The organism is Bradyrhizobium sp. ERR14 (assembly GCF_014198235.1).
Classification (GTDB): domain Bacteria; phylum Pseudomonadota; class Alphaproteobacteria; order Rhizobiales; family Xanthobacteraceae; genus Bradyrhizobium.
On sequence record NZ_JACIHD010000013.1, the window covers coordinates 1 to 111,673 of the forward strand.

Annotated in this window: 105 protein-coding genes, 2 tRNA genes and 2 pseudogenes (1 of these 109 cut by a window edge); 59 read left to right on the forward strand and 50 right to left on the reverse strand. The window is 64.5% G+C overall.

Translation table 11 applies throughout. The annotated features are described in order from the left end of the window. Nucleotides 1-83 precede the first annotated feature (83 nt). Nucleotides 84-782, forward strand: a pseudogene (locus tag GGD62_RS28085) (IS3 family transposase); the annotation flags it as partial. Nucleotides 783-1,684: 902 nt separating this feature from the next. Here the strand turns inward: GGD62_RS28085 and GGD62_RS40630 are convergent. Further along, nucleotides 1,685-2,071 carry a hypothetical protein gene (locus GGD62_RS40630; RefSeq protein WP_210317963.1) on the reverse strand — a complete coding sequence of 129 codons (387 nt, stop codon included), beginning with the start codon at nucleotides 2,069-2,071 and terminating at the stop codon, nucleotides 1,685-1,687. A 368-nt stretch (nucleotides 2,072-2,439) separates the two neighbouring features. After that, nucleotides 2,440-2,652 carry a hypothetical protein gene (locus GGD62_RS28090; RefSeq protein ID WP_183711383.1) on the reverse strand — a complete coding sequence of 71 codons (213 nt, stop codon included), beginning with the start codon at nucleotides 2,650-2,652 and terminating at the stop codon, nucleotides 2,440-2,442. A gap of 305 nt (nucleotides 2,653-2,957) precedes the next feature. On the opposite strand from GGD62_RS28090, the gene GGD62_RS28095 reads away from it, so the two are divergent. Continuing rightward, the gene (locus GGD62_RS28095) at nucleotides 2,958-3,302 is read left to right on the forward strand and encodes a hypothetical protein (RefSeq protein WP_183711575.1); all 345 of its coding nucleotides are present in this window, start codon (nucleotides 2,958-2,960) and stop codon (nucleotides 3,300-3,302) included. A 296-nt stretch (nucleotides 3,303-3,598) separates the two neighbouring features. Beyond that, nucleotides 3,599-4,270, forward strand: coding sequence for a hypothetical protein (locus GGD62_RS28100; protein ID WP_183711384.1), 672 nt, complete (start codon nucleotides 3,599-3,601; stop codon nucleotides 4,268-4,270). 396 nt (nucleotides 4,271-4,666) lie between these two features. Here GGD62_RS28100 and GGD62_RS28105 read toward each other — a convergent pair whose 3' ends face one another. Further along, nucleotides 4,667-4,957, reverse strand: a complete 291-nt coding sequence (locus GGD62_RS28105) for a DUF3892 domain-containing protein (protein ID WP_183711385.1) — start codon at nucleotides 4,955-4,957, stop codon at nucleotides 4,667-4,669. Nucleotides 4,958-5,844: 887 nt separating this feature from the next. Between GGD62_RS28105 and GGD62_RS41060 the strand changes: the two genes are divergently transcribed. Both GGD62_RS41060 and GGD62_RS41065 read left to right on the forward strand, forming a co-directional pair. Then, a complete protein-coding gene (locus GGD62_RS41060; RefSeq protein ID WP_246800332.1) occupies nucleotides 5,845-6,069 on the forward strand; it encodes a hypothetical protein in 225 nt (74 codons plus the stop codon). 117 nt (nucleotides 6,070-6,186) lie between these two features. Further along, a complete protein-coding gene (locus GGD62_RS41065) occupies nucleotides 6,187-6,459 on the forward strand; it encodes an IS3 family transposase (RefSeq protein WP_183711386.1) in 273 nt (90 codons plus the stop codon). On the opposite strand, the gene GGD62_RS41725 is transcribed toward GGD62_RS41065, so the two are convergent. Beyond that, nucleotides 6,445-7,692 carry a site-specific integrase gene (locus GGD62_RS41725; protein WP_183711387.1) on the reverse strand — a complete coding sequence of 416 codons (1,248 nt, stop codon included), beginning with the start codon at nucleotides 7,690-7,692 and terminating at the stop codon, nucleotides 6,445-6,447. The two genes, GGD62_RS41065 and GGD62_RS41725, sit on opposite strands and share 15 nt — an antisense overlap. 479 nt (nucleotides 7,693-8,171) lie before the next feature. Here GGD62_RS41725 and GGD62_RS28125 point away from each other — a divergent pair, with 479 nt between their 5' ends. From GGD62_RS28125 to tenA, 3 genes are all read left to right on the forward strand, one after another. Further along, nucleotides 8,172-9,362, forward strand: a complete 1,191-nt coding sequence (locus GGD62_RS28125) for a hypothetical protein (protein ID WP_183711389.1) — start codon at nucleotides 8,172-8,174, stop codon at nucleotides 9,360-9,362. A gap of 628 nt (nucleotides 9,363-9,990) precedes the next feature. Continuing rightward, entirely contained in the window at nucleotides 9,991-10,503 is a 513-nt protein-coding gene (locus GGD62_RS28130; protein ID WP_183711553.1) for a DUF4145 domain-containing protein, read from the forward strand. A gap of 215 nt (nucleotides 10,504-10,718) precedes the next feature. Beyond that, nucleotides 10,719-11,402 (forward strand): thiaminase II, encoded by a 684-nt coding sequence (gene tenA, locus GGD62_RS28135; RefSeq protein ID WP_183711391.1) that lies wholly within the window; start codon nucleotides 10,719-10,721, stop codon nucleotides 11,400-11,402. Nucleotides 11,403-11,644: 242 nt separating this feature from the next. Here the strand turns inward: tenA and GGD62_RS28140 are convergent, their stop codons facing one another. Beyond that, nucleotides 11,645-12,010, reverse strand: a complete 366-nt coding sequence (locus GGD62_RS28140; RefSeq protein ID WP_183711393.1) for a hypothetical protein — start codon at nucleotides 12,008-12,010, stop codon at nucleotides 11,645-11,647. 216 nt (nucleotides 12,011-12,226) lie between these two features. Between GGD62_RS28140 and GGD62_RS28145 the strand changes: the two genes are divergently transcribed. Next, nucleotides 12,227-12,724: a DinB family protein gene (locus tag GGD62_RS28145; protein ID WP_183711396.1), complete on the forward strand. Its 498-nt coding sequence runs from the start codon at nucleotides 12,227-12,229 to the stop codon at nucleotides 12,722-12,724. 33 nt (nucleotides 12,725-12,757) lie between these two features. Here GGD62_RS28145 and GGD62_RS28150 read toward each other — a convergent pair whose 3' ends face one another. The 4 genes from GGD62_RS28150 to GGD62_RS28165 all read right to left on the reverse strand — a co-directional run bounded on the left by GGD62_RS28150 (nucleotide 12,758) and on the right by GGD62_RS28165 (nucleotide 16,284). Continuing rightward, entirely contained in the window at nucleotides 12,758-13,144 is a 387-nt protein-coding gene (locus GGD62_RS28150) for a nuclear transport factor 2 family protein (RefSeq protein WP_246800333.1), read from the reverse strand. Nucleotides 13,145-13,246: 102 nt separating this feature from the next. Further along, entirely contained in the window at nucleotides 13,247-14,185 is a 939-nt protein-coding gene (locus tag GGD62_RS28155) for an AEC family transporter (RefSeq protein WP_183711400.1), read from the reverse strand. Nucleotides 14,186-14,191: 6 nt separating this feature from the next. After that, on the reverse strand, nucleotides 14,192-15,115 hold the full coding sequence (locus GGD62_RS28160; RefSeq protein WP_183711402.1) for a CoA ester lyase: 924 nt from the start codon (nucleotides 15,113-15,115) through the stop codon (nucleotides 14,192-14,194). Between the two features lie 2 nt (nucleotides 15,116-15,117). Then, nucleotides 15,118-16,284 carry a CaiB/BaiF CoA-transferase family protein gene (locus GGD62_RS28165; protein WP_183711404.1) on the reverse strand — a complete coding sequence of 389 codons (1,167 nt, stop codon included), beginning with the start codon at nucleotides 16,282-16,284 and terminating at the stop codon, nucleotides 15,118-15,120. A gap of 458 nt (nucleotides 16,285-16,742) precedes the next feature. Here GGD62_RS28165 and GGD62_RS28170 point away from each other — a divergent pair, with 458 nt between their 5' ends. Both GGD62_RS28170 and GGD62_RS28175 read left to right on the forward strand, forming a co-directional pair. Next, on the forward strand, nucleotides 16,743-17,081 hold the full coding sequence (locus GGD62_RS28170; RefSeq protein ID WP_183236861.1) for a hypothetical protein: 339 nt from the start codon (nucleotides 16,743-16,745) through the stop codon (nucleotides 17,079-17,081). A gap of 360 nt (nucleotides 17,082-17,441) precedes the next feature. Continuing rightward, on the forward strand, nucleotides 17,442-18,119 hold the full coding sequence (locus GGD62_RS28175; protein ID WP_025032179.1) for a ParA family protein: 678 nt from the start codon (nucleotides 17,442-17,444) through the stop codon (nucleotides 18,117-18,119). Nucleotides 18,120-18,198: 79 nt separating this feature from the next. On the opposite strand, the gene GGD62_RS28180 is transcribed toward GGD62_RS28175, so the two are convergent. The 5 genes from GGD62_RS28180 to trxB form a co-directional block, all read right to left on the reverse strand. Then, a complete protein-coding gene (locus tag GGD62_RS28180) occupies nucleotides 18,199-18,363 on the reverse strand; it encodes a hypothetical protein (protein WP_018318263.1) in 165 nt (54 codons plus the stop codon). 132 nt (nucleotides 18,364-18,495) lie between these two features. Then, the gene (locus GGD62_RS28185; protein WP_018318262.1) at nucleotides 18,496-18,642 is read right to left on the reverse strand and encodes a hypothetical protein; all 147 of its coding nucleotides are present in this window, start codon (nucleotides 18,640-18,642) and stop codon (nucleotides 18,496-18,498) included. Nucleotides 18,643-18,954: 312 nt separating this feature from the next. Continuing rightward, nucleotides 18,955-19,863: a 4-hydroxy-tetrahydrodipicolinate synthase gene (locus GGD62_RS28190; RefSeq protein WP_183711406.1), complete on the reverse strand. Its 909-nt coding sequence runs from the start codon at nucleotides 19,861-19,863 to the stop codon at nucleotides 18,955-18,957. Between the two features lie 459 nt (nucleotides 19,864-20,322). After that, nucleotides 20,323-21,246: a LysR family transcriptional regulator gene (locus GGD62_RS28195; protein WP_026201990.1), complete on the reverse strand. Its 924-nt coding sequence runs from the start codon at nucleotides 21,244-21,246 to the stop codon at nucleotides 20,323-20,325. Nucleotides 21,247-21,251: 5 nt separating this feature from the next. Then, entirely contained in the window at nucleotides 21,252-22,217 is a 966-nt protein-coding gene (gene trxB / locus GGD62_RS28200) for a thioredoxin-disulfide reductase (RefSeq protein WP_183711408.1), read from the reverse strand. A gap of 266 nt (nucleotides 22,218-22,483) precedes the next feature. Here trxB and GGD62_RS28205 point away from each other — a divergent pair, with 266 nt between their 5' ends. Next, complete coding sequence (locus tag GGD62_RS28205; RefSeq protein ID WP_026201989.1) at nucleotides 22,484-22,963, forward strand: Lrp/AsnC family transcriptional regulator; 480 nt, start codon at nucleotides 22,484-22,486, stop codon at nucleotides 22,961-22,963. 405 nt (nucleotides 22,964-23,368) lie between these two features. Here GGD62_RS28205 and greA read toward each other — a convergent pair whose 3' ends face one another. From greA to GGD62_RS28220, 3 genes are all read right to left on the reverse strand, one after another. After that, nucleotides 23,369-23,842, reverse strand: a complete 474-nt coding sequence (greA, locus tag GGD62_RS28210; RefSeq protein ID WP_018318257.1) for a transcription elongation factor GreA — start codon at nucleotides 23,840-23,842, stop codon at nucleotides 23,369-23,371. A gap of 221 nt (nucleotides 23,843-24,063) precedes the next feature. Then, entirely contained in the window at nucleotides 24,064-27,528 is a 3,465-nt protein-coding gene (carB, locus tag GGD62_RS28215; protein ID WP_092260603.1) for a carbamoyl-phosphate synthase large subunit, read from the reverse strand. Between the two features lie 253 nt (nucleotides 27,529-27,781). After that, nucleotides 27,782-28,951 (reverse strand): MFS transporter, encoded by a 1,170-nt coding sequence (locus GGD62_RS28220; RefSeq protein WP_183236865.1) that lies wholly within the window; start codon nucleotides 28,949-28,951, stop codon nucleotides 27,782-27,784. Nucleotides 28,952-29,064: 113 nt separating this feature from the next. Here GGD62_RS28220 and GGD62_RS28225 point away from each other — a divergent pair, with 113 nt between their 5' ends. Further along, nucleotides 29,065-29,436: a helix-turn-helix transcriptional regulator gene (locus tag GGD62_RS28225; protein ID WP_183711410.1), complete on the forward strand. Its 372-nt coding sequence runs from the start codon at nucleotides 29,065-29,067 to the stop codon at nucleotides 29,434-29,436. 155 nt (nucleotides 29,437-29,591) lie between these two features. On the opposite strand, the gene GGD62_RS28230 is transcribed toward GGD62_RS28225, so the two are convergent. After that, nucleotides 29,592-29,667: transfer RNA gene (locus GGD62_RS28230), tRNA-OTHER, on the reverse strand. A gap of 54 nt (nucleotides 29,668-29,721) precedes the next feature. Next, nucleotides 29,722-30,423 (reverse strand): class I SAM-dependent methyltransferase, encoded by a 702-nt coding sequence (locus GGD62_RS28235; RefSeq protein ID WP_092260608.1) that lies wholly within the window; start codon nucleotides 30,421-30,423, stop codon nucleotides 29,722-29,724. Between the two features lie 114 nt (nucleotides 30,424-30,537). Here GGD62_RS28235 and GGD62_RS28240 point away from each other — a divergent pair, with 114 nt between their 5' ends. After that, a complete protein-coding gene (locus GGD62_RS28240; RefSeq protein WP_018318252.1) occupies nucleotides 30,538-31,062 on the forward strand; it encodes a Dps family protein in 525 nt (174 codons plus the stop codon). A 124-nt stretch (nucleotides 31,063-31,186) separates the two neighbouring features. Here the strand turns inward: GGD62_RS28240 and GGD62_RS28245 are convergent, their stop codons facing one another. Then, nucleotides 31,187-31,708: a hypothetical protein gene (locus GGD62_RS28245; RefSeq protein WP_183711412.1), complete on the reverse strand. Its 522-nt coding sequence runs from the start codon at nucleotides 31,706-31,708 to the stop codon at nucleotides 31,187-31,189. A 163-nt stretch (nucleotides 31,709-31,871) separates the two neighbouring features. Beyond that, nucleotides 31,872-33,062 carry a glutamine-hydrolyzing carbamoyl-phosphate synthase small subunit gene (carA, locus tag GGD62_RS28250; RefSeq protein ID WP_018318250.1) on the reverse strand — a complete coding sequence of 397 codons (1,191 nt, stop codon included), beginning with the start codon at nucleotides 33,060-33,062 and terminating at the stop codon, nucleotides 31,872-31,874. 146 nt (nucleotides 33,063-33,208) lie between these two features. On the opposite strand from carA, the gene GGD62_RS28255 reads away from it, so the two are divergent. From GGD62_RS28255 to GGD62_RS28285, 7 genes are all read left to right on the forward strand, one after another. Next, a complete protein-coding gene (locus GGD62_RS28255; RefSeq protein ID WP_183711414.1) occupies nucleotides 33,209-33,919 on the forward strand; it encodes an alpha/beta fold hydrolase in 711 nt (236 codons plus the stop codon). Nucleotides 33,920-33,970: 51 nt separating this feature from the next. Next, the gene (locus tag GGD62_RS28260) at nucleotides 33,971-34,426 is read left to right on the forward strand and encodes a GatB/YqeY domain-containing protein (protein ID WP_018318249.1); all 456 of its coding nucleotides are present in this window, start codon (nucleotides 33,971-33,973) and stop codon (nucleotides 34,424-34,426) included. Nucleotides 34,427-34,651: 225 nt separating this feature from the next. Beyond that, on the forward strand, nucleotides 34,652-35,791 hold the full coding sequence (locus tag GGD62_RS28265) for an epoxide hydrolase family protein (RefSeq protein WP_183711416.1): 1,140 nt from the start codon (nucleotides 34,652-34,654) through the stop codon (nucleotides 35,789-35,791). Between the two features lie 50 nt (nucleotides 35,792-35,841). Beyond that, the gene (locus GGD62_RS28270) at nucleotides 35,842-37,452 is read left to right on the forward strand and encodes an acyl-CoA synthetase (protein ID WP_183711418.1); all 1,611 of its coding nucleotides are present in this window, start codon (nucleotides 35,842-35,844) and stop codon (nucleotides 37,450-37,452) included. A 26-nt stretch (nucleotides 37,453-37,478) separates the two neighbouring features. Continuing rightward, on the forward strand, nucleotides 37,479-37,946 hold the full coding sequence (locus GGD62_RS28275; RefSeq protein WP_183711420.1) for a MarR family winged helix-turn-helix transcriptional regulator: 468 nt from the start codon (nucleotides 37,479-37,481) through the stop codon (nucleotides 37,944-37,946). Between the two features lie 82 nt (nucleotides 37,947-38,028). Beyond that, on the forward strand, nucleotides 38,029-38,415 hold the full coding sequence (locus tag GGD62_RS28280; protein WP_179731501.1) for a nuclear transport factor 2 family protein: 387 nt from the start codon (nucleotides 38,029-38,031) through the stop codon (nucleotides 38,413-38,415). A gap of 2 nt (nucleotides 38,416-38,417) precedes the next feature. Continuing rightward, complete coding sequence (locus GGD62_RS28285) at nucleotides 38,418-38,861, forward strand: hypothetical protein (protein ID WP_183711422.1); 444 nt, start codon at nucleotides 38,418-38,420, stop codon at nucleotides 38,859-38,861. A gap of 1 nt (nucleotide 38,862) precedes the next feature. Here GGD62_RS28285 and GGD62_RS28290 read toward each other — a convergent pair whose 3' ends face one another. Beyond that, entirely contained in the window at nucleotides 38,863-41,094 is a 2,232-nt protein-coding gene (locus GGD62_RS28290) for an ATP-binding protein (protein WP_183711424.1), read from the reverse strand. Nucleotides 41,095-41,334: 240 nt separating this feature from the next. Between GGD62_RS28290 and GGD62_RS28295 the strand changes: the two genes are divergently transcribed. Then, nucleotides 41,335-42,105, forward strand: a complete 771-nt coding sequence (locus GGD62_RS28295; protein WP_026201985.1) for a DUF2189 domain-containing protein — start codon at nucleotides 41,335-41,337, stop codon at nucleotides 42,103-42,105. Between the two features lie 190 nt (nucleotides 42,106-42,295). On the opposite strand, the gene GGD62_RS28300 is transcribed toward GGD62_RS28295, so the two are convergent. The 3 genes from GGD62_RS28300 to GGD62_RS28310 are packed head-to-tail and all read right to left on the reverse strand — an operon-like array spanning nucleotide 42,296 to nucleotide 43,582. Further along, nucleotides 42,296-42,808, reverse strand: a complete 513-nt coding sequence (locus tag GGD62_RS28300; protein WP_183711426.1) for an SRPBCC family protein — start codon at nucleotides 42,806-42,808, stop codon at nucleotides 42,296-42,298. Beyond that, nucleotides 42,805-43,275 (reverse strand): SRPBCC family protein, encoded by a 471-nt coding sequence (locus tag GGD62_RS28305; protein ID WP_183711428.1) that lies wholly within the window; start codon nucleotides 43,273-43,275, stop codon nucleotides 42,805-42,807. Before GGD62_RS28305 ends, GGD62_RS28300 begins: the two co-directional genes overlap by 4 nt. Continuing rightward, nucleotides 43,268-43,582, reverse strand: coding sequence for a helix-turn-helix transcriptional regulator (locus GGD62_RS28310; protein WP_018318240.1), 315 nt, complete (start codon nucleotides 43,580-43,582; stop codon nucleotides 43,268-43,270). Before GGD62_RS28310 ends, GGD62_RS28305 begins: the two co-directional genes overlap by 8 nt. 116 nt (nucleotides 43,583-43,698) lie before the next feature. Here GGD62_RS28310 and GGD62_RS28315 point away from each other — a divergent pair, with 116 nt between their 5' ends. Together GGD62_RS28315 and GGD62_RS28320 are read left to right on the forward strand one after the other, a co-directional pair. Next, the gene (locus GGD62_RS28315) at nucleotides 43,699-45,144 is read left to right on the forward strand and encodes an LVIVD repeat-containing protein (protein ID WP_183711430.1); all 1,446 of its coding nucleotides are present in this window, start codon (nucleotides 43,699-43,701) and stop codon (nucleotides 45,142-45,144) included. A gap of 257 nt (nucleotides 45,145-45,401) precedes the next feature. Beyond that, entirely contained in the window at nucleotides 45,402-46,022 is a 621-nt protein-coding gene (locus GGD62_RS28320; RefSeq protein ID WP_183261001.1) for a LysE family translocator, read from the forward strand. Nucleotides 46,023-46,025: 3 nt separating this feature from the next. On the opposite strand, the gene GGD62_RS28325 is transcribed toward GGD62_RS28320, so the two are convergent. After that, a complete protein-coding gene (locus GGD62_RS28325) occupies nucleotides 46,026-46,829 on the reverse strand; it encodes an N-formylglutamate amidohydrolase (RefSeq protein WP_183711432.1) in 804 nt (267 codons plus the stop codon). A 75-nt stretch (nucleotides 46,830-46,904) separates the two neighbouring features. Between GGD62_RS28325 and GGD62_RS28330 the strand changes: the two genes are divergently transcribed. After that, complete coding sequence (locus GGD62_RS28330) at nucleotides 46,905-47,303, forward strand: gamma-glutamylcyclotransferase (RefSeq protein WP_183711433.1); 399 nt, start codon at nucleotides 46,905-46,907, stop codon at nucleotides 47,301-47,303. 56 nt (nucleotides 47,304-47,359) lie between these two features. On the opposite strand, the gene GGD62_RS28335 is transcribed toward GGD62_RS28330, so the two are convergent. Further along, nucleotides 47,360-47,923 carry a chlorite dismutase family protein gene (locus GGD62_RS28335; protein ID WP_183711434.1) on the reverse strand — a complete coding sequence of 188 codons (564 nt, stop codon included), beginning with the start codon at nucleotides 47,921-47,923 and terminating at the stop codon, nucleotides 47,360-47,362. Between the two features lie 308 nt (nucleotides 47,924-48,231). Here GGD62_RS28335 and dnaG point away from each other — a divergent pair, with 308 nt between their 5' ends. The 3 genes from dnaG to GGD62_RS28350 all read left to right on the forward strand — a co-directional run bounded on the left by dnaG (nucleotide 48,232) and on the right by GGD62_RS28350 (nucleotide 53,334). Continuing rightward, a complete protein-coding gene (gene dnaG / locus GGD62_RS28340; RefSeq protein ID WP_183711435.1) occupies nucleotides 48,232-50,253 on the forward strand; it encodes a DNA primase in 2,022 nt (673 codons plus the stop codon). A 376-nt stretch (nucleotides 50,254-50,629) separates the two neighbouring features. Beyond that, complete coding sequence (gene rpoD, locus GGD62_RS28345) at nucleotides 50,630-52,771, forward strand: RNA polymerase sigma factor RpoD (RefSeq protein WP_092260643.1); 2,142 nt, start codon at nucleotides 50,630-50,632, stop codon at nucleotides 52,769-52,771. Nucleotides 52,772-52,953: 182 nt separating this feature from the next. Then, nucleotides 52,954-53,334 carry a thiol-disulfide oxidoreductase DCC family protein gene (locus tag GGD62_RS28350; protein WP_092260645.1) on the forward strand — a complete coding sequence of 127 codons (381 nt, stop codon included), beginning with the start codon at nucleotides 52,954-52,956 and terminating at the stop codon, nucleotides 53,332-53,334. A gap of 18 nt (nucleotides 53,335-53,352) precedes the next feature. Here the strand turns inward: GGD62_RS28350 and GGD62_RS28355 are convergent, their stop codons facing one another. Both GGD62_RS28355 and GGD62_RS28360 read right to left on the reverse strand, forming a co-directional pair. Then, nucleotides 53,353-53,589, reverse strand: a complete 237-nt coding sequence (locus tag GGD62_RS28355) for a hypothetical protein (protein WP_183711436.1) — start codon at nucleotides 53,587-53,589, stop codon at nucleotides 53,353-53,355. Between the two features lie 461 nt (nucleotides 53,590-54,050). Then, nucleotides 54,051-54,395 carry a hypothetical protein gene (locus tag GGD62_RS28360; RefSeq protein WP_183711437.1) on the reverse strand — a complete coding sequence of 115 codons (345 nt, stop codon included), beginning with the start codon at nucleotides 54,393-54,395 and terminating at the stop codon, nucleotides 54,051-54,053. A 268-nt stretch (nucleotides 54,396-54,663) separates the two neighbouring features. Between GGD62_RS28360 and GGD62_RS28365 the strand changes: the two genes are divergently transcribed. Continuing rightward, nucleotides 54,664-55,467 carry a lytic murein transglycosylase gene (locus GGD62_RS28365; protein WP_183711438.1) on the forward strand — a complete coding sequence of 268 codons (804 nt, stop codon included), beginning with the start codon at nucleotides 54,664-54,666 and terminating at the stop codon, nucleotides 55,465-55,467. 137 nt (nucleotides 55,468-55,604) lie between these two features. Here the strand turns inward: GGD62_RS28365 and GGD62_RS28370 are convergent, their stop codons facing one another. Continuing rightward, nucleotides 55,605-56,435 carry an SDR family oxidoreductase gene (locus GGD62_RS28370; protein ID WP_183711439.1) on the reverse strand — a complete coding sequence of 277 codons (831 nt, stop codon included), beginning with the start codon at nucleotides 56,433-56,435 and terminating at the stop codon, nucleotides 55,605-55,607. A 121-nt stretch (nucleotides 56,436-56,556) separates the two neighbouring features. Here GGD62_RS28370 and GGD62_RS28375 point away from each other — a divergent pair, with 121 nt between their 5' ends. The 4 genes from GGD62_RS28375 to GGD62_RS28390 all read left to right on the forward strand — a co-directional run bounded on the left by GGD62_RS28375 (nucleotide 56,557) and on the right by GGD62_RS28390 (nucleotide 60,278). Beyond that, nucleotides 56,557-56,931, forward strand: a complete 375-nt coding sequence (locus GGD62_RS28375; protein ID WP_018318227.1) for a response regulator — start codon at nucleotides 56,557-56,559, stop codon at nucleotides 56,929-56,931. Between the two features lie 216 nt (nucleotides 56,932-57,147). After that, nucleotides 57,148-57,759 carry a LysE family translocator gene (locus GGD62_RS28380; RefSeq protein WP_028140463.1) on the forward strand — a complete coding sequence of 204 codons (612 nt, stop codon included), beginning with the start codon at nucleotides 57,148-57,150 and terminating at the stop codon, nucleotides 57,757-57,759. A 646-nt stretch (nucleotides 57,760-58,405) separates the two neighbouring features. Then, complete coding sequence (locus tag GGD62_RS28385; protein WP_183711555.1) at nucleotides 58,406-59,617, forward strand: GGDEF domain-containing protein; 1,212 nt, start codon at nucleotides 58,406-58,408, stop codon at nucleotides 59,615-59,617. Nucleotides 59,618-59,651: 34 nt separating this feature from the next. After that, nucleotides 59,652-60,278, forward strand: coding sequence for a peptidoglycan recognition family protein (locus GGD62_RS28390; protein WP_183711440.1), 627 nt, complete (start codon nucleotides 59,652-59,654; stop codon nucleotides 60,276-60,278). Nucleotides 60,279-60,337: 59 nt separating this feature from the next. On the opposite strand, the gene GGD62_RS28395 is transcribed toward GGD62_RS28390, so the two are convergent. The 3 genes from GGD62_RS28395 to GGD62_RS28405 all read right to left on the reverse strand — a co-directional run bounded on the left by GGD62_RS28395 (nucleotide 60,338) and on the right by GGD62_RS28405 (nucleotide 62,985). After that, a complete protein-coding gene (locus GGD62_RS28395) occupies nucleotides 60,338-60,679 on the reverse strand; it encodes a hypothetical protein (protein ID WP_183711442.1) in 342 nt (113 codons plus the stop codon). Nucleotides 60,680-60,860: 181 nt separating this feature from the next. Next, nucleotides 60,861-61,760 carry an RNA polymerase sigma factor RpoH gene (rpoH, locus tag GGD62_RS28400; RefSeq protein WP_018318222.1) on the reverse strand — a complete coding sequence of 300 codons (900 nt, stop codon included), beginning with the start codon at nucleotides 61,758-61,760 and terminating at the stop codon, nucleotides 60,861-60,863. A 217-nt stretch (nucleotides 61,761-61,977) separates the two neighbouring features. Continuing rightward, nucleotides 61,978-62,985 carry an RluA family pseudouridine synthase gene (locus tag GGD62_RS28405; protein ID WP_183711444.1) on the reverse strand — a complete coding sequence of 336 codons (1,008 nt, stop codon included), beginning with the start codon at nucleotides 62,983-62,985 and terminating at the stop codon, nucleotides 61,978-61,980. Here GGD62_RS28405 and GGD62_RS28410 point away from each other — a divergent pair. Together GGD62_RS28410 and GGD62_RS28415 are read left to right on the forward strand one after the other, a co-directional pair. After that, nucleotides 62,984-63,328, forward strand: coding sequence for a hypothetical protein (locus GGD62_RS28410; RefSeq protein ID WP_028140457.1), 345 nt, complete (start codon nucleotides 62,984-62,986; stop codon nucleotides 63,326-63,328). The genes GGD62_RS28405 and GGD62_RS28410 overlap by 2 nt on opposite strands. A gap of 57 nt (nucleotides 63,329-63,385) precedes the next feature. After that, nucleotides 63,386-63,460 (forward strand) — tRNA-Glu (locus tag GGD62_RS28415). Between the two features lie 285 nt (nucleotides 63,461-63,745). Here the strand turns inward: GGD62_RS28415 and GGD62_RS28420 are convergent. The 4 genes from GGD62_RS28420 to GGD62_RS28435 form a co-directional block, all read right to left on the reverse strand. Then, the gene (locus GGD62_RS28420) at nucleotides 63,746-64,165 is read right to left on the reverse strand and encodes a CBS domain-containing protein (protein ID WP_018317283.1); all 420 of its coding nucleotides are present in this window, start codon (nucleotides 64,163-64,165) and stop codon (nucleotides 63,746-63,748) included. Between the two features lie 182 nt (nucleotides 64,166-64,347). Further along, the gene (locus GGD62_RS28425; RefSeq protein WP_026201821.1) at nucleotides 64,348-64,818 is read right to left on the reverse strand and encodes an aminoacyl-tRNA deacylase; all 471 of its coding nucleotides are present in this window, start codon (nucleotides 64,816-64,818) and stop codon (nucleotides 64,348-64,350) included. A 217-nt stretch (nucleotides 64,819-65,035) separates the two neighbouring features. Continuing rightward, nucleotides 65,036-65,986: an alpha/beta hydrolase gene (locus GGD62_RS28430; protein ID WP_049814827.1), complete on the reverse strand. Its 951-nt coding sequence runs from the start codon at nucleotides 65,984-65,986 to the stop codon at nucleotides 65,036-65,038. A gap of 221 nt (nucleotides 65,987-66,207) precedes the next feature. Then, entirely contained in the window at nucleotides 66,208-66,471 is a 264-nt protein-coding gene (locus GGD62_RS28435; protein ID WP_179735019.1) for a HigA family addiction module antitoxin, read from the reverse strand. A gap of 868 nt (nucleotides 66,472-67,339) precedes the next feature. On the opposite strand from GGD62_RS28435, the gene GGD62_RS28440 reads away from it, so the two are divergent. Both GGD62_RS28440 and GGD62_RS28445 read left to right on the forward strand, forming a co-directional pair. Further along, nucleotides 67,340-68,830, forward strand: coding sequence for an amidohydrolase family protein (locus GGD62_RS28440; RefSeq protein ID WP_183711446.1), 1,491 nt, complete (start codon nucleotides 67,340-67,342; stop codon nucleotides 68,828-68,830). A 3-nt stretch (nucleotides 68,831-68,833) separates the two neighbouring features. Further along, nucleotides 68,834-69,763 (forward strand): GTP-binding protein, encoded by a 930-nt coding sequence (locus GGD62_RS28445; RefSeq protein ID WP_183711448.1) that lies wholly within the window; start codon nucleotides 68,834-68,836, stop codon nucleotides 69,761-69,763. A 76-nt stretch (nucleotides 69,764-69,839) separates the two neighbouring features. On the opposite strand, the gene GGD62_RS28450 is transcribed toward GGD62_RS28445, so the two are convergent. Further along, the gene (locus GGD62_RS28450) at nucleotides 69,840-70,217 is read right to left on the reverse strand and encodes a tautomerase family protein (protein ID WP_092260671.1); all 378 of its coding nucleotides are present in this window, start codon (nucleotides 70,215-70,217) and stop codon (nucleotides 69,840-69,842) included. Nucleotides 70,218-70,377: 160 nt separating this feature from the next. Between GGD62_RS28450 and GGD62_RS28455 the strand changes: the two genes are divergently transcribed. Next, nucleotides 70,378-70,977 carry a TetR/AcrR family transcriptional regulator gene (locus GGD62_RS28455; RefSeq protein ID WP_183236884.1) on the forward strand — a complete coding sequence of 200 codons (600 nt, stop codon included), beginning with the start codon at nucleotides 70,378-70,380 and terminating at the stop codon, nucleotides 70,975-70,977. Between the two features lie 60 nt (nucleotides 70,978-71,037). Here the strand turns inward: GGD62_RS28455 and GGD62_RS28460 are convergent, their stop codons facing one another. Further along, nucleotides 71,038-71,505, reverse strand: coding sequence for a hypothetical protein (locus GGD62_RS28460; RefSeq protein WP_183711450.1), 468 nt, complete (start codon nucleotides 71,503-71,505; stop codon nucleotides 71,038-71,040). An 11-nt stretch (nucleotides 71,506-71,516) separates the two neighbouring features. Then, nucleotides 71,517-72,017, reverse strand: a complete 501-nt coding sequence (locus GGD62_RS28465) for a hypothetical protein (RefSeq protein WP_018317273.1) — start codon at nucleotides 72,015-72,017, stop codon at nucleotides 71,517-71,519. 284 nt (nucleotides 72,018-72,301) lie between these two features. On the opposite strand from GGD62_RS28465, the gene GGD62_RS28470 reads away from it, so the two are divergent. From GGD62_RS28470 to GGD62_RS28485, 4 genes are all read left to right on the forward strand, one after another. Further along, nucleotides 72,302-73,984, forward strand: a complete 1,683-nt coding sequence (locus tag GGD62_RS28470) for a methyl-accepting chemotaxis protein (protein ID WP_018317272.1) — start codon at nucleotides 72,302-72,304, stop codon at nucleotides 73,982-73,984. A 161-nt stretch (nucleotides 73,985-74,145) separates the two neighbouring features. Next, nucleotides 74,146-75,867: an AMP-binding protein gene (locus tag GGD62_RS28475; protein WP_183711452.1), complete on the forward strand. Its 1,722-nt coding sequence runs from the start codon at nucleotides 74,146-74,148 to the stop codon at nucleotides 75,865-75,867. 11 nt (nucleotides 75,868-75,878) lie between these two features. After that, on the forward strand, nucleotides 75,879-79,184 hold the full coding sequence (locus GGD62_RS28480; protein WP_183711454.1) for a carboxyl transferase domain-containing protein: 3,306 nt from the start codon (nucleotides 75,879-75,881) through the stop codon (nucleotides 79,182-79,184). Nucleotides 79,185-79,300: 116 nt separating this feature from the next. Further along, nucleotides 79,301-81,169 carry a sigma-54-dependent Fis family transcriptional regulator gene (locus GGD62_RS28485; protein ID WP_183711456.1) on the forward strand — a complete coding sequence of 623 codons (1,869 nt, stop codon included), beginning with the start codon at nucleotides 79,301-79,303 and terminating at the stop codon, nucleotides 81,167-81,169. Between the two features lie 161 nt (nucleotides 81,170-81,330). Here GGD62_RS28485 and GGD62_RS28490 read toward each other — a convergent pair whose 3' ends face one another. Beyond that, on the reverse strand, nucleotides 81,331-81,900 hold the full coding sequence (locus GGD62_RS28490) for a flavin reductase family protein (protein ID WP_018317268.1): 570 nt from the start codon (nucleotides 81,898-81,900) through the stop codon (nucleotides 81,331-81,333). Nucleotides 81,901-81,958: 58 nt separating this feature from the next. After that, complete coding sequence (locus GGD62_RS28495) at nucleotides 81,959-83,056, reverse strand: LLM class flavin-dependent oxidoreductase (protein ID WP_183711557.1); 1,098 nt, start codon at nucleotides 83,054-83,056, stop codon at nucleotides 81,959-81,961. A gap of 214 nt (nucleotides 83,057-83,270) precedes the next feature. Between GGD62_RS28495 and GGD62_RS28500 the strand changes: the two are divergent. The 3 genes and pseudogenes from GGD62_RS28500 to poxB all read left to right on the forward strand — a co-directional run bounded on the left by GGD62_RS28500 (nucleotide 83,271) and on the right by poxB (nucleotide 86,677). Further along, nucleotides 83,271-84,196: pseudogene (locus tag GGD62_RS28500) on the forward strand (2-dehydro-3-deoxygalactonokinase). A gap of 1 nt (nucleotide 84,197) precedes the next feature. Then, nucleotides 84,198-84,830: a 2-dehydro-3-deoxy-6-phosphogalactonate aldolase gene (locus tag GGD62_RS28505; RefSeq protein WP_183711458.1), complete on the forward strand. Its 633-nt coding sequence runs from the start codon at nucleotides 84,198-84,200 to the stop codon at nucleotides 84,828-84,830. Nucleotides 84,831-84,940: 110 nt separating this feature from the next. Next, entirely contained in the window at nucleotides 84,941-86,677 is a 1,737-nt protein-coding gene (gene poxB, locus GGD62_RS28510) for a ubiquinone-dependent pyruvate dehydrogenase (RefSeq protein ID WP_183711460.1), read from the forward strand. Here the strand turns inward: poxB and GGD62_RS28515 are convergent. Both GGD62_RS28515 and GGD62_RS28520 read right to left on the reverse strand, forming a co-directional pair. Next, nucleotides 86,674-87,039, reverse strand: coding sequence for a hypothetical protein (locus GGD62_RS28515; RefSeq protein WP_179734997.1), 366 nt, complete (start codon nucleotides 87,037-87,039; stop codon nucleotides 86,674-86,676). The two genes, poxB and GGD62_RS28515, sit on opposite strands and share 4 nt — an antisense overlap. 67 nt (nucleotides 87,040-87,106) lie before the next feature. Continuing rightward, nucleotides 87,107-88,015, reverse strand: a complete 909-nt coding sequence (locus GGD62_RS28520; protein WP_183711462.1) for a PaaI family thioesterase — start codon at nucleotides 88,013-88,015, stop codon at nucleotides 87,107-87,109. Nucleotides 88,016-88,131: 116 nt separating this feature from the next. Here GGD62_RS28520 and GGD62_RS28525 point away from each other — a divergent pair, with 116 nt between their 5' ends. Then, a complete protein-coding gene (locus tag GGD62_RS28525; protein WP_018317261.1) occupies nucleotides 88,132-88,452 on the forward strand; it encodes a hypothetical protein in 321 nt (106 codons plus the stop codon). 176 nt (nucleotides 88,453-88,628) lie between these two features. Here the strand turns inward: GGD62_RS28525 and GGD62_RS28530 are convergent, their stop codons facing one another. Further along, the gene (locus GGD62_RS28530) at nucleotides 88,629-90,098 is read right to left on the reverse strand and encodes an amidase (protein WP_183711464.1); all 1,470 of its coding nucleotides are present in this window, start codon (nucleotides 90,096-90,098) and stop codon (nucleotides 88,629-88,631) included. A 1,201-nt stretch (nucleotides 90,099-91,299) separates the two neighbouring features. On the opposite strand from GGD62_RS28530, the gene GGD62_RS28535 reads away from it, so the two are divergent. The 4 genes from GGD62_RS28535 to GGD62_RS28550 all read left to right on the forward strand — a co-directional run bounded on the left by GGD62_RS28535 (nucleotide 91,300) and on the right by GGD62_RS28550 (nucleotide 96,296). Next, the gene (locus GGD62_RS28535) at nucleotides 91,300-93,636 is read left to right on the forward strand and encodes a Tex family protein (RefSeq protein WP_183711466.1); all 2,337 of its coding nucleotides are present in this window, start codon (nucleotides 91,300-91,302) and stop codon (nucleotides 93,634-93,636) included. A 327-nt stretch (nucleotides 93,637-93,963) separates the two neighbouring features. Beyond that, nucleotides 93,964-94,446, forward strand: coding sequence for a hypothetical protein (locus tag GGD62_RS28540; RefSeq protein ID WP_018317259.1), 483 nt, complete (start codon nucleotides 93,964-93,966; stop codon nucleotides 94,444-94,446). A gap of 100 nt (nucleotides 94,447-94,546) precedes the next feature. Next, on the forward strand, nucleotides 94,547-95,239 hold the full coding sequence (locus tag GGD62_RS28545) for a response regulator transcription factor (RefSeq protein WP_018317258.1): 693 nt from the start codon (nucleotides 94,547-94,549) through the stop codon (nucleotides 95,237-95,239). Then, a complete protein-coding gene (locus GGD62_RS28550; protein WP_183711468.1) occupies nucleotides 95,226-96,296 on the forward strand; it encodes a HAMP domain-containing sensor histidine kinase in 1,071 nt (356 codons plus the stop codon). The genes GGD62_RS28545 and GGD62_RS28550 overlap by 14 nt, the downstream gene beginning before the upstream one ends. Here GGD62_RS28550 and GGD62_RS28555 read toward each other — a convergent pair. Both GGD62_RS28555 and GGD62_RS28560 read right to left on the reverse strand, forming a co-directional pair. After that, a complete protein-coding gene (locus GGD62_RS28555) occupies nucleotides 96,291-96,662 on the reverse strand; it encodes a response regulator transcription factor (RefSeq protein ID WP_183711470.1) in 372 nt (123 codons plus the stop codon). The two genes, GGD62_RS28550 and GGD62_RS28555, sit on opposite strands and share 6 nt — an antisense overlap. Next, nucleotides 96,659-97,525, reverse strand: a complete 867-nt coding sequence (locus GGD62_RS28560) for a S1C family serine protease (RefSeq protein WP_183711472.1) — start codon at nucleotides 97,523-97,525, stop codon at nucleotides 96,659-96,661. The genes GGD62_RS28555 and GGD62_RS28560 overlap by 4 nt, the downstream gene beginning before the upstream one ends. Before the next feature lie 184 nt (nucleotides 97,526-97,709). Between GGD62_RS28560 and GGD62_RS28565 the strand changes: the two genes are divergently transcribed. The 4 genes from GGD62_RS28565 (at nucleotide 97,710) to GGD62_RS28580 (ending at nucleotide 103,331) form a co-directional block, all read left to right on the forward strand. After that, nucleotides 97,710-98,675 (forward strand): VOC family protein, encoded by a 966-nt coding sequence (locus GGD62_RS28565; RefSeq protein ID WP_183711474.1) that lies wholly within the window; start codon nucleotides 97,710-97,712, stop codon nucleotides 98,673-98,675. Between the two features lie 56 nt (nucleotides 98,676-98,731). Further along, on the forward strand, nucleotides 98,732-99,607 hold the full coding sequence (locus GGD62_RS28570) for a dihydrodipicolinate synthase family protein (RefSeq protein WP_183711476.1): 876 nt from the start codon (nucleotides 98,732-98,734) through the stop codon (nucleotides 99,605-99,607). A 169-nt stretch (nucleotides 99,608-99,776) separates the two neighbouring features. Next, nucleotides 99,777-100,880 carry a S1C family serine protease gene (locus GGD62_RS28575; RefSeq protein ID WP_183711478.1) on the forward strand — a complete coding sequence of 368 codons (1,104 nt, stop codon included), beginning with the start codon at nucleotides 99,777-99,779 and terminating at the stop codon, nucleotides 100,878-100,880. 126 nt (nucleotides 100,881-101,006) lie between these two features. Then, nucleotides 101,007-103,331 (forward strand): xanthine dehydrogenase family protein molybdopterin-binding subunit, encoded by a 2,325-nt coding sequence (locus GGD62_RS28580; RefSeq protein WP_183711480.1) that lies wholly within the window; start codon nucleotides 101,007-101,009, stop codon nucleotides 103,329-103,331. 222 nt (nucleotides 103,332-103,553) lie between these two features. Here the strand turns inward: GGD62_RS28580 and GGD62_RS28585 are convergent, their stop codons facing one another. From GGD62_RS28585 to GGD62_RS28595, 3 genes are read right to left on the reverse strand one after another with little or no spacing between them, the layout of a single operon-like run. Continuing rightward, nucleotides 103,554-104,750 (reverse strand): acyl-CoA dehydrogenase family protein, encoded by a 1,197-nt coding sequence (locus GGD62_RS28585; protein ID WP_183711482.1) that lies wholly within the window; start codon nucleotides 104,748-104,750, stop codon nucleotides 103,554-103,556. A gap of 15 nt (nucleotides 104,751-104,765) precedes the next feature. Next, nucleotides 104,766-105,905 carry an acyl-CoA dehydrogenase family protein gene (locus GGD62_RS28590; protein WP_183711484.1) on the reverse strand — a complete coding sequence of 380 codons (1,140 nt, stop codon included), beginning with the start codon at nucleotides 105,903-105,905 and terminating at the stop codon, nucleotides 104,766-104,768. Nucleotides 105,906-105,910: 5 nt separating this feature from the next. Continuing rightward, entirely contained in the window at nucleotides 105,911-106,765 is an 855-nt protein-coding gene (locus GGD62_RS28595; protein WP_183711486.1) for an enoyl-CoA hydratase, read from the reverse strand. Nucleotides 106,766-107,035: 270 nt separating this feature from the next. On the opposite strand from GGD62_RS28595, the gene GGD62_RS28600 reads away from it, so the two are divergent. From GGD62_RS28600 to GGD62_RS28620, 5 genes are all read left to right on the forward strand, one after another. Next, the gene (locus tag GGD62_RS28600; RefSeq protein ID WP_018317247.1) at nucleotides 107,036-107,644 is read left to right on the forward strand and encodes a LemA family protein; all 609 of its coding nucleotides are present in this window, start codon (nucleotides 107,036-107,038) and stop codon (nucleotides 107,642-107,644) included. A 138-nt stretch (nucleotides 107,645-107,782) separates the two neighbouring features. Further along, on the forward strand, nucleotides 107,783-108,679 hold the full coding sequence (locus GGD62_RS28605; protein ID WP_183711488.1) for a YgcG family protein: 897 nt from the start codon (nucleotides 107,783-107,785) through the stop codon (nucleotides 108,677-108,679). A gap of 5 nt (nucleotides 108,680-108,684) precedes the next feature. Then, the gene (locus tag GGD62_RS28610; protein WP_183230389.1) at nucleotides 108,685-109,182 is read left to right on the forward strand and encodes a TPM domain-containing protein; all 498 of its coding nucleotides are present in this window, start codon (nucleotides 108,685-108,687) and stop codon (nucleotides 109,180-109,182) included. A gap of 372 nt (nucleotides 109,183-109,554) precedes the next feature. Then, the gene (locus tag GGD62_RS28615; protein ID WP_183711559.1) at nucleotides 109,555-110,538 is read left to right on the forward strand and encodes a hypothetical protein; all 984 of its coding nucleotides are present in this window, start codon (nucleotides 109,555-109,557) and stop codon (nucleotides 110,536-110,538) included. 92 nt (nucleotides 110,539-110,630) lie between these two features. Then, nucleotides 110,631-111,673, forward strand: partial view of a hypothetical protein gene (locus tag GGD62_RS28620; protein ID WP_183711490.1) — the 5' portion only. 469 nt of this gene lie beyond the right edge of the window; 1,043 of the gene's 1,512 nt are visible here — the first part of the coding sequence; the start codon lies at nucleotides 110,631-110,633; its stop codon lies beyond the right edge, outside the window.

Here is a 111,673-nt window from a genome sequence, read left to right on the forward strand (position 1 = left end):
CACTGGCGAGGGCCATGATGAGGCGGCACATTCTTCCGACCTCGAAGACGACAAGGTCCGGTACCCAGGGCAGTTGACAGCGATTAGACGACAAGAGACTCTTCCGGCTCTATCGGGAAGAGAAGCTGACGGTACGCCGCCGTGGCGGCCGCAAGCGAGCGATCGGGACCAGGGCGCCGATGCTGGTTCCGATAACGCCGAACGACAGGTGGTCGCTCGACTTTGTGTCGGATCAGCTGACCTGCGGCCGCCGCTTCCGCATCCTGACCGTCATCGATGATTGTACCCGCGAGTGCCTGGCCCTGGTGGCCGACACCTCGCTCTCCGGCATCCGCGTGGCGCGGGAACTGGACCGGCTGACGATCGAGCGCGGCAAGCCGAAGATGGTGGTCAGCGACAACGGCAGCGAACTCACCAGCAACGCGATTCTGACATGGGCGGATCACAGCGGCGTCGAATGGCACTACATCGCGCCGGGCAAACCTATGCAGAACGCCTTCATCGAGAGCTTCAATGGGCGCTTGAGGGACGAACTCCTGAACGAGACGTTGTTCACGTCTCTGGCCCAGGTTCGCATGGCTCTCGGATGCTGGCGGGCCGATTACAACGACACACGCCCACACTCGCAGCTCGGATGGAAAACCCCGTCCGAGTTCGCCATGACCTATCACCCGCGCCGGGATCTGGCGCTGCGCTATGCTGAGGGCTCCGCGCCAGCTCCCGTCGCTACCGCCGCCCAAATGGGCAAATCCAACGACCGGGGCGAACTCAGGAATGGATAAAACTTGGGGGCAAGGTCACTTGTGGTCGGCTTCACCATCGTGAATCTCGTTTGAAGGCCATGCGCGCCGGTAAACCTGCTGATTGACCGATAGCTCCTGCCGGGAATCATCGCTTCTAGTTCGGTTCCGCATGCGTCGCTCAGATGGTCAGACAGTCTGGCTGGAAACTGGACATCGCGCACCTCCCACTCGCCGTGTCGGACCCAGCTTGAGCTTCGTCACGGTGTTCCTCCCTTGCGGTAGGGCGCCAGCACCAAATCGCGCGTAACGAATGGACATCGCAACCTTTTTGGGGTGAAGCTCAATTGGACGAGCCTCTCTGAGAGGCGTGCAGAGCTTCACGGCTGAGCACTGTGCAGGCCATCCAGAAGGCGCTAACCAGGGCCGGCGTGGAATTCTTAGACGCGGACGCAGCCAACCGGTTTTTGCGAACGCTTCCGTTGCCTGCGCCAGTCCGCGAGCAACCACCCACATGTTTGAAAACACTTGCGCATCTGATCATCCCATTTTCTTCACAAGGTGAAGCGCAAATGCTCTTCTGAGTTCTGCTGGCCATCGCTTCGGCCAGGCCGGTTGCTAGGAGCGACTTTTTTTCCGCCATCGCGATGCGCTGTCTTGGTCAACATATATTCGCGCACGCTTAGCGCCATCCGTGATGGAGTCATTCGCGGTGCGACGCGTTGAGCCGCAGTCGGGACAAGGCTGCCGCTGCTTGCCCTCGTCATCCATCGGTTTCCCACATTCACTGCAAAGCCAATCAGACATCACTTCCTCTTGGCCTTCGGCCGATCAAGGAGACTAGGTCTTGAGGTCACGGCTTAGTGCTTTGCACGATCCCGGCCCACACTTCCGGACCGATGCGTCCGGATTGAAGTTGTACTCTAAAGTCAACCACTCGAGGTTCAATTTGACGATCCGCACTTCATACTCTGCAAGTTTTTTAGTAAGTCCTTGCCCCAGAAGCCAGCGGCCGTCCGATTTCCGGCGAATGGGAAGGGTAGCACCTCTAGTGAATCGTCTGGGTTATGAAAAATAAACACAGGCATGTGAATGTCTAAATTTTTCTGGCCGGCGACTTGCTGGTTTGTTTGCTCGAGGATCCTATTCAATTCCTGGTATGCGGTAGATGTCTCGCCAAGCTTGAGATGGGCAACCGATCTCAGCATTTCCCGCGGCGCGCGGTCGTTTACAAGTGAATGCCAAGCTGCTTGCGCTAACGGTCTGTCGGATTTTCCAAAGAGCATTCCGAACAGAGACGCAAAATGCTCGTGAAGCTCATTCCCAGCCATGGCGATCTTGCAACAGCAAGCGCATATTCATCGGCTTCACTGAGCGGTGCGGCTGGCTCGTTCATCCCCCCTCCGTCGATGTAGTTTGCAGTTCTGATTCGGGCCAAATTCCCGCAACCGGCGGGCGAGCGCAAGGGTGGTTGGCCCAGAAACAAAGAAACCCGGCGCGAGTGGCGCGGGCTTCAGATCGACTTTCATGTTGCTCCAGGCAGCCCGACCAACAATCCCCGTCGATAGAAACTCCATGGCCCGCCGGTTCACGCTGGCGGGCCGACGTGCTAAGGCAGCATCAGCGGTCGGTGCCCGCCGATCGCCAATAATCTCAGTCAAACTCCCGCCGGTCGCAAGGTCGGCGGCTCTCTCTTTGGCTAGCCGTCTCGGCACCGAATGCCAAAGTTACCGCAGGTGAGCGCGAATACCTCTTTCGCCTTCGCATCTTCAAAACAGAAGCGTGTGCCGACTTCGGCCCGATCGGTACACCAGTTGATCTGTTTTCCTTTTGCGATGCGTGAAGCTTCTCCGCGCAGCAGATCCAATTGTCTTCCGGCTGCGTGGACGATTAGGGAATGTTCATTGGGCATGCGGCTCGACCCCTAGAATGAAATTTGAAGAACACGAAGGCCGCAGGTGCCCCCGGCGGCCCCGTACGGTCAATGAACCGGGTGAAACGTTGAAGTGAAGTATCAACCAGCCCCGGGCCCTGAGTTCCGGCAACAACACATGTGAATCGGGGTCATGTCCCTCATGGTGGTGTAGCTCGGTAGAGCAAAGCCGCCCGGAAGCGCGCACCCAAATAGCGTCGTAGCGGGCGCGGCTTTGCGGTGGTCACCGGCAGTTCTCCGGTAGGATCGGGTTGCGACACGCCAACGCAACCGAGGAACCACCGATGATCGATGACATGATGAACCTGCGCACGCTCGTGGAGAAGACCCCTGATGCCGATCTGTTGCGCGAGATGATCGGCTTGGGCTCGTCGTGTCGCAGCGCTGCGCAAGGGCTCGCCGTCATGAGTGTCAGCGATCAATGTGCCGCTGCGCTGAACGCAACAAATCAGGCTCTTGCTGCTGCGCGTGAGGGCCGCGACGAACTGGCCAAGCTTCAGTCAGGCAGCCTTGCCAAGAGCGCTGCCGCGCTCGCGAAGACGGCCGATCAACTCGAGAAAATTCGAGACGGCCTTTTAGTCCTAGAGGCTAGCAATCGCGCGCACCCACAACAGCGGAGCACTCAATGAACTACCTTATGCACCGCGCCACGGCGGCCACGCATTTGAAGGGGCAGAGCGGGACGGCCTTGCCCCCTTGCCGCGCTGGAAGACATCCCGCCCTCGCTCGATGGCGGTGACGCGGTGGTTTGTGACGTCGAGACCGAGCTGGTCTAAGGCCGCAGACTTTGCCGCTGGATCCGACTCCACGTGCACGGTTAGCAATGCCGGCACTCGTGGATTTCGTTGGCTAGCGAGTGTTGTCACCGCATCCGGAACGCTTTCGCTCGCAAGTCACTTTCACGTTCAACGCGAGGATGTATTAAATGTATCGCCTCACTGACACAGATGTTGTTATCCGCACCCTTGACAGCGCTTGCATCCCGAATGATCCCGCGAACGTGGATCGCCAAGCATTCGAAGCGTGGATTGCAGAGGGCGACACGCCTGATCCATACGTCGCGCCGCCCGCGTCCGCGCAGCAGTCCATTTCCGATCGGCAGTTTTTTCAACAACTCGCGGTGCAAGGCATCATCACGCAAGATCGGGCCTTAGCGTCCAATGCGGCAGTAATTCCGCCGCCGCTACTTGCCATCATTGATTCCATGCCCACGGATCAGCAATTTGCGGCGAAGATGCTGATATCCGGTGCAACTGTTTTCGAACGTTCGCACCCGATGACAATAGCGATAGGTACGGCTTACGGTTGGTCATCTGAACAGATTGATCAGTTTTTTTTGGGCGGCGGCTGCATTGTAGTCCACGTCACATCTATCGTATGCATACGGCGGCGAAGCACTAAGTCATTCTTCAAGCTGGTTAAGCAAGGACATGCGTTTGTCGTGGAGTTCCCTGAGGTACTCCGCAATCGAACGCTGCGTCTCCTGCCATTCGATGCGTTCTTCTGCGGTCCAAAGGAGACACTCAAGTGTGAAGCGAGCCTTCTCAGCGTCGTCGAATGCATTGTAGAGCGTGATATCTCGCTCCACTTCTTTTAGCTGTTCACAAATAGTCGTTGGCATAGCCGGCCTCTGGGGCTTTGCCTCCAGCCGATGCCGGTCATCGGCTCAAAAGCAGCGGTTAGCAACAGTGGTCTGACCGACCCGTGGTTTGTTCACAAAACATATTGCGTGTGCTTCTGAGTAAGCCCGCAGCGTGACGGCGATCCATAACCGCCCGTCTTGTCAGGTTTCGGAAAGCTAAGGCGAATACAGACCCGTTGTGGTTAGCGTGCCGTGGCAGGGACAGCGCAATGGCACCAGAACGGTCAGCGCCGAGTCACGTGCCGCTAACTTCGAAATGGCAGTGCGGGCGGGGTAGCGACAGCGTCTGATCCAACGCAACCGAACAGCGCCGAGTCTCGCCCGCACTGCTTACCGTCACCGAGACGGGGATCATACGGGGCACCCAGCTAGGAGCGGGAGAACATTGTCTGGTTGAATGTCGTCGACCGTCGTCTTGATGTACTTGTGCCCGTTGTGCGTGGCCCCAACCACACCAACCCTGCGGCCGTTTTCTTCAACGTAGAACTCCCATTCGGCGCTCTCGATATCTTTGACAACCTGGTCGATGGATCGCTTCCACGGCTTCCCATCGGGGTTTACTCCGCCGACATGTGTTATTCTTTCGTGAGGATTCTTTCTGTCCGTCTTGTTGGCGTAACGAATGCGTACGCGTTTGGCCATGTGAGTCTCTCCCAAATCTGCAAGCCTGAGGCACTAGCTTAGACCGGGGCAGTCAATTCGACTGGCCGCCAATTCAGGTAGGTGCCCCGGTCACTTGTCTGCGCCATTATCTGATGGCGCCTGGAGAATGTGACCCCTCTCAGGAGCAGAGGTGGCCACCATCGCTTGCGAAGCGTACCCTACCGCTAGCTACAGGCCAACGGATGCACACATTCGAGCGGCACATCACCTCACTGCGGTCGCAAGCGCTCGCGGTGCTTGCAGCCAATCAGGCCCGGGCGGCCGATCCGTTGTTGAGCCGGGCAGATCGCCAAGTCGCGACGATTAATGCCAGGGAGGCGCGCGCGGTGCTAGGCATACTCGACAACTTGACTCCCAACCTTCGGACGGAAGAGGCAGGGAAGATCGCTGCGCGCATACGTGAGCTTCTAGAGTGGGAGAAGTGAGTGCCAACCGAGTCGGGGGGCGTGCCTGTGAGACTTTCGCCAGCGTTGACCCGCTCCGCGCTGAACTGACGGAGATCGACGAGAACCTCCAGCGCGCGGACTTGTCTCCAGCTGAGGAGGCGCAGGGAGCAAGTGCAGTCCGAGAAACTTCAATCGAAACAAATTGTACCGATTGAAAGCAAGAGGCCTGATGGTAGGGGGCATCGAAAGAAAGAGTTCGCCGCTGAGATAGCCGAAGTAACTGGGGCGAGTATCCGGTGCGGCTGAAGGGTGACCGTGCTTGAGGTCTCGCCGGCTGGCTATTACGCTTGGCGTGATGGCCCGCCGAGTGAGCGAACAAAATCCAATGCCACGCTCCTGGCCGCGATCGGCAAGTCCATCAAGACAGCAGCGGACGCTACGGCAGCCCCCGCATCCATGCCGTCCTGCGAACACAGGGCCATGGCACCAGCCGCGGCCGGATCGAGCGGCGGCACGGTATCTGCGCCATCATGGCGCCGCCGCCGTGTGCGCACCACCGACCCCCGTCTCGACCTGCCGATCGCACCGAACCTGATCGCGCGCGACTTCATGGCGGAAGCTCCGAACCGGGTCTGGCTTGCCGATATCACCTACATTCCGACTGCCGAGGGGGGCCGTATCTGGCGGCTGTCATGGATCTCTTAAGCCGAAAGACCGTCGGCTGGGATCATATGCAGGTCGAACTCGCATCCGCGGCGCTGATGATGGCTATCCGGCAGCCACGGCCGCAGGCTGGATTGAGTCCACCACTCCGCTCGCGGCGTGCAGTATGCCTCACACGCCTATCGCCACGCTCTCACGGGCGCCGGCATCACGGCATCAATGAGCCGCAAGGCCGATTGCTATGACAATGCCCCGATGAAGAGCTTCTTCCATCCACTGAAGACCAAGCTCTTTCACCATCGCGACTACAAGACCTACGCCGAGGCCCAACGCGATATCTTCGCCTTCATCGACGGCTTCTACAATCGAACTCGGCTGCGTCCCGCGATCGGATATATCGCCCCGATAGAGATGGAGCTAAAAGCCGCTTAAGCCCGTCGGGGGGAAGATCAGATTGCAACTCGCATCGCCGACAATAGCGGCCACGTGTTCGCTCCAGCGCTCCAATGCGTTGCACATCTCCTCGGCGTAGCGAGCCCGATTGTATACGCCTGCGACGCCCGCGCGGTGTCCGCTAACATGGTTCAGGACGGCTTCTACAATGTGCGGTAACACCCCAAGCCGATCCGCCATCCTCGTGGCAGCGGATCGGCGAATGTCGTGCAGAGTCCAAGCGGGCAGGGCCTTGCCCAAGGCCTCAAGAATTCGGGCATCAAGTGCAGCCTTCGACTTCGACCAGCCGGAGAAGCCGCGCTGCCTGTTATCGCCTTTGCGTCGGGGCCCATCACCAAAGAGGAAGTCCCGATCACTGCGCCGCGGTTGGGCTTCGATCAGGGCCAGGGCCGCAGGGGCGAGCGGGAGGATATGCTCGCGATGGTTTTTGACCCTGTCCCCGGGGATGGTCCAAGTGGCCTCGGCAACCTCCGGCCATCGCATGCCGCCCACCTCGTCGCGACGCTGGCCAGTGAGGATCAGCAACCGGACGATGCGGCCATAGTCGTCGTCGTGGCATGCCAGCCAGATCGCGGCTAACTCCGCATCCGATAAAACCCGGTCACGAGAGGCTGGCGCAGCCGGGCGGTTCGTGCCGAGCACTGGATTGGAGGGAAGGTCCAGCCCCTCACGGATCGCCCAATTGAACATGGCCGATAGGGCGGCTCTTGCTCGGGCTGCGCTCACCGCCCCGTGCGTCTCGGCGATCTTGGTGAGGCGGTCCGAGACTTGGCGACGGGTGATCTTGAAGACCGAAACCGAATGCAGGGGCTTCCATACGGCGAGGAGGTAGCGTTCGATCTCAGAGTAGGTCCGGGCCCGCTGCTTGGGCTTCGCCGACTTGAGGTATGCATCGGCGATCTTGCGAAGGGTGTCGGCGGCTTGAAGCGCTGCTTGGGCCTTGGCGTCGGCTGGGTCGTTGCCATCGGCCACTAGGCCTAGCAGTCGCTTGGCCTCCTTCCTCGCCTTCTCGGGAGTCCACGGTGAGCCGTGAGGACCGATTGTGACGAACCGCTGGCGGCCAAACACCCGGTACTTGAGGACGTAGGTAGCTTGATCGCGCTGGCGTCGAATGCCAAAGCCTCGCACGGCCTCGCGATGACCCGCATCCCAAATGACACTGCCGGGGGCTAGGGCCTGCACGGCCCGGATGGTGATGTTTGCCGATGCCACTGCAACCTCGATGTAGCTACCATGTAGCTACCACTGTAACACAAACTAGGGCGAAATTCAGCGAACGGTGGCGGCGAAAATGAACTGAAAAATAAAGCCTAATTCGTAGATTAGCCAATTTGGTCATAATCGCGGCGGTAGATATTCTCTGTCTGTGGAACAGGAGGTCGGTGGTTCGAGCCCACCCAACTGTACCAGCGATTCCAGATCTCCCGACATCTTCAGTAACTTACCGGCGGCTTAGCGCATTTGCGTCCTGCGCAATTCACGCGCGCGGCCCGTAGTGACGAAGGTCTCGTCATAGTGCTCAGGTTACCGTCTCACCTCGGTAGACCCTAAGCGGACAGCGTCTTCTTCGTGGCAAGAGGACCTCTGGCGCCGCCGCATCGCCTCAGCTCTCCACCGGTCTAACGGGATGCTCCGGTTGCATCGCTATCTATGCGAGTGTTATCTGGGAACTCGCAAAAAGAGGGCAGGGAATGGCGCGCAAGGGAAGGGCTACTTCGGAGACCATCGCAGCCGCAAACGAGAAGGTTGAAAAGGAGGTCGCGCGACGCAAGCGTACAGTGCGCAGCTTCCCGGCCGCGCCCTTCGAAGACAGCATCGATTTTGTGAAGAGTATGTTCGAGTTCGGGAGCGGTGAGGCCGTCCGCAGGCTGTCGCTGTTCGACCATATCAGCAAGTCGCCAGACAGTGGCGCGAGCCGCATGCTGGTAACAAACGCGAACAAGTACGGGCTCATCAAGGGCAATTATGCGAGCGAAACGCTCGAGTTGACGCAAGATGGTGTGCGTACCGTTGACCCGCAGATACCTGCACGAGACCAGCTACGTGCAAAGATCAAGCTCTCGATAGAGGACATCGAGATTTTCGCAAAGCTCCATGAGCGATTTGTCGGTAGGGCTTTGCCAGCGAAGACGGCTTTGATCGATACAGCCGTGGAGCTGGGCGAAAGCAGAGACGCCGCTCCTGAGGCCGTCGAAACATTCATCCTCAATGCGCGATATGTCGGCCTGTTAGCGATGCTGTCGGGTGCTGAACGGCTCGTTTCTAAAGACGCTGCGGTGGATGCCGTTCAGCAACCTGCGGGACAGGCGACCTTGGGGGCGCTTCCGTCATCCGTTCTACTGCCCACAACCCCACCGGCCGGTGCTGTCATCACCGCAGATCACGCCAAATTCGAAGCGACGTGCTTTTACATCAGTCCTATCGGCGCCGCTGACAGCGAGTATCGTCAGCATTCCGACCTCTTCATGGGCACGCTCATCGAACCGGCCGTAGCATCGTTCGGTTTGTCACTGGTGCGTGCCGATCAGATAGACAAGCCAGGAATGATCACCAAGCAGATCATGGAATTTCTGGTCAAGGCCCGGCTCGTAATTGTTGATATGTCTTACCACAATCCCAATGTGTTCTATGAGCTGGCGATCCGTCATATGATGCGGCTGCCCATCGTACAGATTGTTCGGAAGGCCGACACGATACCATTCGATGTCAACCAGATGAGGACCGTCATTATCGACACGTCGGATATTTACTCGTTCGCGCCGCGCATTGGCACATATCAAACGGACATATCCTCGCACATAAGGCGAGCACTCGAAGCCCCTGAGGCGGTCGAGACCCCAATATCCACTTTCTTTCCGACACTCCGTGCGGCGCTCACGTAGGCACGCTCGATGCTGAGGGTGCCATTCGCCTCCACAAATACCCAAGACTTGATGATGGTGGGACCCGCCCACGGGACGCAGTCATGACGATTATTCTGTGCCCGGTGTACAAAGGAAAATGCTTGTGCGTAGCATGTGACGGGCGGATGGAAATCTTTCATGAGGGCAAGAAAGAGTGGGCTACCTGCCCGGTATGTAGCAGTCCCAACAAGAATGCCTCTGACAACGGCGTTTGCCAGACGTGCAGAGGGGTTGGTACCATCGACGACGCCGCCCCGTTGCGCGGTGGGCAGGTGTAATAGCCGTAGCGAAGAAACAGGAGCAGTAACACCAGTCCGGCGAGAAGCTCGCTCTCCCGCCGATACAGGAGGCACTTACCGTGGAAGTTGGTTCGAACTGGACTTGTCCGTACTGTCGCCATGCGCAGGTCGTATCTTACGAGCGCATTCACGATGCGGACAGTGAGTTGAAGGTTCAGGCTTCTCAGTTAGCTTCACCGCGCATCAGAGTTACAGCAGTGGTTTGTGCGAACGAGCAATGTAAGCAACTCACCCTTATCACCGCGCTGAGCTCAGTAGTGGCCATAAATTCACTCGTCGGAGGCGGACGGAAGAACACGCGCAAGGTTGTGAAAAAGTGGAATTTGCTGCCGGCTTCTACGGCAAAACCTCAGCCTACTTGCGTCCCAGAACCCCTCCGCGCAGATTACGCCGAGGCCTGTGCAATCCGAGACCTCAGCCCTAAAGCATCCGCAACAATAATTCGGCGGTGCCTTCAAGGAATGATCCGAGATTTTTGTGGCATCAAGAAGGGCAGGTTGATCGATGAAATCGAGGAGCTTCGAAAGCGCGTTGACGCTGGAAACGCCCCACGAGGCGTTCAACACGACAGCGTTGATGCTATCGACCACGTGCGAGGGATCGGGAACATTGGTGCGCACATGGAGAAGGACATTAACACAATCATTGACGTTGATCCCCATGAGGCTCAGCGCTTGATCGAGTTGACGGAAATGCTTTTCGAAGAATGGTACGAAGCCCGGCACAGGCGAGAGCAGCGCCTGAAGAAGATTGGGGCTATTGCCGCAGAGAAGGCGCTGGCAAAGAAGCCACCCGCTAAAGACGGGCCTCAAACTTTATGACATTTGACGCCGTTGACGAGGAGGCGATGCCGCGGATTGATGCAAATTGGGATTACGGTGACAGTGCACTAAACTCCTGATCCCGCGCATGCGTGCCATCGGAGTACTGGCGAAAGCCAATTTTGTGCCCCATCACCATAGCTCCCCGGTTCGCAATGCGATATCGTTAGCGCACCCAAGACGTTCATGGACAAGCAAGCCAGGCAAAAAAGATCGTGAGTTTCTTCGAGCGTCTGAAGACAGAAGCATCCGTTGAGTGGCGGGCCTACATCGAACATCCCTTTACGAACGAATTGGCGGACGGCTCGCTCCCTGAAGCTGCGTTTCGTCACTATCTCGTTCAGGATTACCTGTTCCTCATCGAGTTTGCTCGCGCCTACGCGCTCGCGGTCTACAAGTCGCCCAAGCTTGCCGACATGCGTGAGGCGGCGGCCGGCCTTTCGGCCATCCTCGATGTCGAGATGAACCTGCATGTGAAGCTCTGTGCCGATTGGGGTCTATCTCCGGCTGATCTTGAACAGGTTCCCCCGGCGGCCGAGATGCTGGCCTATACACGCTACGTGCTCGACGCGGGAATGCGCGGCGATCTGCTGGCACTCAAGGTGGCGCTTGCTCCCTGTGTGATCGGGTACGCCGAGATCGCAACGCGGCTCGCCTCGCGACCCCATGCGGACGCCGCGACCAACGCCTATCGCGTCTGGATCGCGGAGTACGCCGGCGTGCCGTACCAGGAGGTCGCTGCCAAAGCGCGGGCGCATTTGGACCATCTCGCCGATCTCTACGCCACGCCGGCCCGCGAGGCCGAGCTGACTGCGATCTTCAAGGAAGCCACCCGGCTCGAGGCAGACTTCTGGGAGATGGCCTGGCGCGAGGGCCAGCGTGTTGCCGAATTACGGTAACATTGCGCGAAACTCCTACGGAGCTGCATCCCGCCTCACGCAATCATCGCCTTGATCTGCGCAAACTCGATCAGCTCGGCGATCTTGCCGTCCTGAAATCTGAACAGGTCGAGGATCTCGGTGCTGAAAATCTTTCCGCTTGGATTGTATCGAACGAGAACCCGGGAAAGCGGGACGTCGAGCCTGCATGCCTATCCGGCGCGAGGGCCGCGGTCGTCTAATTCAGACGGGTGCAATTTGCCTCACTTCCGTGCGCCCGCCGTCGACCAAGGCTTCGGCTCTTCGCTCGGTGGTGGTCCATTGAGTTCGAGCTCCCAGGACTCAAATGGCGGACTCACTTGGAACCCGCGGTCGCAATAGCTCCGGATCCATTGGGCGGCACGGTGCTCCGCATACTTCGCGTTAACGGGCATACCCTGCTGATCAAACTCGATGACGTTCGCAAAGATCGCATAGGCCTGCTCCATCAAGCTCGGCTCTGCTAACATTACCTGGCGATATTCGATCCCTTCGAGAAGAGGATGCCCGACGGAGCCAGCAGCAATCCAATAGCTGAAGCTACGTAACGCTCCCGAGAAGGCGGCGCTTAGCTTTGAAGGATGATTCATGTTCGAACACCATAAAGTAGCAAGTGAGCCAAGCTCCGCCGTCGAATCATTGCACGGCATTACGGTGACAGTGCACCAAACCAGATTCCGCAGGGCGTGCGATTAGACCTCTGGCGAAGGCCAATTTTGTGCGCTGTCACCGTATTTCTAGCTGCTTCACGTCCGGGGCAACAGCCCGAAATCAGCCAACATCGACAACCTTAGGAGCCTGAGAAAATGATCTCAGCCGAATACTGCCGACTTATGGCCCGCTACAACACTTGGCAGAACGCCTCTTTGGTAACGGCCGCCGACGGGCTTACCAACGAGGATCGCTGGAAGGATCGAGGTGCGTTCTTCCGGTCGATCGCAGCTACATTGAACCATCTTTATTGGGCTGATGCCCTGATACTGGAGCGATTAAAGGGGAACGAGCGTCCAGAGGAAACCATCCAGCCCTCCCTCACGGATCCCACAGATTGGGAGGCCTTCAAGGCGCTCCGCTTGCAACGGAACGCGGAAATCGAAGCGTGGTCAGCGCGATTGGTCGATGCGGACCTGAACGGGATGCTTGTTTGGTATCCGGGGGACGGTTCAACTCGGATCGAGAAGCCAAAGACGCTCGTGGCTACTCAACTCTTCAATCACCAGACGCACCATCGAGGTCAGGTCCACGCGATGTTGACGGCAGCGGGGGCAGAACCCGAGCCGACTGACTTTCATCTTCTGGCGTAGCTCGTGCGACGCTCCAATCCATCTCATCGCATGTCACGCGATCATCGCCTTGATCTGCGCCGTGTCCGCAAACTCGATCAGCTCGGCGATCTTGCCGTCCTGAAATCTGAACAGGTCGAGGATCTCGGTGCTGAAAGTCTTTCCGCTCGGATTGTATCGAACGACAACCCGCGAATGGACTGCGACGCGATCCCCGTCCACCAGCTCAGTCAGGATCTCGCGGCTTTCGAAGCCGAAGGCGGCAGTGAACTGAGTGAAAGCCCCGCGCAGGGTCGGGTGCCCCTCCATACGTCCCGTCAGTTCGAGCGCGCCCTTGTCACCCATCAAGATGAACGCGCCCTCGGGATGAAAAGCCGTCACCAGGCCTTCGACGTCGCCCTCACCGCGCGCGGCGTAGGCGGTCCTGATCAATGCGAGCATCTCTTCGCGCTGTGCCATGTCACCCTCCCTGCAGCACGTATCATGGCAGCCTAGCGACCTTCGCGTGTAAAGGCAAAATCTTCGGAATCGTGTTGCGCGTGCTCAGCGCGCCACCACCCAAACCACCACCGGCAACGTCGCCGCCGCCAGCAGCGTGCCCAGCGCGACCGCGCCCGAGACCGGGTTCACCAGCCGCTGATACTGCACCGCGAAGATGTACGCATTCGCGCCGGTCGGCATCGCCGCGAACAGCACGACGACGCCGGCCGCGATTGGCGGCAGGTCGAGCAGTTTTGCCAGCACGAACGCTGCCGCCGGCATCGCCGCCAGTTTCAGCGCGCACATCACCAAGATACTCAGCTTCTCGCCCTTCACCTCGAAGCGAAACAGGTTGATGCCGAGCGCGATCAGGGCGGTCGGCGACCCCGCCTGTGCCAGCAGCTCGATGGTGCGGTCGACGACGGGGGTGAGGCCGAGGCCGGTGAAGCGCCAGACCACGCCGAAGCCGATCGCGAGCATCAGCGGGTTGCGGGCGAGATCTGTGAGCACGGGCCAGATCACCGACAGCGCCGAGCCGGTCCGCTTGCGGTTGACCAGCTCCATCTGCAGGATGCCGCACAGCCAGAGCAGCGGCGTGTTCACCGACAGGATCAGCGCCATCGGCCCTGCCGCCTCGTTGCCCAGCGCCGAGAGCGTCAGGGGAATGCCGAGCATCACGATGTTGCCGTAGACCGAGCCGATCGCGAACACGACGCCGTCCTCGCGGTCTTCGCGCCGCGCGCGCAGCAGCGCCGAGATCGCCAGCGCCGCGATCCAGATGACGGCCAGCGCGCCGTAATAGGCGCCCCACATCCGGTAGGGGCTGACGTCGGGGAATTCGGACACGACGATGGTGCGGAACAGCAGCGCCGGGATCGCGATGCTGAAGGCGAACTCGGAGATGCCCTTGTGCGCGCTCCCCGAGACGAAGCGAAACAGCACCGCGGCATAGCCGGCCGCGATCAGCGCAAACACCGGCGCGACGATCAGCAATGTGGCCATGCGCCGCTATGACCCCAGCTCGATGATCCTGCGCGCCATCCGCACATTGGCATAGTCGATCATCTTGCCGTCCAGCGTCACCGCGCCCTGTCCGTTCGCCTCCGCCTGCTCCATGGCGTCGACGATCCGCCGCGCCTGGGCCAGCTCCTGCTCGGACGGCATGAACGCGCGCAGCGTTAGCTCGATCTGGTCGGGATGGATGACCTGCTTGCCGTCGAACCCCATCGCGGCGGCCTTTTGCGCGCTGGCTTCGGTCAGCCTGGCATCGCGGAATGCGCCGCAGGGGCCGTCGATGGCGTGAAGGCCGAACGCGCGGGCGGCCACGAGGACGCGCATCATCGGATAGGCGAAGAGGTCGAGCGGGGCCGAGGAATAGCCGCTTTGCGCCGATCCCACGTGACGATAGCCATCCGGCGACACGCCGATGTCGGAGGAGCGGGCGCCGATCGACGCCGCGAAATCGCCGACGCCCAGATGCAGCGCGGCGATGCTGTCGTGACATGCGGCGAGCGTGTCGACATTGACGAGGCCGAGCGCGGTCTCGATCAGCAATTCCAGCGCGACCGGCGCGGGGCGATCGGGGTTAGCTGCCCGCAACTGCTCGGCAATCCCGGCGATATCGCTGGCGCGCTCCGCCTTCGGCACGATCACCGCATCCAGCCGGGGAAGGGTAGCCAGCGCGCGGATTTCCTGCGCGATGAAAGGACTGTCGACGGCGTTGATCCTGATAGTGACGCGCTTGTGGCCCCAGTCGAGCGAGGCGAGGGACCTGACGGCTTCCTCCAGTGCGAGGCTTTTCTCGGATGGCGGCACCGCGTCCTCGAGATCCATGAACACCGCATCCGCAACTGATGCTGCCGCCTTGGCGACAAGACGGGAGCGATGCGCGGGGACGGCGAGGTAGGCCCGCGTTGGCCGTTGTTGCGCCATCGTCAAATGTCCTTCGCCAGTCCGAGTTCGCTGAGGATGGCCTGGTTGTGCTGTCCCACATCCGGCACCGGATCCATCCGCGGCTTGACGCCTGGAATGGTCAGCGCAGGCAGGAAGCTCATCACCGGTCCGCACGGCGAGCCGACGTTGTGCACCCGGGACCGCGCGCGGAGCTGCTCGTGCTCCAGGAAAGCCTCGACCGAGTTCAGATGCGCGTTGGCGATCGAGGCCTCATCCAGCAGTCGCAGCACCTCCTCGCTGGTCATGGATGCAAAGCGCTGCTCGATATGTCCTTGCAGCTCGTCGCGGTTCTGCATCCGCAGCGGATTGGTGCGGAAGCGCAGGTCGTCGGCGAAGCCGGCATCGCCGAGGACGATGCCGCACAGCGACCGCCATTCCCGATCGTTCTGGATGCCGAAGAAGATCGTGTTGCCGTCGCCGACCCGGAACGGCCCGTACGGCGCGATCGTCGCATGCCTGGCGCCGGTCCGCGGCAACGGCCGTCCCGTGCTGTGCGTGTAGAAGGCGGGATAGCTCATCCAGTCGGTGATGGAGTCGAACAGCGAGGCCTGGAAGGCGGTGCCCTTGCCGGTCCGCTCGCGACGGTACAGCGCCATCAGCACGCCGTTGAGGATGTACATGCCGGTGGCGATATCGACCACCGACAGCCCGACCTTGGCCGGCTCCGCCTCGGTGCCGTTGATGGCGAGAACACCGGCCTCGCACTGGACCAGGAGATCATAGGCCTTCTTGTCGCTATAGGGGCCGCCAGTGCCATAGCCTGAGACATCGCAGGCGATGATGCGCGGATGTCTGCGCAGAAGCGATGCGGCGTCGAGGCCGAGCCGCTCGGCCGCGCCGGGCGCAAGATTCTGGATGAACACATCGGCCTGCGGCAGCAGGGCGTCGAGCACCTTGCGGCCGTCCTCGCTCTTGATGTCGATGGCAAGGCTTTCCTTGGAGCGATTGGTCCAGACGAACTGGCTCGACATGCCGTTCATCACGTGGTCGTAGTCCCGGCAGAAATCGCCGGTGCCCGGCCGCTCGATCTTGATCACCCGCGCGCCCCAGTCCGCCAGGTGCCGGCTCGCCAGCGGCGCCGCGATCGCCTGCTCGAGCGAGACCACCGTGACGCCGGACAGCGGCAGCTCCGCTTCATTCGCTTCCATGAGATCGCTTCCTCTCGTGCGCTTTTCGACCAGCGCAGGAGACAGGCCGATCACCCCACGCGCATCTTTTTGGATGGGACATGATGCCCCTGTTTTGCCCGACAAGTCAAACCTGATTTCGTCAAATCCTAAGACGAAATGCGCTGCGATTACCGTGGCTTGGCTACTGTGCATGGGGTTGTTTTCGCAGTTTTGTGTTTGAGGGCGAGACCCTTTCCTCGGCCACACCTGTCATCCCCCGCGAAAGCGGGGGATCCAGTACGCCGCGGCTTCTCGGGGAACGTCGGGCGTCTCTGGAATACTGGGTCACCCGCCTTCGCGGGTGACGACAGCGGTGGAGATGGCCGCCGCCCGCCTGTTGCCGAGACCGCACAGGTCCGACCTTTCGCATCTGCCCTCGTTGCCAACGAACCGCCGTTCACCCACTATTCCCTCCGACTCGACATGTGGGGGGATCGATGCCGGCGTTTCGCTTCAAGACATCCTTGGCTGCTGCAACCCTCGGGATGGCCCTGGCCGTTCTGATCCAGCCCGGTACCGGCTTCGCCTACACCCCGGAGGAGCAGCAGGCCTGCACGCCGGATGCGATGCGGCTGTGCGGCGAGTTCGTGCCGAACGTCGACGCCATCACGGCCTGCATGATCAAGAAGAAGGCGCAGCTCTCGCCGCAATGCCGGGTGTTCTTCCGTCCCGGACCCGAGCCGGGTGAGGCCCGCGCCGGCAAGCCGACCAGCATCGCGCCCAAAACCGCGAAGAAGAGCGGCAAACCCAAGAAGAAAAAGACCAGCGACGGCTGAGCGCGGGATAGCCCGCGTTCCTCATCCGAAACTTCGTAATGTAACGGACTCCTTTTGTTCGCGCAGGCCGCGCTGATGCCTGCGGCAATTACGAATGTGCGAAGGAAAAGAGTCGGATAAGGGTTTGCGCGGGAAGGTTGCATTCCGCTTGGTCCCGTTCGGCTGCTCAAAGAACGCACAGATGCTCGCGCGGGCGGCGTTTCGCTGCAGTTGGTCTCTTGTCGTGCGACGCAGTGTGACTCAAAAGCCAACACGCCTTGTTATTTCGTGGCGGTAACGCAACCCCCGATAAATTTTTCTTTCACGAATCAGCGCGGTGATTCATTTTCGCGGCCTGGGGTCAATCTGGAGGCCGAAGGTATGAACGTTATTGTTTTTGCATCGCGTAAAGGCGGCTCGGGCAAGAGTACCCTAGCCGCGCATCTCGCCGCGCAGATCAAGGCGAGCAAGCAGGTCATGCTCGTGGACGCGGACCCGCAGGGCTCGCTCACGCTGTGGCACAAGCTGCGTGGCACCAACGAGCCGCCGATCAAGGCGGCGGTGAATTCCGTCAGCGGCATCGTCTCCGCTGCCAAGCGCGACGGTTATGAATGGGTGTTGATCGACACGCCGCCGAACCTCTCGGCCGTCGTCGACGACGCGATCAAGAACGCGACGATGGTGGTCATTCCGGCGCGTCCCGGCGTGTTCGACGTCAACGCGGTGCAGGAAACCATCCAGATGTGCCGCGCCGCGCGCAAGCCCTACGCGGTCGTGCTCAACGGTGCGCCGGCCAAGCGCGACGAAGCCGAAAGCCCGATCGTCACCATCGCCCGCGAAGCGCTTGCGAAATTCCGGGCTCCGGTGTGGGGCGGCCAGATCACCAACCGTTCGGATCTCTTGATGGCGCTGAGCCACGGCGAGGGCGCGCGGGAATACCAGGCCGAGAGCCGTGCGGCCCAGGAAATCGCAAGGCTGTGGGCGGCGATCGAGCGTTCAGTTAAGGCCATTCGCGGCACGGCGTCGGCGTCCGGCGCAATGCACAAGCAGGCTGCTTAATTTCATTATTCATTTCCCCGGACGAAAAACGCGCGGGAACGTCCGCGCGTTTTGCGTTTTCGGGATCTGCTGAAGGAGGCTACGCCACCATCAGCATGTAGAACACGATGACCGGCGACATCGTCAGGATCACCGACCAGATGCCGGCGGCCCAGAGAATGTCCTCGGTGGTAAAGCTCTGCTCGGTGGACAGCTTCTCCTGTCCGGCGCCGAAATGCGACGCCATCTCATTATGACTATTCATAAACGCCCCCGCGATTTCTTCGCTTATGGGCGTGAACGATACGCGGGATGTTTTAAGATTCCGGCTTGCAAACCGCTGCGCATTTTGAGCGCATTTGTGACGGCCGCTTAACCATCCGCGCGACGTGCCGCCTCAGGCGAGCCAGACGCGAAACAGCAGCGCCGGCATCAGGCCGAGCATCACGGCCCAGAACCCGAACGACGATACGACGAGAATTCCCTGCAAAAGATCGGCCGGCGCGAATTGCTGCGCGGCCGTAGGCCGGGTGCGATGTCCCATGGTCATTCCCCTCTGGAAGTTCCTGGAGAGCAACGATAGGGACGGATGGGTAAACGAGGCGTGGATGCGCCATGCGGCAACAGCGAAGGCCGTTGGGGCGCGGTTAACCAAGTGGCGGCTCTTACCCTCCCCTGGAGGGGTCCGGGACGAGCGAAGCTCGCCCGTGGGTCGGCTCACATGAGCGCAGCGAAATGCGAGACGGGGTGGGGTGACGGTCTCGCCCATCCGACAGTGCCCGAGTGGAGAGATCACCCCACCCGCTCGCGCTTCGCGCGATCGACCCTCCCCCTCCAGGGGAGGGTGAACGAGAAACTACGCCGCCACCTTCGTCCGTCGCTCGATCTCGCGATCGATCGCGGCGGCCAGCTCGCTGCTCACTTCCACCATCGGCAGGCGCACTTCGGGGCTGTCGATCTGGCCGCATCGCCACAGCCAGTACTTCGCCGGCGCCGGGCTCGGCTCGGTGAACAGCAGCCGCGTCAGATCGGCCACCTCGTGCCAGCGCGCCTGCGCCGCGTCATGGTTGCCGCGCTTCGCTTCCGCATACACCGCCGCGAACGTCGCGGTCTCGACATGGGCGGACAGCACGATGCCGCCGTCGGCGCCGTCGCTGAGCGCCTCGAAAAAGTTCGCGTCCTCGCCGGTGAGCACGCGAAACTCCTTCGGCCGGTCGCGCAAGAGCGCGATCGATTGCTCGCGGCTCGCGCCGCAATCCTTCAAGCCGATGATGTTGGGATGCTCGGCGAGCCGCAGCATGGTCTGGTTGGTGATGTTCACCGAGGTGCGATAGGGAATGTTGTAGAGCGCAATCGGCCATGCGGCGTGATCGGCGAGCGTCTCGAAATGCGCCAAGAGGCCGCGCTGCGAGGGCCGCACATAATAAGGGCTTGCGATCAGATAACCGTCGATCGGCCAGTCCGCGGTCTCGTCGAGACGGTCCTTCAGCCGCGCGGTGTCCGCGCCCGACAGTCCGAGGCAGATCGGCAGGGTGCGCCGGCCCGCCGCCATCTCGTCGCGCACGATGGCGACGAGACGTTCGAGCTCGGCCTCGCGCAGCGTCATGCCTTCACCCGAGGTCGCCCCCAGGATGAAGCCGTCGATGCCTTGCGCGCTGTAATGTCGCGTCAGCCGCCGCAGCGATCGCTCGTCGAGCGCGCCGCCCTGAAACGGCGTCACCAGCGGCAGCCACAGCCCGTGCAAATGATCGTCAAGTCCGGTCATGTTTCCATCTCCTTCTCGGGAAACCTGAGACGGAGGGCACATGAAAAAACCCCGTCCAGGCGGCGGGGTTTTCGGGATTGCAGCGATGACGAAGCCGGTCTAGCGCGCGCAAAACTCCGAGGTCCCCGGATGGGGGCCTTTTTTCGAGGCGATCGCCTTCGACGAGATTGCGCACGACTTCGTGATCATCTGCAAATGATGCGGGGTATGCCTGGAACTGTCAATACACGCGGAGGGCGAAGGCCGATTTGACCGAAAAAAAGCCGGGCTCGAACGAGCCCGGCTTAAGGTATTGGCCACGTGAGGCCGACACAATCACCTTCCAAGAGGGATTACTGAACTCCCGCGCCACTGGAGGAGGGGGACAAATGCGCAACGCGAAGGCTCAGCGTGCAAACAGTATGAGCTTGACGAGCGCCATGCAGCAACAGCCGAGGCCGCATGTCAGTCATGCGGAAATCAGGACGGCCAGCGCTGCGCCTTGCTCACCACGAAGTCGCGGAACACCTGCACGCGCGCGACCGTCTTCAACTCTTCGGGATAGACAAAATACGTATCGAGCTGGATCGAATCCGACTCGCCGAACAGCTGCACGAGTTTGCTCTGTTCCTCGACGAGGTAGTCGGGCAGCGCCGCGATGCCGAGGCCCTGCTGACAGGCGCGCACGAGACCGAGGATGTTGTTGACCCTGAAATAGGCTTCGCGCGGACCGGAGCCGTTGCGGCCGGCTTCGACCAGCCAGTTGCGGTTCTGCAGATGCGGCGCGAAGTTGCCGTCCGAGAGCGTGATGATGCGGTGGGAGTCGAGCTCCTCCAGCGTGCGCGGCGTGCCGAAGCGCTTGATGTATTCCGGCGAGCAATAGGCGTGGAAGCCCATCGCGAACAGCTTGCGCTGGATGAGATCCGGCTGCGTCGGCTTGCGGGTGCGGATCGCGACGTCGGCCTCGCGCATCGACAGGTCGAGCTCCTCGTCGGTGACGATCAGGGAGATCCGGATCTCCGGATAGAGCGCGGTGAACTCGCCGAGCCGCGGAATCAGCCAGTTGATACCGACGCCGGGCGTGGTGGTGATCTTGAGGTCGCCGCTCGGCCGCTCGCGGCTGTCGGTCAGCTTGGCGCGCGCCGCCTGGAGCTGCATGAACACGTCATGCGCGGTGCGGAACAGCAAATCGCCCTGCTCGGTGAGGATCAGGCCGCGGGCATGGCGGTGGAACAGCGAGACTGAAAGCTCCTGCTCCAGCGCCGAGACCTGGCGCGACACCGCCGATTGCGACAGGCCGAGCTGCTCGCCCGCATGCGTGAAGCTGCCCGCTTCCGCCGCCGCGTGAAACACCTTCAGCTTGTCCCAGTCCATATCCGTAAATCCGTCGCGTGTTCGGGGCATGATCTTTATTCCGCTGCCGCGCGCTCGCTGGCGCGCAGGGCCAAGAAACGTTCGGCTTCGAGAGCTGCCATGCAGCCGAGGCCGGCGGCCGTGACGGCCTGGCGATAGGTCTCGTCGGCGACGTCGCCGGCGGCGAACAGGCCGGGCACCGATGTCGCGGTCGAGTTCGGGGCGACCTCGACATAGCCCGACGGTTTGAGCTTGATCTGGTCTTTGACGAGCTCGGTCGCCGGTGCGTGGCCGATGGCGATGAAGATGCCGTCGGTCTTCACGTCCGTCAGCGCGCCGGTCTTGACGTTCTTGAGGCGGACATGGGTGACCTTGTTGGGGTTCTCGGTGCCGCAGATCTCGTCAACGGCGCTGTCCCAGATCACCTTGATCTTCGGGTGCTTGAACAGGCGCTCCTGCAGGATGCGCTCGGCGCGGAAATGGTCGCGGCGATGCACGATGGTGACCTGCGAGGCATGGTTGGTGAGGTACAGGGCCTCCTCGACCGCGGTATTGCCGCCGCCGACCACCACGACCTCCTTGTTGCGGTAGAAGAAGCCGTCGCAGGTGGCGCAGGCCGATACGCCGCCGCCCTGGAACTTTACTTCGGACGGCAACCCGAGCCAGCGCGCCTGCGCGCCGGTGGCGAGGATCACAGAGTCAGCGAGATAGACATCGCCCGAGTCGCAGGTGAGGCGGAACGGCCGATGCGAAATTTCCAGCTTGATGACCAGGTCCGTGACGATCTTGGTGCCGACATGGACCGCCTGCTTCTCCATCTGCTCCATCAGCCAGGGGCCCTGGATCACATCGGCGAAGCCGGGATAGTTCTCGACGTCGGTGGTGATGGTGAGCTGGCCGCCCGGCTGGATGCCTTGGATCAGGATCGGCTCGAGCATCGCGCGCGCGGCGTAGATCGCCGCCGTGTAACCGGCGGGGCCGGAGCCGATAATGACGACCTTTGCATGAACAGGAGCGGACATTTCGATGGACGCCTTTCACGGGGGATTTGCAGCGCGGGCGCGGAACATGCCGGGAGGCGTCGCGGAGGCGCTGAAATATCAGAGCTAATCTAAGCGTTCTGGTGAGCTATGCAAGAATTGCATTCCCTCTCGGCGGATTTTTCCAACAAGGAACAAAAGTCGATTGCGGTGCACGCGCAATAAAATTGCGCTAGTCGTGCGGACTGGGCTATGAGGATTGCGGCAAACCCACCAATCAAGCCGTAAAGGCCAGGAGTTCCAATCAAGTGTCGCGGAACCTAGACGACATCGACCTGAAAATTCTCTCCGAGATTCAGGCCGACGGTCGAATCACGAATGTTGAGCTGGCCAAGCGGGTCGGCATCTCGCCGCCGCCCTGCCTGCGCCGCGTCCGGGCGCTGGAGGAGGAGGGCTACATCCACGGCTATCGTGGCCTGCTCGATGCCCGCAAGCTCGGCTTCGACGTCACCGTCTTCGCCGCCGTGCACCTGTCCAGTCAGGCCGAGGCGGATTTGCGCGCCTTCGAGGAGTTCGTCCGCGCCGAGCCCCTGGTGCGGGAATGCTGGATGTTGTCGGGCGAGGTCGATTTCATCCTCAAATGCGTCGCCCCCGACATGGCGACCTTCCAGGATTTCGTCACCCATCTGACCGCCGCGCCCCACGTGCGGAACGTGCGAACGTCATTGGTGCTGCATAATTCGAAGTATGAGGCGGCCGTGCCGCTGGACGTGAAGGGGCGGAGGTAGCCGCTCTAGAGTCCTGCCAATCCCGTCATCCTGAGGCGCGAGGCATCGGGCGCAACGCGCCCGATGGGGAGCCCGAAGGATGCGCGGCCAAGATGCAGCAGCGCGCGGCAACAGTTGGGCCGTCGCCCTTCGAGGCTCGCCGAAGAGGCGAGCACCTCAGGGTGACGGTGATGGAATTAGGTTCGCTGCATCAACACCGTCATTGCGAGGAGGAGCTCTTGCGACGAAGCAATCCAGAGTCTTTCCGCGGCGGCAGCCTGGATTGCTTCGCTGCGCTCGCAATGACGGGCGGAGAGAGTGCGTTTCTCCACTCACGCAAGCGATGCGCTGAAATAAAGACACCCCGAAACAAAAAGGCCGCGCATCGCGCGGCCTTTTGAAACGTCTCGGTGAAGCGGCAAATCCTTACCGCCATTCCACCTTGGTAATTTCATACGCCTTGGCGCCGCCGGGTGCGTTGACCTCGACGGTCGAACCCTTCTTCTTGCCGATCAGCGCGCGGGCGAGCGGCGAGGTGATGGAGATGCGGCCCTTCTTGGCGTCGGCCTCGACCTCGCCGACGATCTGCCACACCGTTTTCTTCTCGGTGTCCTCGTCGACCAAGGTCACGGTGGCGCCGAACTTGATGGTGTCGCCGGACAGTTTCGAGATGTCGATGATGTCGGCGCGCGCGAGCTTGTCCTCGAGCTCTGCGATGCGGCCTTCATTGTGGGACTGCTCTTCCTTCGCGGCATGATATTCCGCGTTCTCCGACAGGTCTCCGTGCGAGCGCGCCTCCGCGATGTGCTCGATGATGCGCGGACGGTCCTCGGACTGGCGCTTCTTCAATTCTTCCCCGAGCGCGGCAAAGCCGCTCGCTGTCATCGGAACCTTTTCCATCTCTTCTCTCGTTCTTCGGTTACGCGCCCCCACAACAGCGGGCGCGGAAACCTTGATTCGTCGGTATTCCCGGCGCTGAACACGCGGCCACCGGAACATTATGTGGGCTGGCGCCGGAACAGAACAACCACCATGGCCGGACAGTTCCTCCGGCCATTGTGGCTTCATTGCCAATCACTTAGCGGAGGCCTAACCCTTAAGGCTCGGCCTCCCGCTCGCGATCAGGTTTCCGAAAAGTAGCTCTGCAGGGTACGAACCTCAAGGTCCCCGCCGAGATAGGCGCGGATGCCCTGCGCGGCCGCCACGGCCCCGGAAAGAGTGGTGTAATACGGCACTTTATGCAAGAGGGCCGCGCGCCGCAGCGAACGGCTGTCGGCGAGCGCCTGCGGGCCTTCGGTGGTATTGAAGACGAGCTGGACGTCGCCATTGGTGATGGCGTCGACGATGTGCGGCCGACCCTCCAGCACCTTGTTCACCTTCTCGGTCGGGATGCCCTGGTCGGTCAGGAAGCGCTGGGTGCCCGAGGTCGCCAGCACCTTGAAGCCGAGCGAATGCAGTTCGCGGACCGCATCGGCGATGCGCGTCTTGTCGCTCTCGCGCACCGAGACGAACACCGTGCCCTTGCGCGGTACTCGCGTGCCGCCGCCGAGTTGGCTCTTGGCGAAGGCGACCTCGAAATTGCGGTCGATGCCCATGACCTCGCCGGTCGAGCGCATCTCGGGGCCGAGCACCGTGTCGACGCCGGGGAAGCGCGCGAATGGGAATACCGACTCCTTGACGCCGACGTGCTTGAGCTTTGCCTTCTTCAGCTTGAAATCGGCAAGCTTCTCGCCGGCCATGATGCGCGCGGCGATCTTCGCGACCGGCGTGCCGACCACCTTGGCGACGAACGGCACGGTGCGCGAGGCACGCGGATTGACCTCGAGCACGTAGATCTCGCCGTCCTTGACGGCGTATTGCACGTTCATCAGGCCGACGACGTCGAGGCCGAGCGCGAGCTCGCGGGTCTGCCGCTCCAGCTCCTCGATCATCTCAGGCTCGAGCGAATGCGCCGGCAGGGAGCAGGCGCTGTCGCCGGAATGGATGCCGGCTTCCTCGATGTGCTCCATGATGCCGACAATGAAGGTGTCCTTGCCGTCGCAGAGGCAGTCGACGTCGATCTCGGTTGCGTCCGAGAGATAGCGATCGAACAGCAGCGGGTTCTTGCCGAGTACGGTGTTGATCTGCCCGGTCTTGTCGTTCGGGTAGCGCGCCTTGACGTCCGCCGGCACCAGCTCCGGCAGCGTGCCGAGCAGATAGTCGTTGAGCTGGTTCTCCTCGCGGATGATCTGCATCGCACGGCCGCCGAGCACGTAGGACGGACGCACCACCAGCGGCAGGCCGAGATCGGCAGAGACGAGCCTTGCCTGCTCGACCGAATAGGCGATGCCGTTCTTGGGCTGCTTGAGACGCAGCTTGTCGAGCACGCGCTTGAAGCGGTCGCGGTCCTCGGCAAGATCGATGGCGTCAGGCGAGGTGCCGAGGATCGGCACTTCGGCGGCTTCCAGCGCGCGCGCGAGCTTCAGCGGCGTCTGGCCGCCGAACTGCACGATCACGCCGTGCAGCGTGCCGTTCGTGCGCTCCTTGGCGATGATCTCCAGCACGTCCTCGGCAGTGAGCGGCTCGAAATACAGCCGGTCGGCGGTGTCGTAATCGGTCGACACGGTTTCCGGATTGCAGTTGACCATGATGGATTCATAGCCGGCATCATGCAGCGCGAAGCAGGCGTGACAGCAGCAATAGTCGAATTCGATGCCCTGGCCGATGCGGTTCGGTCCGCCGCCGAGAATGATGACCTTCTTCTTGTCGGACGGCGTGCTCTCGTCCGCCGGTGCGCCCGCGAACAGCGCCTCATAGGTCGAATACATATAGGCGGTCGGCGAGGCGAATTCGGCCGCGCAGGTGTCGATGCGCTTGTACACCGGACGAACGCCGAGCGCGTGGCGCTTCGCGGTGACCTCGGCTTCCGTCGTCTCGGCGAGCACCGCGAGCCGCGCATCGGAGAAGCCCATGGCCTTCAGCGTGCGCATGCCGAAGGCATTGCCCGGCAGGCCGTTCTTGCGAACCTTCTCCTCCATGTCGACGATGCCGCGCATCTCGCTGAGGAACCACGGATCGATCTTGCAGGAGTTGAAGATCTCCTCGTTCGACCAGCCGAGCCGCATCGCCTGGGCGACCTGGAGCAGCCGGTTCGGCGTCGGCGTGCCGAGCGCGGCCCGGATCGCGTTCTTGTCGTCGTCGCGGCCGAGACCCTCGATCTCGATCTCGTCGAGGCCGGTGAGGCCGGTCTCGAGCCCGCGCAGCGCCTTCTGCAGGCTTTCCTGGAAGGTGCGGCCGATCGCCATGACTTCGCCGACCGACTTCATCGACGTCGTCAGCGTGGTGGAGGCGCCGGGGAATTTCTCGAAGGCGAAGCGCGGCACCTTGGTGACGACGTAGTCGATGGTCGGCTCGAACGAGGCCGGCGTGGCGCCGCCGGTGATGTCGTTGGCGATCTCGTCGAGCGTGTAGCCGACCGCGAGCTTGGCCGCGACCTTCGCGATCGGGAAGCCGGTGGCCTTCGAAGCCAGAGCGGACGAGCGCGACACGCGCGGGTTCATCTCGATGACGACCATGCGGCCGTCCTCGGGGTTGACGCCGAACTGCACGTTGGAGCCGCCGGTCTCCACCCCGATCTCGCGCAGCACCGCCAGCGAGGCGTCGCGCATGATCTGGTATTCCTTGTCAGTCAGCGTCAGCGCCGGCGCCACCGTGATGGAATCGCCGGTGTGCACGCCCATCGGATCGAGGTTCTCGATCGAGCAGACGATGATGCAATTGTCCTTCTTGTCGCGCACCACCTCCATCTCGTACTCTTTCCAGCCGAGCACGGATTCTTCGATCAGCACTTCGTTGGTCGGAGATGCATCGAGGCCACGCTCGATGATGTCGAGGAACTCTTCCTTGTTGTAGGCAATGCCGCCGCCGGTGCCGCCCATGGTGAAGGAGGGGCGGATGATCGCGGGCAGGCCGATCTCGGACAGCGCCATCATGGCCTGGCCGAAGGCGTATTCCTGGTAGCGCTTGCGGCGCTCGCTCTCGCCGAGAGTCCACTGCCGCTCATGCTCTTCGAGCGCGGCGCCGGAGAGTTTTTCGCGCTCGGCCTGATATTTGTCGCGGAACGATTTCTTCAGCGCCGAGGCGTTGGCGAGCCGCGACTTCGGAGTCTCGAGCCCGATCTTGGTCATGGCCTCGCGGAACAGCTGGCGGTCTTCCGCCTTGTCGATCGCATCCGCGGTCGCGCCGATCATTTCGACGTCGAACTTGTCGAGCGTGCCCTGGCGGCGCAGCGACAGCGCGCAGTTCAGCGCGGTCTGTCCGCCCATGGTCGGCAGCAGCGCGAAGCCGCCGGGGATGACGTGACGTTCCTTCTCGATGATCTTGGCGACGATCTCGGGCGTGATCGGCTCGATATAGGTCGCATCGGCCAATTCCGGGTCGGTCATGATGGTGGCCGGGTTGGAATTGACGAGGACGATGCGATAGCCCTCTTCCTTCAGCGTCTTCACCGCCTGGGTGCCCGAATAGTCGAACTCGCAGGCCTGGCCGATCACGATGGGACCGGCGCCGATGATCAGGATGGTGGTGATGTCTGTACGTTTGGGCATCAACTCTCGCCGGACTGGAATTTGGGCACAAAAAAAGGGCGCGCTCCTGCGCGTCCCTTTGGCCGAAGCGCGATCAGCAAAAGTGGCCACCGGTTTTGCGTCCGATCGCGCTTCTACCTCTTATAAGAGGCGCATGATCTTGACGCCAAACCGCCTACACTTTGGCGGATCATGCGCGCGCGCGGTGGTCTCCCTCGCGCGCGGGTGGGTCTTAGACCAGATTCCGGAGCGGCGAAACCCCGAAAAACGCCCATCAACCGGCAATTTTGACGGGTTTTGGCCTGGCCTGCCAGCCACGGGCGAGATGCACCAGAAGTGAGGCCGCAACGCTCGTTCCGCCGATCCAGCCGAGGTCGGTCGGCGAGAGGGTAGCCAGCACCGCCCCGCCCAATGCCCCGCCGATGGCGAAGCCGAGATACATGGCGGAGGCGTTGAGCGAGAGCGCGATCATCGAGGCCTGCGGCTCGATCCGGATGATGCTGGCGACCTGGGCCGGGTAGAATGCCCAGCCCGAGATGCCCCAGAGGAAGATCGCGCCCAGCACCGCATAGTGCGCCTGGCCCGGCATCAGCTTCAGGACCACCGAGTGCAGGATCAGCGCTGCTGCCATGCCGGCGAGCCCGAGGCCCACGGTGGCGAGCGTACCGAGCCGGTCGGCAAGTAAGCCGCCGAACATGTTCCCGATCGCGGCCGCGCCGCCAAACACCAGCAACGCAAGGCTGATTTGCTGCGCATCGAAGCCGAGGCCGCGCAGCGGAATCGCGAAGTAGGTGAACACGGTGAAGCCCCCGAGCGCCCATAGGATCGTGATCACAAGCGCGACCAGGACGTTGCTGTGACGCGCCACGGCCAGCCGTTCGCCGAGCGAGGCGGTGTTGCGCGGCAGGCCGCGGGGCAGGCCGAGCAGCAGCCCGGCAAGCGCGACGGTGCCGATCATAGCGACCATGGCAAAGGTCGCGCGCCAGCCGAGCAGGCTGCCGACGAGGTTGCCGAGGGGAACGCCAATGACGGTCGCGACCGTCAGGCCCGACGTGACCAGCGCCACCGCTCGGCCGCGCCGTTCCGGCGAGGCGACCGCCACGGACACTGCGAGCGCCGTCGGCATGCAAAGCCCGGAGCCCAGCGCCATCAGCATCCGCGAGGCCAGCAGCAGGGCGTAGCTGGAAGCCACCATCGCGGCGAGATTTCCGGCGATGAAGGTCGCCAGTGCCAGGGCCAGCACGGTGCGGCGGTCGATATTGTTCAGCGCGACGGCCAGGATCGGGGAGCCCACGGCGTAGGTGAGGGCGTAAGCCGTGACCAATTGGCCGGCGGCGGAGACCGAAATCTGCAAATCGGCGGCGATGCCGGGCAAAAGACCTGCAATTACAAAGCCTTCGGTGCCGATCGCAAAGGCCGCCAGGGCCAGCCAGAATACGCTCATTGGGCGAGATCCCTATGTTCAACGTTTATTGAACTATTGAATGTGATGATACCGAAGTCAATTGGTTCAAGAACTATTGAACATTGCGGCCGCTTCGCTATGATTCCCGGGTCATGAGCCGTATTCCCCTTCACCCGACCCCCGAGCAGATCGAGCTGCCGATGGTGCTGGATTGCCTGAGCGATCCGATCCGGCTCGCCATCGTCTACCAGCTTGCCCAGCAGGAAGGTGTCAGCAGCGAGCTCTGCTGCGGCGACTTCAACGGGCTCGCGGGCAAGTCCAACCTCGCCTATCACTTCGCCAAGCTGCGCGAATGCGGCCTGATGCAGACGCGCGTGGCCGGCACCAACCGCTTCATGCGGCTGCGCCGCGAGGATCTGGACGCGCGTTTTCCCGGCCTGCTCGATGCGGTGATCAAATCCGCGGCCAGGGATGCCGAGCGGCTTCAGTTGCTGCCGGAGGGTGAAGTGGTTGCGGCAGATTGAGGTTGGGGCGGGCAGTCCGTCTTCGCTTCCGCTGCGCTCCAGCTACGCTGGACACGCTTGGCTGCGCCACGCCCGGCTTCGCCCTTCGGGCTTCGCCGCGGCAGCCTTCGCCACGAAAACGCTTGCCGAGCCGAAGCTGCGTAAGCAGCGAAGGCTGGAGACCCGGCCTGGATTTGAACCAGGATGTAGAGCGTTGCACCGCCCTCGCGTAGACGCTTCCGCCACCGGGCCGAGGCGATCATTACCGATTGCAGTGCGACAAGCTACAACGGCTAATTGTTATGCTTAACGAACCAGAGGCGGCCGCGCGATGAAGGTCATGCGCCAGCGATTGTGGCCGATATTGGCGTGGGCGCGCTGGACCGCGAACCCGGCCGCTCTCAGCTTGGCGGTAATTTCCTCCTCGCTGTAGCGCTGGAGCCCGATACGCGTGCGCAGATGACGGTAGTCGGACAGCGCGGTGCTGATCAGCCCGATCAGCGCGTCTTTCAGAAAACCGTGGCGCAGGCCAAAGCCGAGCAGCGCCATGACGTCCCTGAACATCCCGACGTTGGGCTGGAGGATGTCCCCCAGCACCAGCTTGCCGGAGGGCTTCAGGATACGGCGGATGGTGAGGAGCGCGGCATCGAGCTCGTCCGGCGCCATGTATTGCGCGACCGAGTTCATCACGACGAGGTCGATCGACTGGTCCTGCATCTTGCGGACATCGTCGAGCGAGCGGACACGGATCTTGGTGTTCGGGGCAAACCGCGCGATCAGCCGGCCGCGCACGCCCGGCGCGGGCTCGGCGAGGATCAGCTTGCCGCAGCTAGCGGCCACCTGGGTCGCAGACAGCGCCTCGCCGCAGGCATAGTCCAGCACCGTCGCGTCCGGCGAGGGGATATAGCCGATGATGTCCCGCGCGATGATCTGGAAGTGCAAGTCGCGATGCAGCTTGCTGACATAGATCGTATGCGTCGAGTCGTAATAATCGATCCAATCGTCCATGGTATTCGATGGTCCCGGCCAAACGGTTCCCGTCAAGGAACCGGCGCTGCCCGCCTTGCGTTAGGGGTGCGACGGCGCGCCGTCAATGTCCGCGTCCTAACAGGAAGGCTTCCCGTGAGCAAAACCAACAACAAGGTCTCGCCCGATCTCGATACCCCCACCGACCTGTCGCCCGACGGGGTCAAGAAGGTTTCGGAGGCGCTCAACGTACTTCTGGCCGACGCCTTCGCGCTGTACCTGAAGACCAAGAATTTTCACTGGCACATCAGCGGCCGGCATTTCCGCGACTATCATCTGCTGCTCGACGAGCAGTCCGACCAGATCTTCGCCACCACCGACCAGCTCGCCGAGCGCGTCCGCAAGATCGGCGGCACCACGCTGAAGTCGATCGGCCAGGTCGCAAAGCTCCAGACCATCAAGGACAACAACGAGGACTACGTCCCGCCGCGCGAGATGCTGCGCGAGCTGATGCAGGACAACAAGCACGTCGCGGCTGCGATGCGCAAAGCGCACGAGGTCTGCGACGACGCCGGCGATGTCGCCAGCGCCAGCATTTTGGAAGTGTTCATCGACGAGACCGAGCGCCGGACGTGGTTCCTGTTCGAGGCCACGCGGCAGGAGGGTGGCAACGAGGCGTAGGGCACGGTGCCGTAGGGTGGGCAAAGGCGCGCTCTTGCGCGCCGTGCCCACCATCTTTCCTTACGGCTTGAATAGATTGGTGGGCACGCTTCGCTTTGCCCACCCTACGGCGCCGCCGTTGTGGCTACCGCCACAGCCGCATCAACGCCCCATCCGTGCCCGTCACGGGATCGGCCGGCGGCATCGCGACGTTCGGAATCGTCTTCAACGCTTTCGCGTGGTTCTCGGGCGTTGCGCGCGTGATCTCCATCTCTGCCCCGGGCGGATAGGCGCCGATCACGCAGAAATCCTCGCTCGCCCTGATGCGTTGATGGCCGGTGCCGGCGGGCAGGATCGCGACATCACCCGCCTTGATCTCGAGCTCCTGGCCATGGTCGCCGCCGAAGCGGACGCGGGCACTGCCGCGCGCGACGCCGAGCACCTCATGCACCGTCGCGTGGTAATGCAGATAATCGTAGACGCCATTCCGCCACGTCCCGCCCCAGCCATTCGCTTCGAACAGGTTCTCGATGGTCTCTTCCGGCCGCTCCGGGTCGAGCTTCACCGCAGCCTGGTAGACCAGGAACGGAAGGATGTTGTTCGGCACGAGCCCGTCATCCTCGAACACGATGGCGAGCGGCTCGGCCTTGTCGCGGACGACGGACATGGCGGGACTCCGGCTGCAAAGACGGCGGGACAACATTCTATCGGGTGGAGGTGTTCCTCAACAGGTCACCTGTCCCGGACGCGCTGCAGCGTGCAACGCCGCGGCGCAGAGCCGGGACCCCAGAGCCGCGAGGCCCAGTCAGCGGGGCATGAGAGCGCGCGTCTTACGCGCTCTTCTTCTGCCGCATCAGATCCGCAAAACGCTGGAACAGGTAGTGTGAGTCGCGCGGGCCTGGTGAGGCCTCGGGGTGGTACTGCACCGAGAACACCGGCTTGCCGTCGAGCTGGATGCCGCAATTGGAGCCGTCGAACAGCGAGATGTGGGTCTGCGTCGCGCCCTTCGGCAGCGTGGTCTCGTCCACCGCAAAACCGTGGTTCATCGAGGTGATCTCGACCTTGCCGGTGGTCTCGTCCTTCACGGGGTGATTGGCGCCGTGATGGCCCTGATGCATCTTCTTCGTCTTGGCGCCGACGGCGAGGCCGAGCATCTGGTGGCCGAGGCAAATGCCGAAGGTCGGCGTGCCGGACTTGATGACGTCCCGGATCACAGGCACGGCATATTTGCCGGTCGCGGCCGGATCGCCCGGACCGTTGGACAGGAACACGCCGTCCGGCTTCATCGCCAGAATGTCTTCGGACGAAGTCGTCGCCGGCACCACCGTCACCTTGCAGCCGACGCCGGCGAGCAGGCGCAGGATGTTGCGCTTGATGCCGTAGTCGATGGCGACGACGTTGAACTCCACCTTGTCCTGGCGGCCAAAGCCCTTGTCCCACAGCCACGGCGTCTCGTCCCAGGTGAAGCGCTGGCCGCTTGTGACCATCGGCACGAGGTCCATGCCCTCGAGGCCCGGCCATTCGCGCGCCTCTTCCTTGAGGCCATGCAGGTCGAACTCGCCGTTCCTGGCGTGCGCGATCACGGCATTGGGCATGCCCTTTGAGCGGATCAGCGCGGTCAGTGCGCGGGTGTCGATGCCGGAGAGGCCGATGATGCCGCGCGCCTTCAGCCACTGGTCGAGATGCTTGGTGGCGCGGTAGTTCGAGGGATCGGTGATCGCGGTGCGCAGGATCACGCCGCGGGCGCCAGGTGTGGCGGCCATGTTCACCGTCTCGATGTCTTCCTCGTTGGTACCGACATTGCCGATATGCGGGAAGGTGAAGGTGATGAGCTGCCCGGCATAGGAGGGATCGGTGAGGATCTCCTCATAGCCGGTCATCGCGGTGTTGAAGCAGACTTCACCGACGGCGTGGCCTTCGGCGCCGAGACCAAAGCCTTCAAGCACCGTGCCGTCGGCAAGCACGAGGAGCGCGGTCGGTTTATGGTCCGGCCAAGCGGGATCGTTGTCATGTTGTGTCATGAGCGCGTTTCATAAGCCTGCCGGACGCCCCCGTCAAAGCGCAGATGCACCGATTCACATGCGTTTTTGCATATTTGACAGCCTGTCTCGGGCTCCTAAGCTTGGCCGCACAATTTCCGGCAAATTCCTGGGCTTGCGAGGCAATAATGGACCAGACCACCCCGATTCTGTTGGTTCCGGGGCTGGCCTCCTCGGCCCGGATCTATGCTCCGGTCATCCCGGCGCTGTGGCGTTTCGGCCCGGTCATGGTTGCCAACCATATCCGCGACGACAGCATTGCGGCGATCGCCGCCCGCGTGCTGAGCGAGGCCCCGCCGCGCTTCGCGCTCGCCGGTCATTCCATGGGCGGCTACATCGCATTCGAGATCATGCGCCAGGCGCCCGAACGGGTGTCAAAGCTCGCGCTGATCAATACCCAGGCGCGGCCCGATACGCCGGAGGCGACCGCACGCCGGCGCGGCCTGATGGAACGCGCCAGGCGCGGCGAGCTCCGCGCGGTCCGCGACGAGAGTTTTCCGGAGCTGGTGCATCCGTCGCGGCGCGATGATGCCGATATTCTCAAGCTGGTGCATGCACAGGACGAGGATGTCGGTGTCGAGGGCTATCTGCGGCAGCAGTCCGCGATCATCGCACGGGTGGATTCACGCCCGACGCTTGCAGCCATCAAATGCCCGACGCTGGTGTTGACGGGCGATGCCGACAACACCATCCCGAACGCTCTCTCCAGGGAGATGGCCGAGGGCATCGCCGGCGCAAGGCTCAAGGTCCTCGATCGCTGCGGGCACTTGCCGCAAGCCGAGCAGCCCGAAGCGACAGTGCGGGCCCTGACCGAATGGCTCGGAACCGAGGTTGTCTAGGGGCCGCGAACGGCCTAGATCAGGCGTCAGATATTGGAAGGGATCACGATCATGTTGCGCGACGACATCAACAATGCGGTCAAGGAGGCCATGAAGGCCAAGGACGAGCGCAAGCTGTCCACGCTGCGCATGGTCAACTCGACCATCAAGAACGCCGACATCGACGCTCGCGGCAACGGCAAGCCGCCGCTGTCGGACGCCGACTTGCTCGGTGTGCTGCAGAAGATGATCAAGCAGCGCCAGGAGGCGGTCGAGCTCTACGACAAGGGCGGCCGCGCCGAGCTCGCGGCCCAGGAGCGCGAGGAGATCGCAGTGATCTCGGCGTATCTGCCGAAGCAGATGGCCGACGACGAGGTGAAGAAGGCGATCGCGGATGCGATCGGCGAGACCGGTGCTGCCGGCATGAAGGACATGGGCAAGGTGATCGCCGTGCTGCGCGCGAAGTATGCCGGGCAGATGGATTTCGGCAAGGCGAGCGGCCTCGTGAAGGCCGCGCTGTCGGGCTAGCTGCTTACCCTCCCCTGGACGGGGAGGGTCGATCGCGCGAAGCCTAGCGGGGTGGGGTGATCTCTCCACTCGGGCAGCGCTTCCGCGGAAAGACTGCCACCCCACCTCGGTTCGCATGCCGCTTCACTTCATGCGAACCGATCCTCCCCCTCCAGGGGAGGATGGGTACCTTTGACGTGGCTGCGATCCGGTCTACTCTCTCGACAAGAAAAATCGGGAGGCACGATGACCGGCGCCATCAAACCGTTCCGTATCGCCATCAGCGACGACATTCTCTCCGATCTCAAGTCGCGTCTCACCCGCACGCGCTGGCCGGAGGCGGAGCTGGTCGACGACTGGAGTCAGGGCGCACCGCTGAAGTGGATCCGAGAGGTCTGCGCCTATTGGGCGAGCGAATACGACTGGAGCGCGCGCGAGGCAAAGCTGAACCGCTTCGATCAGTTCACCACCGAGATCGACGGGCTCGACATTCATTTTCTGCATGTGCGCTCGAAAGAACCAAACGCGCTGCCGCTGATCATCACCCATGGCTGGCCGGGCTCGATCGTCGAATTCCAGAAGGTGATCGCGCCGCTCACCGATCCCGTCGCGCATGGCGGCAATCCCGCGGACGCGTTTCACGTGATCTGTCCTTCGCTGCCGGGCTTCGGCTTCTCCGCCAAGCCGAAGGCGACCGGATGGGGCGTCGACCGCATCGCCGCGACCTGGGCGCAGCTGATGGAACGGCTGGGCTATGCGCGCTATGGCGCGCAAGGCGGCGATTGGGGGTCGGCGGTGACGGCCTCGCTCGGTGCGCAGGATGCGGAGCACTGCGCCGGCATTCACATCACGCTGTCCTTCAACTCGCCGCCGCGCATGGAGGGCGAGCCGACTCCGGAGGAGAAGCGGGCACTCGCCGGCCTCAAGCATTACGTCGATTTCGACTCCGGCTATTCCAAGCAGCAATCGACGCGCCCGCAGACGCTCGGCTATGGCCTCACGGATTCGCCGAGCGGGCAGGCGGCCTGGATCCTAGAAAAATTCTGGGCCTGGACCGATTGCGACGGCCATCCCGAGAACATCTTCACCCAGGACGAGCTGCTCGACAACGTCATGCTCTATTGGGTGACGGAGACGGCGACTTCCTCGGCGCGGCTCTACTGGGAAAGTTTTGGCAAGCGCCGCACCACGCCTGTCGTCAAGGTGCCGACCGGCGTCGCTGCGTTCCCGAAGGAGATCATCACGCCGGTGCGGAGCTGGATGGAACCGAACTTTCACAACATCACGCATTGGAGCGAGATGGAGAAGGGTGGCCATTTCGCCGCCTTCGAGCAGCCGGAGCTGTTCGTGCGCGATGTCAGGAAATTCTTCCGGACGATGCGGTAACTCTCTAGACTGGGCAACAACGACGAGACCCCGGGAAGACGACCAAGCCCATGCTCACCGAAGCCAAGACCTACGACGAGCTCGTCCGCAACTTCCGCTGGGACATCCCGGCGCGCTTCAACATGGCGGAAGCATGCTGCGATCGGCATGCCGACGGCACCGGCCGGCTCGCGCTTGTTTTTGTCGACGAGAACGGCGCCACCACGCGCACCTCCTTCGACGAGGTCGCGGACATGTCGCGCCGCTTTGCCAACGTGCTGAAGGCCGATGGGCTTTCGCGCGGCGATCGCGTCGCGGTTTTCCTGTCGCAGTCGCTGGAGCTGCCGATCGCGCATATGGCGGCGTTCCGCTCCGGCCTGGTCTCGATCCCGCTGTTCGCCCTGTTCGGCGAGGACGCGCTGGAATTCCGCCTTTCGAATTCACAGGCGAAGGCAATCATCACTGATGAGGCGGGCTGGGAGAAGCTCACGAAGATCCGCGAGCGGCTGCCCTATTTGCAGGACATCTACATCACCAGCGGCGCCGTCCACGCCGGCGCAAAGCCATTCTGGCCGGCGATCGAAACCGCGTCCGAGGACTTCGCGACCGTCGACACCGCCGCCGATGATCCCGCGCTGATCATCTACACCTCGGGCACGACGGGAAATCCCAAAGGCGCGCTGCATGCGCACCGCGTCGTGCTCGGTCATCTCCCCAACGTCGAGATGTGTCACAATTTCCTGCCGCGTCCAGGCGATCTCATGTGGACGCCGGCGGACTGGGCCTGGATCGGCGGACTCGTCAACGGCCTGCTCGCATTCTGGTATCACGGCATCCCCCTGGTCGGGCATCGCGCGCGCAAATTCGAGCCGCAGGCGGCGATGCAGATGATGGCCGATCTCGGCGTCCGCAACGTCTTCCTGCCGCCAACCGCGCTGAAGCTGATGCGGCAGGCGGGCGTCAAGCACGCGGGCGTCAAGCTCCGCAGCATCTTCACCGGCGGCGAGTCCCTTGGCGGCGAGCTGCTGGGTTGGGTGCGCGAGACCTTCGGCATCGACGCCCATGAGGTGTTCGGCCAGACCGAGTGCAATCTCGTGATCGGCAGCAACTCCAACCTGTTTCCGATCCGCCCCGGCGCGATGGGCAAGGCGACGCCGGGCTTCGACGTCCGCATCGTCAACGACAAGGGCGAGGAATTGCCGCGCGGCCAGCGGGGCATCATCGGCGTGCGCCAGCCATGCCCCGTCACCATGCTCGAATATTGGCGCAATCCGGAGGCGACGGCGAAGAAATATGCCGGCGAATTCCTGCTCACCGGCGATCTCGGCGTGCAGGACGAGGATGGCTATTTCTGGTATGTCAGCCGCGAGGACGACGTCATCACCACCGCCGGCTATCGCGTCGGCCCGTCCGAGATCGAGCACACGCTGATGAAGCACCCGTCGGTGGCAATGGCCGCGGTGGTCGGCATCCCCGATCCGATCCGCACCGAATCGATCAAGGCCTGGATCGTGCTGCGTCCGGGCTTTACCGGCACCGACGCGCTGGCGCGCGAGATCCAGGACTTCGTCAAGGTGCAGCTTGCCGCGCACGAATATCCGCGCTTCGTCGAATTCGCCGAGACGCTGCCGATGACGGCGACCGGCAAGGTGCTGCGGCGCGAGCTGCGGGCCAAGGGCTGACTTCTTAACAGGGCTGACTTCCGACAATGGCCAAGACGTCTCAAGCCGCGGGACTTCACCGCGCTTTGCTCGACAAGCTGCACGATCTCGATGCGGCGCTCGAGCTCATGTATTACGGCTGGCGCGGGATGACGCTGGAAGCGGACGAATATCTTGCGAAGCAGGGCCTGTCGCGTCCGCATCATCGTATCCTCTACGTGGTGGCGCGGCGGCCCGATATCGCGATCGGCTCGCTGCTCGAGGTCCTCGGCATTTCCAAGCAGGCCTTGAGCCGGCCGCTCAACCTGCTGCTGGAACGCAAGCTCCTGACGTCGAGGCGCTCGCCCGAGCAGCATCGCTCGAAGCTGCTGCGTCTGACGGCCGCCGGGCAGCGCATCGAGCAACGGGCCTCGGACCACGAGCGCAAGGTTTTGCGCGAGGCGTTCGATCGCGTCGGCGCATCCGGGGCGGCGGCATGGATGGCTGTCATGGGGACGATCGCCGACAACAATTGACGGTTCTTAAAGTCAATGTAGTTGACATGAGAAGCGGGCTTTGCCACTGTCCTGGCAACAAGCCGGGGAGGGCCGTGTCGTCATGAGCGGACAGAATCCATTGAGCGCGCAGAAAATGAATCGCGCGGCCGCCGAGCGCTTCGTCGCGGCATGGTGCGCGAGCTGGTGCAAGGTCGATATCGACGCGGTGGTGGCGCATTTCGCCGAGAATGCGCAGATGCGCAGCCCTCTGGCACTGACGCTGACCGGTTCTCCTGTCGTCGCCGGCATCGAGAATATCCGCAGCTATTGGCGCAAAGCCTATGGCCACATCGAAAGCGCGGACCTGAAGATCCTGAGCTGGAGCTGGGACGACACCATCGCGCGCCTGACGGTGTGGTGGCAGCTCGGAGACACGCGCGCCAGCGAGTTCATGGATTTCGACGACGCTGGCCGCGTCGTGCGCAGCGAAGCCTTTTACGGAAAATGACCATGCGCCTTTCGGATATCGTCCTGCTCCTCAACACGCTGTGGTTCGGCGGCGCCTTCATCCAGTTCAGCATTGCGCAGGCCAACACGCTGAAGATCTTGCTGCCGCGGGAAGAGCGCAGCAATCCGATCGCGCCGACCCTGGCGGCCAGCGTTGCGTTCCTGGGCAGGATGAACCTGCCGATCGGGCTGTTGTCGTTCTACCTTCTGGTTGCGCGTCCGCTCTTCTTCCAGCCGGTCGAGGCGCAGCTCACGCTGTTCCTGTTCTTTTCGGCCTGCCATTTCAGCCAGTTCGCCTATAACCTCCCGGTGCTGATGCGTGGCGGACGTGTCGGGGTCGCCTACTGGCCGGTGTTGAAGGGTCCGATGCTCCGGATCTTCGTCATCGACGCGGGCCTGTTCGCGGCCAATCTCGCAGTGGCGCTCCAGCTCGCGATAGCGTCCTGATCTACCGCGACGGCTCCGAGAGCGCGGCCCGCAGCATCGCCGCAAGATCCTTTCGCCGGAACGGCTTGGTCAGAATGCGGGCGTCGCCGTCCCCGTCCGGAGTCTTGACGGGCGTCTGGCTGTAGCCGGAGGTGAAGAGCACCTTGAGATCAGGCCGCAGCTCGGTTGCTTGCCTCGCAAGCTCCGGCCCGAACATGCCGCCGGGCATGACGACGTCGGTGAACAGCAGCTGGATGTCTCCGGGTTGGCGCATCACCTCCAGCGCTGCCGGTCCGTTCGACGTCGCGATGACCCGGTAGCCGAGCGTCCTGAGCTCGTTCTCGACATAGGCCCGCACCATGTCGTCGTCTTCGACGAGGAGAATGGTCTCGTGTCCCGCTTGTGTGACGGTCGCTTCCGCTGGGCGCAGGTCCTCGCCCGGCGGTGTTTCGAGACGGGGAAAGAACAGCCTGACGACACTGCCTCGTCCCGGCTCGGACTGTATCTGCACAAGTCCGCCGGACTGTTGTGCAAATCCGTAGACCATGCTCAGGCCGAGGCCGGTCCCCTTGCCGACCTCCTTGGTCGTGAAGAACGGCTCGAACGCGCGGCTGACCACCTCGGCGCTCATGCCGCTGCCGGTATCGGTCACGGCCACCATCACGTAGTCGCCGGGCCGCGGCTCGCCGTTGACGTCGAGGTCGGATTCACCGAGCGAGCTGTTATGGACCTCGACCGTCAGCTTGCCGCCCTCCGGCATCGCATCGCGCGCGTTGAGCACGAGGTTGAGCAGCGCTGTCGTCAGCTGGCCGGGATCGACGCTGGCCGGCCATAAATCCCGTTCGAGCGCGAAGCGGCACTCGATGTGCTCGCCCAGTGTCCGACGCAGAAGCTGCTCCATGCCGAGCACTTTCTCGGCGATGTCGATCTTTCTCGGCCGCAGCGGCTGCTTGCGTGCGAAGGCGAGCAGGCTCCGTGTCAGGTCAGAGCCGCGCTCGGCGGCGGTCGCGATGTCGCCGGCGATGCGGTGCAATTCCTTGTTTCCCGCCAGCTGGTCGGCAAGATGCTCGGAGTTGCCGAGAATGACGGTCAGGAGATTGTTGAAGTCATGCGCCACGCCGCCGGTGAGCTGGCCCATGGCTTCCATCTTCTGGGATTGGCTGAGCTTCAGGTTGAGATCCGCGATCGCGGCGCGCTGCTGCTGCAGCGATTCGGCGGTGCCGTTGAGCAGGGTCATCAATCCGCCGAGCTCGCCGCCCGGATGGGGCTCCGGAATGCGCGCGCTGAGATCTCCGCGCCCGAGCCTCTTCGCCATGGTGGCGAGCCGCCCGACCTGGCGGCCGATGCTCACGGTCGTGAGGATCCATAAGCCGGCCAGGAGCAACAGTAAGGCCACCGCGAGAATCGCCATGTCCTCGTAAAGCCGGCGGTTCGCTGCCGCGACCAGTCCGTCCTTGGAGCGTCCGACCATGATGGTGAGGCCGGCCTTGCGCATCGAGGGCGAGCGGGCAACGCCCCAGATCTGCGTGCGGCCCCCGCGCTCGGTGACTTCCCGAAATGGCTCGCCATCGGGCGCTGCCGCAAAGCGGAACAGATCGGAGCCCGCAATGGTCCCGCCAATGGGCACGCTCCAGCCGCCGCCCTTGGGGGCGACCAGGACCGTACCCTTGGCGTCGACGAACAGGATGTCCTTCTCGGCCAGCAGCCGCTTGTCGTGAAATTCCGCGAATTTGTTCAGGTTGAAGGACGCGAGCAGCACGAATTTCAGCGCGCCCGCCTCCGATCGCACGGGATAGGCGATCTGGAGCACCGATAGCCCGGTGAGGCGGCCGAACACCGGCTCCGCGGCAACGACGCCTTGAAGACCCTTGACCTCTTTGAAATAGCCGCGGTCGTTCAGGTCGAGGGTGCGGTTGGTCCGAAGCGAGTCGCAGAACAGGCTGCCGTCGGGATCGATGGTCAAGATGCCCGTGAACTGCGGATATTCTTCGCGCACTTCCGACAGAAACGCCGAGCACGCCGCCTTGTCGCGCGTGTCGAGGTCGCGGGCGCGGGCCAGACCGTAGTGGAGCTGGGCGGTGCCCTGGATCTTCTCGTTCAGATCGCTCGCGATGTCGTCGGCGGATGCGGCCAGATTGGCCAGCGCCGCGTCGATCTCGCTGGCCCGGTTCTGCACAAAACGCAGCCCAACCAGGATCGCGGGCACCAGCATGGCGGCAATGACGAGGATCAGTAACCGGGTACGCAGGCTCATCGGTGGGGCGGTCCGCTCTCAGGCGCATCTGCTCGGAGGTACAATTTGCGGACGATCGTCTGCCCAGTCCATAGCATTGGCGCGAAAATCGCACCGATGGTGAAGGATTTCGCATCGCGAGCATTGTTACCTCGCCGCTGCGCTTCGCGCAGGCTGGCATCAAGTTGCGCCTGCGCGCGGCGGCGCTAGTATCGCAGCATGCGCGCGACGAAAGATCGCGCCGATGTGTGGAGGGAGCTGATGTCCATCTCCGGCAAGGTCGATCCGGTGGTACGTCGCGTCGCGGCGACCGATATCGCCGAGGCGCTGGTCGAGGGTCTGCGCGATTTCCAGGCGCTGCCGTTCTACGGTCTCTGCTTCGGCGCGCTCTACGCCGCCGGCGGCATCGCCATCATGCTGTGCCTCACCGCCTTCGGAATGGTCTATCTCGTCTATCCCCTGGCGGCAGGCTTCGCGTTGATCGGGCCGTTCGTGGCGATCGGGCTCTATGAGGTCAGCCGCCGCCGCGAGCGCGGCGAGCCGGTCTCGTTCGGCGCGATCTGGTCGGCTGTGCGCGCGCGTAGCGAGATCGGCTGGATGGCGTTCGTCACGCTGTTCGTGTTCGTGATCTGGATGTACCAGGTGCGGCTCCTGATCGCGCTGCTGCTCGGTCTGCACGCTTCGTTCTCGAGCCTTCAGGAATTCATGACCGTGGTGCTGACCACGAATGAAGGCCTGCTGTTCCTCGGCATCGGCAATGCGGTCGGCGCGGTGCTGTCGCTGATCCTGTTCTCGCTGACCGTGGTGTCGTTTCCGCTGCTGCTCGACCGCGAGGTCGATTTCGTCACGGCGATGGTGACAAGCGTGCGCGCGGTGGTGACGAGCCCGCTGCCGATGATCACATGGGCCGCCGTGATCGTGATGCTGCTGATCGTCTCGGCGCTGCCTTACTTTCTCGGGCTGATCGTGACGTTACCCGTGCTCGGGCATGCGACCTGGCATCTTTATCGGCGGCTGGTGGTGCCGGTGTAGCTAGTCGCTGTCCTTTTGCCCTTGGGCGGTGCCGTAGGGTGGGCAAAGCGGCTTGTCCGCCGTAGCTCGAAGAGCGAAGGCGGAAGCGTGCCCACCACCCCTCTCAACCGGGGGCAGATGGTGGGCACGGCGCAAGTGCGCCTTTGCCCACCCTACGATGCCGAACTCGCGGAGACAGACCCCGTCTCGCCTACGGCGTCTTGATCCCCATCGCCTTCAGCGCATCCAGCATCCGCTGCGGTGGCCCCATCTTCACCGCCAGCGGCTTGCCGGTTTCCAACAGGCTCTTGAGGCTGGACAGGATCGCGGGCCAGCCCGAACGGCCACCGGCGAGGATGTCGTCGCTAAGCGGGCGGTCGTGGCCTTCGCACATGGTAAGCCGGACCGCATCGCCGGCCTGTTCGATCTCGTAGGTGACGAGCGTCGGGCCGAGCTTCTCGATCAGCTCGGGCCAGTTCACGTTGAATGTGACCGAGAGCTTTCGCGGCGGATCGTAGGCGAGAACCTCGCCGCTGATGTGAAACGCGCCATCGGGCGTGCGCACGGTGAACGCGCCGCCAAGGCGCGGCTCGACTTCCACGGCATTGCCGAAGAAATATTGCTTGCTGAACTCGGCCGAGGTCAGCGCCTCCCACACTTTCTCCGGCGTCGAGGCGATGTAGATGGTGTAGACCGTCAGCGGTTTGAATTGATCGAGGTTCATTTTGCGTCGAATCCCTTGTTGAGCGCCGTGCGGGGAATGGCGAGCACTTTGCCTCTCTCCAGCAGGCTCTTGAGCCCGGACAGGATCGCCGGCCAGCCATTGGAGACGGCGCCGAGATATTTGCCGCCCTCGACGAAGCCGTCATGCAACACGGTCAAACGCACGAGCGCGCCGAACGGTTCGATGGTGAAGACGACGCGTGAGATTGGCTCGCCGCGCAGCTCTTCGAATTTCTGGTGCTTGAAGCTGTAGGACAGGCGGCGCGGCGGATCGGATTCCAGGATTTCGCCGGAATCGGTGACTTCGCCGTCGAGCGTAAGCGCAAAGGGCGAGCCGACCTTCCAGTCGGAGCGGACCTCGGCGCCGAACCAGTACTGCCTGGTGAATTCGCTCGACGTCAACGCCTCCCACAGCTTTTCCGGCGTGGTCTCGATATAGGTCACGTAGACGAACTCCGGCTTACTCATCGCGCTTCTCCAACTGGCGTTTCAACTCGCTGAGCGCGGCAAGCTTGCCGCGCTCGAATTTTTTGATCCAGCGTTCGCCGATCTGATGGATCGGCACCGGGTTGAGATAGTGCAGCTTCTCGCGGCCATGCCTGATGGCGGTGACGAGATTGGCCTCTTCCAGGATCGCAAGGTGCTTGGTCACGGCCTGCCGCGTCATCGCGAGGCCCTCGCAGAGCTCGTTCAGCGTCTGGCCGTTCCTGGCATGAAGCCTGTCGAGCAGCGACCGTCGTGACGCATCGGCGAGCGCTTTGAAGACCTCATCCATGGTGTCGATAATAGGCAACCAAATGGTTGCATGTCAAGATGGAGTCTTTGGCGCGCGCAGTCGGCCGTGCTAGCCTCGACGCTCAGCCAACGCAGATTGGTTCCGGGAGGATTTTGATGTTCCGTCGCGTTTCACGTGTTGCCGCTCTCGTCCTTTTCGCGTGCAGCACCGCGGCCCAGGCGCAGAAGCAGACCATCGGCGCGCCGCCCGAAGCGTCCAACATGAAGCTCGTCGGGAGCAACGACCTCCAGGCCCGCAGCGCCTATCAGCCGACCATCCATCACCAGGGCGATCGCTGGATCGCCTATATCGGCCATCACGGCGGCACTGATGATGTGCCCGCGCCCGTCAATCCGATGACGGGCAAGGCCGAGCCGAACGGAACCTCGATCGTCGACGTCACCGATCCCGCGCGTCCAAAATATCTGCGGCATCTGCCGGGGCAGGAGGGCAAGTACGAATCCGGCGGCGCGCAGATGGTGCGGGTGTGCGACGGCAAGGCCTTGCCGAAGGGCGATCCCAACGCGGTCTACATGCTGCGGACGTTCGGCGGAGAGGCGCACGAGATCTGGAACGTCACCGATCCCGCGAGCCCCGTGCTCATCACGCGCATCGGCGGCCTGAAGGACACCCACAAGAGCTGGTGGGAATGCGACACCGGTATCGCCTATCTCGTCTCGGGCGCGCCGGACTGGCGCACGCGGCGGATGACGCAGATCTATGATCTCTCCGATCCCGCGCGCCCGCAGAAGATCCGCGATTTCGGTCTGCCCGGTCAGGAGCCCGGTTCGACCGGCGCGCTGCCGACCGAATTGCACGGGCCGATCTCGACCGGGCCCGACGGCAACCGCGTCTATTTCGGTTACGGCACCAACAAGGGCGGCATTTTGCAGATCGTCGATCGTGACAAGCTCTTGAGCGGGGCAAAGGAGCCGACGCCGGACAATCTGCGCTATCCCGAGATTGCGCGCATGCCGATGTCGGCCTTCAACGGCGCGCACACGACGTTTCCGATGCTCGACATGCCCATCGCGGAATTCGCCGAGGACAAGGACGGCAAGACCCGCGACATCGTCATGATCGTGAATGAAGCGATCCTCAACGAATGCGGCGAGGCGCGGCAGATGGTGTGGTTCGCCGACGTCACCACCGAGACGCGGCCGATGATGATCTCGAGCTACACCGTGCCGGAGGCGAGCGGGCAGTTCTGTCAGCGCGGCGGGCGCTTCGGCGCGCATTCCTCCAACGAGAGCATGGCGCCGGTCTATTACAAGAAGATGGCCTTCATCGCCTTCTTCAATGCCGGCGTGCGCGCGCTCGATATCCGCGATCCCTATCATCCCAAGGAGGTCGGCTATTTCATTCCCTCGATCACGGCTGCGACCGACAAGCGCTGCATCCCGATCGAGGGCGGCGAGCGCTGCAAGGTCGCGATCCAGACCAACAATGTCGAGACCGATGATCGCGGCTACATCTACATCGTCGACCGCGCCAATACCGGCCTGCATATCCTGGAGCTGACCGGCCCGGCCCGCAATGTCGCCGGCCTGCCGAAGAACTGACGATGCGGGGGCGGGCGATGTCGGTCTCGATGTTGGTACGCCGGCTTCCACATTCTCCGCTGTCATTCCCCGCGCAGGCGGGGAATCCAGTATTCCAGAGACGTTGGTGAAGTGCGGAGGCGTTGCGGCGTACTGGATCCCCCGCTTTCGCGGGGGATGACACCGTTGGTTGAGCGCGCACCTTGCGCTCATCTCACTTCCCTCTGCGCCCGTCCCATGCATTAATACGGCCCAACGCTCCGAGCCGAGTCTCCCCCATGATGTCCATGCAAGCCTATTTCGCCTTCGTCGCCGCCTGCATTGCGTTGGCGCTGCTGCCGGGGCCGATCGTCACCCTCGTCATCGCCAACGGCCTGCGCCACGGCACGCGTGCTGCGCTGACCAACGTGGCCGGCGCGCAGGCCGGCCTTGCCATCGTCATCGGCATCGTCGCGGTCGGCCTGACCTCGCTGATGGCGACCATGGGCTACTGGTTCGACTGGGTGCGCTTTGCCGGCGCCGCTTATCTCGTCTGGCTCGGCATCAAGCTGATCTGGGCGCCGGTCGAGGGCGTCGATGTCGACACACCGCCACCGCCGCCGCGCGGCGGCTTCTTCCTGCAGGGTTTCCTGGTGCTGCTGTCGAACCCGAAAGTGCTGGTGTTCTTCGGCGCCTTCATCCCGCAGTTCATGGACATGAGCCAGCCGCACTTTCCGCAAGTGGCGCTGCTGGGCGCGACCTTCATGGTCACCGCCGTGGTGACCGATGCGCTCTACGCCATCGCCGCAGGCCGCGCGCGAAAATTCTTCTCGGCGCGCCGCACGCGGATGATGTCGCGCATCTCCGGCGGCTTCATGATCGGCGGCGGCATCTGGCTGGCGCTGACCAGGGCGAAGTGAGGCTTACGCCAACAGCTCCACCTTCAGCTCCATCTCGACCTCGGCAAGGATCCTTGCCAGCCGTTCGGCCCATTGCTGCTGGCCGGTGTGGTCGGTGATCAGATCCTGCCGGATCTCGATGCCGGTGTTGACGAGGCCCCGCCCTTCGCCGTGGACGGGGATGGTGTAGTCGGTGAGGTCGCTGACCGCGTAAGGCTCGTTGTCGCCGACAACGAGATCGCCCTCTGCGCGCAGATGTTTCAACAGCAGTTGCGGCAGCACGGTGTCGCGGTTGTAGAGCGCGGCGATGTGCCAGGGCCGCGCGACGCCGGCATAGACGGGCGTGAAGCTGTGCAGCGACACCAGCACCGTCGGCCGCTTGTCGTGCAGGCGGGCGTCGATCGCGGCATCGATGCGATCATGATAAGGCTCGAAAATCTCGCGCCGCCGTGCCTCCCGCTCCCCATCCGATATCCCTTCGTTGCGCGGGATCGCGGTGGCTTCGGAGATCACGGGGATCGAGCTTGCAGCAGAAGGCGGGCGGTTGCAGTCGATCACGAGCCGCGAATAGCGCTGCGCGATCAGATGCGCACCCAGCAACCTTGCGAGCCGCTCGGCGACGCCGGCAATGCCGATGTCCCAGCCGATGTGCCTGACAAGCTCGCTTTCCGCGATGCCGAGATCGCCGAGCGCGCGCGGCAGCACCCGTCCGTAATGATCCGAGGTGAGCAGAAAGGGCGAAGTCCCTTCGGCATTTACCTCATGCACGGGCAAAATATCGCCCTCGCCGAGCAGTTGATCGGCGGCCTCGGCCGTGTGCAGATCCATCCTGATTGCCTATGAAACGATTACGTGTCTAAACGGAGTAACGATATTGCACCGACGTCGCAACTTTAGAGCAGCATGACCTCCGATCGCCTTTTCGTCTACGGCACCCTGATGCGCGGCTTCGACCATCCGATGGCGCGACTGCTCGCGGGCCACGCCGATTTTGTGGGTGAAGCGACCTGCCGCGGCCGGCTCGTCCTGGTGAAGCATTATCCGGGACTGCTGCTGTCGAATGCTGCCTCCGACATCGTTCATGGCGAGCTCTTCCGGATGCGCGTACCAGACGAGATCCTGGGCGAGCTCGACATGTACGAGGCCTGCGGCGAGGGTTTTCCGGAGCCGACCGAATATCTGCGCCGGCTGATCGACGTGGCGCTGCCTGATGGCGCCACCGAGAAGGCCTGGACCTATGTCTACAACTGGCCCGTCACGGGTTTGCCGCTCATCGAGTCCGGGCGGTTCTTGGCGCACTAGTTGTTTTCGAGCATGATCTTCTCGGAAAACCGCTTCGCACTTTTCCGGATCATGCTCTAAGCCGACAGCACTTCCTTCACCACGCGCACGTCGATCTCGCGCTCGACGTAACTCCATTCCTCGGTTTCCCGGAGCATCCCCACCAGCTCCTCGAACAGCGAGGCGTGCGCGGGGGCGAATTCGAACCAGGTCAGGAAATCGAAGGGCTCGCCGAGGTCGCGGCAGTGATAGAGCTGGCGCGCGATCGCGGGCAGGAAACGAAGGCTGCTCGCGATGTGGTGCGACTTGTCCTCGAAGATCTGGCGGCGCTCTTCCTGCGTCAGCTCCCACCAGGCCTGCGATTTGCGGATCGGGATCAGCGCCGCGCTGGTTGCTTCCATCCGGCCGAGCCCGGCCTGCACGGCTGTGAGCTGCTGCTTCTCGGGCCGCTCGGTGTAGCGCAAATTGCTCGGGGCGCCGACCAGCCGCCACGCATTGCGCGAGGGCACCAGCGGCAATGAGACGGCCTCGCTGTCGGTCACCGACAGCGCCGGCATGAAGGGCAGGGGCTCGCCGGTCACGGGTGCGATCGAGATCACACGCCAGCCCCCGCTGTGGCCGCCCCGAAAGGTCCTGAACATGGGGATATGGAAGCGTGGAACCGGGTTAGGTTCAAGGGGCTCGTCACTTCGGCACTACGGTCCCGTCATCCTGAGGCGCGAGTGGCGCTATGCCATGCATCGCGCCGGGAGCCTCGAAGGATGAACGGCCGAGGGTTAGAGCCGGGCCGTCGCCCTTCGAGGCTCGCCGAACAGGCGAGCACCTCAGGGTGACGGGACCAAAGGCCTGTGAACAGCGCGTATAATCCTGACAAACCTGGCTTTTAGGCCCGCCGCCACTATATCCCTGATCTTTCGCCCGACTCACCCGGTTCGCGCTACAGAGGCCCATGCGTTTCACGCCCCAATTCCTCGACGAGCTTCGTGCCCGGCTTTCGGTCTCCGAAGTCGTGGGCAAGCGCGTCAAGCTGAAGAAGGCCGGGCGGGAGTGGAAGGGGCTGTCGCCGTTCCAGCAGGAGAAGACGCCGTCCTTCTACGTCAACGACCAGAAGGGTTTTTACCACGACTTCTCCTCCGGCAAGCACGGCGACATCATTTCCTTCGTGATGGAGACCGACGGCCTGCCGTTTGCGGAGGCCGTCGAGCGGCTCGCCAGCATGGCGGGCCTGGCGCTGCCGGCGGTGACGCCGGATGCGGCGCGGCAGGAGCAGCGCCGCCGCACGCTGCATGACGTCATGGATCTCGCCGCGACCTATTTCGCGGAGACGCTGGCCTCGCGCGTCGGCGCCAAGGCGCGCGGCTATCTCGCCGACCGCGGGATCTCGCCGGCGACTCAATTGCAGTTCCGCCTCGGCTATGCCTCGGCCGATCGCTTCGCGCTGAAGGAGCATCTCGGCAAGCTCGGTGTCTCCGTTGACGACATGGTCGAGACCGGCCTGCTGGTGGCCGGCGACGATATTCCCGTGCCGTACGACCGCTTCCGCGACCGCGTGATGTTTCCGATCACGGACTTGCGCGGCCGCGTCATCGCCTTCGGCGGGCGCGCGCTGGAGAAGGACGTTCCGGCCAAATATCTCAACTCGCCGGAGACGCCGCTCTTCCACAAGGGCGACAATCTCTACAATCACCAGACCGCGCGCAAAGCCACCCATGACGGCAGCGCGCTGATCGTGGTCGAAGGCTATGTCGACGTCATCGCCATGGTCACCGCGGGCTTTGCCGGCGCCGTGGCGCCGCTCGGCACCGCGCTCACCGAAAGCCAGCTGGCGCTGTTGTGGAAGATGGCGGACGAGCCGATCCTCTGCTTCGACGGCGACCGCGCCGGCCAGAAGGCGGCGTATCGTGCCGCCGATCTCGCGCTGCCTTTCCTCGCACCCGGAAAGAGTCTTCGTTTCGCGCTGCTGCCGGAGGGGCAGGACCCCGACGATCTCGCGCGCTCCGGCGGTCGCGGCGCGATCGAGGAAGTCATCGCGGCGGCGAAGCCGCTTGCCGAGATGATCTGGTCGCGCGAGCTCGAAGGCGGCAATTTCGCCACCCCCGAGCGCCGCGCCGCGCTGGAGGCGCGCATCAAGGAGCTCGCGAACGGCATCCGCGACGAGGTGGTGCGGCGCTATTACCGCGATGATTTTGCCGAGCGGCTGCGGCGCACTTTCGCGCCCGAGGGTGGCCGCGGCGGCTTTGCCGGCCGGGGCAATCTCCAAGGCAATTCCGGCCGCCAATTCCAGCCCCGGGCTGCGGGAGGCGCGAATCGATTCGGGGGGCAGGGATTCGGGGGAGGCCTCGGCGGCGGGCGCCGGGGCGCGCCCGGTCCCACCCTGTTACCCTCCGGCCCCTACCAGGCGGCGAGCCCGCAGTTGGCGGCCAGCCCGATCATGCGCGGCCAGCGCAGCGCCATCTCCCGCCGGGAGGCCCTGATCCTGCAATGCCTGATCAACCACCCCTGGCTGCTGCACGACCACCTCGAGGAGGTCGCGGCCCTGGAGCTCGCCCATCCCGAGGCCCACAAGCTCAGGGCCGGCATCATCGCCGCCTTTGCCAACGACCACCACCATTCCCCGGACCCCGGCGAGCAGGCCGAAAAGATGCGCGGCGATCTCGCCAAAGGCGGATTTTCGCAAGTCCTTCAACGGGTTGAGAGCGGCATCACCACCGCGGCGGTGTGGGGTGCCCGCGAAGGCGCCGCCCCCGACGATGTTCTCGCCACCTGGCATCAGCTGGTTGCCTTGCATCGGCAATGGCATTCACTACTTAGAGAGCTGAAAGACGCCGAGCTGGCCTTGGGGGAGGACCCCAGCGAGGCCAATTTGGCGTGGCTGCGTGACGTCAAGGCCCGGATGGCCGAGGTCGACGGCACCGAAGCCCTGATCGAGGGTTTTGGCGAACTGTCGGGTCGGTTCCAGAAGAGCGTGTGATGAAAGAATCATGCGGACGGCCGGAGCCGGAACCGCTAAAAGACTCGCCAAATCCAAGGTTTGGCGGCAAAAACAGGGTTAATCGAGGCTTAACGGTCTTGTAGCACTTTGGCCACCAGGCGGCCGCAGGCAGAACAGACGCGTCAGGAATGAATCCGCGCAATTGCTGTTGGCACTACACCTGCATCCGCTGCGACAAAGAGGCTGACGAAGCGTTAGGCATTTCCGGCGAGAGAGAGTTGGGGGTGGCGAGAGATATGTGCGCCGCCCTTTCCGTGTCGAGAGCTGCCGAAGCGAGAGCGTCGGGCAACAGGTTCATGTGAATTCAGGCAGACGCGGCGAGCCGACTGCATTGAAGCGCGTTTAGGAGCAATGGATGGCCACCAAGGCAAAGACGCTGCAGGCGAAGGACAAGGAAAAAGACGACAAGGCAGCGGACGCGCCGGAAAAGGATTCCCAGGACGCGCCCTCGCCGTTGCTCGACCTGTCCGACGCCGCCGTAAAGAAGATGATCAAGCAGGCCAAGAAGCGCGGCTTCGTGACCTTCGATCAGCTCAACGAAGTCTTGCCGTCCGACCAGACCTCGCCCGAACAGATCGAGGACATCATGTCGATGCTCTCCGACATGGGCATCAACGTCACCGAAGCCGACGATAGCGAAGGCGAGGAGGACAAGGACGAGGGCGGCGAGGACGAGACAGACAACGAGCTCGTCGAGGTCACCCAGAAGGCCGTCACCGAGGTCAAGAAGAGCGAGCCGGGCGAACGCACCGACGATCCCGTGCGCATGTATCTGCGCGAGATGGGCACGGTCGAGCTGCTCTCCCGCGAAGGCGAAATCGCCATCGCCAAGCGCATCGAGGCCGGCCGCGAGGCGATGATCGCAGGGCTGTGCGAAAGCCCGCTGACCTTTCAGGCCATCATCATCTGGCGCGACGAGCTCAACGAAGGCAAGATCTTCCTCCGCGACATCATCGATCTCGAAGCCACCTATGCCGGCCCCGACGCCAAGGCCGGGATGAACAATGCGATGATCGCAGGTCCCACCGGCGAGAACGGTGAAGCGCCCGCCGAGGGCGGCCAGGCCGCCGCGACCGGCGCGCCCGCGCATGTCGCCCCGCCCGCCGCGCCGCCGTCGCCGACCCCGTTCCGGGCCGCGCCTGCGCCGGGCGGCACGGAAGCCGGCGAGGAGAAGGATCCGGGCGAGGCTGCGGCCGAGTCCGACATGGACGACGACGAGTTCGAGAACCAGATGTCGCTGGCGGCCATCGAGGCCGAGCTCAAGCCGAAGGTGGTCGAGATCTTCGACAAGATCGCCGACAGCTACAAGAAGCTGCGCAAGCTTCAGGAGCAGGACATCCAGAACCAGCTCCAGAACGAGTCGCTCTCGCCGCACCAGGAGCGCAAGTACAAGAAGCTGAAGGACGAGATCATCGTCGAGGTGAAGTCGCTGCGCCTCAACCAGGCGCGTATCGACTCGCTCGTCGAGCAGCTCTACGACATCAATAAGCGCCTCGTCTCGCACGAGGGCCGCCTGATGCGCCTTGCCGACAGCCACGGCGTCGCGCGCGAGGACTTCTTGCGCAACTACACCGGCTCGGAGCTCGATCCGCGCTGGCTCAACCGCGTCTCGAAGCTCTCGGCCAAGGGCTGGAAGAACTTCGTCCATCACGAGAAGGACCGCATCAAGGACCTGCGTCACGAGGTGCATCAGCTCGCAGCCCTGACCGGCCTCGAGATCGTCGAGTTCCGCAAGATCGTGCACTCCGTGCAGAAGGGCGAGCGCGAAGCACGCCAGGCCAAGAAGGAGATGGTGGAAGCCAACCTCCGTCTCGTGATCTCGATCGCGAAGAAATACACCAACCGCGGCCTGCAATTCCTCGATCTGATCCAGGAAGGCAACATCGGCCTGATGAAGGCGGTCGACAAGTTCGAGTACCGCCGCGGCTACAAGTTCTCGACCTACGCGACGTGGTGGATCCGGCAGGCGATCACCCGCTCGATTGCGGACCAGGCCCGCACCATCCGCATCCCCGTGCACATGATCGAGACGATCAACAAGATCGTGCGCACGAGCCGCCAGATGCTCAACGAGATCGGCCGCGAGCCGACCCCGGAAGAGCTCGCCGAAAAGCTCGGCATGCCCTTGGAGAAGGTCCGCAAGGTCCTGAAGATCGCCAAGGAGCCGCTGTCGCTCGAAACGCCCGTCGGTGACGAAGAGGATTCACACCTCGGCGATTTCATCGAGGACAAGAACGCGATCCTGCCGATCGACGCCGCGATCCAGTCCAACCTGCGCGAGACCACCACGCGCGTGCTCGCCTCGCTCACCCCGCGCGAAGAGCGCGTGCTGCGCATGCGCTTCGGCATCGGCATGAACACCGACCACACGCTGGAAGAAGTGGGGCAGCAGTTCTCGGTGACGAGAGAGCGTATTCGTCAGATCGAAGCCAAGGCGCTGCGGAAGCTGAAGCATCCGTCGCGGTCGCGGAAGCTGCGGAGCTTCTTGGATAATTGATCGGATCGTCATGCCCGGGCCCGACCCGGGCTCCATCGTAACGAAGACGGCGGGCCGAAAAGCCCGCCGTTTTTCTTTGTGCTAGCGCCTGGATTGCGTCGGATAGTAAATTGCGAAGCGGATGCCGTTGGTTTGCTCATTCCATCTCCGTTGCTCTTCCGCTTTTTTCAACCCCGCCAGCTATGCCCGACTATCACCTCACCGTCTGGTACAACACCCGCTGCCCCGTCTGCGACGCCGGCATCGACTGGCAGCGCAACAAGCTGCTGGCGCTGGTGCGCGCGGGTACGGTCGAGTTCAGGGACATCAACGAGCAGCCCGACGCGCTGGCGCACTTTGGTGCTTCGCTCGACGACATCAGGCGGCGCCTGCATGCGACCGATGAAGCGGGGCGGCTCATCGTCGGTGCGGATGTCGCGATTGCGTTGTGGAGGCTGACGCCGGGGGAGGGCTGGCTTGCTGCACTGTTCGGCAATCGCGTGGCGCTGCCATTCACGCGGTTCGGCTACGACCGGTTTGCCGATCTGCTGTTTGCCTGGAATAAAAGGAGCGGGCGCTGGTGAGCGCCTGCTTATGTCGTCCTACTTCTTCTTCACCCCGACCCGCTCGATCCGCTTGATCTCGAGCGCGGGGCGGCCGCCCTTTTCGGCGATCTCGCGGTCCTGCTCCATGATGAAGGCGCGGGCGGGTTCGTCGCCGTCGAGGCCTCCGAGCAGCTCGCTCGGTACGCGGCGGTTGGAGCGCTGGGAATCGTCTTCATAGAAGACGTTGAAAAAGGCGAATTCGCCTTTGGGATTGGTTCCGGGTTTTTTGGCCATGGCGGCTTGTCGTCGATAGCCGCGTCATAGTCAAATGACTTCGCGCGTCGCCGGGGTCGGTACGGAGCCGTGGGCCCGCTGCGCAAGGGATACTTGCCTCAATAAACGGCGGGCCGAAGCCCGCCGCTTATTTTTGGTCTTCAGCGTCACCCGGGGCTGGCAGGGTGACAACCTAAAATAGAAGGCTATAGAAGACGCCCTGCGATGGCAAGGCAAATCGTGGCGGCGTTGATGTCGCAGCGAGCGGATCAGATATGCGATGGTCGCGACATCTGGTTTCGATTCACATCGAAGCAATTGTTTAGAGCGTCAAACCAATTTGTTCATCTTGCCGGCCTTCGCAATGCAACGCGCGTGGCGCGCTGTATCGGAAGGCGTGCCAGCCTGCACCTCTTCCCGCCTGCGTGCAGACAGTGTGATCTCGATTTGTAAAAGCGAGTTCCATCGTCGTGGCTGATGTCTCAATGCGTGCGCGTGCGCCGCGCCGTCTCCTGCACCGCCAGCCGCGATCCGTGTCCGCCGCCCTTGCCGCTGTGCTCTTTAAGTCCCTGCGCCATGATCGCGCTGCCCATCGCAGCCGAGCCGAAGGTGATGAGGAAGGACGCCAGCAGCAGCGCGAGCGCGATGCCGGGCGAAATGTCGGCGAAGATCAGCTCGCGCAGATGTCCGGGGTTGAGCCAGAGCAGGCCGCCGACGAGGAGCGTCGCGGCGCAGGCGCCGATCGCAAGGTTGATGGCGAGCAGGCGGAACAGGGGAATGCGGAGGAGGGAGCGGGCTGGCCGGTGAGGATGTTGATGGTTGGACATGGTTGATCGCTTCATCCTGGCTCAACGTCGTCGTCGATCGCGCAGTGGTGCGGCGCAAGCAACATTGTCACAGCGCCAGCTCTCTCATTCGTCAATCCGGCCGGTCACGGACGCTTCTCCTCGGCGGCTCCCGTGTATCTGCAATCTAGACAACAGGGCGTGAGACAGTTTGATGCGGATCAAGCTTGCTGCTTTGACGCTCGCTGCGTTCCCGGGCATGATCCGCGCGCTGCTTCGCAGCTTGAGATTTTTAAGGGGATTGCTCCACATGCTGAGACTGCTTCTCGCCGCCGCGTCCGTCATTTGTCTGGCCGGCGGGGCGCAGGCCGCGCGCTGCGGCGGCGACTTCAACGCTTTCGTCGCCACCATGGCCCAGGAAGCGCAAGCGGCCGGCGTTTCGGCAAGCGTGACCAACGCGGCGCTCAGCGGCGTCACCCCCGATGGCGCAGTGCTCGCCTTCGACCGGCGCCAGCGCCACACCTTCAACAAGAGCTTTGAGCAGTATGTCTCGACCCGCGTCGGCCCCGGCCGCATCAACGGCGGCCGAGCGCTGCTGCAGCGCAACGCCGCGCTGCTCTCGCGCATCGAGCAGCAGTTCGGCGTGCCCCGCTATATCCTGGTCGCGATCTGGGGGCTGGAGAGCGATTTCGGCAAGGGCGACATCGGCAAGATGCCGGTGGTCCGCACGCTCGCAACCCTCGCGCATGATTGCCGCCGCACCGATCTGTTCCAGGGCGAGCTGCTCGCTGCGCTGAAGATCGTGCAACGCGGCGACCTGCCGCTGCGCGACCTGATCGGCGCCTTTGCCGGCGAGATTGGCCAGACCCAGTTCCTGCCGTCGTCCTACATCAAATACGGCGTCGATTTCGACGGTGACGGCCATGTCGATCTCCGCCACAGCGTCCCCGACGTCCTCGCCTCAACCGCGAATTTGCTCCACACCAGCGGCTTCAAGATGGGCCAGCCCTATGGCGAAGGCACGCCGAACTTCGAGGCGATGCGCGAGTGGAACAGGGCGGTGGTGTATCGCAAGACCATCGGGTATTTCGCCGATCGGCTGGCGGGGCAGTGACCACATACTCAGTCTCGTAGGGTGGGCAAAGCGTAGCGTGCCCACGACTTCTGTCGGCGGCAAAGAGAACGTGGGCACGCTTCGCTTTGCCCACCCTACGAGAGCGGAGGGCGAGCAACGCCATCGCGTCCCCGACCTCACGTCCCCTTCGCCATCTTCTCCAGCCGCCGCTGCAGCGGCGCCCAATACGTTGCCGGCCGAAACCGCTGCAACAGGTCCATGAAGCGGGCGTCGTTGCCGATCAGGATGCGGGGCTCGTTCTTTTCGATACCCTTGATGATGCGCAGCGCGGCGTTTTTCGGCGTGGTCTTCGCCGCGGTCTCGAACCGCTCGATCGATTGCGCGCGGCGGGCATTGTCGGTGACACCGACCCCGGTGCGGGAGTTGCGCGCGATGGCGGTAGCGACGCCGCCGGGATGCACGACCGACAGCCTGACCGGGCTGCCCGCCACCGCAAGCTCGTGCCGCACGCTCTCGGAGAAGCCGCGCACCGCGAACTTGGCCGCCGCGTAAGCCGATTGCCCCGGCGGCGCGATGATGCCGAAGATCGAGGAGAGGTTGACGATGTGCGCTTCACCCCTCGTCTTCAGATGCGGCAGGAAGGCGCGCGTGCCGTGCACCACGCCCCAGAAATTGATGTCGAACAGCCAGTCCATCTGCGCCTGGTCGATCTCCTCGAACGAGCCCATCAGCGCGACGCCGGCATTGTTGACGACGATGCCGAGCGCGGGATGGGTAGAGGTCGCCTCGCTCGCGAACTGCGCGATGTCGTCGGGCTCGCCGACGTCGACGCGGTGCACGCTGACCTTGCGTCCCGCGCCGATCTCGGCCGCGAGCGTCTTCAGCCCGGCCTCGTCGCGATCGGCCAGCGCAAGATCGCAGCCGCGCTGTGCAAGCTCGATCGCCAGCGCCCGGCCGATGCCGCTGGCGGCTCCCGTGATGGCGGCGGCGCCGCGAATCGTGGTCATGAATCCCCCCGTCAAGTCCCTGCGCGTGGAACCATGATTTACATTTTTTCAGAATGGAACTGAACCGCAGGCGCTCTGGCTCCTTAACATACGTTACGCAAGCGATCATTGGGAGACGCTGATGGGACAGGCACAGCCATTTCGTGCAACTGCGCTGATCGTTGAAGATGACGTCATGCAGCGGGAGATGCTGAGCCTGCTGCTGGAGGAGAGCGGCTACCAGGTCATCCAGTGCGAAAGCGCCGAGGCCGCCGAGCGCGTCCTCGACAAGAGTGCCGGCGCGCTCTGCCTGATGATGACCGACGTCCAGCTCGCGGGGCGCATGAACGGCGTCGAGCTCGCGCACGTCGCCAAGGACCGCAATCCCAAGCTCGACGTCGTCGTCACCTCCGGCCGCCCCCTGATGCAGCCCTTGCCCGACGGCGCAAAGTTCTGGGCCAAACCCTGGGCGCCGCTCGACGTGCTGCGCGAAGCCGAGCTCGCGCAGCTGGCGTGAAGCGAAGGTTTCGCTATCAAATCCGTCATCCTGAGGTGCGAGGCATCGGGCGCAAAGCGCCCGATGGGAAGCCTCGAAGGATGCACGGCCGAGACGCAGCCGGGCCGTCGCCCTTCGAGGCTCGGCCAAGCGGACGAGCACCTCAGGGTGACGGTCAGAGACTGAAGGCCCGAGACCTGACTTCCCCGCCGCGATGCCGGGTGCTAGCGTCCGCTCATGTCCTGGTCCTTTCTGCTCACCTCGCTCATCGTCGTCGCCTCGCCCGGCACCGGCGTGCTCTACACCCTGGCTGCGGCGCTGACGCGCGGCTCGCGTGCCAGTCTCGCGGCCGCCTTCGGCTGCACGCTCGGGATCGTGCCGCACATGATGGCGGCCATGCTCGGGCTCGCCGCCGTGCTCCACACCAGCGCGCTCGCCTTTGCCGCGCTGAAATGGGGCGGGGTGCTCTATCTGCTCTACATGTCCTGGCAGGCGCTGCGCGAGCAAGGTGCGCTGGCGGTCGAGGGCGAGATCCGCGAGCGTTCGGTCGGCCGCGTCATCGTCACCGGCTTTCTGATCAACATCCTCAATCCAAAACTGTCGATCTTCTTCCTCGCCTTCCTGCCGCAGTTCATCGCCGCGGACGAAGCCCATGTGCTGGCGCGCATGCTGGAATTGAGCGGCGCCTTCATGGCGATGACCCTTGCGGTGTTCGTGGTCTACGGCCTCTGCGCCGCCTCGGTGCGCGAGCACGTCATCTCCCGCCCGCGCATCATGGCCTGGCTGCGCCGCAGCTTCGCCGCTGGTTTCGCCGCGCTCGGCGCCAAGCTGGCCTTTGCGGAGAGGTAGCTTCTGCTTCACATCTACCCGTAAGCACGGGGCGAGTGCGGGATAGAGCTGAGCGGGGACGATCAAGCGTCCAATAAAAAAGCGGGCCTCGCGCCCGCCACCTTCACACTCTCTCAACGCTGACCCGACGCCCGGGCGGAGCAAGCTCCACCCGGGCAAAGAACAAGCCTCGTTACTTCTTCTTCGCCTTCTTGGCCTTCTTCGCCTTCTTCTTCGTCGCCTTCTTCGCTTTCTTAGCCATAGGATCCTCTTAAGGGTTAATGGTGGAACGCGACACGAGGGATGCTCGGCGGAGGGCCAGCCTCGCAACATCCTCGACGACAAACTCAGCAGATTCGCGCCTTCCTGCCCCGCGCTGTCACATCCGTGTCATCGCGTTATCCACAGCTCAGATGCATTTTCGGGTGATTTTGGTGCGCGAATCCGCATCGCGGCGTCGAAGCGGCGTCGCCGCCGACATCCCTAACGATCCGACAACGGAGCGGCGCCGTTCATGAATCCAAAACCAAAGGCGCGTTTTGCCGGAACGCGGTGAGACTCCATTAAGCGCGAAGGCCGCATTCTTCTCCGCAAGAAAACGGGGATGGGTCATGGACGGACGGCTGCCAGGGACGGGGGGCGCGACGCTGCGCATGCCGCACGCGTCATGCTGAACGTACCGACGCTCTGGACCGTATTCGTCGTAAACTTCCTGGCGCTCGGCGTGATCTGGGCCTACGTGACGCGCTCCTATCCGAAATTCGCCGCCGCGCGGTTCTGGATGGCATCGTCCTTCGTCGGCGCGATCGGCGCGATGACGGCGCTGGTGCGCCTGTTCGTCGCGTCTCCCCTCCCGCTTCTGCTCGGCGCGGCCGGTGTCATCGCCGCGAGCTGCCTCGCCGCGATGGGCATTCAGCGCTTCTATGGCCGGCCCGTCTCATGGCGCCTGATGACGGCGACGGGAGGCTTGAGCCTTGCCGGCGTCGTGGTCTTCATGGTCGGCTTCGAGCACATGCAGCTGCGCATGCTCAGCTACACGCTCGGTCAGGCCCTGCCGCTGGTGCTGGCGCTGCGCCTGCTGCTGTCGCCGCCTGAAGGGCGCGTCAGCCCGGGCGCGCGGCTGTCCGGCATCGTCATCCTCACCATCATCGCGATCCTCATTGCCCGCACGATCGGCAATCTGCTCGGCCACGATCTCTCGGCGAAGGCCGGCGGCCAGACCCATGCCGTGATGGTGCTGGGGCTGCTGTTCCTGTCGATGACGCTCAATTTCGGCTTCCTGCTGATGGCGATGGACCGGCTGCGGGGCGAGGTCGCCGACCTCGCGCTGCTCGACGATCTCACCGGCGTCGCCAACCGGCGGCATCTGCTGCAGCGCCTGACCGAGGAATGCGCCCGCTCGGAGCGCAGCGGTGCGCCGTTCTCGCTGCTGGTGATCGATCTCGACGGCTTCAAGACCATCAACGACACCCACGGCCATGCCGCCGGCGATGCCTGCCTGCAGCACTTCACACTGATGGCCCAGACGCGGCTCCGGCCGGGCGACATGCTGGCCCGCACCGGCGGCGATGAGTTCTGCGTCGTGCTGCCGTCCTCGTCCTTGCGCGAGGCCGCCGCGATCGCCCGCCGCGTGCTCGAGGTCTGCCGTCAGGATGCCGAGGCCTGCACCGGCAGCGAGATCCCGATCGCGATCTCGATCGGCGTCGCGCAGTGGGATCGCGGCATCGGCGAATTCCCGGATCGCCTGATGGCCAATGCCGACCACGCCCTCTATGCCGCCAAGAAGAACGGCAAGAACGATTTTGCCGTCTACGATCCGTCGCCGCCGCTCTCGCCTGAGCCGATCGGCCGGGGCGAGACCGCGCGCCATTTCGCTTGAGGCCATGCTAGGTTGCGGTCTTCGTTGGACCCGCATGATGATCGTTCGCCTGCTTGCGGCCGTTCTGGCCGTTTTCTTTCTGATCGCCCCCGCCGCTGCCGAGGATGCCGAGCTCGCAAAGCTCGCACGCGCCTCCGGCACGCCCGACATTCCCGGCCTGAAGCTGGTCTGGCTGGCGCCATGGGGTGACGTCCGGAGCGCAAACCCCTGGCGCAACATCATCGTGCACCAGACCGAAGGACCGGCGGGCTCGGCGCGCGGCGGAGCGCAAGCGCAAGCGAAGACCCCGACGCGGCGCGGCGTCACCGTGTGGGTGGAAACCGACGGCACGGTCTATTGGGCGGTCGCGGAAAACCTGGTGCCGACCCATGGCGACGGCGCCAACCGCAACGACAGCAAGTACATCGACAACAGCGCGACCTATCGCCAGGTCGTGCGCGACAATTCGATCGGCGTCGAGTTCGCCGGCAACTATCCTGATGTGACGACCGGTCCGACCGACGCGCAGGTCGCGGCGTGGCGCGTGCTCGTTCAGGTCCTGCGCGCGCGCTACGACATCCCGCTCGACCGCGTCTATGCCCACAACTGGATCGACTACAAGGACGCGCGCTATTGCGAAGGCTGCTGGCTCGCGACGCTGGCGAGGATGTGGGGGGAGTAGGAGGTGCGCTCCCTCTCCCCGCAAGCGGGGCGAGGTGAACGACCGGCGGCCCGGATTGGCTACACCGCCTGCGCCATCCAGCCGAAGAACTGTCGCATCAATCCCGGCCGCCGCGGCAATTCCGGCGGATCATCGACCGCCAGCACGCGTTTGAAGAAGTAATCCAGAAACACCATGTCGTTCGGCTCGGTGACGGTGAATGTCTCCTCGCCGAAGAACACGCTGTAACTGAAGAAGAATGGCCCCATCAGCGGGATCGTCGCCGTGCCTGCATAGTCCTTGGAGATCACGAACTCCGACGGCTCGAGCCCGTGCTCGCGCATCGCCTGCTCGACCAGCGGCAGCTTGCGCATGAACTGGGGAGAGAAGCCGCCGACGGTGGATTGCAGGATGATCGACATGGTGCGTGTCCGTTCTTGTGATGTGATCCGACCATCATGTGTCGGGCGACCCGTCATAGGCGTTCAAGGTGCCCCGCCAGCTTCGCGAAGCTGCCGCAGCTCACCCAACAAAAAAGCCGGCGTTGCCGCCGGCTTTTTCTCTTTCTCGATCCGCCAATCTCTTGCCGCGGCAACGCCCCGCTTAGTGCGCGGCTTCCAGCGCGGCCTGTTCGGCCCTTGCGATCGTGCCCTTGACCGCGGACTGCACCTTCTCAAAGGCGCGGACCTCGATCTGGCGGACGCGCTCGCGCGACACGCCGAACTCGGCAGCAAGGTCTTCCAGCGTCATCGGCTCATCGGCGAGGCGGCGCGCCTCGAAGATGCGGCGTTCGCGCGGGTTGAGCACGCCCATGGCGCCGTTCAGCGCGTCACGGCGTTCGTCGTACTCCTCGTGCTCGGCCAGCATGGCTTCCTGGTTGGGCGTATTGTCGACCAGCCAGTCCTGCCATTCGCCGGCTTCGCCGTCGTCGCGGATCGGTGCGTTGAGCGACGCGTCGCCACCGAGGCGGCGGTTCATGTCGATCACGTCCTGATCGGTGACGCCGAGGCGCTTGGCAATGATCTTCACCTGGTCGGGACGCAGATCGCCCTCGTCCAGCGCGTTGATCTTGCTCTTCGCCTTGCGCAGGTTGAAGAACAGCTTCTTCTGGTTCGCGGTGGTGCCCATCTTCACGAGCGACCAGGAACGCAGAATGTACTCTTGAATCGACGCCTTGATCCACCACATCGCATAGGTGGCGAGACGGAACCCCTTCTCGGGTTCGAAACGTTTCACCGCCTGCATCAGGCCGACATTGCCTTCCGAGACGACCTCGGAGATCGGCAGGCCGTAGCCGCGATAGCCCATGGCGATCTTGGCCACGAGCCGGAGGTGGCTGGTGACGAGTTGGTGCGCCGCGTCGCGATCGTCATGCTCGCGCCAACGCTTGGCGAGCATGTATTCCTGCTGGGGTTCCAGCATCGGGAACTTGCGGATCTCGGCGAGGTAACGGGAAAGGCCGGATTCTCCATTGAGGACCGGCAAAGCAGCGGTACGGGCCATACTGAAGCCCTCCAAAGGTTCAGGCCCCCGATAGCGGCGGGCCAGGCAGACGACCGCTGTGTTAAAGCCGGCCGTAGCTGCGATGTTCCGTTGGTCATTTCCAACGCAGCCGCAATATACCCCATGGGGGGGCAAAAAGGGAAGGATTGCTGACGTCACGACCCCGTGTGGCAGCTATAATCTTTTGTAATGTAACGCTTTTCTTAAAGGGCCTGCGTCATACCGCCGCTTTCAGGGTGCTCTGGAGGAGAAGCAAATCCTCCGGCAGAGGCGCCTCCCAGTGGAGTAATTCTCCGGTCCTCGGGTGCTCCAATACCAGCAAATACGCATGCAGGGCCTGCCGCCCAAGCGCGGCCAGAGCGGCCTGCGACGAGGGCGCCAGCTGGTTCGCCTTGGTCTTGAAATGCGGGCCATAGACGGCATCGCCCATCAGGGGATGGCCGATATGAGCGAGGTGGACGCGGATCTGGTGGGTGCGCCCGGTCTCGAGCTCGCAGGCGAGCAGCGTCGCGATCGGCTTGCCGTCGCGTCCGTTAAAACTCTCCAGAATCTCCCAATGCGTCACCGCCTCGCGGCCGCCCTGGCGCACCGCCATCTTCTCGCGTGCATGCGGATGGCGGTCGATCGGCGCGTCGACGGTGCCGCGATGGCGGCCCGGCACACCCCAGGCAAAGGCCATGTAGCCGCGGCGCATCGCGCCGGTGCGGCCGTGGTCGGCGAATTGCGCGGTCAGCGAGGCATGGGCGAGGTCGTTCTTGGCGACCACCATCAGCCCTGTGGTGTCCTTGTCGAGTCGGTGCACGATGCCGGGCCGGCGCACCCCGCCGATGCCCGACAGCGAAGAGCCGCAATGGGCGATCAGCGCGTTCACCAGCGTACCGGTCTCGTGGCCGGCCGCGGGGTGCACCACCAGCCCCTTCGGCTTGTTGAGGACGACGATGTCATCGTCCTCGAACACGATATCGAGGGCGATATCCTCCCCCTTCGGCTCCGGCGGGGCCGCCTCCGGCACGTCGATTATGATCGTATCGCCGGATGTGACGTGATAAGCGGGGTCGCGGACCGCGGAGGCCTTCAGGCTCACCGCGCCCGCCAGGATCAGAGCTTTCAGCCGCGATCGCGACAGGTCGGTGAGGTGTGCCGCCAGCACGCGGTCGAGCCGGGCCGACCCCTCGTTGCCGGCGACGACAACCTCCAACCTTTGCGCAGAGCCAAAATTTTCCATGACGACGACTGATACCGCTGTTCCCGAACCGAGCCCCGAGCAGGCCGCGCTGTTCGCGCGGGTGCGGCGGATGATGCTGATCGCGGGGTTGACCACGGCGCTGGCGATCTGCGCCGTGCTGATCGCGGTGGGCTACCGCCTTTTCAAGTCGGAGGGAAGGGCGGCCGAGGCGGCCAGTGACGTCACCGCCATCCTGCCGAAGGGCGCCAAAATCGTCTCGACCGGCCTCGCCGGCGACCGCCTCGTGGTCAGCCTGGATGTCGGCGGCGTCATCGAGATCCGCACCTTCGACGCCCACACGCTCAAGCCGGCCGGGCGGCTGAAATTCGCCAATGAGCCGTAAAAGGCTCCTCGGGGTCCTTGCGGCGGACAAATTTCGAGGCTATTGGCTAGCCCTCACGCTCCCTTCGTCTAGCGGTTAGGACGCGGCCCTCTCAAGGCTGAAACAGGGGTTCGATTCCCCTAGGGAGCGCCAAATCCGCGATATTCCTCGACTTTTTGCTGCGACCCCATCCGACGGCGGCCCGGTCCGGCCGCGCGATCTGGCTTGGTCATAGGTTGCCCGCCGCAGCGTCGACGCTGATGAAGCGATCGAGTGAGCCCGACCCTGACATTCACGCCGGCGCAAAGTAAGCCACATCGCGCCGTCGCTTCTGTGCCGCGCGATGGTTGCATGACGAGCGCGTGGCTCGGGCTCCCCTCAACGCCTGTTTGAGCGGCGATCGCGAGAGAGCCCTGGCCGCAAGTCCTGGCCGCAAGTTCAGTGATGCGCCGAAATGCTCCTGACGGTCTCGGTGAGCATATCACCGGACGCGGAATGGCCGACGTCGCCCAGGCTGATGATGCCGACCATCCGCTTGCTCTTGTTGATCACCGGCAGCCTGCGGACCTGCAGCTTCTCCATGTGATGCATCGCCTTGGCGAGGTCATCGTCCTCGCGGCAGCAATGGATGCCCTCGGTCATCACGTCGCTTGCCGTCGCGCGGCCGGCATCAAAGCTGTGGCTCGCGAGCCCTTTGCAGACGATATCGCGGTCGGTCACCATTCCGACCAGCTTGTCATCCTCGCCAATCGGAATGCAGCCGATGTCATGCGCCCGCATCAGTTTGGCAATCTCGGTGATTGGGGTGTTGGGGCTGACCCAGTCGACACCCTTGTGCATCACGTCTTTGACTTTCATGGCGAGCCTCCGTTCGTGGGTTTCAAGTGCGTTGATGCAATGCAACGGCACCCCCAATCTTCCGAACTCCGACCAGACAAGCGCAGACACTCTCGCCGCCACCCCGCGGAACAGTATGACGGCGACCTCACGGCCAGAGTTCCCGCCCAGGATCGCAACGGCAATCGGCGGTCTACAAAACCTCAGTCATGCGCGCTGAAGCGCCCGTGCGGGGCGTTGGCCGTCAGGCGCGCAAACTGCGCGTGACCCATATGGAGCAGCGTCTCATGATCGCCGGCTTCCATATAGATGTCTGGCTGTGCCTCGATGCTGTCGTCGATGATCATTTCCAATCCGTAGCATTTGCCGACGGCGGGAACCGCGCCGTGTGCACAGTCGCTGAACAGCCGATTGACCTCGGTTTCATTGGCCATTTGGACATTGTCGCCGAGGCTTGTCCTCAGGTCCGACAGACGGAGGTGATGCGATGCGGGCAGGATGGCCAGCATGTATCCGCCGTCGCGCCGCAACACGATGCCCTTGGCGAGGCGGTCGCCCGAGATATGGCATGCCTCGGCCGTTCGAGCGGACGTCATGCTGAGTTCGTGCGGGATCACCTCGTACTGGATGTTCTCAGCGGCGAGGTATTTCTGGAGCGTGGGAGCAATGGCCATGGCATCACCTCCGATGCGGAATGCAAACCATCCACCGCGAGGTCGACCCTGCAGACTCTCGCCATACGATGGGCGGCTGCCTGACTAGAGACCCAACATAGGTCTTCCATCCGCAAGCTGCAATTCAGCGTTCGCGGTTTTCTTCTGCGCGGAGCGCCATCGGTCGAGACTGGCACTCAGGGGCAAGCTTCGCGCATGGCTCGGCACAGCCACTCTCTCACGCCGTCGTGCCGTCGATCGAGCGGCGGATCACCTTCTGCACCTCCGAATTCGACAGGAACAGATCGTGGTTGATGATGCCCCAGCCTTCCTGGGAGGCATCGACCACACGCACGCCGAGCCGCGCGATGACCGCTTTCTCGGCCGCGCCGACCCGCGTCATGCCACCTGCGAGCTGTCCCGACAGCGCGAGTGCGCGATCGTTCGTCGCGGCGATCACGGTGATCTTGCCGGCCAGCGGGCCGATGCGCTGGATCGCCGACGAGAACACGTCCATGTCGATATCAGGCGCGGCAAACACGACCGCGCCGATCTTGCTCGTCACGGTGTCGCCGTATCGCGCATGGAGCTGACGCAGGCTTTCGAGCGTCAGCATGGTTCCCATGCTGTGGGCGACGATGTGCACGCGGCCGGCACTTGGCGCCGACACCAGCGCAGAGAGTACGCGTTCGAAATCGTCGCGCGACCACATCGCGCTGTCGCGGTCATAGGCGTAGTCGAACAGGCCGGCCTTGGAGGGCCAGGAGAACACCATGGTCCGGCCGCGGAACTTGATCCCGTCGGAGAGATGGGCGCCGTCCAGCACGGCCGTCTCGAATGTCTGCTTGAAGCCGTGCACATAGATCAGCACGTCTCCTGTCCCGGCTTGCGCAGCAAGATCGCCAGCGTCCGGCACCGGTTCGACCCGATCAAGGCGCCAATCGCCAAGTCCAACGGAGGCGAGGGAAAGACGGCTTTCGTCCGGCGCCGCAAGCTTGGCCCGCGCGACCGTCATGGCCGTCGCGCGTTCCGGCCCAAACCATGGTTTGGCACGGGCGCCGTTGACGGGCTTGCGCGTGGTGGTGACAAGCACGGTCGGGTCAACGGAGAGGGACGAGGCGTCGAAGCGCGCGCCGGTCGCACCAAGGCCGGCGCATCCGCCGAGCGCGAGGGCGCTCCCTGCCGACATAAGTCCGCCGAGGAAAGCGCGGCGCGAAACGGAATGACGGGAGTCGCGTTGCAGAGGACGTCGGACGATCACTGGGAACCTTTGGGAACTTTGCCCACCTCACGCCGCCCCGCCTAGCTCACTGAATGACAATGCAGGCGAGAAGACGGCGGAGCCGGTTCGCGGCGGGTTCAAGTCATGGCGCACTCTCAAACGGCCTCGTAGGACGTAATTTTCTAGATCTAAGGTGCGAGCACGTCCTCTGCCGTTTCGAGGTCGAAGCGGGTCTGAATGTTCATCCAGAGCGCGGCGCCTGTCTTGAAGAACTTTCCGAGCCGCAGCGCAGTGTCGGCCGTGACGGGTTTTTCTTCGCGCGCAAGGCGCTCGATCCGAGTGCGTGGCACGTTCAGAGCCGCCGCGACCGCGTAGGGCGTCAACTTCAGCGGAACGAGAAATTCTTTCCGTAGGATTTCTCCCGGATGAATCGGCGGGAGTTTCCTTGCCATCTGCGTACTCCTTTTGGTCGGCCACGGGCGGCCGACCGGAGACCACGGAGGTTACTCGCCGGCCGTTTGCTTCTCAAGACGGGACCGTGCATTCGAGGCGTGCCACAGATCGATCGGCGCCCGTCAAGCGAAACAGGCCAAAGTTCTGTCAACCCCTCTCCACAAAAATATTCCACTTTACCGAAATTCGGATTTGTCGTATGTGTCGGCCATTCCAGCCCACCAAAGGGGCGGTCGTACGTCGTTTCGAGCGCGGGCTGGGAGTTGCGGTGGACGCGGGCGGCGTTAAGGCGGAGCTTGCGTGTGCAGGGCGAGAGAACCTCGTGAGCATGCGTGACCTGCGAAGACGAACGGCGCCCATGTCCGGCGGAGCCTCTTGGCGAAGCCGGATGGCCTGCGTACGGCAAAACCGTGTGGTCCTGGCCGTCGTTGCTACGGTCAAGCCTTTCGCGGAGATGCGAGCGAGCCCAACCGGGCAGACTGCATCATCCAATTCGCGGGGCGAGGGAGGCCAGAAGGAAAGTTCGGCTCCCGGGAGAGCGCGGCATATTGGCCGTCAGACCATCGCGCAGGGAAGGCCTGGTTTCGGCTGCCCTGTGTCTCCCCTGTGCATTGCGTGTGCAATCTGTTCAGCACGGGGGTCTTTACGGGTGCCAGCCGGCGCCCGGCCTTTCCTGCGCCCTTTCCTTCGAGAGGGTGAGGAGAGCAGCATCACTCGGGCAAAACATGCCGCGAGGACGCGGGCGCGCGTCCGCGGGTTGCCTGCGAAATGACCTTCCGTGCGAGCATGCTGCGTCGGCTTCAGTGGAGGTGGTCGTCGCTTCCGGAATCTGCCTTGATGCGATTTCGAGGTGGAGGGAGTGACGATATGAGCGGCTTGGTGATCTCTGGCGGCCGGGTGGTGGATCCCGCGAGTGGGATGGACGCCGTCGGCGACGTGGCGGTGGTGGACGGCAGGATCGCCGCGGTCGGCACGGGCCTTGGCGGCGCCGAGCGCGTGATCGACGCGACCGGGCTCGTGGTCGCCCCCGGCTTCATCGACCTGCACGCCCACGGCCAATCGATCCCGGCGGACCGCATGCAGGCGTTCGATGGGGTGACGACGACGCTCGATCTCGAGGCCGGCGTGCTGCCGGTCGGGTCCTGGTACGAGCGTCAGGCGAGAAAAGGCCGCGTGCTGAACTACGGCGCCGCCACCAACTGGGCGTTTGCGCGCATCGGCGCAATGACCGGCTCCAATGCGGAGAGTTCGCTGGAGGCGTTCGGCAACGCCATGCGCGACCGCCGCTGGATGGACAACGTGGCGAGTGATGCGGAGGTCGCCGGCATTCTCGAGCGTCTCGGGCGCGGTCTCGATGAAGGCGGCATCGGTATCGGCATCCTCAATGCCTATGCGCCGGGCGCCGGCGTGCAGGAGCTGACCGCGGTCTGCCAGCTCGCCGCCGCCAAGGACGTGCCGACCTTCACCCATGTCGCCTTCATGTCGCGCATCGACCCCGAGAGCGCGGTGGAGGCCTATATCCGTCTGATCGGCTATGCCGGCGCCACCGGCGCGCACATGCACATCTGCCATTTCAACTCGTCGAGCAAGACCGACGTCGAGCGTTGCCGCGTGCTGATCGCGAAAGCGCAGGCGCAGGGCCTGCCCATCACGGTCGAGGCCTATCCTTACGGCACCGGTTCGACCGTGCTGGCCGCCGCCTTCTTCAGCGACCCCGAATTCGTCGAACGCAATGGCACCGGCTACGATTCGGTGCAGCGCGTGACCGACGGCTATCGCTTCCACGACCGCGAGGAGCTCCTGAAGGCGCAGGCCGAAGAGCCGTCCTCGCTGGTGCTCTGGCATATTCTCGACATCGAGAACAATTCGCATCACCGCGACCTGCTCGACATGTCGGTGCTGTATCCCGGCGGTGCGATCGCGTCCGATGCGATGCCGTGGACGACGTCGGACGGCAAGACCTACACCGGCGATGCCTGGCCGCTGCCTGACGATGCCACCTCGCATCCGCGCTCGGCCGGCTGCTTCACCCGCTTCATCCGCGAATGGGTGCGCGAGCGCAAGACCGTGTCGCTGCTCGAAGGCGTGCGCAAATGCGCGCTGATCCCGGCGGAAATCCTGTCGCAGAGCACGCCGGCGATGCGCGCCAAGGGCCGGCTAACGAAGGGCGCGGACGCCGACATCGTCGTGTTCGACTACGAAAAACTCTCGGACCGCGCGACCTTCACGGCGATGAACCGTCCGTCCGAAGGCGTGCGGCATCTCGTGGTCAGCGGCCAGATGCTGATCAGCGACGGCGTGCTGGACCTCGCGGCGCGTCCGGGTCAGCCGGTGCGCCGCCCCGTGGTCGGGGGCTGACCCGTGCCGGTCCCCATTCTCCTGGTGACGGGCTTTCTGGGGGCGGGCAAGACCACGGTCGTGAACCATCTCCTGGCGCATGCGGAGGGACGGCGGATCGCCGCGATCGTCAACGATTTCGGCGCCATCAACATCGATGCGGAGCTGATCGCGGGCGCCAGCGACGGCGTGGTCAGCCTCGCCAATGGCTGCATCTGCTGCTCGCTCGAAGGCGATCTGCTGCGCACGCTCTCGACGCTGCTGCGGCGCGATCCGAAGCCCGAACACATCGTCATCGAGACCAGCGGCGTCGCCGATCCCACCGACATCGTCCGCAATCTGATGGACCCCGTGATCCTGCGCGAGGCGCCGCTGGAGACGGTGCTGTGCGTGATCGACGCCGCGACACCGCCGGCCGCGTTTGAGGATGCGCTCCAGCGTTCGCAGCTCCGCGTCGCCGATATCGTGGCGTTGACCAAGCTGGATCTGGCGGACGAGGGCGCGGGCGCGCGGATGCGTCGGGCCATCCGCGCCTTGCGCCTTCCCGCCGTGGTGGTCGATGCGCGGCATGGCGAAATTCCGTCCGCGCTGCTATTCCCGGCGAACGTCGAGCGAGCGCCCGCGCCGCGCGATCCGGGTCCGAAACGGCCGGCAGAAGAGCGCTTCGAGACGCTGAGCTGGACCTCGGACCGCCCGATCTCGCTGCCGCGCCTGCAGCAGGCCATCGGCCGTCTCGCGCCGAAGCTGGCGCGTGCGAAAGGCCTGTTCGAGACGGTCGAGCAGCCCGGCCGCCAGATGGTGTTTCAATTCGCCGCCGGCCGCGCCACGCTCGCCCCGGGCGATGCGCCCGCGCCGGGGGCGCCGCGCGCACGGATCGTCTTCATCGCCGAACTCGGGGTGCTGTCGAAAGCCGAGCTCGACGAGATCATGGAAGCGTGCGTTGCAGGCGAGTAGGGCAATCCGCGCCGATCGCAGGGCGTATCAGGCGCCTCAATCCTCGATCGGCAGGGCACCGGCAGGTCCGCCCAGCTCACGCGAATTGCGCCAGCCCGTGACCGACGGACCAGTTCTCCTTGGGGGCATCGAGCACGTTCACGAACACGTCCTCGGGCCGGATACCCGGGCTTTCGCCGAGAAGGTCCGCGATCCGGCGATACAATGCCTTCTTCTGCTCGGGGGTTCGCGAGGCGAACACGGTGATCTGGATCAGCACCGCGTCGTCGCTGCGCTCGACGCCGTAGGCATTGCCGCAGCGGAAATTCGCCGGCTCATGCTCGGTGATGGCCATGAACGCGTCGTCCACGGGCACATTCAGCGCCTCGCGCATGGCGCGGTAGAGGCCGTCGAGAATCGCCTGCCGGTAGGCTTGCGGCTTGCCGGCGCGCATCGAGATGTGGAGCAGAGGCATCGCGCGTCCCTTTGCATGCGGGTCCGACCAGCAAGGCGAATGCGTACGCCGCTGTTCGGTCCAGTGTTGAAGCGGGCTATCAATTCCAATTGGTTTTTGACACGATGTCGAGAAAGCATGTTCTTGACGTCGTGTCAAATACTTCCCAAAGGAGCCGAGCTTGCGGCCGCGCGAATTCGACCATGACGATGTCCTGCGCATTGCGTTCGACCAGTTCTGGCGCAAGGGCGTGCGCGGCACCTCGCTGTCGGACATCGCGCGCGATGCCGGCGTCCAGCGCGGCAGCCTTTACAACGCCTTCGGCAGCAAGGAAGCGCTGTTCCTGCAGGCCTATGAACGCTATGCGGGGGATTATCTCCTCGCGCTGCAGAAGGCGCTCGGGACGGGCAGCCTGCGCAAGCGCCTCACCGCTTTCTTCGATCTGACCATCACCAACTTTCGCTCGGGCACGCCGCCGCGCGGATGTCCGACCACGCGCGGCCTGATGGAGCTCGGCGCCGCGGAAGGAGAGGGGTTGGACGAAGAAGCGCGCCAGGTATTTGCGGGCCTTATCTCGCGCATCACAGCACTGGTTCAGGACACGTTGTCGGCAGGCGCCGAGCGCGGCGAGTTCAACGGCAATGCCGCGGCCGCGGCGCTGCACATCGTCACCGTGACGCGCGGTCTCGCCGTGCTCGAACGTGCCTTCGGCGACGAGCCGCAATTGCGCAAGATCGCCGCGCATACCATCGATCTGCTGCTGGGCAGGAAGGGCGGCTAGCGCATGATCCGGAAAAGTGTGAAGCGGTTTTCCGGAAAGATCATGCGCAAACAACAGCCCTCAGCACAAGGCGAGCGCGTTGACCGCCCGCGTTGCCGCGGCTTCCTTGGCCGAGCCGACGAACGCGCAGACGATGGATTCGAGCTCGCCCGGCTGCTTGCTTCGCGCGACCGCCAGCAATCGCATCAATTCCGTCTCGTCCTTCGACAGGCGACGACAGGACGGCGGCATGAAGCACAGTTCGGACGGCCGGCCGCTGCGCAGGATCCTGACCAGCGCGGCCACGCGCGCGACCAGCAGCGGACTGTCGGCAACGCCAGTCGCCTCGTCGGCAAAGCGATAGGCGGCTTCCCAGCAATCGGAGGCGCCGGTCGTGTAGGCCGCCCCGATGAAGCGGAACAGCGACAGCGCGACGCGGCAGAAATCATCGTAGCTGTCGACGCAGGGGCGCGCTCCAAGCGCGGCCTGGAGCGGACAGAGCCGCGATGGGCCGGCGTCCGGCACCGAGGCGCAAATAGCTGGGGTCATGACCGATCTCGTCAGTGCAATGTCGGGCTTCCGACCAGCCAGCTCTTCATCGCCATGGTGCGGTCATGGTCGAGGGATCGCACCTGCCGGTCGGGCAGAATGAGGCCTGCCATGCGGAAGATCGTGGCGAGCCCCCGCACGGGCGCCAGCGCCCAATCGGCGCCGACCGGCGGCAGCCAGCTCTCGAATCGTTCGCGCACGATGTCGATGCGATCCTGTTGGGCCGCGGCGATGGCCTGCAGAATCCCGCGCTCGCTGTCCGACATGCGCGGACAGGTCGGGCAGTGCACTTCGATCGCGGTATGGGCCGTGCAGGCGAAGATCTCGATGATTGATTCCAGCGAGAGCACGGCATCGCCCACGCGGAAATGGTCGTACACCTCCTGGATATCCGCTGCGGTCGGAACGGCGCCTCCGCTGCGTGCCTTTGCCCGGAATCCCCAGATGAAGAGCCGTTCCGCCGCACTGAGCGCGGGAAGGTCGAGAGATCCTGATGATGTCGATTGATGCATGAAACCTCTGGCCCTTGGCTGCGCTCACGCCACAGCTGGCGCTGATTGTCTGCATCGATCGTTCTGCCGGAGCCCTCTCCAAGTCAACGCTCGCAGGGGCGATATCGAGGTCTTCTAGTTTTGAAGAGGTTTATATTCGAAGACGGGCGCGGCGCCGCGAGGGTGCGAAAACCGTGCGCGGCCGCCGGGCTTCGGCGGCCGCCTGGGAACCCGAATGCTTAAAGCTTTGCTAAGGGGATCGGGATAATCTGGCATGTCTGTCCCGCCAAATTTCGTGAGCTCCGATGATTTTCTCCCGCATCAGTTTCAAGCTGGTCCTGATTGTCGGCATCAGCCTCCTCGGCATGATCGCCCTGGCACCGATCGCCTTGTCGACCCTGCGCACGCAGATGGTCGCCGATCGCCAGGCCAAGACGCAGCAGATGGTCGATGTCGGCTACGGCATCCTCGCCCACTACCAAAAGCTCGAGAGCGAGGGGAAATTCCCGCGCGAGCAGGCCCAGGCCGCCGCGATCGCCGAGATCAAGAGCCTGCGCTACGACAAGGTCGAGTATTTCTGGATCAACGACATGGCCCCCAAGATGGTCATGCATCCGATCAAACCGGAGCTCGACGGCAAGGATCTCTCCGGCATGAAGGATCCCGCCGGCAACGCGCTGTTCATGGGCTTCGTCGACGTCGTCAAGAAGCAGGGCGCGGGCTTCTACGGCTACCTCTGGCCGAAGCCCGGCTTCGACCAGCCGGTCGGGAAAATCTCCTATGTGAAGGGCTTTGCGCCCTGGGGCTGGATCATCGGCACCGGCATCTATCTCGACGATGTCGACGCCGTCTTCCGCCAGGCCGCGACGACGTTCGGCTATGTCTGTCTGGCCGTGCTGGTCCTGGTCCTCGGCGCGTCCTTCGTGATCGGCCGCAGCGTGACCCGGCCGCTGGCAAAAATCACCGCGCTGACCGAGCGGCTTGCCGCCGGCGACAGCGCGTTCGAGGTGCCCTATACCGACCGCAACAACGAGGTCGGCGCGCTCGCCAAGGCGCTGGCCGTGTTCAAGGACAATGCCTCGGCCGTCGGCCGCATGCATGCCGAGCAGCAGGAACTGAAGCAGAGGGCCGACGACGAGAAGCGCAAGGCCATGACTGACCTCGCCGGCAAGTTCGAGGCGAGCGTCCAGGCCGTCGTCCGCGACGTCTTCAACGAGGCGCGCGCGATGCAGCAGGCCGCGCAGGGCATGTCGGAAACCGCGGACAAGGCGACCGACCGCGCGAGCTTCGTCGCCTCCGCCTGCCAGCAGGCCTCGAGCAACGTGCAGACGGTGGCCTCCGCCGCCGGCCAGCTGTCGTCCTCGATCTCGGAGATCAGCCAGCGCGTCGCACAGGCCGCGACGGTGGCCGACAAGGCCGCCGCCGACGGCCAGCGCACCAACGACACCGTGCAGGGGCTGGCAGCGGCCGCGCACAAGATCGGCGAGGTCATCGACCTCATCAACCAGATCGCCTCGCAGACCAATCTGCTCGCGCTCAACGCCACGATCGAGGCGGCGCGCGCGGGCGAGGCCGGCAAGGGCTTTGCGGTGGTTGCGAGCGAAGTGAAGTCGCTGGCGAGCCAGACCGCGAAGGCGACCGACGAGATCGGCGCGCAGATCACCGCGATCCAGGCCGAGACCAACCAGGTCGTCGGCAACATCGAGAGCATCCGCGCCACCATCATGGAGGTCAACGAGATCTCCTCGTCGATCGCCGCCGCGGTCGAGGAGCAGGGCGCCGCGACGCAGGCGATCGCCCACAGCGTGCAGGAGGCTGCCTCCGGAACCGATCAGGTCTCGCAGAACATCTCCGGCGTCACCGACGCGACCGCGGCGACCGGCCAAGCCGCAGGCCTCGTGCTGCAATCGAGCGGCCGGCTGACGCAGAAGCTGCAATCGCTCGAAAACGAGGTCAGCGCTTTCGTCGCGGGCGTGCGCGCAGCGTAACGAAACGCGCTGCGAGAGACTTTCTTTTTCCGCGTCGCGGCATCGGCCGCGATGCCGATGCTGTTTTTCTTGACATGACCTCCGCCGTGCTCGACGTGTAGCGAAGTCGATTGACGGCACGTGCGTGCCTTCGAAAAGAAAAGCAACACGGGAAAGACGTCATGAGCACGGGCCTCAACGAGAAGGATTATCTCGCCACATTGCGTGGCCTGTGGGAGAAGGCCTGGCCGAACGGCATGCCGCGTTCGCCGAATTATCTGCACGGCGAAGTTCCCTTGACGGAATATCTGCGCGCCTGGGCGAAGCGCAGCCCGGAGCGGCCCGCAATCATCTTCTACGGCCACGTCACCACCTACGCGGAGCTCGACCGGCAGAGCGACCGTTTTGCGGCGCTGCTGCAAGCCAAGGGCGTCAGCAAGGGTGACCGCGTCGCCGTGTTCCTGCCGAACTGCCCGCAATTCCACATCGTGTTCTTCGGCATTTTGAAGCTCGGCGCGATCCATGTCCCCATCAGCCCGCTGTCGCGCGCGTTCGAGCTGTCCTACGAGCTGAACGACACCCAGGCCGATGTGATCGTGGCGCTCGACCAGCTCGTCCCCGTCGTCGAGCAGGTCCGCGGCGAGGTGCGCCTGCGCGAAATCATCGTCACCAGCTTCGCCGATGTCATTCCGGTAACGCCCGCGTTCCCCACGCCGGACTCGATCCGCGCGCCGCGCGTTGCGGTCCCGGGCGCGACCGATCTGCTGCCGACGCTGGCGGCAATGCCCACGCCTATGCCGCTGCCGCCGCCTGGGCTCGATGACGTTGCCGCGCTCAACTACACCGGCGGCACCACGGGCATGCCCAAGGGCTGCGTCCATACCCATCGCGACATGGTGTACACGGCCGCGGCCAATTACGGCATCTCGGTGCTGTCCGACGAGAGCAGCGTGTTCCTGTCGTTCTTTCCGGAATTCTGGATCGCCGGCGAGAACTTTGGCCTGATCTTCCCGCTGTTCTCCGGCGCGACGCTGGTGCTGCTGGCGCGCTGGGATGCCGTCGGCGCGATGGCGGCGATCGACAAGTACAAGGTCACGATCACCGCGATGCCGGTCGACGGCGCGGTCGAGCTGATGGACCATCCGCGCTGGAGCGAGTTCGACCTGTCGTCGCTGCAGCAGGTCCGCGTCGTCTCCTTCGTCAAGAAGCTCAACGCCGATTATCGCAAGCGCTGGAAGGGTCTGACCGGCACGATCCTGATGGAGGCGGCATGGGGCATGACGGAAACCCACACCTCCAACACCTTCACGGCGGGCTTCCAGGATAACGATTTCGACCTCAACAATCAGCCGATCTTCGTCGGCCTGCCGGTCCCCGGCGCCGAGTTCAAGATCACCGATTTCGAGACCGGCGCATTGCTGCCGCTCGGCGCGGAAGGCGAGATCCGCGTGCGGACGCCGTCGCTGCTGAAGAGCTACTGGAACAAGCCGGAGGCGACCTCCGAGTCGCTCGTCGACGGTTGGCTGCGCACCGGCGATATCGGCACCATCGACAAGGACGGTTTTCTGCACTTCCTCGGCCGCCGCAAGGAGATGCTGAAGGTCAAGGGCATGAGCGTGTTTCCGCCGGAGATCGAGGCGCTGCTCGGCCAGCATCCGAAAGTGCTGGGATCGGGCGTGGTCGGGCGCGACGATCCTGACAAGGGCCAGGTGCCGGTGGCCTATATCCAGCTCAAGCCGGAGGCGGTCGGCACCATCTCTGCGGAAGATCTGCGCGCCTGGTGCGCCGAGCGCATGGCCGTCTACAAGATCCCGGAAGTGCGTATTATCGATGCCCTGCCGCTGACGGCGACGGGCAAGGTGAAGAAGCAGGACCTCGATCCGAATCTTCCTGCTGCTGTCTGAATGAGAGAGACATGTCGTTCAAGAAACTCCTGATCGCCAATCGCGGCGAGATCGCCATCCGCATCGCGCGCGCGGCGGCCGATGCCGGCATCGCGACCGTTGCGATCCAACCCATTGATGATGCGCTGTCGCTGCACGTGCGTGTGGCCGACGAGGCGGTCGAAATCCCCGGCCGCGGCGCCCGGGCCTATCTCGACATCGATGCGGTGGTGACGGCGGCGAAAAGCGTCGGGTGCGATGCCGTGCATCCCGGCTACGGCTTCCTCAGCGAGAACGCCGCATTCGCCAAGGCGTGCGCGGACGTGGGCCTCACCTTCGTCGGACCGAAGCCGGCGGCGCTCGAATTGTTCGGCGACAAGGTCGCGGCGCGGCAACTGGCAAAGCGTTGCGGCGTGCCGATCATTGCCGGCACCAGCGGGCCGTCCTCGCTGGAGGAGATCACGGCGTTCTTCGCTTCGCTCGGCAGCCATGCTGCGATCGTGATCAAGGCCATGGCCGGCGGTGGCGGTCGCGGCATGCGTGTCGTCGAGAACGCATCCGATCTTGCGGAAGCCTATGCGCGCTGCCAGTCCGAGGCCAAGGCGGCCTTCGGCTTCGACGGCGTCTATGCCGAGCGGCTGATCCGACAGGCGCGGCATATCGAGGTGCAGATTATCGGCGATCGTCACGGCGCGATCTCTCATCTCTGGGAGCGTGAATGCACCATCCAGCGCCGGCACCAGAAGCTGATCGAGGTGGCGCCGAGCCCGTCGTTGAGCGATCCCTTGCGCGGCCGCATCATCGAGGCGGCCAAGCAACTTGCGTCGGCGGCGGCTTACGACAATCTCGGCACGTTCGAGTTCCTGGTCGACGGCACGGCCGAGGACAGTTTTGCCTTCATCGAGGCCAATCCGCGGCTGCAGGTCGAGCACACCGTCACCGAAGAAGTGCTCGGCCTCGACCTCGTCCGCGCCCAGCTCGCGGTCGCATCAGGCGCGACGCTCGCCTCGCTTGGCTTTGCGCAAGCTTCGATCCCGAAGCCACGAGGCCATGCCATGCAGCTTCGCGTCAACATGGAAACGCTGGACGAGACGGGCGCGACGCATCCGACCGGCGGCGTGCTCGCCGTTTTCGAACCCCCGTCAGGCCCCGGAGTTCGTGTCGATAGTTTTGGTTACGCCGGCTACAAGACCAGCGCGGCCTTTGACTCGCTACTCGCAAAAGTCATCGTGCATACGCCGGGCGAAGCCTGGCATGATGTGGTCGCGAAGGCATCGCGTGCCCTGCGCGAGTTCCGGATCGACGGCGTGGTCACCAACATCGCCTTCCTCCAGGCGGTGCTGGCGCATCCTGATTTCAGGACCAACCATATCGCGACCGATTTTATCGATCGCAATATCGCAAAGCTTGTCGATGCCGCCGATGGCGCGGCCAAGCGGCTTTATTTTGCGCCAACCGAAGCAAGTGGCGTTCACGGTGCCGAGACGCACATCGCGCAAGTGGTGCCTGAAGGCACGGTGATGGTCGCCGCACCGTTGCAGGGGACCATCGTCACCATTCAGGTGAAGGAGGGCGAGATCGTGCGCCCCGGCCAGCAGCTCGCCGTGATCGAGTCCATGAAGATGGAGCATCTGGTGATGGCCGAGCAGGGCGGCCGTGTCATGACGCTCGCCGCCGGCGACGGCGCCACGCTGATGCATGGCGAGCCGATCATGTATCTCGAGCCGCTCGACGTTGCGGCGGATAGGGCCACGGCCGAAGCCGACATCGATCTGGATCACATCCGGCCCGATCTCGCCGAGTTGATTGCCCGCCAGGCGAACACGCTGGATGCGAATCGCCCCGCCTCGGTCGAGCGCCGCCGCAACACCAACCAGCGCACCGCGCGCGAGAACGTCGCCCAGCTCGTCGATGACGGCTCGTTCATGGAGTATGGCAGCCTCGCGATCGCGGCGCAGCGCCGCCGGCGCAAGCTCGACGATCTCATCAAGAACACGCCGGCCGACGGCCTCGTGATGGGCGTTGCCACGGTGAATGGCGAGAAGTTCGGACCCGAGGGCGCGCGCTGCATCGTTGTGGCCTATGACTACACCGTGCTCGCGGGCACGCAGGGCCACATGAACCACAAGAAGATCGACCGCATGCTGACCCTTGCGGAAGACTGGCGCGTGCCGCTGGTGTTCTATGCCGAAGGCGGCGGCGGCCGGCCCGGCGACACCGACCGGCTCGGTATGACCGGGCTCGACGGTCCGTCCTTCGTGCAATTCGCAAGGCTCTCCGGCCTCGTGCCCGTGATTGGTGTCGTCTCCGGCTATTGCTTCGCCGGCAACGCCGCGATGCTTGGCTGCTGCGACGTGATCATCGCCACCAAGAACGCCTCGATCGGAATGGGCGGCCCTGCGATGATCGAAGGCGGCGGTCTCGGCGTCTATCATCCGGCCGAGGTCGGCCCGGTCTCGTTCCAGTCGCCGAACGGCGTCATCGATATCCTCGTCGAGGACGAGGAGGAGGCGACATCCGTCGCGCAAAAGTATCTGTCCTATTTCCAGGGCGCGGTGACGGAGTGGGAGGCCGCCGACCAGCGCCTGCTCCGACGCGCCATCCCCGAGAACCGGCTGCGCGTCTACGACATCCGCAGCGTCATCGATCTCGTCGCCGACAAGGATTCCGTGCTGGAGCTGCGCCGCGACTACGGCGTCGGCATGATCACCGCGCTGATCCGCATCGAAGGAAAGCCGTTCGGCCTGATCGCCAACAATCCGCGCCATCTCGGCGGCGCGATCGATGCCGATGCCGGCGATAAGGCTGCCCGCTTCCTCCAGCTCTGCGACGCGTTCGACCTGCCCGTCGTTTCGCTCTGCGACACGCCCGGCTTCATGGTCGGCCCGGAAGCCGAGAAGACCGCGATCGTGCGTCACGTCTCGCGCATGTTCGTGACGGGCGCGAGCCTCACTGTGCCGCTGTTCGGCATCGTGCTGCGCAAGGGCTACGGTCTCGGCGCGCAGTCGATGATCGGCGGCGGCTTCCACGCCTCGTTCTTCACCGCGGCCTGGCCGACCGGCGAATTCGGCGGCATGGGCCTGGAGGGCTACGTCCGCCTCGGCTTCCGCAAGGAGATGGAGGCGATCACTGATCCCGAGGAGCGCGAGACCTATTACCGCAACAAGGTCGCCGAGCTCTATGCCAACGGCAAGGCGGTCTCGATCGCATCGGTGTTCGAGATCGACAACGTCATCGACCCCGCCGAGACGCGCCGCTGGATCATGGCCGGACTCCGTTCGGTGCCGAAGCCGCCGGCCAGGGCCGGGAAGAAGCGGCCATGCATCGATACGTGGTGACGGCGGTGCAGCAATAGCTGAGCCCGTGTGCCTTCATCCTCGTTCCCGGTTCCCGATTGACATCCCCGCCTGTGGTGCCAGACTTTGCACAATAATACAGGGTGGAGACTTCCGCGATGGCCAGCCTGTCGGCCTCGAACCATGTCGCCCGTGTCTTGTCCGTCGCCAATCAATTGGCCGACGTCGATGCCTCTTCGCGCATTGCCGATTCCTGGCGGCGCTGCCTGATCAGCCACAAGCTCGACCCCGCCCGGCAGGGACCGCCGCAGACGCTGACTGAAGCCGAGGTCCGGCATGTCGCCGAACCCATGGAGCAGCTGATCCAGCTTGCGACGCCGGAGCTCGAAGACCTCGCGCGGGTGCTGCGCGAGGCCGGCTATTGCGTCAATCTCGCTGACCCCAGCGCCACGATGCTGTGGAGCCGGCTACCCGGCCCGGCCGATACTGAAATCTTCATGCGCTGGAAGGTCTATACCGGCTCGAATTTTTCCGAGGCTTTCGAAGGCACCAACGGGCTAGGCACCGCACTCGCGGAGCAGAAGCCGATCCTGGTGCATCGTGACGAGCATTTTCGCGCGCAGTGGCACATGTTCTCCTGCGCCGTGGCGCCGCTGTTCGACCAGGCCGGTCGCCTCGCCGGTGCCGTGAACATCACCTCATGCCGAGAGGATCTCGAGCGCGCTGCGCATCAGCTCGCGCTCGCGGTGACGATGGAGGCGACGCGGCGCATGGAGGGTGCGATCTTCCGCGGTCATTTCCGCAACGCCTGGATCGCGACCGTGCCGGGCGACGGCGGCAGCGGTCTGCTCGCCTATGACGACGATCGCCGCATCGTCGGCGCCTGCCGTTCGGCGCGCGCACTGCTGGGTCTCACCGACGGCCTGATCGCATCCGGCATCGATCTGTCGCGCTACGTCAAGTTCGATCATCATGCCGGCCGCGGCGCGGACGAGACGGTCGAGTTGCGCCGCGCCGATGGCAGTGCGTTAGGGCGAGGGCATGTTGCGCCGCCGCTGCGGGCGAGATCATCGGCGCGCCCGCTCGCACCGCGCCGCGATGCACCTGTCGATCGCTTCGACGCCCTGCATCGGCTCGCCGGCCGCGATCCCGGGCTGATCAGAAGCGTGAAGCGGCTCCGAAGCATCGGCGATCACAATCTGCCGGTGCTGCTCCATGGCGAGACCGGCGTCGGCAAGGATGTGTTCGCGCGCGCCATTCACGCCGCCAGCAACCGCGCGCGCAGCAATTATGTGGCGCTGAACTGCGCGGCGATGCCGGAGAGCCTGATCGACGCCGAGCTGTTCGGCTACGAGGCCGGCGCCTTCACCGGCGCGCGGCGCGACGGCTCGAAGGGCCTGATCGTGCAGGCCGACGGCGGCACGCTGTTCCTCGACGAAATCGGCGATATGCCGATCGCGCTGCAGACTCGCTTGTTGCGCGTGCTGGAAAACCGCGAGGTCTGGCCGCTTGGCGCGCTCAAGCCTGTGGCCGTCGACATCCGCCTCATCAGCGCCACCCACCGCGATCTCGGCCGCATGGCCGAAGAAGGCGGCTTCCGCGCCGACCTCTATTTCCGCCTGCGCGGCCTCGAGGTGCGGCTGCCAGCCTTGCGCGAGCGTGCCGACCGGGACGACGTCATCCGCCAGATCGCGCGCGAGGAGGCGCCGAACTGCAGGCTTTCGGACCAGGCGTGGTCGCAACTCTCGGCCTATTCCTATCCCGGCAACATGCGCCAACTTCGCCACGTGCTGCGGCTCGCCGGTTGCACGGCGGAGAACGGGGTCATCACCGAGGCGGATCTGGATCTGCCGCCGTTCGGAGGGAGGGCAGCGGAGCCGGATCTTGCAGCGGCCGAACGCGCCACGGTCGTGGAAGCCTTGCGCAAGCATGGCGGCCGCGTGACGGAAGCGGCCCGGGCACTGAAGCTCAGCCGCGCCACGCTCTATCGCAAGATCAAGCAGTTGAAGATCGAGACGGCGCAGTAGCGTTCAGCTGCACGTGGCGCGCGTTCTCCGCTGGCTCGGAATCGTAGGGTGGGCAAAGGCGCGCTTGCGCCGTGCCCACCATCTCTAACCGAATGTTGCAGTACGTGGGCACGCTTCGCTTTGCCCACCCTACGATACTGTATTCGCAGCGAGAGTGACGATTAAGAAAAATCCGTCCAGCTCAGATGCCGCGAATCGAGGTCGCCGACCGTCACCGTTTCGCGCATCTCATGCGGCGTGTGAAAACTGCTGCGCAGGTACACCAGTGGCGCTGCGGACGCCAAATGCGACACGCCGCGCACTTCACCGACGAAGATCGAATGCGTTGTCGTCTCGAACTCCTGCGCCAGCACGCAGTCGAATGCGGCGACCGCATCCGTCAGCACCGGGGCGCCGGTCGCGCCGCGCGTCCATTGCCCGAACGCAAAACGGTCGTCGCCGTTGACGCCCTTCTGGCCGCTGAAGGTCAGCGCGAGCAGGGCGTGGTCCTCGTGCAGGAAGTTGATCGCGAACGCGCCTTCCTCGCGGATGCGCGCATGTGCGCTGGCGTTGCGGTTGACGCAGACGATCAGCGACGGCGGGGAGTCCGACAGCGAGCAGGCCGACGTCACCGTCAACCCCGTGCGCCTGCCGTGCTCGGCGCCGACCGTGACCAGCGCGACGGCGCCGGCACATTGGCGCATCGCCTGCTTGAAATCCTTTGCGTCGAGAGGATTGGCGTCGACCGTCACGCGGAAATCTCCGAAGATAGAAGCGGGTGCGACACGATTGCGCCGCACCCGCTGAGCGTCAAGCCGCCTTCTTCGCGGAGCCGAGATGCGCAAGGCGCGGCATCACCTCGTTCTTCAGCAGCGAGAGCGAGTGGTGCCAGGCTTCCGCCTTGTGCTTGTAGTCGAAGCCGAACACCAGCAGCACGCCGAAGCCGCCGACCTCGTCGTAGATCTTCTCGATCTTCTCGGCGACGGTCGTGGGCGAGCCGACGATCCAGTTCCGTTTGGCGCAATATTCGACCGTGACGTCGCTGTCGGGGACATCAGGGGCGTGCTTGAGATAATCCTTGAAGCCGAAATGGCCGAGCAGCGGCAGGAAGTACTCGCTCATCATCCGGCCCATCATGTCGCCGGTCGAGAGCTTCCAGGCTTCCTCGTCGGTGTCGGCGACGAACACCTCGCGCACCAGGCGCCAGTCCTGCCGGTTCGGCTTGCGCCCGGTCTTGGCGGCGCCGATCTCGACCGAGTCCCAATGGCTGGAGACATAGGCCGGGTTGAGGTTGAGGCTCATCGGGATGAAGCCGCGCTCGCCGGCGAGCTTCAGCGTGTCCGAGTTCTTCGACAGCCCGGCAACGCCGATCGGCGGATGCGGCGCCTGCAACGGCTTGATGTGGGGCTTGAGGAAGTCGAACATCGTGTCCGGCTTGGTCACCGTCCAGAACTTGCCCTTGTGGGTGAAGGGTGCCGGCTCGGTCCACAGCTTCAGGATGATCTCCAGCGCCTCGCGGGTCATGTCGCGGTTCTGCCCGCTCATGCCGTCGACGTTGAACATCGCCCAGTCGCTCGGCAAGCCGCTCGCCGCGACGCCGAAATTGAGCCGGCCCTCGGAGAGATGGTCGAGCATCGCGACGCGGTTGGCGAGCTCGGCCGGATGGTGATAGGGCAGCAGGAATCCGCCCGGCCCGATGCGAAGCTTCTTGGTCTGCATCAAGGCCTGCGCGATCAGAAGGTCCGGCGTGGGATTGGGTTCCCAGGGCGCGGTGTGGTGCTCGCCGACCCAGGCTTCCTGATAGCCGAGCTCGTCGAGCCAGCGCATGACCTGCAGGTCCCAGTCGTTCCCTTCCTTCAGGCCGCACTCCGGCGGATGCGAAGGCATCGTGAAATAGCCGATCTCCATGGGTTTCCTCATCTGATGTTGACGCGTCTTGTCGCGCGTTGACGGAGTTGAGTGGGAAGGCTTCAGCAAGCGCTGTGCCAGCACGGCGGAGCCTCGAATTGCGGAGAAAGGGCTGGTTTGCCCGCGCAATAGCCGGTATCTCGGCACAGACTTGCAAGACGTCGTCTCACTGTCGCGAGACGGCGTCCCAGCCGTGAGACGAGGACAGTTTCGCATGACCGAACCCGCTTATGTCGCGGTGGACTGGGGCACCAGCAGCTTCCGGCTGTGGCTGGTCGATCGTGCCGGCCAGGTGCTGACTGAGCGCCGCAGCGGCGAGGGCATGCTGGCCGCGGCGAAGACCGGCTTTCCCGCCGTGCTGCAATCGCATCTTGCGGCGATTGAGGCGCCGGATCATCTGCCGGTTCTCGTCTGCGGCATGGCCGGCGCCAGGAACGGCTGGGTCGAAGCCGGCTATGTCGACACGCCGGCGCCGCTGGCGGCCATCCTGAACAGGCCGTGCGCGTCCCCGGCGAAGCGCGCGACATCCGCATCCTGCCCGGCATCGCGCAGCGCGAGACAAAAGCGCCGGACGTGATGCGCGGCGAGGAAACGCAGCTGCTCGGCGCGCTCGGCCTCAAGGCCGCGGGCGAGGCGCTGGTCTGCATGCCCGGCACGCATTCGAAATGGGTGCGCGTGAAGGACGGCGTGGTCGAACGCTTCTCCACCTTCATGACAGGTGAGCTGTTCAGCGCCGTCTCGCGCGAGACCATCCTGTCGCTCGCGGTCGCCGGCGCCGACGAGGCCGAGGATGTCGCGAGCTTCAAGGCGGCGGTGAAAGCCGCCTATGAGGCGCCCGCCTTTGTCGCCAATCACTTGTTCGGCGCGCGCTCGCGCCAGCTGCTGTTCGGCGGCACGCCGGCCGCGGCGCGCGAGACGCTGTCGGGCACGTTGATCGGCGCCGAACTGGCGGCGGGGCTCTCCGGCCCCGTTCCCCAAGCGGGCGTCGAGCTGATTGCATCGGGGCGGCTTGCGATGCTGTACCGGCTGGCGTTCGAGGCGCTGTCGGTCAACGCAATTCCGGTCGACGCGGATGAGGCCGTCCGCCGCGGCCTGTCGATGGCGGCTGCCGCGATCTGGACGAAGCAGAAGGACTTTTGAGATGAGCGTTCCCTTTCCGCCGATGAAGCGGCCGCTGGTTGCGATCCTGCGCGGCGTCAAGCCGGAGGAGACCGAGGCGATCGTCGCCGTGCTGATCGAGGCCGGCATGACCGCGATCGAAATTCCCCTGAACTCGCCCGATCCGTTCCGCTCCATCGCAACGGCCGTGAAGCAGGCGCCTTCAGGCGTGCTGATCGGCGCCGGCACGGTGCTGACCACCGCGGATGTCGATCGTCTCAACGACGTCGGCGGCAGGCTGATGGTCTCGCCGAATGTGGACACGCAGGTGCTCGCGCGTGCGCATCAGCACGGCATGGTGACCTTGCCTGGCGTGTTCTCGCCGACCGAGGCGCTGCTCGCGGCGCGCTCGGGCGCATCGGGCCTGAAATTCTTTCCGGCCAACGTGCTCGGCGCATCCGGCATTGCCGCGATCCGCGCCGTGCTGCCGCCAGGCGTCATGATCGCCGCGGTCGGCGGCGTCTCCGATCAGAATTTTGCGGAGTACATCGGGGGCGGCGTCACCGCCTTCGGGCTCGGCTCCAGCCTCTACAAGCCCGGCATGAGCGCGGCCGATGTCGCTGCGCGCGCGAAGGCAACGATCGCGGCTTACGATCGGGCAATTCAGAAAGATTGAACGGACAATAAACTAGCCGTGATCCTGACATGGCCTATTGTGCCACATAGTGTCGCGATGCTGACGTTTTGCGCATCGCATTATGTGACTGGCTGAATCAGGAGACCGACATGGCGATCAACAACGTGGCCGATCTGTTCGTGGCAACGCTCGAGCAGGCCGGCGTCAAGCGCATCTACGGCATCGTCGGCGACAGCTTGAACGCCCTGACCGAATCGCTGCGCCGCCGCGGCACGATCGAATGGATCCATGTCCGCCACGAGGAGGTCGCCGCGTTCGCCGCCGCCGGCGAAGCCGAGATGACCGGAAGCCTTGCGGTGTGCGCGGGCTCCTGCGGTCCCGGCAATCTGCATCTGATCAACGGCCTGTTCGACGCGCATCGCAGCCGCGTTCCCGTGCTGGCGATCGCGGCGCAGATCCCGACCGCCGAGATCGGCGGCGGTTATTTCCAGGAGACCCATCCGCAAAACCTGTTCCGTGAGTGCAGCCATTATTGCGAGCTGGTGTCCGACCCGAGCCAGCTTCCTTACGTGCTGGAGAATGCCATCCGCGCGGCGGTGGGCCTGCGCGGCGTCGCCGTCGTCGCCATGCCCGGCGACGTCGCATTCCGTAGCCCGCCCAAGCGCGCGCTGTCGACGACGCGCGGACTCGCGCTGTCGGCGCCGAAGGTGGTGCCGCAGGCCGATGAGCTGCAGGCGCTCGCCGAACTCCTCAACGGCACCGAGCGCGTCACCCTGTTCTGCGGCCGCGGCTGCGCCGGCGCGCATGCGCCCCTGATGCAGCTCGCCGAAGCGCTGAAGAGTCCGATCGTGCATGCGCTCGGCGGCAAGGAGCATGTCGAGTACGACAATCCCTATGACGTCGGCATGACCGGCTTCATCGGCTTCTCCTCGGGCTATGCCGCCATGCACGCCTGCGACGCCCTGGTGATGCTCGGCACCGATTTTCCCTACAAGCAATTCTTTCCGACCGATGCGAAGATCGCGCAGGTCGACATCCGCCCGGAAAATCTGGGACGACGCTGCAAGATCGATCTCGGCCTCGTCGGCGACGTCAAGCTGACCATCGAGGCGCTGCTGCCCTTGCTGAAAGCAAAGACGCAGCGCAAGCATCTCGACGACGCCGTCGCGCACTACAAGAAGGCGCGCGAGGGCCTGGATTCGCTGGCCAAAGGCACGCCGGGAAGCAAGCCGATCCACCCGCAATATCTCGCAAAAGTCATCAGCGACCACGCATCCGACGATGCGGTCTTCACCGCCGATGTCGGCACGCCCACGGTGTGGGCCGCGCGCTATCTCGACATGAACGGCCGCCGCCGGCTGGTCGGCTCCTTCGTGCACGGCTCGATGGCCAACGCCATGCCGCAGGCGATCGGTGCGCAGGCCGCCCAGCCCGGCCGCCAGGTGATCTCGCTCTCCGGCGACGGCGGCTTCACCATGATGATGGGCGATCTGATCACGCTGACGCAAATGAAGCTGCCGGTGAAGATCGTGATCTTCAACAACGGCGTGCTCGGCTTCGTCGCGCTGGAGATGAAGGCCGCGGGCTTCGTCGACACCAATGTCGACCTGGAGAATCCCGATTTCGCCGCGATGGCGCGCGCCATGGGCATCTTCGCCAAACGCGTCGAGGACCCCGGCGAGCTCCCCGGTGCGGTCAAGGAGATGCTGGCCCATGACGGCCCGGCGCTGCTCGACGTCGTCACCGCCAAGCAGGAGCTGTCGATGCCGCCGACCATCACGCCCGAGCAGATCAAGGGCTTTAGCCTCTGGGTCCTGCGCGCGGTGATGAACGGCCGCGGCGACGAGGTGCTCGATCTCGCGAAGACGAACCTATTGCCGCGTTAGCCCCGCTTCACCGAAGGCGCGGGCAGTCGCTCGTGGCGGTTCTGGAAGCGTTGCCAGTGCATCACTGAGCCGATCAGCAGGGCCGGCACGAAGCCGAGCACGATCAGGAAGTGCGGCAGCTCCTTCGGCGAGACGAAGGCGATGGCGATGTCCGAGATCAGCCAGAGCGCCGCGAACATCACCGCAAAGTCCGTTCGCGGGCAGCGCAGGTAGTAGAACACGGCGGTGATGACGATCGCGGGTCCGATCGCCACGCCGATCATGATCGCGGTCAGCTCCTTCGGCGTCAACGCGTCGAGCATCATCGAGGCCAGCAGCCAGAGTGCGGCGAACATGGCGACGATGTCGAGCGGATGCCGCAATCCAATACCTCTCGCGGGGACGTGCTATCGTTGTGGCCGGGGCTGCGGCCGTCAAGTCAAAATGCGCTTATTCCTCGTCACTTCCGGGCGTCGGGCGCAGCATGAAATGGCCGAAGGCGGTGGCGATCGGCTTGTCCGCATCGTCCTGCCAGGCGCGCGCCTCGAAGGCGACGATGCGCCGGCCCTGCTTCACGATCGAGACGTTGGCAAACGTATCGAGCGCACGGCCGGAGCGCAGATAGTTGACGGTGAGCCCGATCGGCTTGGGCGGCGCGGCGGCGCCGAGCTCGCGCGCGACGCCGATGATCGCGGTGGTCTCGAGGAAGGCGCCGGTCATGCCGCCATGGATCGCAGGCAGGATCGGGTTGCCGATTATCTTCGGTGAGAACGGCATCGTCAGCGTACCGTCGTCGTTGAGACGGATGCCGAGAGCGCGCGCGAACGGGCTGCGCGCGAACGGGCCATCCGGATCTTCCGGCGGCTCCAGCACCGGGATGCTGCGCGCATCCATCCTGCGGTCGGCGAGCATGTTGGTGCGGTTGGCACCGATCATGAAGCAGGCGGTCGCAGTCGCCACCGGATCGTCCTCGGATTCCTGATAGGCGGTGGAGCGCACGAAGGCGATCGAGCGCGTGGTGCGGTAGCACACCGAATGCGCCTTGATGTCGAGGCCCGGCGTCGCCGGCTTCTGATAGTCGATGCGCAGGTCAAGGGTTGCGATCGCGCGCGTGCCGTCGAGCGCAAGTTGCACCGCCATGCCGCAGCTCTCGTCCAGCATCGCGGTGACGACACCGCCATGCAGCACGCCGGTCTCGGTGTCGCCGACGAAGACGGGCCGGTAGGGCAGGCTCGACCAGGCCTCAGCTGGTGCAAAGCGGTCGAGCTGGAGCCCGCTGATATGGCCGTAATCGGAGCGGCGGCCTTGGATGGCGTCGGCGAGTTCCTCGAATGGGAGCGTGGTCGGTATGGTGCTCATGGGGACGTTCTAGACCAGTGTCGGGCGCCGCGCAAAACCCCGAATTGGCCTCGACAGAGCGGGCCGAAGCACCGATGGTGGGCGCTCCGTTCGCCGACTAGCCGCAAGGAGCGCCCATGGCCGACCCCGAAACGCCTGCCAACAATCAGGGGCCCGTCACCATTTCGAGCTCCAGCTCGGAGCGGGCGCCGATCATCTATTTCGACGGCGCGTCCTGCTTCGGTCATCACAACGGCGCGATCCAGATCGAGCTCGCCGCGAACCTCCTGATGCCGGTCGGCGCCGCCGTCAGGGTCGACGTGATCCAGACCGCGCACCTGCGCTGCAGCGTGGCCGCCGCGCTGGCGCTGCGCGAAGCCCTCGACAAGGCGCTGGCGATGTACCGGCAGGGCCAGCAGCAGCCGGTGACGGAGGAGATCCCGGCGGTGAAGAATTGAAGCTGGTGGTGCGACTGCGTCGGCCTTCATGGTTCGAGACGCGCCGCAATGCGGCGCTCCTCACCATGAGGGTCTAAGATATCGCTGCGAAATCAGACCTCATCCTGAGGAGCCCGCCAACGGCGGGCGTCTCGAAGGATGGCCGCAAGCGCAAGGCTGAAACAAACAGCCAAGCCTCAGCCTACATGCACCTTCGGCTTCTTGCCGCCGTTCCACTTGCCGTCGAGCGCGCGCTCGATCTGGGCGGCGAGTTGCAGCAGCAGGCCGTCATTGGCCTGCTTGGCGATGGCCTGGATGCCCAGCGGCAGGCCGTGGTCTTGCGTCGCCATCGGCATCGAGATCGCCGGCATGCCGCAGAGATTGGCCAGCGGCGTGAAGGCGAAGAAGCGCCAGAGATTGTCGAACCAGTCGCGCACATCAGGATTATCGGAAATGGTGAGATATTCCCTGGTGCCGACCTTCGGTGTCGGCAGCGCCGTGATCGGCGTCAGGATCACGTCCCACTGCTCGAAGAAGGCGCCAAAGCCGCGCGATGTGGTGTTGAATACGCCCTGCATCTTGGCACGCTCGGCGAAACTGGTGTGCCGGCCGGCTTCCCAGATCCGGATGTTCATCGGCTCGATCAGATCCTCCGGAGGTCTTTCCAGCCCGCGGGCGGCGAGCATGTTGGAGATCACCACGGCGAAGTTCGAGATGTAACAGGTGGTCTGCGCCTCGAATGCAGCGGGAAGGTCGATCTCCGGCAGCGCATAGTCGACGTGATGGCCGAGGCCTTCGAGGAAGCGTCCGGCCTTCTCCAACTCGGCTGCGATCTCGGGCGTCGCGGTGTAGTTGCCCCATGTATGGGACAATGCGATGCGCAGCTTCGAGGGATCGCGCTTGATCATCTCGAAATAAGGCTGCGCCGTGGTCCAGAACGGCATGAACTCGCCGGGCGCGGGCCCCCGCGCATGATCGACGAAGGCGGCGGTGTCGCGCACGCTGCGCGACTGGCAGCCCTGGATCGAGACGAGGCCGGTGAGGTCGGACATGTGCGGGGCCAGCGAGAACACGCCGCGCGAGACCTTCAGCCCGATATTGCCGTTGACGCCGGCGGGAATGCGGATCGAGCCGCCGCCGTCGGTCGCATGCGCGATCGGCACCACGCCGGCCGCGACCATCGCGGCGCTGCCCGCCGAGGAGCCGCAGGTGGTGTAGTCAATATTCCACGGATTGCGGGTGACGTAGACGGCGGGATTGTCGGCCGAAGAGCACACGCCGAATTCCGGCGTCGTGGTGCGTCCGATCAAATTGAGGCCGGCCTGGCGGAATTTGCCGGTGAGGAACGTATCGGCCGCGGCGCGATTGCCGCGCATCAGCAGCGAGCCCATTTCCTGCAGCCGGCCCTTCATGGTCGGCCCGAGGTCCTTCATCAGGAACGGCAGGCCGGCGAACGGACCTGCGAGATTGGCGCCGTCCTTGGCCGGATCGGCGATCACGTCCTCGAACAGCTCGACCACGCCCGACAGCGCCGGATTGACCTTGGCGACACCCGCGGCAGCCTGGCGCGCCAGCTCCTTTGCCGTCAGCTCGCCCTTGCGGACACGCCCCGCCAGCGCGATGCCATCGTGCTGCGCCCATTCCGTCCAGCTCATCGGCAACGTCATGAAGTCCTGATCTCCTTAAGATGCGGCGCCACCTTTTTCGCAAGGGACCGCTTGAATCAACTGAGCCGGCACGAGGGGCAGGGTTGCACGGGGCGGAGAGGTCGCAAGGCGGCGTCATCCCAATCCGGCAGTTGTCCGATCGTTGCAACCCGGAGGAGCCTGTAGCCCGGATGGAGCGTTAGCGTAATCCGGGGCCGCTCGCCCGGCATCCGGCACCGTCCCGGATTACGCTGGCGCTCTATCCATCCTTGCTGTGTCGCCCGCTGTCAATTGCCGCGCATAAAAATATTCCACTTTACCGAAATTCGGTTTCGGCGTATGTGTCGGCCATCCTGATCCGGCGAAAGGGGCGGTCGTACGTCGTCACGAGCCGCGGATCGGGGAGCGGTGGACGCGCAGCGTCGTGCACGGGAGGAGGGAGCAGGGCGGGATGACCCCCGTGAGGTCCAGGCTTCGTGCGGACGAACGGCGCTTCAAGCGTACGGCCAAATCGCGTGGTCCTGGCTGTCGTTGCTACAGCCAAGCCTTGCGGAGGTGCGCCGAGCCCGACCGGGCGAAGCGCGCCGCCAATCCGTGAGGTGACGGAGGCAAGCAGGAACTCGTCTCCGGGGAGAGCGCGCCATAGGCCGTCAAACATCGCGCAGGGAAGGCCGGACGTTTCGGCTTCACCTGTTGATCCGTTGTGCATTGCGTGTGCATCTCATCGCACGACGGACCCGCGGGCGCCAGCCGGCGCCCGGCCTTCCCTGCGCCCTTTCGTTGAGGGCGCGATGCGGAGCGCAAAGCTCGGGCGGAAGTGCCGCGAGGAGGTGAAGGCATGTCTGCAACACACAACCGGCGTCGTGGGTGGGCAAAGCGACTTGTCCGCCATAGCTCGAAGAGCGACGGCGGAAGCGTACCCACGCATCTCGTGCCGCGTTTGAATTTGGTGGGCACGGCGCGGTGCGCCTTTGCCCACCCTACGGCACCGTGTCTGCCGCATACACTCGGTGTCATCGCCCGCGCAGGCGCATCCGGGATCCGCGAGGGTGTTCGCGCGCCGTCCCCACGAATGTGGCGAGATCGCATCGGTTCGACAAAAAATCCCCTGTCGACGGTCCGCCGCAGTACCTTGATGAATCAACCCCGGTTGGTCCATAAGCGGCGTCCCGTGGCCGGTGGTTCGCCCCCGCGTTGCGTGCTTGGATAGAGGAATTCTCGCGTGGCAAATATCAACCAGAAAATTGCGCAGGAGCTTGGGGTTCGGGCGGAGCAGGTCGAGGCGACGGTGACGCTGCTCGATGGCGGCGCCACGGTTCCCTTCATCGCCCGCTACCGCAAGGAAGCGACCGGTGCGCTCGACGACGCGCAATTGCGCACCCTGGAGGAGCGCCTGGGTTACCTGCGCGAGCTCGAGGATCGCCGCAAGGCCATCCTCGAATCAGTCCGCGAGCAGGGCAAGCTCGATGCGGCGCTCGAGGCCTCCATTCTCGCCGCCGACAGCAAGGCCCGTCTCGAAGACATCTATCTGCCGTTCAAGCCGAAGCGCCGCACCAAGGCGGAGATCGCCAAGGAGGCCGGCCTCGAGCCGCTCGCCAACCAGCTGATGGCGGAGCCCACCAACGATCCGAAGGTGGTGGCCGAAGGCTTCATCAACGCCGAGAAGGGCGTTGCGGATGCCGCCGCCGCGCTCGACGGCGCCCGCGCCATCCTGGTCGAACGCTTCGACGAGGACGCCGACCTGATCGGCGCGCTTCGCGAGGAGATGTGGACCAACGCGCGCATGGCCTCCAAGGTGCGCGACGGCAAGAAGACCGAGGGCGAGAAGTTCGCCGACTATTTCGAGTTCTCCGAGCCGCTGACCAAGCTGCCCTCGCACCGCATCCTCGCGATGTTCCGCGGCGAGAAGGAGGAGATCCTCGACCTGCAGATCCAGGCCGAGGCCGAGGCGCCGCCGCCGGGCGTGCCCAGCGCCTATGAACTGAAGATCATGAAGCGGTTCGGCATCGCCGACCTCAAGCGCGCCGGCGACCGCTGGCTGATCGACACCGTGCGCTGGGCCTGGCGCACCAAGATCCAGGTGCATCTCAATATCGACCTGCGCATGCGGCTGTGGAACGCCGCCGAGACCGAGGCCGTGCGCGTGTTCGCCTCCAATTTGCGCGATCTCCTGCTGGCCGCGCCGGCCGGCACCCGCGTCACCATGGGGCTCGACCCCGGCTATCGCACCGGCGTCAAGGTTGCCGTCACCGATGCCACCGGCAAGGTCGTCGATACCGCCGTGATCTATCCGCACGAGCCGCAGCGGCAGTGGAACGAGTCGCTTGCGATCCTCGGCAAGCTCGCATTGAAGCATCGCGTCGAGCTGATCGCGATCGGCAACGGCACCGCCTCGCGCGAGACCGACAAGCTCGCAGGCGATCTCGTCAAGGGGCTGGCCGAGCTGAAGATGACCAAGATCGTGGTGTCGGAAGCCGGCGCGTCGGTCTATTCGGCCTCGGCTTTCGCCTCGGAGGAATTGCCCGGTCTTGACGTCACCCTGCGCGGCGCGGTCTCGATCGCGCGGCGCCTGCAGGATCCGCTCGCCGAGCTCGTCAAGATCGAGCCCAAGGCGATCGGCGTCGGCCAGTATCAGCACGATCTCGGCCAGGCCAAGCTCGCAAAATCGCTCGATGCCGTGGTCGAGGACTGCGTGAACGCCGTCGGTGTCGACGTCAACACCGCGTCCGCACCGCTGCTTGCCCGCGTGTCGGGTGTCGGCTCAGGTCTGGCGCAGAGCATCGTGGCGCATCGTGACGCCAACGGCCCGTTCAAGTCGCGCAAGGCGCTCAAGGAGGTGCCGCGGCTCGGGCCGAAGGCGTTCGAGCAGTGCGCCGGCTTCCTGCGCATTCTCGGCGGCGAGGACCCGCTCGACGCCTCCGGCGTGCATCCGGAAGCCTATCCGGTGGTGCGCCGGATCCTCAGCGCCACCAAGAGCGACATCAAGGCGCTGATCGGCAGCAGCGAGATCGTGCGCACCTTGAAGCCGAAGGATTTCGTCGACGAGACCTTTGGTCTGCCGACCGTCACCGACATCTTGAAGGAATTGGAGAAGCCCGGCCGCGATCCGCGTCCGGCGTTCAAGGCCGCCGTGTTCAAGGAGGGCGTCGAGGAGATCAAGCATCTCCAGAAGGGCATGATCCTCGAGGGCACCGTGACCAACGTCGCCGCCTTCGGCGCCTTCGTCGATATCGGCGTGCACCAGGACGGCCTCGTGCACATCTCCGCGATGTCCAAGACCTACATCAAGGACCCGCGCGAGGTGGTGAAGCCCGGCGACATCGTCAAGGTCAAGGTGCTGGACTTCGAGGTCGCCCGCAAGCGCATCTCGCTGACCTTGCGTCTCGACGACGAGGTCGGTGCCAAGAAGGACGCCCCCGGCATGCAGCGCGACAACAGCGCGCGCAATCCCTCGCGCATGACCTCGGCCGCACCGCGCAAGCAGGAATCCTCCGGCGGCGGCGCCCTCGCCGAAGCGCTGCGCCGCGCGGCGGAGAAGAACAACGGCAAGCGGGCGTGACATCTTGACCTCTCCCCGCCCTTTGCGGGGAGAGGTCGGAATTCGCGCGTAGCGCGGATTTCGGGTGAGGGGCATGGCAACCTGCGCGCCGAATCGATGGTCCCCCCGGCTCCCACACACGCCCTCAATTCAAATCACATTCGCGGAAGCAGCCCCTCACCCCACCCTCTCCCCGTAAGAACGGGGAGAGGGAGTGATAGAGCGTCGCCTCCCTAACACTCGCGTCAGAATCTGGCGCGTTTGTAAGTTGAAGGCGCCGATCTCTTGCTCTCATCTGATCATCCTCGTGCGACGCGCTAACCGCCGCACTGCAAGGAGGATGCTTCGATGAACAACAGGCTTCTCAAAGGCCTCACCGCGGTGACGATCGCCGCGGCGATGGCGCTCGCTTCACCGGTGCTCGCCCGTGGCGGCGGCGGACATGGCGGCTTCGGCGGCGGCGGTCATTTCGGCGGCGGTGGACATTTCGGTGGCGGCATGCACGCAGGCGGCTTCGGCGGCATGCGCGCCGGCGGGATGGGCGGTGCGCGCTTCGCCCATGTCGGCGGTCCTGCCTTTGGCGGTGCACGCTTCGCCCATGCCGGCGGTCCCGCTTTTGGCGGCGCACGCTTCGCCCATGCGGCGATCGGGCCGCGTTTCGCCGGGGCCGGCTGGCACGGCCATCGCGGCTTCCACCATCATCACCATTTCCGTCGTTTCGCCGTCTTCGGCGCGCCCTTCATTTACGCCGGCTACAACGATGGCTGCTGGCGCAGGAGCTGGACGCCCTATGGATGGCAATGGGTCAATGTGTGCGGAGACTATTGGTAGTCGCATCGCCGTACCGCACCATTGTCGCGATCGCCACCGGGCGGTTCCGTCCAGCCCCGGAACGGGATAGTCTGGTGGCGATTGTCGCGCGGAGTTTTGCATGACCGGAGGTCACCGTCGCATCCTGGTCGTCGAGGACGATCCGGAAACAGCAGGCCAGCTCGTCGAGGAATTGACGACCTCCGGCTACGACGTCGATCTCGCAGCCAGCGGCCGTGAAGCTCTCAGCCACGGCGCCGCGCGCGACTATGCCGTGATCACGATCGACCGGATGCTGCCCGATATCGACGGCATCAGCGTGATGCGGCAATTGCGCGACGACGGCGTTGCCGCGCCGTTCCTGATCATCTCCGCGCTCGGCGAGGTCGATGATCGCGTGCGCGGCCTGCGCGCCGGCGGCGACGACTATCTCGTCAAGCCGTTCTCCTTCACCGAATTGCTGGCGCGGCTCGAGGCGCTGGGCCGCCGCAGCGAGACCATCGCCAAGGAGACGCTGCTGCGGGTCGGCGATCTCGCCATCGACCTGATCGCGCGCAACGCCAGCCGCCGCGGCCGCAAGATCCCGCTGCTGCCGCGCGAGTTCCAGCTGCTCGAATATCTCGTCCGCAACGAGGGCCGCGTCGTCTCCCGCGCGATGCTGCTCCAGCACGTCTGGGACCTGCATTTCGATCCCTCCACCAACATCATCGACGTCTATGTCGGTCGCGTTCGCCGCAAGGTCGACGATGCCCAGGCCTATCCGCTGATCCACACCATCCGCGGCATCGGATATTGCCTCCGTGCTCCTGGTTAAGACGCTCCGCTCCTCGACTTTCCGCCTGGCGCTGATCGCGATCGCGGCGTTCGGGCTGATCGTCGCGGCGATCATGGCCTATGTCTATTTCGGCACGCTGGCCTATGTGGAGAGCCGGGTCGGCGACGCCGGCGATCACAGCGGTTTCACCGCGATGATCGAGCTTGCAATGGCGGCGGTTGCCGTGCTGCTGCTGGTGCTCGCCGGGCTTGCCGCCGTGCTGGTGACGCGGCGCACGGTCGGGCGGATCGAGGAGATCAACGCCACCAGCCGCGCCATCATGCTCTCAGGCCTCGACCAGCGCATCCCCTTGCGCGGCAGCCATGACGAATGGGACCGCGTCGCCGAGAACCTCAACCAGATGCTCGACCGCATCGAGACGCTGATGGGTGAGGTCAAGCAGGTCAGCGACAACGTCGCCCATGATCTGCGCACGCCGCTGACGCGGATGCGCGGCCGGCTGGAGAAGGCCTATCACCACCAACGCAACAGCGAGGCGGATGCCGCGCTGATCGGCGACACCATCGCCGATCTCGACGCCGTGCTCGGCATGTTCGCCTCCATCACCCGGATCTCCGAGATCGAGAGCCGCGCCCGCACCGGCGCCTTCCGTGCGCTCGATCTCGCCGAGATCGCCGGCGAGGTCGTCGAGCTCTACGACGCGGCCGCCGAGCAGGTCTCAACGCGCCTCAGCCTCGCCGGAGACCGCGAGGTGCCGATCACCGGTGATCGCGACCTGCTGTTCGATGCCATCGCCAATCTCGTCGACAATTCGATCAAGCACGGCTGCAAAGGCGGGCAGGTGACCGTGACGTGCCGCAGCGCCGATGGCGGTGCGGTGATCGCCATCGCCGACGATGGTCCGGGCATTCCCACTGAGGAGCACGATCACGTCTTCAAGCGCTTCTACCGGCTCGAGCAGAGCCGCTACACGCCGGGCAACGGCCTTGGCCTCAGCCTCGTCGCCGCGGTCGCGCGCCTTCATGGTGCGGGCGTAGCGCTGCATGACAATGCGCCGGGCCTGACGGTCGAGCTCCGCTTCCCCGCGACATCATAGCTCAATCACGCCGCGGCGTGCCGCATGCGCCACCGCATCGGTGCGGCCGGTGGCGTCCAGCTTGTCGAGCAGCGAGCCGACATGGAATTTGACGGTGTGAACGGAGATGCCGAGCCGGCGGGCGATCATCTTGTTGGAGGCACCCTCGGCCATCAGCGCCAGCACGTCGAGCTCGCGCTGCGTCAGCGCGATGTCGGCGGGCATCACGCGCGGATCACGGGTGACAACGGTCGCCGTGGCAGCCTCGCCGGGCGCGGCAAGGCGAAGCCCGGCGACGCTGCCGAGCAAGGCCGCCAGGCGATCGGCGAGGGCGGGATCGTCGATCTCCAGGGCAAGCACGATCTCCGGCGTCCGGTCCTCGCTCACGCCTCCGGCCTCTCGCCGACCGTGACCTTGAAGCTGATCGGCTCGCCGCCGCGGCGCGCCGCGACGTCGACCACCGCGCCGACGCTCGAAGGACCCAGCGTTCGCGACAGCGCGCGCACGCCTGACAGCTTCTGGTCGTTAACTGCCACAATGACGTCGCCCTGGCGGATGCCGGCCGCGGCCGAAGGGCCGGCCTTGTCGACATTCATCACCATGGCGCCGATGCCTTCGTCGAGCCGGACCGGCTGGAGCCCGAGGCCGAGATATCCGCGCGCGATGCGGCCGCACGTCTCGAGTTGCGCCGCGACGCGCTCGATCGTCGCCGTCGGGATCACCAGCACGCGCCGCGGCCCGAGCACGGCCATGCCAAAGGCTTCGCCCGATGCATCGAGCGCAAGGCCGCCCTGCTGGCTGCCGCGCAGGCGGACATCGAGCTCGATCCGCGCATCGATCTCGCCGCCGCGCAGAGAGCGCCAGCCACTGCCGGACGCCGATACCATCCCCAGCGCGGCACTCGGCGTCTCGCGGTTGGTGGCCACAACGATCGACAACGCGCCGAGGGGCGGGACCGTTGCTGCGAGCTTGACCGGCGTAGCAGCGGCCTCAGTGCGCAGCAGCGCGATGTCGGTGGTGTGGTCGCGGCCGGCGATCGTGGCAGCCACGCGGCTGCCGTCGGCAAGGCCAATCTCGACCTCGCCCTCGTCGGCCAGCGCCTCGTCGGCGGTGACGATCAGCCCCCCTTTCCAGACGAAGCCGGTCGCACGGGAGCGATGCGAGTGCACAGAGACGATTGCGGGCGCAGTGCGCGCCACCACATCCGCGAGGGCGGACGATAGTGAGGACAGGGGAGTTGGGTCAGTCATAGCTGGCTCCTATAAGCTGCCCTCAATCTGGGATGTCGCGGGGAATCGCGAAACTGGCCGGGTGGTCAGGACACCGCCTGTTACGGCCGACGAACATGTGATTGGGAGCCGCTCACGGGAACGTGTAGCAATCGGCCCGACATTGCGCCGCACGGCCTCAACCAGTTTCAGCGAGCCCTGACCGATGACCATCGACCTCACCCGCCGCACCCTGCTGCAACTCGCCGGCGCGACCTCGCTTGCCATGGCCGCCGCAGCTGCCGCACGGGCCGAGGGCACCCCGCAGGGCGGCGGGCCGACCTATGCCAGCCGAACGCCGATGCGGGTCGGCATGGTGACGCTGCGGGTGAAGAATCTCGACAAGGTCGCCGACTATTACCGCGATGTGATCGGCCTCACGGTGATGGAACGCTCGGCGACTGCGGCGAAGCTCGGCACATCAGGCGTCACGCTGCTGGTGCTGGAGGCCCGCCCCAATGCGGAAATCGAGCCGCGCAATGCCGCCGGCCTTTACCACACCGCCTTCCTGATGCCGACCCGCAAGGACCTGGCGCGCTGGCTTGTGCACGCGGCCTCGCACCGCGTGAAGCTGTCGGGCTTTGCCGATCACCTCGTCAGCGAATCCGTCTATCTCGACGATCCCGAAGGCAACGGCATCGAGGTCTATGCCGACCGCGATCCCTCGCAATGGCAATGGAGCGAGGGCAGCGTGAAGATGGCGTCCGACGAGCTCAACATCCCCGACCTGTTGTCGCTGACCAATACGCGCGTGCCTGATTACGCCAGGGCGCCGGACGGAATGCGCATCGGCCACATGCATCTGCGGGTCGGCGATCTCGCGCAGGCCGGAGGCTTCTATCATGGCGCGATTGGCCTCGATCCGACCCGCAGCCGCAGCGGCGCTGCGTTCCTGTCGTCGGGCCGCTATCATCATCACCTCGGCATCAACGTCTGGCAGAGCCAGGGCGCGGGCCAGCGCGACGACCAGATGACGGGTCTCGCCTGGTTCTCGCTGGTCATGGCCAAGCCGGAGCTGCTCGCCGCGCAGGAAGAGCGCCTGCGCAAAGGCGGTGCGAAGGTCACGGCGCTTGCCGACGGCGTGGAGGCGATTGATCCCTGGGGCACGCGGGTACGCTTGCTCAAGGTTTGATCGCGGGGGCGGGCATTGCTAAGACCCCTCGGGTGCCAGCTTCCGGAGCCCCCGACATGTCCGAATTCAACGGCGTCTTCCCCTATCTCGTCTCGCCCGTCGATGCCGACGGCACAGTGCGGACGAACGTGCTCGCAAAGCTCTGTGATGATCTGATCGGCGCCGGCGTGCACGGGCTGACGCCGCTGGGCTCGACCGGCGAGTTCGCCTATCTCAATGCCGCGCAGCGCACCGCGGTCGTGCAGACCACGATCGAGGCGGCGAGGGGCCGCGTGCCTGTGATTGCGGGCGTCGCCTCGACCTCGACGGCGGACGCGGTGGCGCAGGCGAAAGCCTACCAGAAGCATGGGGCCGACGGCATCCTCGCGATCCTGGAAGCGTATTTTCCGCTCACTGACGGCCAAATCGAATCCTACTTCCGGGCCATCGCTGACGCCGTCGACATTCCCGTCGTCATCTACACCAACCCGCAATTCCAGCGCTCCGACCTCACCCTCGACACCATCGCGCGCCTCGCCGAGCATCCGCGCATCGGCTACATCAAGGACGCCTCGACCAACACCGGCCGGCTGCTCTCGATCATGAACCGCTGCGGCGATGCCTTGCGGGTGTTCTCGGCCTCCGCCCACATCCCGGCCGCGGTGATGCTGATCGGCGGGCTTGGCTGGATGGCGGGACCGGCCTGCATCATCCCGCGCCAGAGTGTCGCGCTCTACGACCTCTGCAAGGCCGGCCGCTGGGACGAGGCGATGGTGCTGCAGCGCAGGCTGTGGCGCATCAACGAGGCCTTCGCCCGCTTCAATCTCGCCGCCTGCATCAAGGCCGGGCTTTCGATCCAGGGCTACGACGTCGGCGACCCCGTCCCGCCGCAGGCGGCGCTGACGGCCGATGCGCGCAAGGTGGTGGAGGCGGCGCTGCGCGAGCTGACATAGCTCGTTGCCACGCGGCAATATGCCCCGGCGCTCGTGCGGGAGCCCCAAAAGTCTTAACCTGCGCAATCGAGAAACTTCCGAGCGTTTGCGACGTTGCCGCGTGAGCGATTTCTGTCCATGCAATGTGCATCTCAGAGCCCGCATTCAGCACAAGACACGGTGATCACCCATGAATCGTCGCTACGCGATTGCCGCGGCAGCCTTCGCCGCCCTGCTGCTCGCCGTCACGGCCGCGAAAATCCTGCATGTCCCGGTCTCCTATGCCCCATGGGCGGCACCCTCCGCACGCGCCGTCGAGCAGCGCGGCCCGCTGTCCGATGGCGAAAAGGCGACCATCGACATCTTTGAACGCGTGTCGCCCTCGGTCGTTCAGGTGGCGGTGAAATCGGCGGCGAGTCCGCTCATGGGCGAGGAAGGCCAGGGCGGCGGCGCGTCCGGCACGGGATTCGTCTGGGACCGCGAGGGCCATCTCGTGACGAACAATCACGTCGTGGCCAATGGTGGCGAGATCGCGGTGCGCTTCGCCTCAGGTGAAGTCGCGCAGGTCGACCTCGTCGGCACGGCGCCCAATTACGACCTCGCGGTGCTGAGGATCCGCAGCGTGCGCGAGCTCCCGCAGCCGGTGGCGCTCGGCAGTTCGAACGACCTGAAGGTCGGCCAATCCGCCTTTGCGATCGGCAACCCCTTCGGGCTCGATCAATCGATGACCTCTGGCATCATCAGCGCGCTCAAGCGCCGGCTTCCAACCCATGGCGGCCGGGAGATCGCCAACGTCATCCAGACCGATGCTGCGATCAATCCGGGCAATTCAGGCGGGCCGCTGCTGGACTCCGCCGGCCGGCTGATCGGCGTGACTACGGCGATCATATCGCCGTCCGGCTCGAATGCCGGCATCGGCTTCGCCGTGCCGGTCGATGTTGTGAACCGGATTGTCCCCGAGCTCATCCGCAACGGCCGCGTGCCGACGCCCGGCATCGGCATCGTCGCCGCCGGCGAGGATGTGTCGACGCGGCTTGGCGTCGAAGGCGTCATCGTGGTGCGGACGGCCCCCGGCAGCCCCGCCGAGCGGACGGGGATTCGCGGCGTCAACTTTTCGACGGGAGCGGTCGGAGACATCATCACCGCGGTGGAAGGGAAGCCGGTGCGGCGCCTTTCCGATTTGACCGATGCGCTCGAGCAGGCCGGAGCGGGCAAGACCGTTCGCCTCACGGTCAAGCGCGGCTCGGACAGCCGCGACGTCAATGTAGGCATCATCGATATCGAGCGTTCCTGACGGCGAATTTCCCGCCCGCAAGGGGGGCAGACGCGCATTGCAGATGTGTCGCGGCTCGGTTGTCTGGCGCGCAAAATCGGTTAAAACCGCCGCGGTCGTTTTTGCGGATTTCGAGGACCCCACGGAATGAACATTCTTCCCGGCAATTTGCGTTTCGGAGCGGGGCAGCCCGTCAAGCGTTTGGAAGACCAGCGGCTGCTGACCGGGAAGGGGCAATTCATCGACGACAAGCCAGGCGACGGCGCCCTGTGGTTGTACGTGCTGCGCTCGCCGCATGCCCATGCGACGATCGTCTCGATCGACACCAGCGCGGCGGCCGCGATGCCGGGCGTTGCCGCGATCTACACCGGCGCCGACCTCGTCAAGGACGATGTCGGCAGCATCCCGACGCTGAGCATCTTCAAGCGCCCCGACGGCAAGCCGATGACGGTGCCGCCGCGCCGGCTGCTCGCCCATGAGGTCGTCCGCTACGCCGGCGAGGCCGTGGCTGCCGTTGTGGCGTCGTCCCGCGTCGAGGCGCAGAGCGCAGCCGAGGCGATCGTGGTCGAGTATGACGTGCAGCCTGCGGTGGTCGACCCTGTCGAGGCCGTCAAGCCCGGCGCGCCCGTGGTGTGGCCGGAGGCGCCGGACAACATCGTCGGCGCGATGGCTTACGGCGATGCCGCCAAGGTGGACGAAGCGTTCGCCAAGGCCGCGCACACCGTCGAGCTCGATCTCGTCAGCCAGCGCCTCGTGCCGTCGGCGATGGAGCCGCGCTCGACCATTGCCGAGATCGACAAGAAGACCGGCCGTCTGCTGCTGCATGTGCAGTCGCAGACCCCGGCCTCGACCCGCGACGTGCTCGCCGAGGCCGTGCTGAAGCGTCCCAAGGACAGTGTGCGTGTGCTGGTCGGCGATATCGGCGGCGGCTTTGGCCAGAAGACCAATCTCTATCCAGAGGACGGCATCGTCGCTTATGCCGCGACCAAGCTGAGCAAGAAGATCCGCTGGCGCGGCGATCGCACCGACGAATTCGTCGGCGGCACCCACGGCCGCGATCTCACCTCGACTGCGTCCTTTGCGCTGGACGAGAAGGGCAAGGTGCTGGCCTATCGCGTCAAGTCGATCGGCTGCACCGGCGCTTACTCCTCGGGTGCGGCGAACATCATTCCGCTGGTGCTCGGGCCGTTCGTGCAGACCGGCGTCTACGACCTGCCGCTGGTGCATTTCGAGGTGCAATCAGTGATGACCCACACCGCGCCCGTCGGTGCCTATCGCGGCGCCGGCCGGCCCGAAGCGGTCTTCATCGTCGAGCGCCTGTTCGACGCCGCCGCGCGAAAGATCGGCATCGATCCGCGCGCGATCCGCAAAGCCAACTACATCAAGCCGGCGCAGCTGCCTTATACCAATGCGGCGGGCCAGGTTTACGATTCCGGCGCCTTCGCGCACATGCTCGACCGCGCCGTGAAGCTGGCCGACTGGGACGGCTTTGCCGCGCGCAAGAAGGCGGCGAAGAAGAAGGGCCTGCTCTACGGCCGCGGCCTCACCTCCTACATCGAATGGACCGGCGGCCGCGCTCATACCGAGAAGGTCAGCCTGCACGCGACCTCTCAAGGGCGCGTCGTGCTGCATTCCGGCACCATGGCGATGGGGCAGGGGCTGCAGACCACCTACACCCAGATGATCTCCGACACGCTCGGCATTGCCATGGACAAGATCGATGTCGTGCAAGGCGACACCGATCTCGCGATGGGCTTTGGCAGCGTCGGCTCGCGCTCGCTGTTCGTCGGCGGCACGGCGGTCGCGGTCTCCTCCAACGATCTGATCCAGAAGGCGCGCGAGAAGGCGGCGAACGTGCTCGAGACCTCGGTCGAGGACATCGAATATCAGGGCGGCATGCTGACCGTGGTCGGCACCGACCGCCGCATCAGCCTGTTCGACATCGCCGAAAAGGAGAGCGGCGCCAAGCTCAGCGTCGATTCCGAGGGCGAGGTCGATGGTCCGAGCTGGCCGAACGGCACGCATATCTGCGAGGTCGAGATCGATCCCGAAACCGGCGTCTCCAAGGTCGTGCGCTACACCACGGTCGACGATGTCGGGGTCGCCGTGAACCCGATGCTGGTGACGGGGCAGATCCATGGCGGCGTCGCGCAGGGCATCGGTCAGGCGCTGTATGAAGGCGTCTCGTATGATGCCGACGGCCAGCTCCTCACCGCGAGCTATCAGGACTATTGCATCCCGCGCGCCGACGACGTGCCGCCGATCGTGGTGACGCTGGATGATTCCGCGCCCTGCCGCACCAATCCGCTCGGGGCCAAGGGCTGCGGCGAGTCCGGCGCCATCGGCGGCCCGCCTTGCGTCACCAACGGCGTGATGGACGCGCTCGCCGAGCTCGGCGTCACCCAGCTCAATACGCCGCTGACACCGCAGAAGATCTGGCAGGCGATCAGGGATGCGAAGGCGGCGGGTTAGCGTCGAGTTATTGCGCTAGCTGCTGCCACACACTCCGCTGTCGTCCCGGACAAGCGCGCCCAAGCGCGCGCCGATCCGGGACCCATCACCACAGGGAGGAGTTTGGCGCAAAACTGGTAATTCCGAGTCCCCGCAACCACATCTCCCTGTGGTTATGGGTCCCCGCCTTCGCGGGGACGACAGCGGAGGATGCCGCGCCAACTCGAGCTGAAGTCCTAGACCTCAAATCCCCAGCATCATCTTCGCAATAATGTCGCGCTGGATCTCCGAGGTGCCGCCGAAGATGGTGTAGGCGCGGCCGTTGAGATATTCCGGCACCATTGTCAGCATCTCCTCCGGCGTCGCCGGCTCGTGATTGAGCTTGTAGAGCGGGCGCATCGGCTCGACGGCGAGGGCGTCGTGGCCGATGACGTCGACGCCGAGCCGCGTCACGGCCTGGCGGATCTCGCTGTTGCGCAGCTTCAGGATTGACGACACCGCGCCGGGGTTTTGTCCGGTCTGCAACGCGGAGAGCACGCGCAGCTCGGTCATTTCAAGCGCGTCGATATCGATCTCCACCTCCGAGATGCGCGCGGCGATATCGGGACTGTCGATGGCGCGGCCGGTCAGGTCGGACTCGGCGAGGTCGGCGATCGCCTTCAAGCCCTCGCGCAGCTTGGCCGAGGCGATGCCCGAGCCGCGCTCGAACTCGAGCAGATATTTGCCGTAGGTCCAGCCCTTGCCTTCCTCGCCGACCCGGTTGGCCACGGGCACGCGGACGTCGTCGAAGAACACCTGGTTGACCTCGTGGTCGCCGCCGATGGTGAGGATGGGACGCGTGGTGATGCCAGGCGTCTTCATGTCGATCAGGATGAAGCTGATGCCGTCCTGCTGCCGCGGCCCGTCGCTGGTGCGCACCAGCGCGAACATGCGATTGGCGTGATGCGCATGCGTGGTCCAGATTTTTGTGCCGTTGATGATGTAGTCGTCGCCGTCGCGCACCGCGCGCGTCTTCAGCGAAGAGAGGTCGGAGCCGGAGCCCGGCTCGGAATAGCCCTGGCACCAGTAATCCTCGCCGGAGAGAATCCGCGGCAGGTAGAAGTTCTTCTGCTCGGGCGAGCCGAAGCCGATGATGACCGGCCCGACCATCTTCACGCCCATGACATTCACATTGGGCACGCCGGCCCGCGCGGACTCCGTCTCGAAGATCCAGCGCTGCGCCGGCGTCCAGGCCGGCCCGCCATGCTCGACCGGCCAGCCCGGCGCGCCCCAGCCCTGCCTGTGTAGCGCGCGCTGCCAGGCCATGCCGATATCAGGGTCGGAGAACACCGAGGGCGTCAGCGCGGTCGCGCGCTTCATCTCCTCGGTGAGATTCTTGGCAATGAAGCTGCGTACCTCGTCCTGGAAGGCGCGCTCTTCGGCATTGAACGACAGGTCCATGAGGCTCTCCCGGTATCAAGCCTTGCGGCCAAGTTCGGCGTGACGGGCATAGTGGTGCGCGCTGCCGCCGAACAGCGTGTCGAAGGCGACGAGGCGCTTGAAATAGGCGCCGACCTCGAGCTCCTCGGTGACGCCCATGCCGCCGTGGAGCTGGATCGACTGCTCGCCGACGAAGCGCGCACATTTGCCGATCTTGGCTTTGGCGCCGGACGCGGCCCGTGCCCGCTCGACTGGCGCGGCATCTGCCTTGAGCGCAGCGCGCAGTGCCATCGAGCGCGCCTCGTCGACCTGCATCGCCATGTCGGCGAGGCGATGGCGGATCACCTGGTTGGCCGACAGCGGCCGTCCGAACTGCTTTCGGATCTTGGTGTATTCGAGCGTGGTGTCCAGCAGCGTCTGCATGATGCCGACGGCTTCTGCGCCGAGCGCGGCCATGGCGCGATCGACCGCCCATTCGATCGCCGGCAGTGCGTCGCTGCCGTCGCCGAGCAGGGCGTCCTCGGGCAGATGCACGTCGCATAGCTCGAGGTTGCAGGCGCGCCCGCCGCCGAGGCGCGGAAAGTCGCTGACGACGAGGCCAGGCGTCGTCGCGGGGACGAGGAACAGGCCGGTCCGTCCCGAAGGCCTCTGATGATCATGAATGCGCGCGGAGACGATGATCTCATCGGCGGCATGGCCGTCGAGCACGGCGAGCTTGCTGCCGGCAAGGCGCCAGCCCTGTGCGGTCCGGTCGGCGGCGGTTGCGACCTTGGCGAGATCGAACCTCGCCGTGCGCTCGGAATGCGCAAACGCAAGCTTCAAGGATCCATCCGCGATCTTCGGCAGGCTCTCCTGCTTCTGCTCATTGGTGCCGCATCTGGCGATCAGTGCGGCTCCCAGCACCACGGTCGCGACATAGGGCTCCGATACCAGCCCACGGCCGAACGCCTCCATCAGGATGCCGATCTCGACCGCGCCGCCGCCAAGGCCGCCGAACTCTTCCGCAATCGGCAGCGCCAGCCAGCCGAGCTCGGCGAACTGCTTCCACACCTCCGGGCTAAAGCCGAGCGGATCGTTCGCCATCTTGCGACGGTGATCGGCATCGTAGCTTCCGGACACGAAGCGCTCCGCGCTCTCGCGCAGCAGCCTTTGCTCGTCACTGAGATTGAGGTCCATCGCAATTACTCCGCGGCCGCCGGCGGCTTGCGCACGGAGGGATGCAGGCCCGAGGGATCGACGATCATGCCGAACTCCTGAAGGTTGTGGGCATGGCAGAGCTGATGCAGCGCAAAGGCCTGGTCGATTGCGGCGGGCTGGCCCATCACATCGACCGAGCGGTTCACCGCTTCCTTGGTCATCTTGAGCGCGAAGGCCGGCTTTGCCGCAATCCTGCGCGCCAGCTCCAGCGTGCGCGCAGAAAGCTCCGCGCGCGGCACCACTTGGTTGACCATGCCGAGCTGCTGCGCCACCTCGGCGCTCCAGTTGTCGGCGGTGAACAGGAACTCCTTGGCCTTGCGCGCGCCGAGCTCCCAGGGATGCACGAACCATTCGACGCCGCAGACGCCCATGGTCACCACGGGATCGCAGAACTGCGCATCGTCGCTGGCGACGATGAGGTCGCAGGCCCAGGCCAGCATCAGCCCGCCGGCGATACACTTGCCGTGCACCTCGGCAATGGTCGGTTTTGCGAGATTGCGCCAGCGCCGGGTGATCTGGAGATAGATTTCCTGCTCGCGCGCGAAGCGGCCATGGGCATTCGGCTCGGCAAAGCCGCCCCAATTTCCGATCGGTGGAAAATCGACGCCGGCGGCATTCTTGCCGCCGGGACGCAGATCATGGCCGGAGGAGAAGTGCGGACCGTTGCCGGCGAGGATGATCACCTTGACCGAATCGTCCTGCACCGCCGCGTCGAAGGCGGCATTGAGGTCGTAGGTCATTTGCAGGTTCTGCGCGTTACGCGCTTCTGGCCGGTTCATCACGATCCGGGTGATCGCCGGATCCGGCCTCTCCACGAGGATGGTCTCGAACGACGTCATCGCGTTTCCCCCGGTGTTCTGTCTTATTGTTTCGTCGAGTTGACTATGTCGGTCAGGGATAGGCAAGAGGCTTGCGTCAGTCGGCTGAGGTGCGCTCATCCGGCGCAGTCATTCCGGGATGGTCCGGAGGACCAGACCTGGAATCTCGAGATTTTCAGGTACGCAAGGGCGCACCATGGCTCGCTTCGCGCCCCGGAATGAACCCGAAAAGCTGGTACCGCGTTATCGCTATCTGATATTGAGTTACAGGATTCCACCGGGAGAAATTTAATGCGCAAGATCCTGACCGTGCTGGCGGCGCTGGCCTCGCTGAGTCTCACCAATTGCGGCTACAACGCGATCCAGAGCGAGGACGAGCAGATCAAGTCCAACTGGTCCGAGGTCGTGAACCAGTATCAGCGCCGCGCCGATCTCGTGCCCAATCTCGTCAACTCGGTGAAGGGCTTTGCCCAGCAGGAGAAGGATGTGCTGCTGGGCGTCACCAATGCGCGCGCCAAGGTCGGCAGCATCCAGGCGACGCCCGAGGTGCTGAACGATCCGGCCGCCTTCCAGAAGTTCCAGGCTGCGCAGGGCGAGCTCTCCAGCGCGCTGTCGCGGCTGCTGGTCGTCACCGAGAACTACCCGCAGCTCAAGTCGGACGCGCTATTCAAGGATTTGATGTCGCAGCTCGAGGGCACCGAGAACCGCATCACGGTGGCGCGCAACCGTTACATCAAGGCGGTGCAGGATTATAACGTTACCATCCGCTCGTTCCCGAGCAACCTCACCGCGATGATGTTCGGCTACAAGGAGAAGCCGAACTTCTCGGTCGCAAACGAGAAGGAAATCTCGACCGCGCCGAAGGTGGACTTCAACCCGGCGCCGGCACCGTCGAAGTAAGCGCGCGCGATTCTGCGAATGGTCTTCACTCCACCCACCACTGTCATTCCCCGCGAAAGCGGGGAATCCAGTACGCCGCGGCCTCTCCGTAGGCCTCTGGCGTCTCTGGAATACTGGATCGCCCGGTCGAGCCGGGCGATGACACTGAGTGTGCGGCGCGCGGTTTTCGTTGCGACGCTCGTCCTCGCCTTCGCGCTCCCCGCCTCAGCCGACGTCGCCATCCCCGAGCTCACCGGCCGCGTGGTCGACCAAACCGGGACGCTGTCCAGCAGCAACGTCGCCGCGTTGTCGCAAAGGTTGCGCGACTTCGAGACGCGCAAGGGCAGCCAGATCGCCGTCCTGATCGTGCCGACCACGCAGCCGGAGACGATCGAGCAATTCTCGATCCGCGTTGCGGAGGCCTGGAAGATCGGTCGCAAGAAGGTCGACGACGGCGCGATCCTCGTCGTCGCCAAGAATGACCGGCATTTGCGCATCGAGGTCGGCTATGGCCTCGAAGGCGCGCTCACCGACGTCACCTCGCGGCGGATCATCGATGAGATCATTACACCGAAATTCCGGGCAGGCGATTTCGGCGGCGGCATCTCGGATGGCGTCGATCGCATGATCCGGGTCATCGACGGCGAGCCGCTGCCGGTTCCGTCACCCACGGTGAGCTTCGGTCATCTGGATGACCTCGCGCCGGTCTTCATCGTGACGCTGTTCGCCTCGATCGGGGTCGGCGGGTTCTTCCGGGCCATGCTGGGGCGGCTGCTCGGATCCCTGGTGACCGGCGGCATCATCGCAGGGCTGACCTGGCTCATTCTCGGCTCCTTCGCGCTCGCCATCGCTGTCGGAGTCCTCGGCTTCGTCATCGGATTCGTCGCCGATCTGTTTTCGGCGATCGCGCCGGGCACTGGCCGTTCGCGCGGCGGCTCGTGGTCGAGCGGCTCTTCGTCGGGTGGCTGGAGCAGCGGGTCGTCTTCCAGTGACAGCGGCAGCTTCAGCGGCGGTGGCGGCAGTTTCGGCGGCGGCGGCGCCTCGGGGAGCTGGTAGCGGTCATGAGCATCAAGCGCATTGCCAGACATCTCGTGCAGCATCATTGGCGCGCAAAGCAGATCTTTCCGCCGGCCGTGCTCGCCCGCATCGAGCAGGCGATCAAGCAGGGCGAGACCACCCATTCCGGTCAGGTCCGCTTCGTGGTCGAAGGCGCACTCGACGGCGCGCCGCTGTTCCGCAACCAGCCGGCCCGCGAGCGCGCGCTCGACGTGTTCGCGCATCAGCGCATCTGGGACACCGCGCATAACAACGGTGTCCTGATCTATCTCCTGCTCGCCGACCGTGACGTCGAGATCGTGGCCGACCGCGGCATCCACGCCAAGGTTGGTGCCGAAGGATGGGAAAGCATCTGCCGCGCGATGGAGGCCGAGTTCGGCTCCGGCCAGTTCGAGCGCGGCGTCATCGCCGGCATCACGGCGGTGTCGCGCGAACTGGCGCGGCATTTTCCGCCCGGCGCATCGCATGCGAACGAGCTGCCGGATGCGCCGGTCGTGATGTGACGAGGAGCTAAGTCAACTCTCGCACCGTCACCCTGAGGTGCTCGCCTCTTCGGCGAGCCTCGAATGGCGACGGCCCGGCTGCTGCAGCTCGGCCGTTCATCCTTCGAGGCTTCCACTTGCGATGCATCGCATCGCAAGCCTCGCACCTCAGGATGACGGTAGCGACAGAGGCGCTCATTCCGCAGCCGTTCATCTTCACCCGATTACGAATTGTTTGACGCCCGCCACACCGGTTCCACTTTCCCGGCCAAATTCGGCCCCGGATAACTTCCTAAAATTTCGGTAAGCGGGTCCGCAGGTAAGGATTTCGCAAGCAATGAAAGTTACCAAAAGGTCAACCCAGACTGGAGTATTTGAGCCGTGAGCGAACCAATGCCCGAGCAGGCTGCCCAGGACACCGGCGTCGTCGAGGCTGCTGCGACCGCGCCGCAGGCCGTCGAGGCCGCTGGGATCGAGGCTCCCTCGATTGCCCCGGACCATGAGGCGCCGCCCAAACCTGATCCGGTCAAGCCCGATCCGATCAAGGTCGAGCCGCCAAAGATCGAGGCATCCCGGATCGAGGTGCCGAAGCTCGAAGCCGAAGCCAAGCCTGAGCCGAAGCCCGGCAAGCTCATCGTCATGGCGCCGTCGGAACGCTCCTGGGACCGTGAGGATTTTGCCCCGCATGTGAAGGCGGAAGAGCCGCGTGAGACCGGCAGCAAGCGCCGCCTGTCGGCGATGGCCGCGGTGGTGGCGATCGCGGCGAGCGTCGGCGCCATCAGCGGCGCGCTCGCGACCGCGGGCATGATGCATTTCGCCGCCCCGGCCCAGGCGCCGGTGCAGGTCGCCGACACCAGCGCGCTCGATGCGTCGGTCGCCCGGATCGATGCCGACCTCGTCGCGCTCAAGGCCAATGTCGAGCACAGCTCGAAAACCGGTGTCACCCAGTTCAACCGCGCCAACGACCGCCTCGACAAGCTCGAGAAGGCGCAGGCCGAGCCGATGGCCAAAATCGCAAAGCTGTCCGAGACCGTCGACAAGCTCCGCGCCGCGCCGCCTGCCGCCCCTGCGCAGGCCGCAGCAGCGGTGCCGAAGGAGACCACCGGCTCGATCGCGCCGACCCAGGTCGCGACCGCCGCCGCCGCATCGGCCCCAGTGGCTGCCGCGCCCAAGACCGAGGTCGGCCGCCTGCCGACGGTCGAAGGCTGGCGGCTGCGCAACGCCGCCAATGGCGGCGCGCTGATCGAGGGCCGTGACGGCCTCTACGAGGTCTATCCCGGCGATCCCATTCCCGGCCTCGGCCGCGTCGATGCGATCCGTCGCCAGGACGGCCGCTGGGTGGTCGTCACCAGCAAGGGCCTGATCGTCGCGCGCTGAGCGGCCCAGATACGACTTTCGAAAGGCGCTTCACCACCATGTGAAGCGCCTTTTTGCTTGAATAGGCGGACCGCCGCGGTGTTACCTCAGGCATGAGCCGGGCGTTGCGAATTCTCCTTGCTGCCGCCGTCTTGTTTGGCGGCACCGCCGCGCTATCGGCCGCGGAGACCGCGCCGCTGACGCGCGGCACCGCCATCACCGATCCCGATCTCCTGCGCAGGCTCGATGAGGGCAACGCTCTCACGCTCCAGCGCCTGTTGGCACCGGAGCGCCAAGCGGATGCTTCGCTGACGACCGACCGGCTGTTTTCAGAGCTGTCCCAGCTCAAGGACATTCCGCCGGCGATCGATGCGGAGGTCGACCGCTACATCAAAGGGCAAAAGGCGGCCTATCCGAGCGAGACCATCGGCGTCGGCGAGGGCTTTGACGTGCAGCTGTTCGATCGGGCCGTGCTGAATTCTCGCGACACGCGCTTCGTGCTGGCCGGCATCGTCAACCGCATGGACCGCGCCTACGCCTCGGAGGAGTCCTGCGGCGAGATCCGGCTGATCTATCGGCTGGCGCGCTTCGACGGCACAACCGCGACGCGGCTGCCGATGACGCTCAATCTGGTGATGAAGGCGCGGGATGCGCGCCAGACGGACGCGAACGGCAAGCCGATCAGCTGTGTCGAGGTCGCGCGGCGCTGGCTCGACAACGGCAATTGGCAGGAGCTGATCGGCAGCCGGGACGACGCCATGCTCGATCGCATCGAGACCAACATCCAGCTCTCGGTCGCGGCGAAGTCGGCGGTGCATGATTTCCGCTCCGACTATCTGCTCAAGGTGTTCAAGTACAATTCCGCCACGAAGGCCTTCGAGGAATCGACGCTGGAGAACCAGATCGACCGCGACCGGATCATGGCGGACGACGCGCTTCGGCGCGACTTCAAGGATTGGCTGCTCGCACCCGAGCATCTTCGCGAGTTCGATCGTGGCACCGTGCTGATCCCCGAGAAATTCCTGGCCAGGAGTGCGGTGGTGCCGACGCCGGCCGGCCTCGATGCATCAGTGCTGCAGCCGCAGTTCGGCATGATGCAGGCTGAAGGGGAGGGCAAAGCGGTCTTCACCGACAACGACGTGGTCGGTGCGCTGAA

Coding starts and splice junctions, on each gene's coding strand:
- rpoH (WP_018318222.1), bottom strand. CDS start 61,760: ATGGCCCGTACCGCTGCTTTGCCGGTCCTCAATGGAGAATCCGGCCTT.
- GGD62_RS28520 (WP_183711462.1), bottom strand. CDS start 88,015: ATGAGCACCATACCGACCACGCTCCCATTCGAGGAACTCGCCGACGCC.
- GGD62_RS28420 (WP_018317283.1), bottom strand. CDS start 64,165: ATGAAAGTCAAAGACGTGATGCACAAGGGTGTCGACTGGGTCAGCCCC.
- GGD62_RS28355 (WP_183711436.1), bottom strand. CDS start 53,589: ATGGCCAAAAAACCCGGAACCAATCCCAAAGGCGAATTCGCCTTTTTC.
- GGD62_RS28595 (WP_183711486.1), bottom strand. CDS start 106,765: ATGACGTCGTTCGAGACCATCCTCGTGGAGAGGCCGGATCCGGCGATC.
- GGD62_RS28185 (WP_018318262.1), bottom strand. CDS start 18,642: ATGGGACATCGCACCCGGCCTACGGCCGCGCAGCAATTCGCGCCGGCC.
- GGD62_RS28365 (WP_183711438.1), top strand. CDS start 54,664: ATGCTGAGACTGCTTCTCGCCGCCGCGTCCGTCATTTGTCTGGCCGGC.
- trxB (WP_183711408.1), bottom strand. CDS start 22,217: ATGTCCGCTCCTGTTCATGCAAAGGTCGTCATTATCGGCTCCGGCCCC.
- GGD62_RS28440 (WP_183711446.1), top strand. CDS start 67,340: ATGAGCGGCTTGGTGATCTCTGGCGGCCGGGTGGTGGATCCCGCGAGT.
- GGD62_RS28145 (WP_183711396.1), top strand. CDS start 12,227: ATGATCTCAGCCGAATACTGCCGACTTATGGCCCGCTACAACACTTGG.
- GGD62_RS28495 (WP_183711557.1), bottom strand. CDS start 83,056: ATGGAGATCGGCTATTTCACGATGCCTTCGCATCCGCCGGAGTGCGGC.
- GGD62_RS28160 (WP_183711402.1), bottom strand. CDS start 15,115: ATGGCGCAACAACGGCCAACGCGGGCCTACCTCGCCGTCCCCGCGCAT.
- GGD62_RS28450 (WP_092260671.1), bottom strand. CDS start 70,217: ATGCCTCTGCTCCACATCTCGATGCGCGCCGGCAAGCCGCAAGCCTAC.
- GGD62_RS28525 (WP_018317261.1), top strand. CDS start 88,132: ATGGCCGACCCCGAAACGCCTGCCAACAATCAGGGGCCCGTCACCATT.
- GGD62_RS28305 (WP_183711428.1), bottom strand. CDS start 43,275: ATGAGTAAGCCGGAGTTCGTCTACGTGACCTATATCGAGACCACGCCG.
- GGD62_RS28385 (WP_183711555.1), top strand. CDS start 58,406: ATGCTGAACGTACCGACGCTCTGGACCGTATTCGTCGTAAACTTCCTG.
- carB (WP_092260603.1), bottom strand. CDS start 27,528: ATGCCCAAACGTACAGACATCACCACCATCCTGATCATCGGCGCCGGT.
- GGD62_RS28545 (WP_018317258.1), top strand. CDS start 94,547: ATGACCGGAGGTCACCGTCGCATCCTGGTCGTCGAGGACGATCCGGAA.
- GGD62_RS28600 (WP_018317247.1), top strand. CDS start 107,036: ATGCGCAAGATCCTGACCGTGCTGGCGGCGCTGGCCTCGCTGAGTCTC.
- GGD62_RS28165 (WP_183711404.1), bottom strand. CDS start 16,284: ATGGAAGCGAATGAAGCGGAGCTGCCGCTGTCCGGCGTCACGGTGGTC.
- GGD62_RS28480 (WP_183711454.1), top strand. CDS start 75,879: ATGTCGTTCAAGAAACTCCTGATCGCCAATCGCGGCGAGATCGCCATC.
- GGD62_RS28460 (WP_183711450.1), bottom strand. CDS start 71,505: ATGACCCCAGCTATTTGCGCCTCGGTGCCGGACGCCGGCCCATCGCGG.
- GGD62_RS28255 (WP_183711414.1), top strand. CDS start 33,209: ATGGACCAGACCACCCCGATTCTGTTGGTTCCGGGGCTGGCCTCCTCG.
- GGD62_RS28370 (WP_183711439.1), bottom strand. CDS start 56,435: ATGACCACGATTCGCGGCGCCGCCGCCATCACGGGAGCCGCCAGCGGC.
- GGD62_RS28485 (WP_183711456.1), top strand. CDS start 79,301: ATGGCCAGCCTGTCGGCCTCGAACCATGTCGCCCGTGTCTTGTCCGTC.
- GGD62_RS28580 (WP_183711480.1), top strand. CDS start 101,007: ATGAACATTCTTCCCGGCAATTTGCGTTTCGGAGCGGGGCAGCCCGTC.
- GGD62_RS28360 (WP_183711437.1), bottom strand. CDS start 54,395: ATGTCCAACCATCAACATCCTCACCGGCCAGCCCGCTCCCTCCTCCGC.
- rpoD (WP_092260643.1), top strand. CDS start 50,630: ATGGCCACCAAGGCAAAGACGCTGCAGGCGAAGGACAAGGAAAAAGAC.
- GGD62_RS28170 (WP_183236861.1), top strand. CDS start 16,743: ATGCCGGCGTTTCGCTTCAAGACATCCTTGGCTGCTGCAACCCTCGGG.
- GGD62_RS28325 (WP_183711432.1), bottom strand. CDS start 46,829: ATGGATCTGCACACGGCCGAGGCCGCCGATCAACTGCTCGGCGAGGGC.
- GGD62_RS28265 (WP_183711416.1), top strand. CDS start 34,652: ATGACCGGCGCCATCAAACCGTTCCGTATCGCCATCAGCGACGACATT.
- GGD62_RS28475 (WP_183711452.1), top strand. CDS start 74,146: ATGAGCACGGGCCTCAACGAGAAGGATTATCTCGCCACATTGCGTGGC.
- GGD62_RS28410 (WP_028140457.1), top strand. CDS start 62,984: ATGACGACGACTGATACCGCTGTTCCCGAACCGAGCCCCGAGCAGGCC.
- GGD62_RS28565 (WP_183711474.1), top strand. CDS start 97,710: ATGACCATCGACCTCACCCGCCGCACCCTGCTGCAACTCGCCGGCGCG.
- GGD62_RS28290 (WP_183711424.1), bottom strand. CDS start 41,094: ATGAGCCTGCGTACCCGGTTACTGATCCTCGTCATTGCCGCCATGCTG.
- GGD62_RS28175 (WP_025032179.1), top strand. CDS start 17,442: ATGAACGTTATTGTTTTTGCATCGCGTAAAGGCGGCTCGGGCAAGAGT.
- GGD62_RS28245 (WP_183711412.1), bottom strand. CDS start 31,708: ATGTCCGTCGTCCGCGACAAGGCCGAGCCGCTCGCCATCGTGTTCGAG.
- greA (WP_018318257.1), bottom strand. CDS start 23,842: ATGGAAAAGGTTCCGATGACAGCGAGCGGCTTTGCCGCGCTCGGGGAA.
- GGD62_RS28095 (WP_183711575.1), top strand. CDS start 2,958: ATGATCGATGACATGATGAACCTGCGCACGCTCGTGGAGAAGACCCCT.
- GGD62_RS28125 (WP_183711389.1), top strand. CDS start 8,172: ATGGCGCGCAAGGGAAGGGCTACTTCGGAGACCATCGCAGCCGCAAAC.
- GGD62_RS28575 (WP_183711478.1), top strand. CDS start 99,777: ATGAATCGTCGCTACGCGATTGCCGCGGCAGCCTTCGCCGCCCTGCTG.
- GGD62_RS28140 (WP_183711393.1), bottom strand. CDS start 12,010: ATGAATCATCCTTCAAAGCTAAGCGCCGCCTTCTCGGGAGCGTTACGT.
- poxB (WP_183711460.1), top strand. CDS start 84,941: ATGGCGATCAACAACGTGGCCGATCTGTTCGTGGCAACGCTCGAGCAG.
- GGD62_RS28590 (WP_183711484.1), bottom strand. CDS start 105,905: ATGGACCTCAATCTCAGTGACGAGCAAAGGCTGCTGCGCGAGAGCGCG.
- GGD62_RS28235 (WP_092260608.1), bottom strand. CDS start 30,423: ATGGACGATTGGATCGATTATTACGACTCGACGCATACGATCTATGTC.
- GGD62_RS28435 (WP_179735019.1), bottom strand. CDS start 66,471: ATGGCAAGGAAACTCCCGCCGATTCATCCGGGAGAAATCCTACGGAAA.
- GGD62_RS28270 (WP_183711418.1), top strand. CDS start 35,842: ATGCTCACCGAAGCCAAGACCTACGACGAGCTCGTCCGCAACTTCCGC.
- GGD62_RS28275 (WP_183711420.1), top strand. CDS start 37,479: ATGGCCAAGACGTCTCAAGCCGCGGGACTTCACCGCGCTTTGCTCGAC.
- GGD62_RS28560 (WP_183711472.1), bottom strand. CDS start 97,525: ATGACTGACCCAACTCCCCTGTCCTCACTATCGTCCGCCCTCGCGGAT.
- GGD62_RS28505 (WP_183711458.1), top strand. CDS start 84,198: ATGAGCGTTCCCTTTCCGCCGATGAAGCGGCCGCTGGTTGCGATCCTG.
- GGD62_RS28320 (WP_183261001.1), top strand. CDS start 45,402: ATGATGTCCATGCAAGCCTATTTCGCCTTCGTCGCCGCCTGCATTGCG.
- GGD62_RS28310 (WP_018318240.1), bottom strand. CDS start 43,582: ATGGATGAGGTCTTCAAAGCGCTCGCCGATGCGTCACGACGGTCGCTG.
- GGD62_RS28530 (WP_183711464.1), bottom strand. CDS start 90,098: ATGACGTTGCCGATGAGCTGGACGGAATGGGCGCAGCACGATGGCATC.
- GGD62_RS28430 (WP_049814827.1), bottom strand. CDS start 65,986: ATGTCGGCAGGGAGCGCCCTCGCGCTCGGCGGATGCGCCGGCCTTGGT.
- GGD62_RS28405 (WP_183711444.1), bottom strand. CDS start 62,985: ATGGAAAATTTTGGCTCTGCGCAAAGGTTGGAGGTTGTCGTCGCCGGC.
- GGD62_RS28100 (WP_183711384.1), top strand. CDS start 3,599: ATGTATCGCCTCACTGACACAGATGTTGTTATCCGCACCCTTGACAGC.
- GGD62_RS28220 (WP_183236865.1), bottom strand. CDS start 28,951: ATGAGCGTATTCTGGCTGGCCCTGGCGGCCTTTGCGATCGGCACCGAA.
- GGD62_RS28280 (WP_179731501.1), top strand. CDS start 38,029: ATGAGCGGACAGAATCCATTGAGCGCGCAGAAAATGAATCGCGCGGCC.
- GGD62_RS28285 (WP_183711422.1), top strand. CDS start 38,418: ATGCGCCTTTCGGATATCGTCCTGCTCCTCAACACGCTGTGGTTCGGC.
- GGD62_RS28465 (WP_018317273.1), bottom strand. CDS start 72,017: ATGCATCAATCGACATCATCAGGATCTCTCGACCTTCCCGCGCTCAGT.
- dnaG (WP_183711435.1), top strand. CDS start 48,232: ATGCGTTTCACGCCCCAATTCCTCGACGAGCTTCGTGCCCGGCTTTCG.
- GGD62_RS28295 (WP_026201985.1), top strand. CDS start 41,335: ATGTCCATCTCCGGCAAGGTCGATCCGGTGGTACGTCGCGTCGCGGCG.
- GGD62_RS28300 (WP_183711426.1), bottom strand. CDS start 42,808: ATGAACCTCGATCAATTCAAACCGCTGACGGTCTACACCATCTACATC.
- GGD62_RS28195 (WP_026201990.1), bottom strand. CDS start 21,246: ATGCCCCGAACACGCGACGGATTTACGGATATGGACTGGGACAAGCTG.
- GGD62_RS28260 (WP_018318249.1), top strand. CDS start 33,971: ATGTTGCGCGACGACATCAACAATGCGGTCAAGGAGGCCATGAAGGCC.
- GGD62_RS28605 (WP_183711488.1), top strand. CDS start 107,783: ATGACACTGAGTGTGCGGCGCGCGGTTTTCGTTGCGACGCTCGTCCTC.
- GGD62_RS28150 (WP_246800333.1), bottom strand. CDS start 13,144: ATGCTCGCATTGATCAGGACCGCCTACGCCGCGCGCGGTGAGGGCGAC.
- GGD62_RS28225 (WP_183711410.1), top strand. CDS start 29,065: ATGAGCCGTATTCCCCTTCACCCGACCCCCGAGCAGATCGAGCTGCCG.
- GGD62_RS28335 (WP_183711434.1), bottom strand. CDS start 47,923: ATGTTCAGGACCTTTCGGGGCGGCCACAGCGGGGGCTGGCGTGTGATC.
- GGD62_RS28350 (WP_092260645.1), top strand. CDS start 52,954: ATGCCCGACTATCACCTCACCGTCTGGTACAACACCCGCTGCCCCGTC.
- GGD62_RS28315 (WP_183711430.1), top strand. CDS start 43,699: ATGTTCCGTCGCGTTTCACGTGTTGCCGCTCTCGTCCTTTTCGCGTGC.
- GGD62_RS28570 (WP_183711476.1), top strand. CDS start 98,732: ATGTCCGAATTCAACGGCGTCTTCCCCTATCTCGTCTCGCCCGTCGAT.
- carA (WP_018318250.1), bottom strand. CDS start 33,062: ATGACACAACATGACAACGATCCCGCTTGGCCGGACCATAAACCGACC.
- GGD62_RS28540 (WP_018317259.1), top strand. CDS start 93,964: ATGAACAACAGGCTTCTCAAAGGCCTCACCGCGGTGACGATCGCCGCG.
- GGD62_RS28180 (WP_018318263.1), bottom strand. CDS start 18,363: ATGAATAGTCATAATGAGATGGCGTCGCATTTCGGCGCCGGACAGGAG.
- GGD62_RS28585 (WP_183711482.1), bottom strand. CDS start 104,750: ATGGACCTGTCGTTCAATGCCGAAGAGCGCGCCTTCCAGGACGAGGTA.
- GGD62_RS28105 (WP_183711385.1), bottom strand. CDS start 4,957: ATGGCCAAACGCGTACGCATTCGTTACGCCAACAAGACGGACAGAAAG.
- GGD62_RS41060 (WP_246800332.1), top strand. CDS start 5,845: ATGGCACCAGCCGCGGCCGGATCGAGCGGCGGCACGGTATCTGCGCCA.
- GGD62_RS28375 (WP_018318227.1), top strand. CDS start 56,557: ATGGGACAGGCACAGCCATTTCGTGCAACTGCGCTGATCGTTGAAGAT.
- GGD62_RS40630 (WP_210317963.1), bottom strand. CDS start 2,071: ATGGCTGGGAATGAGCTTCACGAGCATTTTGCGTCTCTGTTCGGAATG.
- GGD62_RS28380 (WP_028140463.1), top strand. CDS start 57,148: ATGTCCTGGTCCTTTCTGCTCACCTCGCTCATCGTCGTCGCCTCGCCC.
- GGD62_RS28470 (WP_018317272.1), top strand. CDS start 72,302: ATGATTTTCTCCCGCATCAGTTTCAAGCTGGTCCTGATTGTCGGCATC.
- GGD62_RS28330 (WP_183711433.1), top strand. CDS start 46,905: ATGACCTCCGATCGCCTTTTCGTCTACGGCACCCTGATGCGCGGCTTC.
- GGD62_RS28090 (WP_183711383.1), bottom strand. CDS start 2,652: ATGCCCAATGAACATTCCCTAATCGTCCACGCAGCCGGAAGACAATTG.
- GGD62_RS28615 (WP_183711559.1), top strand. CDS start 109,555: ATGCCCGAGCAGGCTGCCCAGGACACCGGCGTCGTCGAGGCTGCTGCG.
- GGD62_RS28395 (WP_183711442.1), bottom strand. CDS start 60,679: ATGTCGATCATCCTGCAATCCACCGTCGGCGGCTTCTCTCCCCAGTTC.
- GGD62_RS28425 (WP_026201821.1), bottom strand. CDS start 64,818: ATGGCCATTGCTCCCACGCTCCAGAAATACCTCGCCGCTGAGAACATC.
- GGD62_RS28390 (WP_183711440.1), top strand. CDS start 59,652: ATGATGATCGTTCGCCTGCTTGCGGCCGTTCTGGCCGTTTTCTTTCTG.
- GGD62_RS28610 (WP_183230389.1), top strand. CDS start 108,685: ATGAGCATCAAGCGCATTGCCAGACATCTCGTGCAGCATCATTGGCGC.
- GGD62_RS28155 (WP_183711400.1), bottom strand. CDS start 14,185: ATGGCCACATTGCTGATCGTCGCGCCGGTGTTTGCGCTGATCGCGGCC.
- GGD62_RS28190 (WP_183711406.1), bottom strand. CDS start 19,863: ATGACCGGACTTGACGATCATTTGCACGGGCTGTGGCTGCCGCTGGTG.